We start from the raw sequence: 95,188 nt of genomic DNA, 5'->3' as shown, positions 1-95,188 counted from the left end.
CGTAGCGCATGCTCGAAGGCGACGGGTGGGTCCCTATTGGGCGCCGATCCTGGGTCCCTTTTGCACGCCGATTGACACCTCCCGGCCTACAGCCCGGACTTCAAGCCGATTGAGCAAGCCTTCGCAAAGCTGAAAGCGCTCCTGGGAACGGCCGCCGCGCGTACCGTGCCCGACCTCTGGGCCGCCATCCGAGAAGCCCTTAAGGCCTTCCGCCCGCAGGAATGCCGAAACTACGTCGCCGCTGCTAGATATGATGCCTTGACCCAGCATGTCCGGCAGCGGCTTTAGACCCCATGATTTGGAATGAATTTCGATCTCTTGACGCACGCGCAGTAAGAATACGCAATACCAGTTCACAGAGTGGACTCCGGGTCACAAGATTGGTACACAAAGTAATGCCGGCAGCCTGATAGGATCCTGAAAAATCAATGACTTAGTGGAGGGATTTGCGAGTCCTTTCCTGGGCACCACTTGATTTCCAAGCTTTGAAATCGAGACGTTTTCCGCAGTTTTCCCTGTCCTGTTTCGACCGGCACAGGATCGTTCAAGCCCGCCGCACCCGCGCGATTTGATCAGCGGTTCGCGTCCCGGTCGCACTCTCCCGATCACTCGACGTTCATCCAGACAGCTCCGCGCCGTGCTGCCGTCGCACCGGCCGCGTGATGCGGCCCGGCGCCGCTGAAGCCGTCCGCGGCCGCGGACGCCGGATGCTCGGAGCGGGTTCGTCGCACCCAATTCCTGACCACGCGCGCTGAAGGTGCCGCCGCAGTTTGGGACGGTGGGGCCCTCGACTCGTCCGCGGTGCGGGGCGCAGTCGCCTGTCCCCAGGCGGTTCGGTCGAGGCGGGTTTCTGAGGTTCAACGAGCCGCGCCCCTGCGGCGTTCACACGACCTGCTGCCGCCTGCTGCGTCGCTTCATGACCGCCGAGGGCACATCCGACCGTCGCCGGCGCTGCCAAGGATTCCGTTCGCGGCCCAGAACCAAGCCGACCCTGAAGCGGTCTCGACGCAGTCGATCCGGCCGACCGAGGTACCGTTATTCGTTGCCGCGTAGTCGCGTCGCGCGTCGGCTCGGCCGGGCCATGTACGAGCCCATCTGATGGTCATCGCTACAGCATGACTTCATCTGCCATGCCGATCCGAGAGCACCAGCGGGATCAGTCCGTCTAATCCATCATCGGACCGATCCGCGGTGGGCTCTGATGCCACTTTCTGAGCCCGAGTTTAGACCAAAAACTTAAGTTTCAACTCGGGGCCAGCAAAAGTGGTGCTTGTTAAAGGACTTGAACCCTCGACCTGCCGTTTACGAGGCGGTTGTCAGTGGCTGTGAAATAATTGAAGATCTGACTGGTAACGTGCCTGCGTTAAGTGAGCGATGATATAATCTGGCGTTTATCCATGAGCGTATCAAAACTAATATCTCTCGCGTTTGCTGAGGCTATATCTCAGAATAGAGAAAATCAGACGCGTTGGGTGGCCGCTTCACTCAGAATTGGTGGCGGACTACCGCAATCTCTGCTGTCCGTGCAAATTCAAAAGGTCGGAAAATTCGACACCCTACTTCGCTCGATGGAGGATGAATTTGCGGATAGGCAAGGCGGTGGCAATGAAGATGTCGAATTGTTTGGATTTGATGCGCAGTCAATGATGTCTGAAACTTGGGTAAGTAGCGCTTATGAGTTTTGTAGAACCCTGAGGCAGCGCGAAATTGCGCCAAGAAGCGCTGGATTTGAAAATATATTCAGGGGTCTGGAAAGTTTGAGGATGACAATTGAGAAGTTGGAAATTGCCAAAGATAGGGTCATTAAAGAGCCTCTGCTGTTTATGCCTAGTGATCCTACACTCGACGACCGGCCTTATGCCTACTCTAAATCAGATCGACTAAAATCCCACATTATGCCCTCAGGTGTATCAGCCCGAGGTTCGATGATGTGGTGCCCATTTGATGACCATGCAAACAACCATGTGTGGATGGAACGGAGGAGCCTTTCGGACGGCTTGTTGGCCGCAATGGAGGAGTAATGGTGCGGGAGCTTCAGGAATAAGTCCTTTTCGATCAAAGGCACCGTTTATCCCGCACCTAAACCGATCGCCGTTCAAATAGTTGAATTATTCGACAGCTTTCCTGGCCACCACTTGATTTCCGACTTCTGAAATTGAGATGTGTTCTGCAGTTTCCCCTGTCCTGTGTCGATTGGTACAGGATCGTTCGGAACCTGACGCACCCGCGAGATTTGATCAGCGGTTCGCGTCCCGGTCGCGATCTCCCGATCAATTGGCGTTCATCCAGGCAGCTCCGCGCCGTGCTGCCGTCGCACCGGCTGCGTGAAGCGGTTGGACGCTCAGGCTCGGGTGGCCCTGCCGGATCCGTCGGCATCCATATCCTCGAAGCAGTGCGAAAGGGCGGCACTTTCGCGAGCGGAGGATCACCGCCAAATGTGTCCAATCATTCCGCGCGAATACAAGGTCGATCGCGTGACCAACTTCAGTGCTCTGGCGGGCGGGCCTCGGCGAGTTTGACCGTAGGAAGGGGGGAGGTCAGAGCATCCGCGCCTGCGCGACCCCGGCGCTGCCCGCTTCGACTCCTGCTCCAGCCCCCCAACTCGAAGCCTCCAGGCGCCGGAGGATCGCCTCAGGACCGCGTCGGGACCCGGTCCTGCCCGCGTCGGAGCGGATCGTTGATGTCGCCGGCACCCTGGTCGATGCCATGCGCCAGCTCCGGGATGTCCAGAAGTTCCGTGTGGATCTGCCGGCGGATGATCCGACCTTCCATGATGACCATGGCGGCCCCGACGATGACGAGGATGAGCCCGAGCGTCGCCGTGCCCATGCTGACGAGCTTCAAGGCTTCGCTGTCCTGGAACACGAGCGAAAATCCACCGAAGATCATCGTCGAGATCAGCAGCATGGCCGAGATGAGCCCGCAGCCGATCGCCCGGTTCATCAACTCGCAGCGGCGCTTGTAGTTGAGGATCTCATCCCGCATGTTCGCCTTTCTGCTGTCGGAAAGGTCTGGGGATCTGAACTTTTCGATCAAGTCGCGATAGCGATCGATGGCAGCATCGTAGCGGGTCTGTAGGAACGCTACAAAGATCCAGGCCGCGAAAATAATCGAGGCGGCTGGTCCAACCGTCGTCAGCACCTTGGCAAGGTCAAGGTTCATCGAGATCCAACTTTCTTGGGGTAATTTTCTTGGGGTAATGTTCTTGGGGTCTGTCATTTGTCTCTGACACACCCTCCATCAAACCTGTCGCGCACGACCGTGTTCCCCGTCCGGGCCCGCTGACCGGCTGAGACGGAACGTCCGCTGCGGCGCGGACGACCGAGGTCGGAGCGCGGGCCTTCCCGAACGGTACCGGATGCGCCCCTGAGGCGCGCGGGCTCGCGATGGGGCGGGCCATCCTGTGATCGCGAACCGAAGAGGGCGGGCGTCAGATCGGCCGGGGGCATGGGCGTGGCGAAGCCCGGCGGTCCGGCGGTCGGGGCCGTCATCTGCCGGGCAAGGTCGCAGGCTCGGAGGCCTCAGGCGGATCCGACGTCGCGATCCGCGGTCAGCGCCGCCGGGCGGGCCCCCGGCGCCGTCCGCCCACCGCGCCCCCGCGATGGATCGGTTCCTGCATCGCGGACGTTCCCCGTTCTGCGTCACCGCATGAGGATGCCGCGATGTCGTTGTTGCTCGAAGTCGCCGACGATCCGGATGCGGACGATTGGGATGCGATGGCGAAGGCGGCGCGGGAGGCCATCGATCTGCGCCTGCGCCTCCGCAACGGCGAGGATGTCGCGCGTTTCTGGTCCGCCGTGGCGAAGCTCTACGCCCGGGGCCTGCCGGAGATCGCGGCCGTGGCTCCGGTGGCGGGCGTCGCCCTCACTCCGAGTCCAGACCGTACTCTGCCCGAAGTGCTGCCCGCCGGCCGCGCAGCGCCAGCGCCTTGATGGCATGGTTGCGGCTCGTCGTCAGGATGGCGGTCGCCGTCGCGGGCTGGGCGTCGCGCATCGTGTCGGCCAGCGCAGCCAGCTCCGACGCGGCCGCTTCCTCGGTGGCGATGCCCGCCTGGAGGGTGTCGAGCACGGCCTGCACCATGGGAATGACCTGCGGGTAGCGAACCTCATCTCTCATCCAGGGTCCCTTTCTGCCTGCATCCCGTCGCGCGCTCGAGGGGGGTCGGGCGCGGCCGGCGCGCCTGCGATCGCGCGTGTCCTGCCACAGGGTAGCGTCCTGGGCTCCCGGGGCAAGCGGGTGCGGTGGGTAAGGGTGCCGCGGCCCGGCGGGCTCGGTGCCGGCTCGGGCAGGAGGGGGCGCCGCGCCCGGCCTCAGCGCAGCCGGACCGCCTGGATGATCTCCGGCTTCGACGCATGCACCGCCACGAAATTCGGCGGCCCCTGGAAGGTCTCGTCGCGCGGGTTGTAGCTCTTGAAGGCGACGCCCCGGGGCATGACCGGCCCGAGTACGAAGCCGTGGCCGGTCAGGACGCGCCAGAAGTCGAGGAGCAGGAACTTCGCGTAGATGTTGATCATGCCGTACTCGAACTGGATCACCGAGATCCGCCCCTCGGCCAGCATGCGGGAGAAACCCTCCAGGACGAGGTGCTCGGCGCCCTCGACGTCGAGCTTGAGGAAGTCGATCCGGGCGATGGATCGGTCCGCGCAGTAATCGTCGCCGCGGATGACCCTGACGCTCTGCTGGGTCCAGCTGCCCTTGTTGATGGCGGTGCCTTCGATCAGCGAGCTCAGGCCGTCCTTGCGCGGGTTGACGTGGATCTCCACGGTGCCGGGCTGGTCGGACAGGCCGAAATCGTTCGCCACTACCCGGTCGGAGCGCACGTTGGCGACGAACCGGGCGTAGGTCTCGGGGACGAGTTCGAAGGCGTGAAGCTCCGCGTCCTTGAATCGGGACAGTCAGGCCTTGGCGTATTCGCCCTTGTTCGCGCCGACATCGAAGATGGTCTTCGTCTCGAGCCGGGCGAGCTTGTCCAGGAGCCTGTACTCGCCGTTGCTCTTCATGTCGTAGTTCAGATTGTTGTAGCTCTTTGTATAGGCATTCGCCATGTGGTACAGAGCCGTCGAGAGCGGGCCGAAATTCTGTGAGATCAGGCGATTCACGCCTCGGACGGCACGATCCAAGAGGCTCATTCGTGGGATCTCCGAACAGATCGCAGAAGGGCGGGCGCAGCGCGCCCGGCGACCTTATGGGCCCGGTCCGGCAACGTCACGGCCCTTTTCGCGGCGCAGCGCGCGTCCGCGGGCGTCGCGCGCGCCGGGCGGCGGCCGTGATCAATGCCCCTCAGTCTCGACCGCAGCCGCTCGCGACGTGCAGTTGAGCGGGTCGATTAAATCGCTCCGGGACTGCATTCGCAGGCGCAAGCCTAGTCCTGCCGCAGTTCTGCCGCAATTGTTGCTGTGCGAGGTGTGTCCTCGCAATTTTGAATAAACTTTGAAACGGTTCCGGCGCGACGGCGTTACGGACACATCCACCACTCACATCGGACATGCTCATGGCGGAACAAGCCCTGGCCACGGCGGTCGACATCACGACCGCAGAGGGCAAGCCCAAGCGCGACTACCTGACCCCCATCGTCCTGGGGTCGCTCGCCGTGATGGAGTTGGGATGGGTCGGGCTGTTGGGCTGGGGCGCGCTCTGGCTGGTCGGCGCTTAGCCGCGGGCGCTCACCGGCGCCTCGTCGGGCCAGAGCGGTGCGCGTGCGGCCAGTTCCAGGACCAGCGCAAAGCACGCAAGATGGATCGTGACGTAGGCGAACATGGCGTCTTGCGCTTCCTCTCCGCGCACGGCCGGCGCGGCTGTGCAGTATGCTGCAATGAGCGGGAGAAATGCGCAACGTGTATTGCGCGATCAAACCTCTGAACCTGCAGGCTGTGCTTTTATGACAACCCTAACAAACTTTTGATGGTGGATTGTCGGCACGGCGCAGCGTCAATCCAACACATCGGCGTGATCAAGACTCTGTCAGGACTCGGATCGGACACCGTCCATCCGCGGAGGTCGGGGGCGGCGAGAGCCTGGTCCTGACAAGACTTGTCGCTCCAGGTGCTGGCCCCCGCCCGAATGGGCCATCCGCCGGGCTCAGTGCCGCGTGGCGTCCGTCGGGTCGGGGACGGGTTCGATCCCGAGGGCCTCGCTCAGGGGGAACTCCAGCACGATCTCGCCGGTCTCGTCCTCCACGAACAGCACCGCGCGCAGGAGCTGCGGATCGCTGTCCGCGCCCTGGAGAAGCTGCTGGGCCAGGATCTGGGCCGCCGTCCAGGCGGCGTCCGGGCTCGCCAGGTCCCGGCCGTCCGGGTCCACCACCACATCGTCCCCGATATGCGTATGGAAGAAGTAGCGTGGCATCGAAACCGGCTCCCGTCGGGGGCAGCGAGCCGCGCGCGTGACCCGCGCGGAACACCCGGACTCAACATGGGGACGCGCGTCGGCGCAGGGCAGGGGGGCGCGGACCGATCGCGAGCGCTTCACGTCCGGGCTCGCGCGTCACGTCCGGGCTAGCGCTTCACGTCCGGGCTAGCGCTTCTTGCCCAGTTCAGCCGCGATGTCCTTCGTCATCCGGCCGACCTTACGGTGGGCGGCGGCGAGTTGGTCCTGGGTGACGCCCCAGCGCTTCATCCAGAACTCCACCGCCTTGCGCTCCGAGAGGTCGAGGCGATCCTTGTCGATGAAGCCGCGTTTGTCCTTGAGACCAGCCATGAGCATTCCCGTCCGCGCGGCCGCCGGGCCGCGCGGAACCGATATGGGGTGGGGGACCGGCCCGGGCGAGTCTGCGGCGCACGATGGCGCGCGCCGCGTCGCGCCTCAGCGGGTGGGCGCGCTCGTGCCCTTGCCGGCGGCGCCCGGCGAGGCGCCCGATCCGGCATCGTTGGCGCCGGTGCTGTTGGAGGTGCCGGACCGGCTCTTGTCGCCCGTCGAGGGGCCGCTGCCGGCCGCGCCCGGGGAGGAGCCGGCGCCGGCATCGTTCGGGCCGGTGGTGTTCATGGTCCCGGACTTGGTGGTGCCCGAGCCACCCTCGGCCGCCAGGGCGACCGATCCGAGGGCGAGGGTACCGGCGAGGGCGAGGGCGAGGATCTTCATGGCATTTCTCCCGATTGTTTGGCGTGACTCACGCTTTCGTCAACGCCACGCTGCCGTCCAAAGTTCGGGATGAGGCGGGGACGAGAGCCGGCCGACGGGAGCGCCGAGGTCCCATCGCTGTGGACAGGCCGGCATCCGTCTGGCGTGCTGCACAAAAATTGCACAGGCAGGGGCACACGTTTCCGGAAAGTCGATTCGCCGATGCCGCTCACCAAACGCCGCTTCCTCGTCGCCCTCGGGCTCGGAGCCGCCCTGCTGTCCGCCGCGGGCGCGCAAGCGCAGGACGCGCTGGCCGAGATCACCCGGACCAAGGTGGTGAAGATCGGCATTCCCACCGATTACCCGCCGTATGGCTTCGTCGGCCTCGACCTGCAGCCCATGGGCCTCGACGTCGACATGGCCAACCTGATCGGGACGAAGCTCGGCGCCAAGGTCGAGCTGGTGCCGGTGGTGAGCGCCAACCGGATCCCCTACCTGCAGACGAAGAAGATCGACCTCATCGTCTCGACCCTCGGCAAGAACGAGGAGCGCATGAAGATCATCGACTTCAGCGCCGCCTACGCGCCGTTCTACCAGGGCGTGTTCGCCCTGAAATCGACCAGCATCAAGAGCTTCGACGACCTCGCCGGCAAGTCCGTGGCGGTGACCCGCGGCGCCATGGAGGACGAGATGCTGGGCAAGGTCGCGCCGGCCTCGGCCCAGATCCAGCGCTTCGAGGATCAGGCCGCGACCACCGCGGCCTTCGCGGCGGGCCAGACCCAGGTGATCGCCACCAGCGTCTCGAACATCGGCGTGCTCAGCCGCAAGAACCCGAATCTGGGCGTCGAGTACAAGCTCCTCCTGCGCGACAGCCCCTGCTTCGTGGGAATCGCCAAGGGCGAGGACGCTCTCCTGGCGAAAATCAACGCGATCGTGCTGGCCGCCAAGGCGGACGGGACCCTCGAGGCCCTGTCGCAGAAATGGCTGAAGCGCGGGACCGGCGACCTGCCGCTCTGATCCGCCGCGCCGAGCGGTCCGCCCTGGCGCGGGCCGCTCGGCGAACGCTGCCTGCCGGGTCGCTCCGCCACCAAGGCTCCCTCTGCCGCCAAGACTCCCTCCGCCACCAAGGCGCCCCCCACCACCATGCCGCTGCAGCTCGATTTCACGAGTATCCTGGTCCAGTGGCCGCTGCTCCTGCGGGGCGCGGCCTGGACCGTGGGCCTCACCGCCGTGGCGACGCTCCTGGGCGCCGCCCTGGCGATCGCCTGAGCCTGGGCGCGCTCCGGTGGGCCGGCGCCCCTGCGCTGGCTCGTGGGGACCTATGTCGAGCTGATCCGCAACACGCCCTTCATCGTGCAGCTGTTCTTCATCTTCTTCGGCCTGCCGGAGATCGGCATCCGCCTGTCGCCGGCGACGGCCTCGATCCTGGCCATGACGATCAATCTCGGGGCCTACGCCACCGAGATCCTGCGGGCGGGCATCGAGGCGACGCCGCGCGGGCAGATCGAGGCGGCCGAGAGCCTCGCGCTCACCCGGGCCCAGATCTTCACCCGGGTGGTGCTGCCGCCGGCCCTGCGCAGGGTCTGGCCGGCCCTCGTCAGCCAGATCGTCATCGTCATGCTCGGCTCGGCCGTCTGCGGCCAGATCTCCACCGAGGAGCTGAGCTACGCCACCAACCTGATCCAGAGCCGCAACTTCCGCGCCTTCGAGACCTACATCGTCGGCACGCTCGCCTATCTCGGCCTCGCGATCCTGGTCCGGACCCTGCTCAACTGGGCCGGCCCGCGCTTCCTGTTCGGCCGCTAGGACATCGCCATGCCGGACTTCACCCTCTGGGACATCCTGCGCAACCTCGCCCTCGCGGCGCGCTGGACCGTGGCCCTCTCCCTCGCGGCGTTCCTCGGCGGCGCGGTGGCCGGGCTTGGCCTGCTGCTCGCCCGGCTCGCCGGCGGGCTCTGGCTCGGACGCGCCGTCGGCGCCTACGTCCAGCTGTTCCAGGGGACGCCGCTGCTGATGCAGCTGTTCCTGCTCTATTTCGGCCTCGCCGCGGTCGGGTTCGACACCTCCGCCTAGCTCGCCGCCTGCGTTGCCCTCACGCTCTACGCTTCGGCCTACCTCACGGAGATCTGGCGCGGCTGCGTGGCGGCGATCCCGCGCGGGCAGTGGGAGGCCTCGGCGAGCCTCGCCCTCAGCTTCGGCCAGCAGTTCCGCCACATCATCCTGCCCCAGGCCCTGCGGATCGCGGTGGCGCCCACGGTCGGCTTCCTGGTGCAGGTGGTGAAGGGCACGGCGCTCGCCTCCGTGATCGGCTTCGTCGAGCTGACCAAGGCGGGCGGGATGATCGCCAACGTCACCTACGAGCCGATGCTGACCTATGGCTGCGTCGCGCTGCTGTACTTCGTGCTGTGCTTTCCCATCAGCCTCTCCGCCCGCCTCCTCGAAAGGAAACTCGCGATGAGGACCCCCGCATGAGCGCCGCCCCGAACGCGACGCCGGCCGGTGCGGGCCAGCCCCACACCCAGGTCGGCGCGCCGATCCTGCGCATCACGGCCCTGCGCAAGTCCTACGGCACGCACGAGGTGCTGCGCGGCATCGACCTCGACGTGGCGCGGGGCGAGGTGGTGGCGATCATCGGCAAGAGCGGCTCGGGCAAGAGCACGCTCCTGCGCTGCATCAACGGCCTGGAGGTGTTCCAGCACGGCTCGCTGATCGTCGACGGCCGCCATCTCCTGCACGACAACCCGAAGGCCATGCGGGAGCTGCGCCAGGGCGTCGGCATGATCTTCCAGAACTTCAACCTGTTCCCGCACCTCTCGGTCGGGCGCAACGTGATGCTGGCCCCGCACCTCGTGAAGCGGCGGCCGGGGCCGGAGAATGCGGCCCGCGCCCGCCAGCTCCTCGCCCGGGTCGGCCTCGCCGAGAAGTTCGACGCGATGCCGGACAAGCTCTCCGGCGGTCAGCAGCAGCGGGTGGCGATCGCCCGGGCGCTGGCCATGGACCCGGCGATCCTGCTCTGCGACGAGATCACCAGCGCCCTCGACCCGGAGCTGGTCGGCGAGGTCCTGCGCGTCGTGGAATCCCTCGCCGAGGAGGGCATGACCCTGCTGATGGTCACCCACGAGATGAGCTTTGCCCGCAAGGTCGCCGACCGGGTGATCTTCATGCACCAGGGGCTCGTCCACGAGATCGGGCCGCCGGCCGAGATCTTCGGCGCACCGCGCAGCCCGGAGCTGCGCCAGTTCCTGTCCTCGCTGCAGGACTGAGGGCGCGGGGCCCGGCTCAGGCCGCCTGGGCCGGCTCGATATCCTCGCGCGAGGGCTCGTAGGCGCACCAGTGGCAGTAGCCCTTGTCGGCGACCTTCGGCGCGTTGCGCTGCGAGCAGCGGGGGCAGACCAGCACGGACAGCGTCTTGCCGCGCAGGCGGGCGAAGCCGCGGCCCCGGAAGGTGACGGCCACCGACTCTCCGGCATGGGAATCAGGGCTGGGGGACATCGAGGCTCCTCGGATCGCGCTGGACGAGGACCAACGGCCAACCTCGGCATCGGTTCAGGACCGTCCCCAGGCGGATGCCGACCCGACCCTCCAAAAAGAGGGGCCGGAGGCGACGCCGGGGAGCGCCGCCTCCGGCCCCCGGCCGTCGCGTGGTGCGGTGGAGCCCGCCTTATTCGGCAGCGATCTGCCGGGGCCGGACCGCCTCGACCCGGGCGGCGCAGAACTTGAACTCCGGGATCTTGCCCATGGGATCGAGGGCCGGGTTCGTCAGGAGGTTGGCGGCGGCCTCGGCGTAGCAGAACGGCATGAAGATCATGCCCACCGGCACGTCGCGGTCGGACCGGACCTTGAGCTCCACCGCGCCGCGGCGGGTCTCCAGGCGCATGGTGTCGCCGGGCTCCAGGCCGAGGCGGTAGAGCTCCCGCGGCGCCATGAAGGCCACCGCCTCCGGCTCCAGGGCGTCGAGGACGCCCGAGCGCCGGGTCATCGAACCGGTGTGCCAATGCTCCAGCACGCGGCCGGTGGAGAGCACCATCGGGAACTCGGTGTCGGGCACCTCGTCCGGCGGCACGATGTGGGCCGGAACGATCTTGGCCCGCCCGCTCGCCGTCGGGAAGCCGGCGTAGAAGATGATCTCGTTGCCGGGCTGGTCGGGACCGTCGACCGGGTAGGTCACGGCACCCTCGCGCTCCAGCCGCTCCCAGGTGATGTTCTTCAGGGAGGGCATCACCTGCGCCATCTCGGCGAAGATGTCGGCCGGGCCCGTATAGGTCCAGTCGAGGTCGAGGCGGCGGGCGAGCTCCTGCAGGATCCACCAATCCTGGCGGGCGTCGCCCGGCGGCGGCACGACGGGCTTGGCGATCTGCACGCGCCGGTCGGTGTTGGTGAAGCTGCCCGCCTTCTCGGCGAAGGCGGAGGCCGGCAGCACCACGTCGGCGTGGAAGGCGGTCTCGGTCAGGAACAGGTCCTGCACCACGAGGTGGTCGAGCATCGCCAGGGCGTGACGGGCGTGGTTGAGGTCGGGGTCCGACATCGCGGGGTTCTCGCCCTCGACGAACATGCCCTTGATCTCGCCCGCGTGGATGGCGCGCATGATCTCGACCACGGTCAGGCCGTTCTTCGGATCGAGGGACTGGCCCCAGAACGTCTCGAACAGGTCGCGGACGGTCTCGTTCTCCACCGACTGGTAGTCCGGATAGACCATCGGGATCAGGCCGGCATCGGAGGCACCCTGGACGTTGTTCTGGCCGCGCAGCGGGTGCAGGCCGGTTCCGGGGCGGCCGATCTGGCCCGTGGTGAGGGCGAGCGCGATCAGGCAGCGCGAGTTGTCGGTGCCGTGGACGTGCTGGCTGACGCCCATGCCCCAGAAGATGATCGAGGCCCGGGAGCGGGCGTAGAGGCGCGCGACTTCGCGCAGGGTCTCCGCGTCGATGCCGCAGACCGGGGCCATCTTCTCCGGCGTGAACTCGACGATGCGCTCCTTCAGGGCCTCGAAGTTCTCGGTGTACCCGGCGATGTACTGCTCGTCGTAGAGCTTCTCCGTCACGATGACGTTGAGCATCGCGTTGAGCATCGCCACGTCGGAGCCCGGCTTGAAGGCGAGGTGCTTGTAGGCGTGCCGGGACAGGACCTGCCGGCGCGGATCCATGATGATCAGCTTGGCGCCGCGCTCCTTGACCGCGTTCTTGATGAAGGTCGCGGCCACGGGGTGGTTCACCGTCGGGTTGGCGCCGATGATGACGATGACCTCGGCATCGAGGGCCGCCGAGAACGGAGCCGAGACGGCGCCGGAATTCAGGCCCTCCATCAGGGCCGCCACCGAGGAGGCGTGGCAGAGCCGGGTGCAGTGGTCGACGTTGTTCGAGCCGAAGCCGAGGCGCACCAGCTTCTGGAAGAGGTAGGCCTCCTCGTTCGAGCCCTTGGCCGAGCCGAAGCCCGCCAGCGCCTTGCGGCCGACCGTGTCGCGGATGTGCTTGAGGCCGCCGGCGGCGCGCTCCAGCGCCTCGTCCCAGGTCGCCTCGCGGAAGTGGGTCCAGGGGTTGGCCGGATCGACCTGGTCGTTGGCGTCCTTGGCCACGTTGTCGAGGCGGATCAGGGGCTTGGTCAGCCGGTGGGGGTGGTGGACGTAGTCGAAGCCGAAGCGGCCCTTCACGCAGAGGCGGTTCTGGTTGGCCGGTCCGTCACGCCCCTCGGCGTAGACGATCTTGTTGTCCTTGACCTTGTAGGAGACCTGGCAGCCGACGCCGCAATAGGGGCAGAGCGAATCCACCTCGCGGTCGGGATAGACGGTGCGGGTCTGGCTGTCGTCGAGGTAGGCCGCGGGCATCAGCGCGCCGGTCGGGCAGGCCTGGACGCACTCGCCGCAGGCGACGCAGGTCGACTGGCCCATCGGGTCGTCGAAGTCGAACACCGGCTTGGCGCTGGCCGAGCGGTAGGCCATGCCGATGACGTCGTTGACCTGGACCTCGCGGCAGGCGCGGACGCAGAGGTTGCACTGGATGCAGGCGTCGAGGTTCACCCGCATGGCCGGGTGGCTCCAGTCGCCCTCCCAGCGCTGGGCGGCCGGGAAGCGGCTCTCGGTGACCTCGACATGGTCGGCCTGCGCCCAGAAATGCGAGGTCGGATCGTGCGAGATCTCCCGGGCCGGCTGGTCGGCGACGAGGAGCTCCATGACCATGGCGCGGGCCTTGGTCGCCCGCTCGGAGGCGGACTTCACCTTCATGCCGACGCCCGGCACCCGCTTGCACGAGGCGGCGAGCACGCGCTCGCCCTCGATCTCGACCATGCAGGCGCGGCAATTGCCGTCCGGCCGGTAGCCCGGGGCGGGCTTGTGGCAGAGGTGGGGGATGTGCGTGCCGAGGCGCTGGGCGACGGCCCAGATCGTCTCGCCCGGGGCCGCCTCGACCTGCTGCCCGTCGAACTCGAAGATCACGCCCGGAATACCGGCCGGCATCTCCTTGAGGCCGAAGGTGCCGCTCGGGGCCGGACCCGCCTGGCCGCCCGACTGGGTGCCCTCGGAATAGGTGCTCCCGGCGCCCGGGTTGGCGCCGTCCGCCTTGCCGCCCGCATCCTGGGGGCCGGTCGGGGTGGTGGCGTGGGCTCCGCTGAGACCACTGTTCTGTGTGCCGCTGCTCATGGTTCCGCTCCAGTCATGGCGCAGGAAAATCGGGGTCGGGCCGCTGCCGCGAGGGGGGCAGCCGCGCCGTCGGGTCGGGGACGGATCGCTATTCGGCCGCGATCCGCTGCGGCGACGGGAACAGGTCCGGGAAGTACTTGATCACGGTGGTGAGCGGGTTCGACGCCGCCTGGCCCAGGCCGCAGATCGAGGCGTCGCGCATGCACTGCGAGAGTTCGCCGAGGAGATCGGTGTCCCACACGTCGTTCTCCATCATCACGCGCGCCTTCTGCGTGCCGGAGCGGCAGGGGGTGCACTGTCCGCAGGACTCGTCCTCGAAGAACCGCATCAGGTTCAGGGCCGCGCCGCGCACGTCGTCCTGGTCCGACAGCACGATGACGGCGGCCGAGCCGATGAAGCAGCCGTACTTCTCGAGGGTGCCGAAATCGAGGGGGATGTCGTCCATGCTGGCCGGCAGGATGCCGCCCGAGGCGCCGCCGGGCAGGTAGGCCGCGAAGCTGTGCCCGTCACTGATCCCGCCGCAATATTCCTCGATCAGCTCGCGGATGGTGAGGCCGGCGGGGGCGAGCTTGACGCCCGGCTCCTTCACGCGGCCCGAGACCGAGTAGGAGCGCAGGCCGACCCGGCCGTTGCGGCCGTGGCCCTTCCACCACTCCGCGCCCTTCTCGACCAAGTCCCTGACCCAGTAGAGGGTCTCGACGTTGTTGATGAGCGTCGGGCGGTTGAACAGGCCGACCTGGAACGGGAAGGGCGGCTTGTGCCGCGGCAGCCCGCGCTTGCCCTCCAGGGACTCGATCAGCGAGGATTCCTCGCCGCAGATATAGGCGCCCGCGCCCCGGCGCAGATGGATGCGCGGGCCGCCGGCCGGAAGCCGGGCGATCTCGCGGGCCAGGATCTCGCGGGAGATCGGGTACTCGTCGCGCAGGTAGATGTAGACGTCGGCCGCCTCCACCACGTGGGCGCCGATCAGCATGCCCTCGAGGAAGCGGTGCGGATCTTTGTTGAGGTAGAGCTGGTCCTTGAAGGTGCCCGGCTCGCCCTCGTCACCGTTCACCGCCATGAGGCGGGGACCGGGCTCGCCGCGCACCGAGCGCCACTTGCGCCCGGTGGGGAAGCCGGCGCCGCCGAGGCCGCGCAGGCCGCCGTCGTCGAGGACCTGCAGGATGGCGTCGATGCTGAGCTCGCCCGCGCGCAGCCGGTCGAGGACGGCGTAGCCGCCGTTCGCCCGGTAGGCGTCGTAGTCCGGATAGGCCGGCAGGTGGGCGTGGGTGTCGCCGGCCTGGACCGCCGCCGTAACGCTGGCGACGTCGGCCTTGTGCAGGAAGTTGTGGCCGACCTCGACCGCCGGGGCATGGTCACAGAGGCCGACGCAGGGCGCGCGCACCACGCGCACCCCGCTGCCGAGGGTCTCGCGCAGGGCTTCCAGCAGCGGCTCGGCGCCGAACATCGCGCAGGTGAGGCTGTCGCAGACCCGCACGGTGAGGGCCGGCAGGTCGGCATCGCCATCCTTCAGCACGTCGAAATGCGCGTAGAACGTCGCCGTCTCGAACACCTCGGCGAAGGCCAGGCCCATCTCGTCGGCCAGAGCCGCCAGGTGAGCGGCGCTGATCTGCCCGTAGGTGTCCTGGACGAGGTGCAGGTGCTCGATCAGCAGGTCGCGCTGCCGCGGCCGATCGCCCAGCAGGCGCTCGATCTCGACCTTGGCCACGGGCTCGACCTGCCGTCCCTTGGGAACGGGCCGGGCCCGGTTGCGTCCCTTGCCAGGGTGCTCGAAGCGGCGAACCTCGCCAATGTCATGCGCGCTCATGCGTTCATCCTACCCCTTTGGTATTCAAAATACCAGATTCTGCGCAGTGTTCTTATAGGCCTCCCCATAGCAGCAGATGAGAAAAATTCGGAAGTGAAATTGGTCGCGCGTCACTGGCCGCCGAACGCACGCAGCGGCCGTCCGGCTTCCGAGCGTTGAACGAAGGACGGCGGAGCGCCGGCCGGCAGTGCAGCAAGGCGGGGGCCGACCACGGCGTTGATCTCGAGCTCGAACGCGTCCAGGGCCTCGTTCACCCGCGCCACGGCGGCCGCATCGAGGGATTCCGCCTGCGGACGGTCGAGGCCGGCCCCGCGCAACGCGTTCCGCACCGTGTCCAGCAGCTCGGGCGTCAGCGGCGGGGCCGCCTCGTCGGCGTAGCCCCGGGCGACGATCTCGGCCCAATCGGCTGTGGAAGAGGTGTGGGATTCTGTCATCGCTGCGGCTCCAAGTCGCGAGTGTCGGAGCATCAACGCGCGGCGCGGCCATTCAGCCGCGCCGCGTCGTCATCGCGGCAACGACAGGCCGTCAGGCCCGGTCGGTGATGCGGATCGACAGGTCCGGCAGGCCGGCGATCTGTCCGAGGAGCACGTCGCCCGGCACCACCGGCCCGACATTCTCCGGCGTGCCCGAGTAGATCAGGTCGCCGGCCTTCAGCTCGAAGGCCTCGGACAGGTTGGCGATCTGCTCGGCCACCGACCAGATCATCTGCGACAGGTCGGCGTCCTGGCGGACCTTGCCGTTGACGCTGAGCCGGATCGCGCCGCGCTCCGGATGACCGATGGCCGAGACCGGATGCAGGGGGCCGATCGGCGCGGCGTGGTCGAAGCTCTTGCCGATCTCCCAGGGCTTCTTCTGGTCGCCCATGCCGCGTTGCAAGTCGCGCCGGGTCATGTCGAGGCCGATCGCGTAGGCGTGGACATGGTCGAGGGCGACCTCCTTCGGAATGTTGCGGCCTCCCGACCTGAGGGCGGCGACCAGTTCGAGCTCGTGGTGGTAGTTCCGGGTCAGGGACGGGTAGGGATGGTCGGCGACCCGACCGACGGGCACGACCTGGATCGCGTCCGTGGGCTTCTGGAAGAAGAACGGCGGCTCGCGCGTCGGGTCCGACCCCATCTCGCGGGCATGTGCGGCGTAGTTGCGCCCGATGCAGTAGATCCGCCGCACCGGGAACACCTCGGCGCTGCCGACGATGGGGATCGTCACCTGGGGCAGGGCGAACAGCGGCCGGGGCGTGGCGCCGCCCGAGGCCGGCTCGGCTTCCTCGGCCGGCGCCCGGCCGGACAGGAGAGCGCTTCCGGCAGCGGCCGCTGCCGCGACCCTCAGGGCGTTGCGTCTGTTCGTGGTCATGAGCCGATGCCTCGTGGTGAACCGTGATCGCGCTGTCGCGCGTCCCTTTCAACGCGCCGCGGCCCCGCGCGTCCCTCGACGGGGATCGATCCGCGCGGACGGCACCCGGCGCAATCCTGCAGGGTGGTTGACACACTAAGGGGATGCATGCTTCATAATTCATATAGATGAATAGAGGACTGCATGTCACTTCTGGCTGACGCCGATCCGCGGTTGGCGCGCTACCAACAGCTGCGCGACGTCATCGTGGCCCGCATCGTCGACGGGTCCTGGCGGGCCGGCGACGCGATCCCGACGGAGGCGGAACTGTCGCGGGAGGCCGGCATCGCCGTCGGGACCGTGCGCAAGGCCATCGACCTCCTCGTGGCCGAGGGCATCCTCGACCGAGTCCAGGGCCGCGGCACCTTCGTGCGCCGCCCCTCCCTCGACCGCTCCCTGTTCCGCTTCTTCCGCCTCACGGATGGCGATGGGGGCCAGGCGGTACCCCAGGCCCGCATCCTCTCGCGCAGCCGGGCGCCGTGCCCGACCGAGGCGGCGGAAGCCCTCGGCCTGCCCCCCGGCGCGCCGGCCCTCCGCCTGGAGCGCCTGCGCCTCGACGGGGCGACGCCGCTGCTGGCCGAGGAGATCTGGCTGGCGCCGGACCGGTTCGCGCCCCTGGAAGACCTCGCCCCGGACGCTTTCGGCGACCTGCTCTACCCGCTCTACGAGCGCCTGTGCGGCGAGGTCGTGGCCATGGCCGACGAGACCCTGACCGCCTCCGGCGCCTCGCCCGCACTCGCCGCCCGCCTCGGCCTCCCGGCCGGCGCCCCCGTCATGGTGATCGAGCGCATCGCCCGGGGCTACGACCGGCACCCGATCGAGTGGCGCCGCTCCCACGGCGCCGCCGAGCGCTTCCGCTACCGCGTCGAGATCCGCTGACGCCCGACCATCGTCCCGGCAACCCGCCTCGAAGAGCGGAGCGCATGAGGAAACGCCGCCATGTTGGACTGGTACCGCTCCGGCACGCCGACGGAGCGCAAGACGTTCTGGGCCTGCTTCGGCGGCTGGGCCCTCGATGCCCTCGACGTCCAGCTCTTCTCGCTGGTCGTGCCGACGCTCCTCGGCCTGTGGCAGATCAGCAAGGCCGAGGCCGGGTTGATCACCAGCGTCACCCTGGTGGCCTCGGCGCTGGGCGGCTGGATCGGCGGGGCGATCTCGGACCGCATCGGCCGGGTCCGCGCCCTCCAGGCGATGATCCTGTGGTTCGCCCTCGCCACCGGCCTCTCGGCCCTCGCGCAGGACTACACCCAGCTGCTCGTGCTCAAGGCGCTGCAGGGCCTCGGCTTCGGCGGCGAATGGGCCGCTGGCGTCGCCCTGATGAGCGAGGCGATCCGGCCGCAGCATCGCGGCAAGGCGCTCGCCAGCGTGCAGAGCGCCTGGGCCGTGGGCTGGGGCGCCTCGGTCGGCGTGTTCACCCTGGCCGCGGCGCTGCTCCCGCCGGACATCGCCTGGCGCGCGGTCTTCGCCGTCGGCCTCGCCCCGGCGCTCCTGGTGGTCTGGGTGCGCCGGAACGTGCCCGAGCCCGGGGTCGTGCCGGCGGCGCCGTCGCACGGCGCCGGTCCGCGCCCCTCCGTCCTGACGACCGCCCTGTCGATCTTCGCGCCGGAGCACCTGCGCGTCACCCTGGTCGGGCTCCTCCTCGGCACCGGGGCCCATGGCGGCTACTACGCGGTGACGAGCTGGCTGCCGACCTACCTGCGCACCGAGCGCGGCCTGTCCGTGCTCGGCACCGGCGGCTACCTCGCGGTCATCATCGTGGCGTTCTTCTGCGGCTGCCTCGCGGCCGCCGCGTTGCTCGACCGGATCGGCCGGAGCCTGACGGTGGGGCTCTTCGCCGCCGCCTGCGTGGTGGTGGTGCTCGCCTACGTGTTCCTGCCCTTCGGCGACACCGCGACCCTGCTCCTCGGCTTTCCCCTCGGCTTCTGCGCCGCCGGAATTCCGGCCTCGCTCGGGGCGCTGTTCTCCGAGCTCTATCCCGGCGGCCTGCGGGGGACCGGTGTGGGCTTCTGCTACAATGCCGGCCGGATCGTCTCGGCGGGCTTCCCCGTCCTCGTGGGCCATCTCAGCGAGCGCATGAGCCTCGGCGCCGCCATCGGGATCGATGCGGCCGTCGGCTACGGCCTCGTGGTCCTGGCGGTGCTGATGCTGCCCGAGACCCGCGCCAAGGACCTCGGCGAGACCGCCGCCCCGCGCGCCGTCGCGCTCCCCGGGGCCGCCGGCCGGCGCCTGCCGCAGAAGGCCACGCCATGACCCTGACGCGACGCCTCTTTCAGACGGGAGCCTTGTCCATGGTGGGCGGATCGGTGCTGGCGCGGCGGGGTGCGGCGCAGGATGGGCCCGAGACCCTGCAGGCGGTCGACACCCACGCCCATGTCTTCCGGCGCGACTGGCCCCTGGCCGATACCCGCCGCTACGCGCCCGGCTACGACGCCACCCCCGAGGACTACCTCGCGGTGCTCGACGCGCACGGCATCGCCCAGGCGGTCCTGGTCCAGCCGAGCTTCTACGGCGACGACAATCGCGGCCTGCTCGACGCCGTGGCCCGCGCGCCGCAGCGCCTGCGCGGCATCGCGGTGGTCCGGCCCGACGGACCGCCCGAGACCCTGAAGGCCTTCGCCGCCCAGGGCATCGTCGGCATCCGCCTCAACCTGATCGGTGTCGCCGACCCGGATTTCGCGGCGCCGTCCTGGCAGCGGCTCCTGCGCAGCGTGGCCGATCTCGGCTGGCAGGTCGAGGTCCAGGCCGAGGCCCGGCGCTGGCCGAGCCTGCTGCCGCCCCTCCTCGACAGCGGCGTGCGGGTGGTGGCCGACCATTTCGGCAAGCCCGATCCCGCCCTCGGCATCGACGATCCGGGCTTCCGGCACCTCCTCTCGGCGGGGCGGACGGGCCGGGTCTGGGCCAAGCTGTCGGGGAGCTACCGCAACGGGCCGGGCGAGACCGGCGAGCGGATCGCCCGGGCGGCGCTGCCCCTGCTGAAGGACGGTCTCGGCCTGGAGCGCCTGGTCTGGGGCAGCGACTGGCCGCACACCCAGTTCGAAGGGGTCGCCTCCTACGACCGGGTCCGGGCCCAGCTCGACGGCTGGCTGCCCGACCCGGCCGAGCGCCGCATCGTCCTGCAGGAGACGCCGCGCGCCCTGTTCGGACTGCCGGCCGGGCGGGTCCCGACGTGAGGGACGCGCGCCGGTCAGGGCGCCGGCGGGGCGACGACCGCGTCGGCCTGCCCGCTCGCCGCCAGGGCCCTGGCCACGAAGCCCGAGGCCTTCTGGGCCTCGATGAAATCGCGCAGGGCCGCGGCGACGCCGGGACGCGCCTTCGGGCTCGCCACGGCCTGCTCGATCACCATGAAGCGGCCGGGCAGGATGCGCAGGCCGGCATGGTCGCGCACGTAGGTCTCCAGCGGCTGGCGCACCGAGGCCAGGACCTCGGGCCTGTCGCGCAGGAACAGGGTCAGCGCCGCGGCCGAGGTCGGCGCATAGACGCGCTCGGCCGCCGTGAGGTGGCGCCCGAGATAGAGGTCGTAGGCCGTGTTGCGGCCGACCGCGATGCGGATGCCCGGCCGGTCGACCTCGGCATTGTCGGTGAGAGGCGACTCGTCCCGGACGAGGTAGGCGCCCTCGATGATGACGTAGGGCGGGCTGAACGCGATGCTCTGCCCCCGCTCCGGGTCGATTGCCAGGAAGGCGACGTCCCAGCTTCGCGCGCCGCCGAGGGCCGCCACGACGGCGCCCGCCGTGTCGAAGGTCTCGAACGCCACCGGCAGGCCGAGCCGGCGACCGAGTTCACGGGCGAGCTCCGCCGAGACGCCAGCCGGCTGGCCGTCGCTGCCCCGCTGCGCCAGCACCGGGTTCCCGTAGTTGATCGCCGCCCGCAGCGTCCCGGTGGGGGCGATCGCGGCAGGCAGGGCGGAGGTCGGGTCGAGGGCCATGGCGGTGTCCTTCAGGGGCGACAGGAAGAACGCGAGGGCGGCGAGGCCCGAGGCGGCGAAGCTCAGGGCGGCGTGGCCCAGGGCGGCGAGGATCGTCCGCCGCCGCCCGCGCCGGTCCCGCAAAGCCGTCTTCACGCATCCGTCCATCCGGCCCTCGCAGCGGGGCGCCGGGCCGGCGCATCCGCCCCGGCCACCCGATCCCCGATTGTCCCGGAGCCACCACGATGAACGCCATCCCCGCACGGCCCGACGCCCCGCCCGACGAAGCGGTGGTCATGCGCAAGGTCGGGCTCCGGCTCGTGCCGTTCCTGATCCTCTGCTACTTCATCGCCTATATCGACCGGGTCAATGCCGGCTTCGCCGCCTTGACCATGAACAAGGATGTCGGCCTGAGCCAAGCCATGTTCGGCATCGGCGGCGGGCTGTTCTTCCTCGCCTACGTGCTGTTCGAGGTGCCGAGCAACATCGCCATGGAGCGCTTCGGCGCCCGGGTCTGGATCGCCCGCATCATGGTGACCTGGGGTCTCGTCGGGGCGGCGATGGCCTTCGTGACCGGTCCCTGGACGTTCTATCTCGGTCGCTTCCTCCTCGGCGCGGCGGAGGCCGGGTTCTTCCCGGGCGTCATCCTCTACCTGACCTACTGGTTCCCCAAGGCCTACCGCGCCCGGATCGTCGCCACCTTCATGGTGGCGATCCCGCTCTCGAGCTTCCTCGGTTCGCCGCTCTCCGCCGCCCTGCTGCAGATGGACGGCATCGCCGGCCTGCGGGGCTGGCAGTGGCTGTTCCTCATGGAGGCGATCCCGGCCGTGCTCCTCGGCCTCGCCGCCCTGGCGCTGCTGCCGAGCCGTCCGGCCGACGCCGCCTGGCTGACGCCCCGGGAGCGGGCCTGGCTCACCGACCGCCTCGCCGCCGACCGCGGCGGCGCGAGCCCGGTGGCCGACCACCTGCCCCTGTGGAAGGTGCTGTCGAACAAGTACGTCTGGGCCCTGGCGCTGATCTATTCCGGCAGCTCGGCCACCAGCAACGCCCTGTCCCTGTGGATGCCGCAGATCCTCAAGTCGTTCGGCCTGTCGAACCTCGAGACGGGCTTCCTCAACATGATCCCGTTCGGCATCGCCTCGGTGTTCATGATCCTGTGGGGCCTGCGCGCCGACCGGTCGGGGGAGCGGGTCTGGAGCACGGCGCTGCCGCTCGCCGTCACCGCCGCCTGCCTGCTCGCCACCTCGCTGACGAATTCGCTGACGGTGACGCTGGTGCTGCTCAGCCTCGTCCTGATGGGCAACTACGCCATCAAGGGCCCGTTCTGGGCACTGGCCACCGAGTGGCTCTCGGCGGGCACCGCCGGGGCCGGGATCGCGGCGATCAACACCCTGTCCCACCTCGGCACCGGCAGCGCGACCTGGCTCCTTGGCGTCATCAAGGACGCGACCGGGAGCTTCCCCCTGGCGCTGCTGCCCCTGGTGTTCCTCACGGCCTCCGGCAGCGTCATGGTGGTGGCCCTCGGGCGCGCCGCCCGCAGGCGGGTCGGCCTGCGGGAAGCGGCAGGGGTGTCCTAGTCCGGGGGGTGTCCTCGAGCTTCTCGGGGGTCGGTGGGAAGCGGTGATCCCGAAGAGACAAACCCCAAGACCGAAATTGAGGGTCTGTCCGGCTCAGGATGAGCCTGACAGACCCTAGGGCCGGGCCGACGGGACTACTTCTTGCCCTGGCTGTGGCCGTGGGCATGGCCGTCCGTGTCGGAATGCAGCGGCTTGCCGTCGGGACCCTTCTCCTGCGCCTCCCGCACCCGGGGATCGTCGCTGTGGTTCGGTCCGCCGGAGACGGAGCCGAGGTTCGGCTTCACCTGCTCGGGGTTCGACGCGTTGCCGTGTCCGTCGACGGCGAGGGCCGGGGCCGCCGCGAGCAGGCCGGCGGTGAGGAGGGCGAACATCGTGGTCTTCATCGGTCTGTCTCCAAGGTCGAAGCGGCGTGGGCCGCTTCGAAGCAGGAGATAGCCACGCCGTTTGTCTCGCCCGTGCCGCCCCTGTGACGAAGCATGTCAGTGTCCCGCCCCGCGGCGCGGCCCTGTCGCGGGGCTGCGGGCTCCCGGTTTCCGGGCGAGTCCGCGGCTGATGCGCGTGACCGGGTTGCGCAGCCTGTCAGTAGCCGCGCGTCCGGTCGATCCCCGCCGGCGCACGGCCCGTGCGGCGGAACTCCGCCACCGCCTCGGCGACGAGCGCGGCGGCCGAGGCCATGTGCGTCGGAGCCGCGACGTGGGGCAGGATCGTGATCGCCGGATGGGTCCAGAGGCGGTGATCCGGCGGCAGGGGCTCCTCCGGGAACACGTCGAGGATCGCGTGGCCGAGGGCGCCCGTCGCCAGGGCCGCGAGCAGATCGTCCTCGACGACGTGCGCGCCGCGCCCGAAATTGACCAGGGCTGCGCCCGGTGGCAGCTGGCGGAACGCGTCGGTCTTCAGGATGCCGCGGGTGTCGGGGGTCAGGGGCAGGAGGTTGACCAGGATGTCGGCCGTCGCGAGGCTCTGCGCGAAACCGTCCGGGCCGCTCGCGACCGGAATCGTCCCGTGCGCGGTGCCGGACCGGCTCCAGCCCCGGACGGGAAAGCCGAGGGCGCGCAGGAGGTCGGCCGCGGCTCGTCCCATCTCGCCGAGGCCGAGGATCGTCACGCGGCGCTCACCGGCCGGGCGGACCGGGTGCTGGCGCCACGTCCCCGCGCGCTGCTGCGCGGCATAGAGCGGGAAGTCGCGGTGCAGGTGCAGGACCGCCGCCGCCACCGCCTCCGCCATGGCGCGCGCCAGGGTCGGGTCGATGAGGCGCCGCACGGGCACCTCGGGCAGCGTGTCGTCGAGGACGAGGCGGTCGACGCCGGCCCAGAGGCTCTGGATCCAGCGCAGGTTCGGCAGGCCCGCGAGGGACCCCAGCGGCGGGTTCGCCACGATGGCGACCTCCGCCGCGCCCACCGGGGTACCGTCGGAGACGGACGCGATTCGCTCTCCCGGCATGGCTGCGCCCAGGGCCTCGCGCCAGGCTGCCTCTTCCGCGGCCGGAAGGCTGGTGACGAGAAGAAGGGGGGAGGGCATGAATTCGGATCTCCTCGGGGCCGGCGCGCATCGTCCGGCGACGGGATCACCCGCGATCGGCCCGGCGTCAACGCAGCGGCTTGACCATCGCGGTCCGAAGCCTGCCTGATCCCGGGCCGTCTCGATCAGCACCGGAATGCCATGCCCCCGATCGCCTTCGCCAGATCCGCCTGCCTCGTCGCTCTCGCCGGCGCCGTCCTTGTCCAGGCCGACCCCGTCGCGGCACAGGCCCCGGCTCCGGCCTCCTTCCGGGTCGAGGACGCGACGATCGCCGGGGTCCGCGAGGCCCTCGCCTCCGAGCGGATCACCTGCCGCGGCCTGGTCCAGGGCTATCTCGACCGCATCGCCGCCTACGATCAGGCCGGCCCGAAGCTCGCGGCGATCCGGGCGCTGAACCCGCAGGCCCTGGCGCAGGCCGAGGCCTACGACGCGGACCGGGCAGCGGGCGCGGCCAAGCCCCTCGGCTGCGTGCCCCTGCTGCTGAAGGACAATTACGACACCGCCGAATTGCCGACCACCGGCGGCTCGGCCGCCCTCGCGGGAGCGCAGCCGGCGCAGGATGCTACCGCGGTGGCGCGCCTGCGCGCCGCCGGCGCCATCGTGCTGGCCAAGGCGAACATGCAGGAGCTCGCCCTCGGCGGGGTCTCGGTGAGTTCGCTGGGCGGCCAGGTCCGCAACCCCTACGACCTGACCCGTACCCCCGGCGGCTCCAGCGGCGGCGTCGGCGCGGGCATGGCCGCCGGCTTCGCCCTCGGGGGGCTCGGCAGCGACACCGTGAATTCGATCCGCTCGCCCGCCTCGGCCAATAACCTCGTGGGCCTGCGCGTCACCCAGGGGCTGATCAGTCTCGCGGGCATCATGCCGGTCTCGAAGACGCAGGACGCCATCGGGCCGATCACCCGCACGGTGGCGGATGCGGCGGCCCTGCTGCAGGCCATGGCCGGTACCGACCCGGCCGATCCCCTCACCGCCGCAGCCGCCGGCAAGGTCGCGCAGAGCTACGCCGCTGCGCTGAAGCCCGACGCCCTCAAGGGCGCGCGCCTCGGCGTCGTCCCGGTCCTTTTCGGGACCAAGCCGGAGCATGCAGAGGTCAACCGCGTCATGCAGACCGCCCTCGACGCCCTGGAGGCGGCGGGCGCCACCCTGGTGCGGATCGACGACCCGGCTTTCGAGGCCGACGCCCTCAACCGCGAGGACGACGTCCAGACCTACGAGTACAAGGCGCTGATGAACGGCTATCTGGCCTCGATCCCCAATGCGCCGCACAAGGACCTCGCCGGCATCCTGGCCTCGGGCCAGTTCCACCGCGCCGCCCTGGAGTCGTTCCTCAAGGCCGCCGAGGCGCGCCAGGACGGCATGGCCGAGCCCGAGTACAAGGCCCGTCTCGGGCGGATCGCCGCCTTCAAGGCCCATGTCGCCGAGGTCTTCGCGGCCCAGAAGCTCGACGCCCTGGTCTACCCGCTGCAGAAGCGGCTGGTGGTGCCCATCGGCGAACTCAACCAGGCGGATCGCAACGGGATCGTCGCGGGGCTGACGGGCTACCCGGCGATCGACGTCCCAGCGGGGTTCTCCGAGGCCAGCGCGACCGCGCCCGCGGGCGTGCCGGTCGGCATGGACCTGCTCGGTCAGCCCTGGAGCGAGGCGAAGCTCCTCGGTCTCGCCTACGCCTTCGAGCAGGCGACCAACCTGCGTCGTCTGCCGGCGAGCACGCCGCCGCTCGAGGCGCGCTGATCAGGCCACGAGGGGCGGGGCCGGCACGAGGTCCCGTACCCGCCACATCGCGCGGGCGAGGTGGGAGCGATAGGGTGCGAAGGGCTGGGTGAACGCCTGCGTGTCGGTGCAGCCCGTCAGGCGTTGGAGGCTGCCGACAGCGGCGACGTCGCCCGCCGGCCAGATGTCCGGGTCGTGATAGTGGAAGATGCCGATCATGTCGGCCGTCCACTGTCCCACGCCCTTGATGCTGCGCAGGATCGCCGCGCGTTCCGGGTGGGGCAGGGTGGCAAGGGTGGGACCGAACAGGCCCGCCTCGTCCGCGGCGCGGATGGCCTGCACGGCCCGCACCTTGGCGCCGGAGAGCCCACAGCCGCGCAGGGTCTCGGCACGCGCTTCGACGAAGAGGTCGCGGGGTACCCCGTTCCGCAGGCGTGCCGCTTCTTCGACGCGGGCCCAGATCGCCGCTGCGGCACGGGTCGAGAGTTGCTGGTTCACGACTTCCAGGGCGAGGCGGTCCGCGACATGGGCGTGGGTCGGCGGATCGATCGGCACCGGCCCGAGATGCACGAGGGCGTCGTGGAGCGACGCCGACAACCCCCGGGCGGTGGCCAGGAGGTGCAGGTGCGGTTCAGGGTCGGACATCGTGCGGTTCGGCGGGGACGGGGCGAACGGACAGGGAAAGGACTCGGCCCCGCGAAGGGGCCGAGGCGGTTGGCTTAGCGGTCGCGGCGCTCGCGCGTGATCGTGGTGCGCTCCTCGCGACGCTCGATGCGGTCGTCGCGACGATCCGGATCGACACCCAGGACCCCGCCGACCGTACCGGTGGCCGCGCCGACGGCGCCGCCCACCACGCCGCCGATCGGTCCGGCTGCACGGTTGCCGTCCTCGACGCCACGCTCGGCGCCCCGGATGGTGCCCTGGGCCTGCGCCGTGCCCGCGAGGGCGACGGGGGTGAGCAGCAGGGCGGTGGCGATGACGAATGACTTCATGAAAGGAACCTCGCGTCGATGGTTTCGGATGGCCGGTCACGCCGTCGCGACCGGTTCGGCATGTCCCATCAACGGCCGAGACGCCGAAAGGTCGCAGAATTCGTTGGACGAGGCGCGGGAGCGCGAGGTTTCAGCGGGCGCGCCGATGTCGGTTCGCAAGTCTTCCTGGCTGCCTCGCCCCATCGGCATCAGGGTGTCTGGCGTGGCCGGGAACGAGGCTGCCGGGCAGGAACGCGCCGTTCTTCCCTGAGCCTCTCACGGACGCTCTCGTGGTCATGCGGAAAGGCGTAGCGCTTCGTCCCGGCGGGTCTCGGGCCTGCCCGAGAACTGTCGAGCCTGAGGGGACAAGGTGGAGGTGCGGGTGGCTGAGCCGTCCGCGACGGACGGAGGCTTGCAGAACCATCCCCACGCCTGAGCTCGCCCCGCGCGGGGAGAGGGCCGTGCCCTGCCGTCGAACCGGCCGCTCGGCCGATCCAGAGATCGGGATGGGCGTGCCCCGCGTGACATCTGCGGCCGTCGGGCGGCGCACCACCGAACTCAGTACGTAGCGAACATCGCGGCGATCTCGACCGGATCGCGGCTGCGGGTCAGCGCCAGCGCGAGCAGGATCCGCGCCTTCTGCGGCGTCAGGTTGTCGGCGCTGAGGATGCCCCGCTCGCGCAGGCGCGTCGTGACCGGCACCACGCCGCTGCCGGCGCGGGTGGACTGGACCACCACCACCCCGGCGGCCACCGCCTCGGCCAGGGCGTCGGCCTCGCCTGGGGGCGTCATGCCGGGGGCGAGGCCCGCCGAGACGATGCCCAGCGCGCCGGCCGCCACGAAGGCGCGCACGGCGGTGCCGTCCGCGTCGGCATAGGCGTAGGCGACGTCGACCCGGGGCAGGGCGGCCAGCCCGTCCAAGGTGAACGGCGTGTCCGGGGCATGCCGGCGCTCGGGGCGGCGGTAGTAGCGCACATGCGGTCCGTCGACGTGGCCGAGGACGCCGAAATCCGGCGTGCGGAAGGTCTGCAGCCGGCCGACCGAGGTCTTCGTCACCTCGCGGGCCGCCTGGATCTCGTCGTTGAGCACCACCAGCACCCCGCGCCCGCGCGAGGCCGGGTCGGCGGCGACCCGCAGGGCCGCGACGAGGTTGAGCCCGGCGTCGCTCGACAGGGCGCTGATCGGGCGCTGGGCCCCGACGAGGACGACCGGGCAGGCCACCGTCAAGATCAGGCCGAGGGCGTAGGCGGTCTCCTCCAGGGTCGCGGTGCCGTGCCCGATGACGATGCCGGCGAGGTCGGGATGGGCCTCGGCGAGCTCCGCGCAGAGGGCGGCGAGGGCGCGCCACTCGGCGAAGCCGATGGCGGGGCTCGGCACCGCGCGGAACGGCACCGCGATCACCTCGGCGACGCTGCCCGCCTCGGGCACCCGCTCGAGGATCGCGTCGGCCGCGAGGCGTTGCCCGGTGGCGGTGTAGTCGAGGACGTCGAGGGAATCCCAGCCGAGGGACGAGATCGTCCCGCCCGTGCCGATGAAGGCCACCTTGGATCGTGTCGCCATCGTGTCGTCGTCTCCGTCCACCTGCGCGCATCGGCGGGCGCCCGTGAGGCGCCCCGGCGGGCCCCCATGCAGGAGACTTGCCGGAGCGGGCCTCGCCCGTCAGCGGCGGGAGGTCGGACGGGGCTTCAGGTCGTCAAGGGCATCGGCATTGGCCCGACCCCAGGCGTAGAGAAGCTCCACCGGCTCGACGAAGCGGCCGCCGAGGGGGGTGAGGCGATACTCCACCGCGGGCGGCACCGTGCCGGCCACGTGCCGGGTCAGGAGCCCGCTCGCCTCCATGTCCCGCAGGGTCTGGGTGAGCATCTTCTTCGAGATGCCCGGCAGGCTGCGCTGGAGGATACCGGTGCGGGCACGGCCGGCATGGCGGGCGTGCAGGGTGTGCAGCACCATGCTGGTCCACTTGGTCGCGAACAGTTCGAGCACCCGGCGCGGCGCGCAGTCCTCGCGCCAGGCCTCGTCCGCGCTCAGCCTCTCCATGGTCGTCGCCCCCTGGGTGGGTACCGTTGGGTGCCTAGGACCCCAATCGGTGCCGTCTGGTCAGGGGCGGACTGTCTCCATAGGTCGGTCGTCAGATCAAGCCAGAGACTTCCATGACCAGGACGGAGACTTCCATGACCAGGACGGCCCTCATCGCCGGCGTCAGCGGCATCGTCGGTAACAACCTCGCTCGCCACCTCGTCGCGGAGGGCTGGTCCGTGGCCGGTCTCGCCCGGCGCCCGCCGGCCGACATCGCCGGCGTGACCCCGGTGGCCGCCGACCTCCTCGACCCCGAGAGCCTGCGCGGCGCGCTGGCGGACGTCCGCCCCACCGACGTCTTCATCACGACCTGGCTGCGCCAGGAGACGGAGGCCGAGAACATCCGCGTCAACGGCGCGATGGTGCGCAACCTCCTCGACGCCCTGCGGCCGAACGGGGGCGTGGACCATGTCGGCCTGGTCACCGGCCTCAAGCACTATCTCGGACCGTTCGAGGCCTACGGGAAGGGCACGCTGCCGGCCACGCCGTTCCGCGAGGACCAGGGCCGCCTCGACGTCGAGAACTTCTACTATGCGCAGGAGGACGAGGTCTTCGCCGCCGCGGCGCGGGACGGCTTCGGCTGGAGCGTGCACCGGCCTCACACCATCATCGGCTACGCGCTCGGCAACGCCATGAACATGGGCGTGACCCTGGCAGTCTACGCCACGCTCTGCCGCGAGACCGGTCGCCCGTTCCGCTTCCCGGGCTCGACCGCCCAGTGGAACGGGCTCACCGACATGACGGATGCGCGCATCCTCGCGCGCCAGCTCGCCTGGGCCGCGACCACGCCGGCGGCCCGCAACGAGGCCTTCAACATCGTCAACGGCGACGTCTTCCGCTGGAGCTGGATGTGGGGCCGGATCGCCGACTGGTTCGGCGTGGAGCCGGCGCCCTTCGACGGCGCGATCCTGCCCCTGGAGCAGCAGATGGACGGGGCCGCCCCGCTCTGGGCCGAGCTCGCGGCCCGGCACGGCCTCAAGGAGACCGATCTCGGACGCCTCGCCTCGGCCTGGCACACGGATGCGGATCTCGGCCGGCCGATCGAGGTCGTCACCGACATGAGCAAGAGCCGGCGCCTCGGCTTCCTCGACTACCAGGCCACCGACGACGCGTTCTTCGACCTGTTCGCACGCCTGCGGGCCGAGCGGGTCATTCCGTGACATCCGCCCCCGGCGAAGGAGCCCGCATGACAGACCGGACCGCCCCGGACCTCGCCCGCTCGGACATGCTGCAGCGGCCGCCCCACGGAGCAGCCACCCGCGCGACGACGAAGCCCCTGATCGTCACCCCGACCTTCGTCTCGCGCAGCGACGACTCCCCCCTGGAGCGGCGCCCGCGCGACCCGGGATCGAATGTCGGCCGGGACGGGCGGTCGGTGATGCGCCCCGACCGCCATCCCGAGGCCGTGGCGCTGGAGCCAGATCCCAACCTCGCCTTCGAGCACTGGGATGCGTACTGGCGGAAGGTGCACGGGCCGAAATTCGCCTACGCGGAGCCCGGAACCCAGAACGACCGCGTGCTGCGCTACGACCAGGTCCACCGGGTCGCATCCGGGCCATCCTCCGACTTCCGGCCGCCCTACCGGGCGATGGTGGAGGCCGAGGGCAGGCTGGTGTCCGATCCGGCCGCGCGGGTGCCGGCCTACCGGCGCCCGAGCTTCGACGGCTTCGCCTACATCGCCTACGCGGAGACCGACGACATCGCGGCGGTGCTCGGTCAGGAGCAGTACGCGGCCCGCATCGTCGCGGACGAGCGGACCGCCTTTCGCATGGTCACCCGCGCGGTGGCGCGGGAATACATCCTCGACCCGAGCGCGCGCCACCGCGACCCGGTCAGCCTCGTGAAGATCCACCGACGCCGGCCGCACCTCTGCCGCACCGCGTTCCAGGAGGCCTGGCTCGGGGCCCAGGCCGACCTGGTCTGCGCCCAGGAAGCGACCGCGCAGTACGTTCGCCGCTATGCCCAGCTGCATCCGTTCGGGTCGACCCAAGCCGATCCCGAGGGCTCCAAGATCGACGGAATTTCGGTCCTGTCCTTCGACTCCCTCAACGACGTCGAAGATTACCTGGTGACGCCCGACCATGCGGTGATCGAGGCGGCGGAGAATGCGCTCGCCGATCCGGCGACATCCGAGTTCTGGACGGCGATCAACTACAGCGTCATCAACCGCCTGATGCCGGAACTGGCGACGGATCGCTGAGGAAGAGCCGCCGCGGCGGCTCATTCATCTTGCCGGATCTTCGATTTCTCGCGTCGACAATTCTTCGACTTGGCGGACCCGGCGTTTGTCTCCATCATCGCCGGATCCCCCGATGCGTGAGGCCGCGATCCGATGAAGCCGTTCGACTGGACCACCGGCTATCCCACCGTGCGGATGCCGATCTTCGGCCGCAACATGGTCTCGACCTCGCACGCCCTCGCGGCCCAGGCCGGCATCCGCATGCTCTGGCAGGGCGGCAACGCGGTGGACGCCGCCATCGCCACGGCGGCGGCCAAGACCATCACCGAGCCCTGCAGCAACGGCCTGGGCTCGGACGCCTTTTGCATCCTGTGGGACGGTCGGCAACTGCACGGCCTCAACGCCTCCGGCGGGGCACCGGCGGCCTGGACCCCCGACTACTTCACCCGGAAATACGGTGCGGCCGAGCGGCCGCCCATGCGAGGCTGGGATTCCGTCACGGTGCCGGGCGCCGTCGCGGCCTGGATGGCCCTGAGCGAGCGCTTCGGGAAGCTGCCCTTCGCCGACCTTCTGCAGCCCGCCATCGACATCGCCGAGCGCGGCTACCTCGCGCCGGTGGTGGTGCAGCAGAAATGGGCCGCGGCTGCGCGGGTCGCGGACCTCGTGCGGCAGCCGGGCTTCGCCGAGACCTTCCTGCCCCACGGTCGCGCCCCGCACGTGGGCGAGCGCGTCACCCTGCCGGGCATCGCCCGGGCCCTGCGGGCGATCGCGGAGACGAAGGGGCGCGCCTTCTACGAGGGCGAGATCGCCGAGGCCATGGCCCGGCACGCCGCCGCCCATGGGGGCGCCATGACGATGGCCGATCTCGCGGCCTTCCGGCCCGAATGGGTGACGCCGACGGCCAAGGATTACCGGGGCTATACGCTCCACGAAATCCCGCCGAACGGGCAGGGCATCGCCGCCCAGATCGCCCTGGGGATCCTCGAATCCTTCGATCTGGCGGGTCTGGCCCCGGATGGCCCGGAGGCGCAGCACCTCCAGATCGAGGCGATGAAGCTCGCCTTCGCCGACACCTACCGCTACGTCTCCGACGCGCGCAGCATGGAGGTGACCCCGGAGGCGATGCTCGATCCGGCCTACCTGACGGCGCGGGCGAGGCTGATCGACCGGCACCGTGCCCAGGAATTCGGCGCCGGCAACCCGGTCCGCGGCGGCACCATCTACCTCACCGCCGCCGACGAATCCGGCATGATGGTGAGCTTCATCCAGTCGAACTTCATGGGCTTCGGCTCCGGCGTGGTCGTGCCCGAATGGGGCCTGTCCCTGCAGAACCGCGGCTACGGCTTCGTTCTGGACGAGGCCAGCCCCAACGTGGTGGCGCCCGGCAAGCGGCCCTTCCACACCATCATCCCGGGTTTCCTCACCCAGGGCGGAGCGCCGGTGATGAGCTTCGGCGTCATGGGCGGCAACATGCAGCCTCAGGGCCACCTGCAGACCCTGGTGCGGATGATCGACCACGGCCAGAACCCGCAGGCCGCCTGCGACGCGCCGCGCTGGCGCTTCAATGCCGGGCTCGAGATCAACGCCGAGGCGGCGATGCCGGCCGCGACCCTGCAGGGCCTGGTGGAGCGCGGCCACCGGGTCGACGTGATCGAGGACAGCTACCAGGATTTCGGGGCCGGCCAATTCATCTGGCGGATGGGCGACCCCGGCACCGAGGGGTATGTCGGCGCCAGCGATCCCCGGCGTGACGGACAGGTGGCGGTCTGGTGAGGTCGGGTCGTTGCCAAGCGGTTCGCTGGCACAGATAATGTATACACTTTCGAACGTCTTCCCGGTTCGCGCCGATCCGCCCTCCCGTGCGGCGGATCTGCGATCCGGACCGATCCCAGTTCTGAAGGAAGCTTGATGCTGCGTCTGTTCGCTGCCGGCCTCGTCGCGGGCATTGCCGCGCTCTCTCCTGTCCAGGCGCAGACCCTGCGCTTCGGCCTGATGGAGGACCCGGACGCCCTCGACCCGACGCTGGCGCGCACCTTCACCAGCCGCATGGTCTTCGCCGCGATGTGCGACAAGCTCGTGGATATCGGGCCCGACCTGAAGCCGGTGCCGCAACTCGCCACCGGCTGGAGCCTGTCGGAGGACCAGAAGACGCTCACCATGACCCTGCGGCCGGGCGTGCGTTTCCATGACGGCGAGAAGCTCGACGCGGCGGCGGCGAAGTACAGCATCGAGCGCCACCTGAAGCTGCCCGGCTCACAGAGGCGCGGCGAGATCGCGCCGATCGACCGGGTCGAGGTCGTCGACGACCTGACCTTCAAGATTGTCCTCAAGACGCCGTTCGCGCCCCTGATGGCGCAGTTCACGGATCGGGCCGGGATGATGGTCTCGCCCAAGGCCGCCGAGCGCCTGGGCGACAAGTTCTCCACCGCCCCCGTCTGCGCCGGGCCGTTCAAGTTCGTCGAGCGGGTGCCGCAGGACCGGATCGTGGTCGAGCGCTTCGACGATTACTGGAACAAGGACCAGATCCACCTCAAGCGCATCGAGTTCCGGCCGATTCCCGACGGCACCGTGCGGTTGACCAACCTGCGGGCCGGCCAGCTCGAGCTCCTGGAGCGCCTGACCCCCACCGACCTGCCGCAGGTGACCCGCGACCCGAAGCTCAAGATCGGCTCGACCATCGAGCTCGGCTTCCAGTCGATCGTCTTCAACCCGAACAGGGCCGGCTCGGCCGTGGCCGACCCGCGCGTGCGCGCCGCCTTCGACCTCGCCATCGACCGCAACGCCCTGAACCAGGTGGTGTTCAGCGGCGAGTTCCTGCCCGGCAACCAATGGGTCTCGCCCAAGCACCCGGCCTACGTGAAGGACTATCCCCTGCCGAAGCGCGACGTCGCCAAGGCCAAGGCCCTGCTGGCGGAGGCCGGCATCCCGAAGCCGTCCGTCACCCTGACGGTCTACGCCAACAACGAGGCGCCGCAGGTGGGGCAGGTCATCCAGGCGATGACCCGCGAGGCCGGCTTCGACGTGAAGCTCCAGGCCACCGACTTCACCACCGCGCTGGACGCCGCCGACAAGGGCAACTTCGACGCCTACCTCTACTCCTGGAGCGGCCGGCCCGACCCGGACGGCAACACCTTCAGCTTCCTGGCCTGCAAGACGCCCCTGAACTACGCCCGCTACTGCAACCCGGAAGCGGATGCGGCGCTCGCCGCCGAGCGCGCCACGGTCGATCCGGCCCAACGGGCCGAGGCCTGGAAGCATCTGGCCGACCGGGTCATGGCCGACCGGCCGCTGATCTACCTGTTCCACCGCAAGCTGTTCTGGGCCTACAGCAACAAGCTCACCGGCTTCACGCCCTATCCCGACGGCCTCGTGCGCTTCACCGGCCTGACGCTGAACTGAGGCGGGAGCCCGGCCGATGCTGCGCTTCCTCGTCCAGCGCCTGGCGCTCGCGATTCCCACCCTGGTGATCGCCTCGATGATCATCTTCACCCTGCAGCAACTGCTGCCGGGCGACACGGCCACCGCCCTGTCGGGCGAGGAGCGCGACCCCGAGGTCATCGCCTTCATCCGGCAGAAGTACCACCTCGATCAGCCGCTTCCCGTGCGCTACGCCCTCTGGGCCGGCGGCGTGCTCCAGGGCGATCTCGGCGAGTCGATCCGCCTGCAGAAGCCGGTCATCGACCTCGTGATCGAGAAGCTGCCGGTCACCCTGGAGCTCGCCTGCCTCGCCATGCTGGTGGCCCTGGTGATCGGCGTGCCGATGGGCATCCTCTCGGCGGTCAAGCGCGGTACCGCCGCCGATACCCTGGCCAACGGCATCGCCCTGTGGGGCCTGTCGGTGCCGAACTTCTGGCTCGGCATCCTCATGATCCTGCTGTTCTCGGTCCAGCTCGGCTGGCTCCCGGCCTCCGGCTACGTCTCGCCGTTCGAGAGCCTGTCCGAGAACCTGCGCTCCATGGCGATGCCGGCCTTCGTCCTCGGCAACGCCATCGCGGCGGTGATGATGCGCCACACCCGGGCGGCGATGCTGGGCGTGCTCGGCTCGGACTACGTCCGCACCGCCCGGGCCAAGGGCGTCTCGCCCTTGCGCCTGATCCTGCGCCACGCCCTGCCCAATGCCGCGATCCCGATCATCACCCTGGGCGCCCTCGAATTCGGGCAGCTCCTGTCCGGCGCCGTGCTCACCGAGCAGGTCTTCTCGGTGCCGGGCTTCGGCAAGCTGATGGTCGATGCCGTGTTCAACCGCGACTACGCCACCGTGCAGGGCGTCGTGATCTGCACCGCCACTACCTACGTCCTCCTCAACCTCGCGGCCGACCTCCTCGCGGCCTTCGTCAACCCGAAGCTGAGGCGCGCGTGAGCATGGCGGCACTTCCCCTGCACCGGCATTCCTCCGATTCTTGCGCCTCCGATTTACGCGCCTCCGATCCAAGCGCGGGTGTCCCCCGTTCCGGGCAGGGTGATCGCGCGCACGCGGCATTTTCCGAAAACAGGCCTTGCGGCACCGCGTCATCCCGGAGCCCCGCAGCGGAGCCCGGAATCGGGACACGCAGGTGGTGCGAGGTTTCAGGCCGTCGGCGTCCCTGGAGGCCGGGCTCGCCTGCGGCGCCCCGGAACGACGCGGTGCCGGGATCTCGGATCGCCTTCGCTTCCGGCAGCGCGAGCCCGACGTACCGACCCCGCCGGGACGACATGCGTCGGAGGCGTCGATGACCAAGGCCGTCACCGCTCCGACCGTCATCGCTCCGACCGGCGTCGCCCTGCCGTCTGCCGCGCCCCCGCTCCGCAGCGAGCCCGGTCCGATCCGCGCATTCTGGGCGCGCCTGACCGCACGGCGGACCGCCATGGTCGGCCTCGTGATCGTGGTGGCGCTGATCCTGATGGCGGTCTTCGCGGACTGGATCGCGCCCTACGATCCCATCGCCACCGACTGGGGCGCCATCCGCGCCGCGCCCAGCTGGGCGCACCCGTTCGGCACCGATGAGGTCGGGCACGACGTGCTCTCGCGCATCGTCTTCGGGGCGCGGGCCTCCCTGGGGGCGGGCCTGACCTCGGTAGCCCTCGCGGTGGCCCTCGGCCTGCCGTTCGGGCTGCTGGCCGGTTATGCCGGGGGCGTGATCGACATGGTGATCATGCGCCTGACCGACGCGCTGCTGGCGATCCCGTTCCTGATCCTCGCCATCGCGCTCGCCGCCTTCCTCGGCCCAAGCCTGACCAACGCCATGGTGGCGATCGGCCTGTCGGCGACCTCGACCTTCGTGCGCCTGACGCGGGCGCAGGTGCAGGCGGTGGCGGCGGAGGAGTTCGTCGAGGCCGCCCGTGCCGTGGGCAATCCGCCCTGGCGCATCGCCATCCGCCACATCGTGCCGAACATCGTGCCGGCGATCCTGGTCCAGGCGACCCTGACCATCGCGGCCGCGATCATCGCCGAGGCCAGCCTGTCCTTCCTCGGCCTCGGACAGCAGCCGCCCGAGCCGTCCTGGGGCTCCATGCTCAACGTCGCCAAGAACTTCCTCGAGCAGGCGCCCTGGATGGCGATCTGGCCCGGCGCCTCGATCTTCCTCGCGGTGCTGGCCTTCAATCTGCTCGGCGACGGCCTGCGCGACGCCCTCGATCCCCGGCAGAGGACCTGACGATGGTGCGAGACGCTCCGGCGCAGGAAGATTCGGCGCAGGCGAAGCCGACCCTGCTCGACGTCCGTGACCTCGCCGTCGCCTTCGACAGCGAGGGCGGCGCGGTCCACGCGGTCAACGGCGTGTCCTATACCCTCGCCGAGGGCGAGACCCTCGGCATCGTCGGCGAATCCGGGTCCGGCAAGAGCGTGCACGTGCTGGCGATGCTGGGCCTGATCCCGCGTCCGCCCGGCCGCATCACCGGCGGACAGGTGCTGTTCGAGGGCCGCGACCTCCTCGCCCTGCCGGAGCGCGCGCTGCGGACGGTGCGCGGCGGGCAGATCGGCTTCGTGTTCCAGGACCCGATGAGCTCGCTCAACCCCGGCATGACGGTGGCCGCGCAGATCATCGAGCCCCTGCGCATCCATCTCGGGCTCGACGCCCGCGCCGCCCGCGCCCGGGCCCGGGACCTCCTCGACCTCGTGCGCATTCCCCAGGCCGGGGCGCGCCTCGACCAATATCCGCACGAGTTCTCCGGCGGCCAGCGCCAGCGGGTGATGATCGCCATCGGCCTGTCCTGCCGCCCGAAGCTGCTCATCGCCGACGAGGCGACGACGGCCCTCGACGTCACCGTGCAAGCGGAGATCATCGCCCTGGTGCAGGAGCTGAAGCGGGAGATCGGCATGGCGATCGTCTGGATCACCCACGATCTCGGCGTGGTGGCCGGCATCGCCGACACCGTGCAGGTGATGTATGCCGGCCGCATCCTCGAGCGCGGTCCGGTGGACGACATTTTCCGCGATCCCCGGAGTGCGTATACGCTCGGGCTCCTGCGCTCGCTGCCGGATCTGAGCCGCGGCCGGGCCGGGCGCCGGCGCCTGCACCAGATCGAGGGGGCGCCCCCCGACATGCGCTACCCGCCGCCGGGCGACCCCTTCGCCGCGCGCAACGTCTACGCGACCGCGCGCTGCCTCGCCGAGGCGCCGCCCCTGGTCCAGGCCCCCGGCGCCGCGCCGGGCCACCTCGTGGCCGCCTGGTACGATCTGCCGGCGCGCCTCGCCGCCGAGGAGGCCGCCCGATGAGGCCCGAGCCCGCCGACCGCTACCCGCTGCTCTCGGTGCGAAATCTCAGCAAGCACTACCCCTTGCGCAGCTGGTGGGGCGGAAAGGGCTCGGTGTTCCGGGCGGTGGAGGATATCAGCTTCGACATCCGGCCCGGCGAGACCCTCGGCCTCGTGGGCGAGTCCGGCTCGGGCAAGTCCACCATCGGCCGCGCCGTCACCATGCTGAACCCGCCCAGCGCCGGCACCGTCGCCTTCGAGGGCACCGACCTCGCCAAGCTCTCCGCCGGAGAGATGCGCCGGATGCGCGCCCGCATCCAGATGGTGTTCCAGGACCCCTACGCCGCCCTCAACCCGCGCATGAGCATCGGTGACTACGTGGCCGAGCCGTTCCGGCTGCACCGGCCCGGCATGGCGCGGGCCGAGCGCCGCGACGAGGTCGAGGGCCTGCTGGCCCGGGTCGGGCTCGATCCGCGCTTCGCCCAGCGCTACCCGCACCAGTTCTCCGGCGGTCAGCGCCAGCGCATCTGCATCGCCCGCGCCATCGCGCTGAAACCGAGCTTCATCGTCGCCGACGAGCCGATCGCCGCCCTCGACGTCTCGATCCAGGCCCAGGTCGTGAACCTGCTGCAGGAACTGCAGGACGAGCTCGGCATCTCGTACCTGTTCATCTCCCACGACCTGCGCATGGTGCGCTACCTGTGCCAGCGCGTCGCCGTGCTCTGGCACGGCCGGGTGGTGGAGCTCGCCGAGGCGGACGCCCTCTACGAGGACCCGCGCCATCCCTACACCCGGCGCCTCCTCAGCGCGGTGCCGGTGCCGAACCCCGTGGAGGAGCGCGCCCGCCTGCGCGCCGCCTCCCTCCTGCCCACGGCCGACCCGGATGCCACGGGCCGCCTGGTCGAGGTCGCCCCCGGCCACTGGGTCGCCGACACCCGCTACGCCTGATCCTCCAGGATTCGATTCAAGGACCCGACGCCGTGAGAGATTTCTCGAAACCGGGCCGCTCGCCCGTCTATGCCGCCCAGGCCGCGGTCGCGACCTCCCACCCGCTCGCCTCGCTGGCGGCCATCGAGATCCTGAAGGCGGGGGGCAACGCCGTCGACGCCGCCATCGCGGCGGTGGCGGTGCAGGGCGTGGTCGAGCCGGCCATGACCGGGATCGGCGGCGACTGCTTCGCCCTCTACGCCCCGAAGGGCGCTGCCGTGCCGATCACGCTGGACGGCTCCGGCCGCAGCCCCGCGGCCGCGCACGATGCCTGGTACGTGGAGAACGACGTGGCCATCGCGGCAACCTCGCCGCATGCGGTCACGGTACCGGGCGCCATCGCGGCCTGGGCGCGGCTGCTCGCCGACCACGGCACCCGCAGCCTCGGTGAACTGCTGCAGCCCGCGATCCGCTACGCCGAGGACGGCTACGCGGTCCAGCCGCGGGTCGCCTACGACTGGGCGCGCAACCGCGACAAGCTGCGGGCCGATCCGGGCTCGGACGCCGCCTACCTGATCGACGGGGAGGCGCCGAAGGTCGGCACGATCATGCGCCACCCGAAGCTCGCCGCCACCTTGCGGCGCATCGCCGAGCACGGTGCCGCCGGCTTCTACGAAGGCCCCGTGGCCGAGGACATGGTCGCGCGCCTGCGCGACCTCGGCGGCCTGCACACCCTCGAGGACTTCGCCAGCGCCGCGCCCGAATACGTGACGCCGATCTCGACCCGCTACCGCGGCTACGACGTCTACGAGTGTCCGCCGAGCGGCCAGGGCCTCGCCGCCCTGATGATGCTCAACGTGCTGTCGCAGTACGACGTCGGCGCGCTCAGCGAGCTCGACCGGGTCCACCTCTTCGCCGAGGCCTGCAAGCAGGCCTACCACCACCGCGACGCGCTCTTCGCCGATCCGGTGGTCAACGCCGTGCCGGTCGAGCACCTGCTCTCCCAGGCCTGGCAGGCGCGGGCGCACGGCGCCATCGACATGGCCCGTGCCCAGGCGCCGGTGCTGTGGCCGGAGATCCGTCACACCGATACGGTCTACCTCTGCGTGGTCGACCGCGACGGCAACGCGATCTCGCTGATCAACTCGATCTTCCAGGGCTTCGGCAGCGGCATCACCGCGCCGGAGAGCGGCGTGCTGCTGCACAATCGCGGCTTCTCGTTCCGGGTCGAGCCGGGTCATCCCAACACCATCGCGCCGCGCAAGCGGCCGATGCACACCATCATCCCCGGCATGCTGATGCGCGACGGCGCGGTGGTGGCGCCCTTCGGCGTGATGGGAGGGCACTATCAGGCCATGGGCCACGTCGAACTGCTCACCGGCATCATCGACCGGGGCCTCGACGTGCAGGAGGCGCTGGATGCCCCGCGCAGCTTTGCCTATGGCGGCGGCGTCGAGTTCGAGGCCGGCTTCGCCTTGGGGCTCGCCGAGGGGCTGGCCGCCCGCGGTCACATCACGGTGCCGGCCCCGGTCCCGATCGGCGGCGGCCAGATCATCTGGATCGACCCGGCGACGGGCATGCGTGCCGCCGGATCCGATCCGCGCAAGGACGGCTGCGCCCTCGGCTACTGAGGCGCGGGAAACCGGCTCACGGGTAGCGCACCGGCGCCGGCTGCTCCGGCAGGGGGATGAACTCGGATTCCCCCGGCACGGTGTCGAAGCGGGCTTGGCGCCAATCCTCCTTGGCCTGCTCGATCCGCTCGGGCCGCGAGGAGACGAAGTTCCACCAGAGATGGCGCGGGCCGTCCATCGGCTCGCCGCCCAGGACCATGAAGCGGGCGGTCTCGGTCGCCCGCACGCTGATCCGGTCGCCCGGCCGGAAGACGAGGAGCTGGCCCGGGCCGAACCCGTCCCCCGCGATCGCGATGGCGCCCGAGATCGTGTAAATCGCGCGCTCGTCGTAGGTCGGGTCGAGGGGCAGCACCGCGCCGGCCTCGAGTCGCACGTCGGCATAGACCATCGGGCTCGACGTCCGCACCGGCGATTTCGCCCCGAAGGCCTCGCCGGCGATCAGCCGGACGGTCTTGCCCTCGCCGGTGAGGATCGGCAGCGCATCCGCCTCGTAATGCTCGAAGGCCGGTGCGGTCTCCTCGTCCTTGCCGCTCAGCGCGACCCAACTCTGGAGACCGAACAGGGTCGAGCCGGTCCGACGCAGGTCCGATCCGGTGCGCTCGGAATGGGTGATGCCGCGCCCGGCCGTCATCCAGTTCAGCTCGCCCGGCCGGATCGGCAGCGCGGTGCCGAGGCTGTCCCGGTGCATGATCTCGCCCTCGAACAGGTAGGTCACCGTCGACAGGCCGATATGCGGGTGGGGGCGCACGTCCATGCCCTGGCCGAGCAGGAACTCGGACGGGCCCATCTGGTCGAAGAAGATGAACGGGCCGACCATGCGGCACTCGGTCGACGGCAGGGCACGCCGCACCGCGAAGGAGCCGAGGTCCCGCGAGCGCGGCACGATCAGGGTCTTGATCGCGTCGCAGGTGAAGCGGTCGCCCGGGATCGGGTCGTCCGCACTGTGCCAGCTCATTCGATGTCCTCCTGCGTCAGGGCCGCCAAGCCGGACCGGTGCCGCGCCGACCGTCGCGCCGGGCGTGCGGAGCCTAGCACGCGAGGCGGCTCCGGGTGCGGGCCGGTCACCTGTGGGGACGGGGGGACGGGATGGCTTGTCGAATCCGGCCTTGCTTTGGACCTTCGCGCCGTGCCTCAGCGCTGGCGGGTCGCCGCCACGCCGATCTGGTCGGCCATGCGCACGAGGTCGGCCAGGGACCGGGCCTGCATCTTTTCCATCACCCGCCGCTTGTGGACCTTGGCGGTGATCTCGGTGATCCCGAGTTCGGCGGCGATCTGCTTGTTCATCAGGCCGCCGATGGCGCAGCGCAGGACGTCCAGTTCGCGCGGGGTCAAGGCCTGCAGGCGCTCGGCCACGGCCTCCCGGGCGCGATGGGCCTCCAGGGCCGCCGCATCGGCTGCGAGGGCCCGGTGCACGGCGTCGAGCAGGACCTCGGCCACCACCGGCTTCGTGAGGAACTCGCTCGCGCCGCCGCGCATCGCCCGCACCGTCATCGGGATGGTGCCGAAGCCGGTCAGGAAGATGATCGGCACGGTGCTGCCGGCCGAACGCAGGGCTTCCTGGACCGAGAGGCCGTTCTCCCCGGCAAGTCGAACGTCGAGGAGGATGCATTCCGGTGCGGTCCGGACCCGTGTCGCGGCGAGTGCAGCGGCATCTCCGTGACCGACCGCAAGCAATCCGCTCGACCGGCACAGGCGCATCAGCGCGCAGCGCAGGGCCGGATCATCGTCGACGATATGGACGGTCGCTTCGGACATCTTCCAGAGGAGTGCGAATACGCAGGGCTGGCTTACAAGATACGGACCAACCCGGTGCATCATCTGCGGCTTGGCTACTGCTGATCTTGGCCTGCCTATCACGGGTCGCGCGTGATGCCGAGGACGCTGCCCAGGCAGTGTTCGAACTGCTCGGCGTCGAAGGGCTTGGCGAGGTAGGCGAAGGCGCCCGAGGCCAGCGCCCGCGCGCGGCTGGCCTCGCTGGGATAGGCCGTCATCACGATGACGGGCAGCGTCGGCCGGCGCAGGCGCAGGAGGCGCAGGAGGTCGAGACCGCTCAGGCCCGGCATCTGCACGTCCGTGACGACGACGGCGATCCCCGCATCGTCCGCCGCCTTCAGGAGCGGCTCGGCCCCCGCGAAGGGAGCCGGGGCGTAGCCGAGGGAGCGGGCGAGCCGCGACAGGGCCGAGCGGATCGCCGGGTCGTCGTCCACGATGGCGACGACGGGCGCTCGCGGCGCCGCGTTCCGGGTGGAATCGCCCGCGGCGGATTCAGCCATGGGCGGGTCCGGCGACCGGGAGGGTGAAGTGGAAGGCGGCCCCGCCTCCGGGCGCGGCATCGGCCCAGATGTCGCCGCCATGCGCATCGATGAGGTTACGGCAGATCGCGAGCCCCATGCCCATCCCGCCCGCCTTGGTCGAGTGGAACGGCTCGAAGATCCGGGCGCGCCGCTCGGGCGCGATGCCGGGGCCGGTATCGCTGACGTCGACCGCCACCGCGTCGCCCGTGGCCCGGATCGTCACGGTGACGTCGCGCGGTCCGTCCCCCTCCGCCATCGCCTGGGCGGCGTTCAGGAGCAGGTTCACGAAGACCTGCTGCAGGCCGATCGCATCGGCGTCGATCCAGGGGATGTCCCCCTCCGCCGCGATGTGGACGGCGGCCCGGTGCAGGCGCAGCTCGCCCTCGACGAGCAGGTTCGCGTCGCGCGCCGCCTGGAGGAGATCGACGGCGGCGGAGGCGCGCGGGGCGTTGCCGAGATAGGACCGGGTCCGGGCGATCACGTCGCGGGCGCGGGTCGCCTCGGTCACGACGTCGTCGAGGGCCGCCGAGGCTTCGTCGATCTCCGGCACCGGGCGCCGCAGCCAGCGGGCGGCGGCCTGTGCGTTGGCCAGGATGGCCGCCAGGGGCGAATTGACCTCATGGGCGATGGAGGCACTCAGCGCTCCCACGGTGGTGATGCGGGAGGCGCGCGCGAGCGCGGTGTCGGCCAGGGCGAAGCGCTGCTGCGCCTGCTTGAAGGCCGTGACGTCGAGGGCCGTCACGACGATCTCGGAGAAGCCGGCCAGGTCCCGGGGCAGCATGGCGGTGAACAGCATGTCGACCTCGCTGCCGTCGGCGCGCACCACGTGGGCTTCCGAGCGGAAGAAGCGGTCGCCCCGGCCGAAGGCCACCAGCCACTGCACGAAGGTCTGGTCGGTGTCCGGCAGGAGACGGTCCAGGGGACCCAGAAAGGCCTCCTTGCCGGAGGCGCCCGTCTCCTCGACCGTGAAGCCGTTCACGTCGGTGACGATGACCTGCCGGCGCAGGGCACGCAGCGCCTCCGGCCGGCTGGCGAAGTGGGATTCGATGTCCACGGTGCCGGCCCGGCGCAGGACCATCACCGCCTCGCCCGCCGCCGTCCAGTCCTCGCGCCACATCGAGATGCCGGAGCGCTCGAAGATGGCCGCCAGGCGCGTCTCGCTGATGCGGTGCCGCTGTGCCTGTCGGGCCGCCAGGGCGAGGGCCGCGCCCCCTGCCACGAGGGCGAGCCCGATCAACACCGCGGCCGATGCGCCGCCCAAGGCCGCGGCGGCCCAGCCCGCGAGGCCGGCGAGGCCCAGGGGCGGCAGGATCAGCAGGGCCGCCGTGCCGACGGCCGCCGCCCAGGCCCGGCGCGGCCCCGTCGGTGCGGCCAGCATCCAGGCCGGCAGGTCGTCGCTGCCGATGGGCCCGTCATCGGCCGACGCGGAGGCCCGGCTCGGCCAGCGGGAGAAGACCTGCCGCGACAGCGTCTGTCGCGACAGCATGGGGCCTGAGAACCGTTGCCGCGAGAAACCGTGCCGCATGCACCTCATCCACCGGGGTCCGCCAGGATAGCGGACCCGCGCCCGGGGGTCTCCGATACACCTGTATAATGGCGCGCCCGGCGCATGGATTGCACGTTGCGGGCATGGATCTGCATCGGCACAGCGCGCACAAGTTTCCCCATGCCGGCCTGCTTGCGACCTCCCGGGGCCGGCAGTGGCAGGGCGTCGCGGCGGAGTTGCGCTCGCACCCGGCCGGCGACCTGCCGGCGATCGTGCCGACCCAGATGGAGATCACCCTGGCGACCCGCCGCATCCCGGGCGCGCATGTCAGTCGCAAGGGCGCCGGCCTCCGCCAGCGCACGGCGGTCGAGGCGGGGACGATCTGGCTCTGCCCCGTCGGCGTCGGGGAGGACGACATCAACATCTCGGCCCCGTTGAGCGAGATCCTGCACATCTACCTGCCGGCCGAGCGCTTCGCGGCCCTGGCGAATCTCTACGGCGATGCCCGCATCCGCGCCGACACCGTGCGTTACCTCGCCGATGTGCCGGACCCGCTCATCCGCCAGATCGGGCTGTCGATCCTGAGCGAGCTCATCCAGGAATCCTCGGCCGGCCGGATGATGGTGGAGGCGGCGGCCCTCGCCCTCACGGCCCGGGTGGCACAGGCCTACGGGCATGACCGTCCGGACGGTGCCGATGCGGCCGGTGGCGATCACGACTGTCCCGAGCGCATCCAGCGGGCGATCGCCTTCATCCGCGACAACCTCGATCGCGACCTCAGCGTGACCGAACTCGCCGCCGCCGCCTGCCTCAGCCCGTTCCACTTCGCGCGCCTGTTCAAGCGCGTCACCGGCAAGACGCCCTACGGCTTCGTCAGCGCCGAGCGCCTGGCCCGCGCCCGCCGGCTCCTGGCCGAGCGCAAGCTGCCGCTGGTGGACGTCGCCCTCTCGTCCGGCTTCTCGAGCCAGGCCGCCTTCAGCACCGCGTTCAAGCGGGTCACGGGCTGCACGCCGGGGGAATACCGCCAGCTCTCGCCCTGAGGCGACCCGGCAAACAGCAGGATCGCGGAACGGCCGAGCAAGTCTGCGAAAGACCCTTGCCGCACCCCGCCGGCATGGTGTCCTCACCCGAAGGTCTGGTGTGGAGACGAGGATGCATCGGCCAGCCGACACCCCTGCGGTCCGGATCGCGATCCCGCCGCTGCTACGCAGCCGGCGGCCCGCCCCGGAGCCGGGCCTGCGCCCGCGCACGGTCGAACCCAAGCGTGAGCCCCGCTCCGACCCGGTCCGAACGACCCGTTCGCCGGATCCGCAAACGGACGGCATCGTGGTCTCGGACCTCCGCGCGGGTGGACGCCCGGCGGCACCGCAGCCGCAGCGCTACGGCGCCGGCTTGCTGATCCGGGTGCAGCTGGCGGATGACGGAGGCTGGCCGGCGGGCGGTTGCTTCCGCCCCGCCCCCGAGCGCGTCTGCACCAGTTCCGTGACGCTCCTCGATCACCGCAACAGGCCCCCGGCCGCCGAGCGGGGCGGCGCGGTCCAGATCTGGCTGTCGCGCCGGCTCCTCGCCGAGGTGACCGAGAGCATGGGCCTCGGGGACATCGATCCGCTCGCGGCCCTGAAGCCGGTCGACGGCAAGGTCTTGGTCGACCCCACGATCCACGACCTCGCTGCCAGCGCCGCCGCCACCCTCGATCGGCCGGACCGCGGCGCGGCCGTCTTTCGCCTGCAGATCGGCCGGGCCATCGGGGCGCATCTGATCGGCCTCCATGCCGATCCGGGCCTCCATGCTCATCCGGGCTTCCATGCCGCCCCGGGCCTCGCCGCCGAGCCTGCCCGGGGCGGGCTCGCCCCCTGGCAGCTGCGCCGCGCCCAGGACCGCCTGCGCGCCGAGCTGGGCGACACGCCGAGCCTGCAGACCATCGCGGCGGAGTGCGGCCTCTCCGTCAGCCACTTCGCCCGAGCATTCCGCCAATCCCTCGGCGTGTCGCCCCATGCCTGGCTCGTCCGACAGCGCATTGCCCGGGCCAAGATCCTCATGCGCGGGCGCGGCCCGTCGCTGGCCGAGATCGCGCTCGCCTGCGGGTTCGCCGACCAGAGCCACTTCACCCGCGTCTTCGTCCGCGAGGAGGGCATGAGCCCCGGCCGCTGGCGTCGGATGGTCGAGCCGCAGCAGCCGGGCGCGGATCGCCAAGATGTCTCGGCATGACCGTGTTTCGACGCGACCCTGCATCGGCGTCACGGCGCCTCGTCGTGACGGCGACTTGTCCTGGAAAGCGCCCTGGCGCGAGCGGGGCCGCGGCCCCATGATCGCGGAACCACCGGCCGGTCCCGGCACGCCGTGCCCGGCCCGGACGGCGACAGCAGGCAACGAGGCGCGGACATGAACAGTCCCCTGCACCAGGACGAGACGCGCCGGTTCGCGCGGGCGCAGCTGCGCGGAGAGATGCTCGATTGGCTCCTTGCCGGAACCCGGGGGGAGCGCTTCCTCGACGATATCTTCGTGGCGTTCTGCCGGCGCCTGCGCGAGGCCGGGATCCCGGTGGCGCGGGGCACGATCCACCTGCGGACGCATCATCCCCTCTGGCTCGGAACCCGCATCCTCTGGCGCACCGGCGCGGCAGCCGCCGAGTTGCAGAATTTCGAGTACGGCATCGTCGACACCGACCAGTTCAAGCTCAGCCCGGCCGCCGAGATCTTCAACGGTGCGGAGCGGGTCCGGAAGCGCCTGGAAGAGCCGGCGCAGCCGGCGACCGATTACGGGATCTACCGCGACCTGCGCGCGGAGGGCCTGACCGACTACGTCGCCTGGCCCCTGCACTACACCCTTGGCAAGAGCCACATCATCTCGTTCTCGGCCGATCGGCCCGGCGGGTTCGAGCCCGACGACCTCGACTTGCTGGCCTCGCTCCTGCCGGCTCTGTCGGTGGTGACGGAGGTCCGGCACAAGAACCGCCTGACCCGCCTGCTCCTCGACACCTATGTCGGTCCGCATGCCAGCGAGATGATCCTCAACGGGGCGACCCGGCGCGGCAGCGGCGTCACCGTGGAGGCCGCCATCATGGTCATCGACCTGCGCGGCTTCACCGAGATCTCCGAGCTCTGGCCGCGCGACGATGTGATCTCCCTGCTGAACGACTACTTCGACGCGATCTCCCTGCCGATCGAGCGGCACGGGGGCGAAATCCTGAAGTTCATGGGCGACGGCCTGCTGGCGATCTTCCACCTCGATACGCCGGCCGCCTGCACCGCTGCGCAATCCGCCGCCCTGGAGGCGCGGGCCGCCATGCGGGCGCTGAACATCGCGCGGGCCGAGCGCGGACAGCCGCGCCTCGGCTACGGCATCGGCGTCAATGTCGGCGCGGTGATGTACGGCAATATCGGCTCGCGCTCGCGCCTCGACTTCACGATCATCGGGCCGGCCGTGAACGTGGCGGCCCGGCTGGAGAGCCTGACCAAGGTCCTCGACGTCAGCGTGCTGTTCTCGGGCGCCTTCGCGGCCCGCTCCAGCGACGGACACCAGCTCGTGCCCCTCGGGACCTTTCCCCTGCGCGGCGTCGGTGATCCCCTGGAGGTGCTGGCCTTTCCGGACGACGCCGAGGCCGATGCGTGACGCCGCGGCCCGTTCGCGGAAGCCGAGCGCTCTCCGGGAAGACACGGGCTCGGGAACGAGAAAGGCCAGCCTCGCGGCTGGCCTTCGGAATCATCGAAGCGGGATCGAGGCCGCTGCTTATTCCGCGGCGGTCATCTCGGGCGAGAAGTGGCCGCACCAGTCGGCCGAGCCGACCACCGGCCACAGGCCGTGATCCGACGGGCCCGGCTGGTTCACGGGCGGGTTGAAGCGGCACAGGCCCTCGTCAGCGGCCGCAGCGGCGCCGTTGACCTTGTGCTCGTCGAAGAACTTGCAGCTCTCGCACTTCGCGTTCGCCATGTCGGTGATCTCCATCCTGGGCGGCTCAGCGCCGTTCCTACTTACGAATTAGAACAGATCCAATGTAGGCGTCAATCGTTTTGTCGCGCGACGGTTCCCTGCGGGCCCCGGAGGATCGGGGATCGGAGCCTGAGGACACCGTGGCCGCGGGCGCCGTGGGCAGCACCGCCGCGTATTTCGGCCGGACGCGCTTTCGCCTATCAGGCCTTCATGTCCACCATGCCCGTCGCGCCCGACGACATCGCCCACGTCATCCAGGTCGCCCTCGCGCCCGCGTTCCTGCTGACGGCGCTCGCGACACTCCTCAACGTCTTCTCGACGCGCCTCGGCCGCGTCGCCGACAAGGTCGATGCCGCGGCAGCTGGTCTGCGGACCGCCGACGCCCACGAAGCCGTGCGCCTCTCCCGGCAATTGTCGTACCTGCGGCGGCGCTCCTTCGTGTTGGACGCGGCCGTGGTCCTGGCCTCCGCCGGCGCGGTGATGACCGGGATCGCGGTGCTGACCCTGTTCGTCGGGGCCTTGCGCGATGCCGCGACCGCCTCGATCCTGTTCGTCTGCTTCGGCGTGGCGCTGGTCTGCACGGTGGTCGCGGTCTGTGCCTTCCTCGTCGAGATCCTGATGGCCGGGCGCGGCATCCGGGACGAGGTCGACCGCCAGCAGGAGCATGCGGAGGAGCGCGGCGCCTCCTGAGCCGCGGGCGGACCGGCCTCGCTGCGGACGAGGGGCAGGCGTGCGCGCCAGCGGTCTCGATCATTGGGCCGCACCCTGATACGCGCCAGTCCGCCGGCAGGGATGGGACGAGGTCCGATGAGCGTCGAGACAGTAAAGGCGGAGGTGGTCGTCGTCGGGGGCGGCATGGTCGGGCTCGCCTCCGCGATCGCCCTGCGGGACCGGGGCCTCGACGTCCTGCTCTGCGACCCCGGGGAGGCGCGGGCCCGGACCTCCTACGGCAATGCCGGCGTGATCAGCCGGGGCTCGATCTTCCCGATGTCGAGCCCGGCCCTCTGGGCCAAGCTGCCGTCCTACCTGCGCAACGCTGACCGGGGCCTGCGCCTGCGCCACACCCACGTCGCCCGTGTGCTGCCCTGGACGGCGCATTTCCTGGCCTCCGCCCGGACCTCCGCCTGGGAGCGCGCCGCCGGTTCCCTGCTGCCGCTGACCAGCGCGGCGCTGCCCGCGCATCTCGCCCTGGCCGAGCGGGCGGGCGCCGGCCACCTGCTGCGCCGCTGCGGCTGGATCAAGCTCTACCGCACCCACGCCGCCTTCGCCGGCGCGGCCCTGGAGCGCGCGATCCTGGGCCGGCACGGCGTGTCCTTCGAAATCCTCGACCCGGACGACATCCGCGCCGCAGAGCCGGCCCTGATCCGGTCCTACGCCCAGGGCATGCTCCTGCCGGAAACCGGCGCGGTGAGCGATCCGGGCGGGCTGCTGGAGGCCTATCAACAGCTCTATCTCGGGCTCGGCGGGCGAACGCTCCGGATGGTTACGACGGGCCTCGAGCCTGAGGCGGAGGGCTGGTGCGTCCGCCACGACGGCGGCACGGTGCGGGCGCGCCAGGTCGTCCTGGCGGCCGGCGCCGCCTCTGGCGAGATCGCCCGCGGCCTCGGCTACCGCTTCGCCTTCGCGGCGGAGCGCGGCTATCACGCCCACTACGCCCTGCACCCCGAGAGCCCGCCCCTGACCCGCCCGGTCCTCGACACCGGCGCCGGCTCGATCATCGCGCCGATGGGGGAGGGGCGCGTGCGCGTGCTCTCCGGGGTCGAGCTCAATGCCCGCGAGGCGCCCCCCGACTACGTTCAGATCGAGGCCGCCGCACAGGAGGCGGGCGGAACGCTGCGCCTGGGCGCGAGCCTCGACAACCGTCCCTGGATGGGGGCGCGCCCCTCGACCCCGGACGGCCTGCCGGTAATCGGCCCGGCGCCCCGGCATCGCGGCCTGATCTTCGCGTTCGGCCACGGCCATATCGGCCTGTCGACGGGTCCGATCACGGGGCGCCTGGTGGCCGATCTCGCCACCGGGGCCCCGCCCGCCGTTCCGGTGGCGCCCTTCGCGTCGCAGCGTCTCCTGGGATGGCCGCGGTGGAACCCGGTGCAGGGGCGCCAGCGCGCGGATTGACGCCTCCCGCCGGAGGCGCCATGCCGGGGGGTAGCAATACTCCCTCGTCCGAGGACATCCGTCTCCATGCGCCTGAGCGTTCGCCTCGACGGGGGCCTGTGCCGCCGTTGGCACCTCCGGCTGATCGAACGTCTCCTGCACCGCCCCGGGCTGTCGGTGTCCCTCGACCTGTCGCCCGGACCCGGCGCCCTTCCGCCCAACGCCGCGCTGTTGTTCGAACTCGAGGCGATGCTGCGCCGGCTGCCGCGCACCGGGCCGGCCCTGCGGGTGGAGCGCGCGGATCTCCTGGCCCGTGCCTCAGCGGCTGTCGGGGCGCCCGACCTCATCCTCGACCTCTGCGGTGACGCGGTTGCCCCGCCCGGCGTCCCGGTCTGGCGGCTGGCCTTCGACGGGGCCAGCGGCGAGGCCGCCCTGCTCGCCTCGCTGCTGGCCGGGCGCCCACCCGTGGTCAGCCTGACCGAGGGCGGGCGCGTCGTCGCCTCCGGGCGCGTCGGAACCGAGGCGCGGGGCATCATGCTCACCGCCTTCGAGGATGCCCTGGTTCGGACCACGAGCCTGATCCTGGCCGCCCTGGGCGGAGCGGGGCCGCGGCTCGCCTCCGACGGAACCCCCGTCCCGGGGCCGGCGCCGACGGGCTTCGCGGCGGCCGCCCTCGCGGCGCGTGCCGTCCGCACCTGCACCCGGATGACGGGCCGCCTGCTCTACGCCCTCTGCACCTGGGCGCCCCATTGGCGGGTCGGCTGGCGCCGGCTCGAGGGGCCCGACCTCATCGACCTCCAGGCCCATCCGGAGACCGGCTGGAACACCCTGCGCGATGACGGACGCCGCTTCTACGCCGATCCGTTCCCGATCACCGATGCCGCCGGCACGGTGCTGTTCGTGGAGGATTACAGCCACGTCCTGCAGAAGGGCGTGATCTCGGCCGTGCGCTTCGGCGCCGACGGCCCTCTCGGGGCGCCGGTGCCGGTGCTGGAGGCCGCCCACCACCTCTCCTATCCCTTCGTGTTCGCGGAGGGCGGCGCCTACTGGATGGTGCCCGAGAGCGGCGCCACCGGAACCCTCGACCTCTATCGCGCCACCGCCTTTCCCGGCGGCTGGGTGAAGGAGGCGACCCTGATCTCCGGCCTGAATGCCAGCGACCCGACCCTCGTCCGGCACGACGGACGCTGGTGGCTGTTCGCGACGGTGCGGGACGACGGCGAGCAGGACGGCCCCTTCGCGGCCTGGGGGTCGTATTCCGACAGCCTGCACCTCTGGTCCGCGCCGGATTTCCGCGGGCCGTGGACCCCGCATCCCGCAAATCCGGTACTGATCGACATCGCCGCCGCCCGGTCCGGCGGCCGCATCGTCGCCCGGGACGGCGCCCTGTTCCGTCCGGTGCAGGATTGCCGCGACGGCTATGGCGGGGCGCTGGGCCTCGCCCGGATCCGACGCCTGGACGAGGCGGGTTATGCACAGAGCGTGGAGATGATCCTGCGCTCGGGCCCGCGCTTCCCGGGCACCGGCCTGCACACCCTCAACCGGACGACGCATTTTGAATTCATCGACGGTGCCGGACGCGTTCGCCGACGCTTCCGCAGCGGGACGGCCGTCGCTTCCGAAACCTGACGTTTCGCAGTCACTTACGTCATCACGGACATTTTAATCCCCGCCCAGGAACAATCACTGCCGCCCACGCTTGTGCCACCGCTGGTGGGGCGGGGTGTCCGGTCCCCCGCGCGCCCGATCTCACATCGTCCTGCTTCGAACGTCCGGAAGGGCCCCCTCATGGCCGAGCCGCTCTCCCCTCACACGGCTGCGATGCGAAATCCCTCGGCCCGCGCCCTGCGCGGCCTCGATGCCCTCAATTTCTTCCTCGCCGACGTCCGCGACGGCCTCGGTCCCTACCTGGCGATCTACCTGATCGCCGTGCGCGGCCCGGACCAGGGCTGGAACGAAGCGACCACCGGTCTGGTCATGACCATCGCGGGCATCGCCGGCCTGATCGCCCAGACGCCGGCCGGGGCGCTGATCGACCGGACCAACCACAAGCGCGCCATCGTCATCGCCGCAGCCGTGGCGGTGACCGTGAGCTGCCTCGTCCTGCCCTTCATCGCGAACTTCTACGTCGTGGCTGCGACCCAGTCGGTGGCAGGTATCGCCGGGGCGATCTTCCCGCCGGCCCTCGCCGCCATCACCCTCGGCGTCGTTGGCCCGAAGATGTTCGCCAAGCGCATCGGCCGCAACGAGGGCTACAACCATGCCGGCAACGCCGTCTCGGCGGCTATTGCGGGCGGCACGGCCTACTTCTTCGGACCGATCGTGGTGTTCTGGCTGATGGCCCTGCTGGCGGTGTGCAGCATCGGCGCCATGCTGATGGTGCCGGCCGATTCCATCGACGACGACCTGGCCCGCGGCCTCGACCAGACCGAGACGCAGGCCCGCACCGAGGGGCAGGAGGAGCCCTCCGGCCTCACCGCGCTCCTGAAGAACAAGTACCTGCTGGTGTTCGCGGTGCTGGCCGCGCTGTTCCATCTCTCGAACGCCGCGATGCTCACCTCGGTGGGCCAGCTGCTGACGAAGCTGTCCGGCAAGGACAACGCCACCTCGCTGATCGCGATCTGCATCGTGGCGGCACAGCTGGTGATGGTGCCGGTGGCGGTGTTCGTGGGCGCCAAGGCCGATGCGATTGGGCGCAAGCCGATCTTCCTCGCCGCCTTCGGCGTCCTGGCGATCCGCGGCGTGCTCTATACCCTGTCCGACAACCCGTTCTACCTCGTGGGCGTCCAGCTCCTCGACGGCGTCGGTGCGGGAATCTACGGCGCCCTCTTCCCGGTGATCGTGGCCGACCTGACCCGGGGTACCGGTCGCTTCAACGTCTCGCAGGGGGCGGTCGCCACGGCGCAGAGCCTGGGCGCGGCGCTCAGTGCGACACTCGCCGGCGTCATCATCGTCTCGGCGGGCTACTCTACCGCCTTCCTGTCCCTGGCAGCCATCGCGGGTCTGGGCTTCGCCCTCTACCTCTTCGCGATGCCGGAGACGCGGGGCTACGAGCCCGGCCGGTCCGGCGCCGATGGCGGCGGCCTGACGCCCGTCCCCGCGACGGCGGCCTGACCCACATGAGCGCCACCGACGACATCCTCGCCTTCGCGCATATTGGCGACCTGCACCTGACCGACGCGGACGCCGACAACGCCCGCGACGTCCATGCGATCGTGGACCAGATCAACGCCGTGGACGGGCTCGATTTCGTCTACGTGCCCGGCGACAACGCCGATAACGGAACGCCCGAGCAGTACGCCCTGGTGCGGGCCGAACTCGACCGCCTGCGCCGGCCGGTCCACGTCATCACCGGCGACCACGATATGGAGGGCGGGAGCCTCGACGCGTTCTATCAGGGGCTCGGCGCGCCGCGCCTGCCCTATGCGGTGACGGTGTCGGGCAGCCGCTGCCTGTTCCTCGACATGTGCGGGCCGGGCTCCGGCGGGCCGGATTTCCGCCTCGGCGCCGAGCAGGTCGCCTGGCTCCGCCAGGAGGTCGATGCGGCCGAGGCGGCGGGACAGGACTGCGCCCTGTTCATGCACAGCTACCCCGCCGACCTGACGGGGGAGGGCGAGGCCGCAACGGTCGCCGCGCTCGTGCACGGCTCGCGCATCCGCCTCGTCGAGATGGGGCACACCCACTACAACGAGCTCGCCAATGACGGCCGGACCATCTACGCGGCGACCCGCTCGACGGGGCAGATCGAGGAGGGGCCGGTCGGCTACGCCATCGCGGCGATCGACCGGGGCGTGGTGAGCTGGCGCTTCAAGGAGCTGGCGCAGCGCTGGCCCTTCGTGGTGATCACCGCGCCGGCCGACCGCCGCCTCGCCCATGCCGAGGATCACATCGTCTCGGGGACCACCGAGATCCGTGCCCTGGTGCTCGGCGCAGGGCGGACCGCGGTCTGCGAGTTCAGCATCGATGGAGGTCCCTGGCGCCCGATGCGGCGCGCCGAGGGCGACTGCCGCTTCCGGGCCACCGTCGATTGGCGCGCGGGCGCCGGGCGCCTCACCGTCCGGGCACAGGATGCCGAGGGCGGCGTCGGCGAGGACCAGATCGAGCCGGCCGGCGATGCGAGCGCCCTGGTCACCTCCAAGGGCCTCGGCAGCGACGCCGATTCCGTCGGCGCCTGGCCGGACCGGGGCATCCTCGGCACCCAGCTCGGCCCGAACCGCAACGGGCGCCACTGGTAAGGCGCAACCGCCCCGCCTGACCCTACTCTCTTTCAAGGACGCCGAGCCCGATGGGTGCGCTGACGCTGACCCCGAACCTTGTCACATGGGCGATCGCCGCCGTGGCCACCCTGGGGGTGATCACCCGTCCGTTCTCATGGCCGGAGGCGATCTGGGCCGTGCTGGGCGCCGCGGCCCTCGTGGTGTTCGGCCTGATGCCGGCCGGGACCGCCTGGGAGGGCGTCCTGAAGGGCACGGACGTCTACCTCTTCCTCATCGGCATGATGCTGATGTCCGAGGTGGCGCGGAAGGAAGGGTTATTCGACTGGCTCGCCAGCATCGCCGTGCGGGCGGCCAAGGGCTCGGCCACCCGCCTGTTCACCCTGATCTACGGGGTGGGCACGGTGGTGACGGTCTTCCTCTCCAACGATGCCTGCGCGGTGGTGTTAACCCCGGCCGTCTACGCCGCAACCAAGGCCGCCAAGGTCGAGAACCCGCTGCCCTACCTCCTGATCTGCGCCTTCATCGCCAATGCGGCGAGCTTCGTGCTGCCGATCTCGAACCCGGCCAATCTCGTGGTCTTCGCCGAGCACATGCCGCCGCTGACCCAGTGGCTGGCGATGTTCGCGCTGCCCTCGGTGCTCGCCATCGTCGCCACCTACGCGACCCTGCGCCTGACGCAGAATTCCGTCCTGCGCGATCAGCAGGTCGCCACCGACGTCCCGGCGTCACGCCTGTCGCGGACCGGTCTCGTCGCCGGCCTCGGCATCGTCGCCACCGGCGGCGTGCTCATCGGTGCCTCGGCCCTGGGGCTCGACCTCGGCCTGCCCACCTTCGTGGCCGGCGGCCTGACCACGGCGGCCGTCCTGCTGATGAAGCGCGGCGGCCTCGTCGAGGTCGCCAAGGACGTCTCCTGGAGCGTGCTGCCCCTCGTGGCCGGCCTGTTCGTGCTGGTCGAGGCCCTGGAGAAGACCGGTGTTCTGCGGATGATCGCCGATGCGCTGAAGCAGTCGGCCGCCGCGTCGCCCGTCGAGACCGCCTGGGGCGCCGGCACCCTGATCGCGGTGCTCTGCAATCTCGTCAACAACCTGCCGGCCGGTCTCATCGCGGGCGCCGCGGTGCAGACCGCTCACGTGCCCGACAAGGTCGCGGGCGCCGTCCTGATCGGCGTCGATATCGGCCCGAACCTGTCGGTGACGGGGTCGCTCGCCACCATCCTCTGGCTGACCGCGATCCGCCGCGAGGGCCAGGACGTCGGCTTCTGGCGCTTCCTCAAGCTCGGGCTGCTCGTCATGCCGCCCGCGCTGCTGCTGGCGCTGGCCGGCCTCCTCCTCGTCTGATCCGTCGCGTCTTCAGCCCGAAGTCCTTGGCCCGAAGTCCCGCGTCCGAACTTCCTCGCCCGAACTCCCTAGCCCGAAGTTTCCAGCCCCAGGTCCCCCGTGAACGCCGCACTGCTCTATCCCTTCATCCTCGTCGCGGGCGTCCTGCAGGCGCTGGGCAATTCGATGAACGCGCAGCTGCGCGGCCGGCTCGTGAACCCCTGGTTGGCTGCCTCGGTCTCGTTCCTGCCCATCGTGTTCGTGTTCGCGACCCTGTTCCTCGTCATGCCGACGCCGCTCCCGACCCTCGAGACGCTCGGCAAGATGCCCTGGTATGCACCGCTCGGCGGGGTGGCGGGTGCGGTGGCGGTGTTCGGCGGGCTCGCCTTCATCGACAAGGTCGGAGCGGGGCCCTTCAACGGGCTGACGCTGACCGCCAACATCCTGGCCTCGCTGGCGATGGATTCCTTCGGCCTGTTCGGGCTCCAGGGCGGCGGCTTCAAGCTGATGCCCTGGCTCGGGGGCCTGCTGATGGCCGTCGGCGTGTTCTTCATCGCCCGGACCACCGCCGACACGGGCGGGGACAAGGATGGCGGGCACGGCCTCAACCCGAAGCTGCTCTATCCCTTCATCGTGGTGGCGGGCATCCTGCAGGCCGTCGGCGTCGTCTGGAATTCCCAGCTGCGCGGCGCCCTGGTGAACCCCTGGCTCGCCGCCACCGTCTCCTTCCTGCCCGTCGTGTTCGTGTTCGTGCTGGTCTTCCTCGTGCGCCCGACGCCCCTGCCGACCCGCCAGGACGTGTCCGGGGTACGCTGGTGGATGCCGCTCGCCGGCATCACCGGGGCGGTGGCGGTGTTCGGCGGCCTGCTCTTCGTCGACAAGGTGGGGGCGGGCGCCTTCAACGGGCTTCTCATCACCGCCAACCTTCTGACCTCGGTGGCCCTCGACCATTTCGGCTGGGTCGGCATGAAGCAGGTCAAGGCCGGGCCCGCCCGGCTCGGCGGCGCCGCCCTGATGGTCGCCGGCATCGTGCTGATCTCGGTGTTTTGAGCCGCACCTACGTATTCGAAAACGCGAAGCTTGAGGACAAGCGGTTGCAGCCGCCGGGAAACGTTGGCCTTTTCGGCGCCCGGCGTGCTAAACCTCCGACGATCCCGCCCGGAGCCGATCCGCGTCAAGGGTGTGTGGACAGCCTCTCGTGCCGCCCGATTGCCGTCTCCCGGCCTAGTCCGGCGCGCGTCACGACCTGATCGGTCACCGAACTCCGGCGCCCGGACCGCCCACGCGGCCGCGCCGACGGGCATCTGCGACGCCGCGCCGAGCGCGTGCGGGAGGGTTCAAGGACAGGAATGCAATGAGCGACGAGACCGACGCCCGGACCCGATCCGAGGAGCGCGCCGAGCGGGCCGAGCGGATGGCCAAGGAAGGCGCCCAGGCCATGGCCGAGCATCTCGCCTCGGTGAAGGCCGTGGACGAGCGGACGGTGAAGCTGCGGGCCCTGCGCCTCGCCAAGGAGGCTGCCGACGCCGAGGCGAAGGCCGCTGCCCCGCCGCCCGCGCCCAAGCGCAAGCGGTCCTGAGTCGGTCCGGCGGAGGAGAAGCCATGGCATTCGATCGCTCCCGTCGACCGAGCGACCCGCGACAGGCCGCCGAGGCGGCCTTCAAGGCCGCCACCACCAAGCCCGTCGAGACCGCCAAGCCCGTCGGAACGGCCAAGCCAGTTTCCGCCACGTCGGCCGCCCCGGCCTCGGCCGTGCCCGGTGCCCGCGAGATGGTCAGCCTGCGCCTCGACCGCGCCGTGCTCGAGCATTTCCAGAAGGACGGTCCCGGCTGGCAGGACCGCATCAACGCGGCACTCAAGGCTGCCGCCGGGCTCTAGAGTTTGTCGGGGATCAGCGGGAGCCGGTTACCCCGAAAAGCCAAACGTCCAGACGGGAATCAAGGGTCTGCCTGGCTCGAGACGAGCCCGACAGACCCTCGGCCGAGCCGCTTCGCGCAGCGCGGCGGCGTGTCCCGTTCGCCGGGCATCGTCTCTGCCGCACCGGTCGCCGGTTCGGCCCATGGGCCCTAGCCGAATCCGCCCCGCTTCAGCCGCATCACGGTTCGGTCCAGAGCGCCGAGGAACGCGGAGCGGTCCCGGGCCGAGAACGGCTTCGGCCCGCCGGTGACCGCTCCGGCCTCGCGCAGGTCCTGCATCAGGTTGCGCGTGGCCAGCGCCAGGCCGATGCCGCTCTCGCTGAACGGCTTGCCGGTGGGCGCGAGCACCTCGGCGCCCGCCTTCACGCAGCGGCTGGCCAGGGGCACGTCGGCCGTGACCACGATGGCGCCGGGCCGGGCCCGCTCGGCGATCCAGTCGTCGGCGGCGTCGAACCCGTCGCTCACCACCACCCGCTCGATCCACGTCTCCCGGGGCAGCGCCAGGAAGCTGTTGGCCACCACGTAGACGTGCAGGCCATAGCGGCCGGCGACCCGGTAGGTCTCGTCCTTCACCGGGCAGGCATCCGCGTCGATGTAGACGACGATGGACCGGGACGGTGCGATCTCGGTCATTGCGCGGCGACCGCATGCGGCGGCACGCGCGTTTCCCCCGTCTCCGCCCCGACCCGCTCCAGGGTCGAGACGCTCAGGGGCTGGCCGCGCCCGCGGAGGGCGTGCGCGCCGAGGGCCCGGGCGCGAATGCCCGCGGGCAGGCGCGCGATCCGGGTGAGCAGGTCGTCGGAGACGAGGATCTCGGTGCCGAGGGGCCGGCACAGGGATTCGATGCGCGCGGTGACGTTCACCGCATCGCCGAAATACGCGATCTTGTGCCGGTCGACGCCGACTTCCGCCGTGACGATCGAGCCGCCGTGCAGGGCGGCGCGCAGACGCGGCACGGTGCCGAACCGTGCCATCCAGGCCTCGGATTCCGCATCCAGTCGATCCATCACGTCGAACACGCAGGCGACGCAGCGCGCATCCTTGAGGCCGCGGGCCAACGGCCACGTGATCATCGCCATGTCGCCGATGTAATCGTCGATGGATCCGGCGTTGCGCCGGACCGGTTCGGCGAGCGCCGCGAAGACCGCGCCGAGATAAGCCTGGGCCTTCAGGTCGCCGTGGGTCTCGGCGAAGGCGGTGGAGCCGACGACGTCGAGGAACAGGAAGATCCGCTCCTCGCGCACCGGCTGGTGGTAGCGCCCGACGAGGAAGTTCACGAAGACCTCGCCGCCGATGAGATCGCGCATGCGGATGACGAAGACGAGCATTGCCGAGACCGCGAGGCAGTACGCCAGCACCCGCGGGGTGATCCGCACGGCGTGGCTGAGGTCGTCGTCGGTGAGACCGAGGGCCCAGACCAGCAATCCGCCCAGCGCGATGCCGGCCGCGATCATCAGCACGTAGGCGAGCTCGGCCGCGGGCACGTAGAACTTCGCCGGCATCCGGCGCATCCGCGCCTGCAGGCCCCCCAGGATCATGCCCCGGTCGAAGGCGAGCGTCGTGCCGCCCACGGCCAGACCGTAGGTCAGGCCCGCGAGGGGCGTCGCGCCCCCGGCGAACAGCACGTTGTAGAGGAGGCCCGCGCCGCCGCAGGCGATGAGGATGAGGAGCCAGAACCAGCGGTGCTGCGGCAGCATCAGCGGCGTCCCCCGTGCGGTGTCCCGGCGGGGGCCGGCGGCGGCGATCCGGCAGGGGTGGGGGAGGATGCAGCGCTGCGCAACGGATTGGCCCCTTCGGGGATGGGTCCGCAGGCGGCGCAGCCCCTTGGCGCGCCGAGCTTCGAACCCCGTCCTGATCACCGTCCCATGATGGCGCGAGTAAGGCCAAGGTGACGCAGACCGGCGGATCGGGGACCGGTGTGGCCGCCATGCGTTGGCAAGGACGGTCATCATGATGGGAGCACGCGGCAGATGCGGAGCAGGACTTTCGGTGCGGCGGGGCCGGCGGTGCCCGTCATCGGACAGGGCACCTGGCACCTCGACCAGGCGGATCACGCCACCGCCGTCGCCACATTGCGGGCGGGCCTCGACGCCGGCCTGACGCATATCGACACCGCCGAGATGTACGGCGAGGCCGAGCCCCTGGTGGGCGAGGCCATCGCGGGCCGGCGCGCGGAGGTGTTCCTGGTCTCGAAGGTCGTGCCGGACAATGCCAGCCGGGCGGGGGTGGTCGCCGCCTGCGAGCGCTCGCTGAAGCGCCTCGGCACCGACCACCTCGACGCCTACCTGCTGCACTGGCCGGGCCGCATCCCGCTGGAGGACACCATCGCGGGCTTCGCCGCCCTCAAGCAGGCGGGCAAGATCCTGTCCTGGGGCGTGAGCAACTTCGACGTCGCCGATCTCGACGCGGCCCTGTCGATCGCGGGACCGGGCCAGATCGCCTGCAACCAGGTGCTCTACCACCTGCAGGAGCGCGCCATCGAGCACGCGGTGCTGCCCTGGTGCCGTCGCAACGGGGTCGCCCTGGTCGGCTACTCGCCCTTCGGCAGCGGCGACTTTCCCGAGGCCGGAAGCAGCGGAGGCCGGGTGCTCGCCCGTCTGGCGGAGGCGCACGGCACCACGGCGCGGGCCATCGCCGTCGCGTTCCTGACACGGGAGGAGGGCACTTTCACGATCCCGAAGACGGCGCGGCCCGAGCGGGCCCGGGAGAATGCGGCGGCGGGCGCGATCACCCTGACGCCGGAGGATTGCGCCGCCCTCGACGCAGCCTTCCTGCGTGGTCCGCGCCCGCGCAGCCTGCCGATGCTGTAGCGGCCCGGGCGAAGTTGTGGCCAATGGCCGGGGATGATCCGGCACCGACGGTCGGCGCCGGGTACAGGTGAGGAGTGCGAGCGATGGCGCGATGGCTGGGTCCGGCATTCCTCGGGCTGTTCTGCCTCGCCGGGACCCCGGCGCTGTCCGAGGACGCCGAGCGCGACGCGCGCAATCCCGACCAGCCCAACGGCGAGACCCTGACGATCGACGAGAAGGGCATCACCCTGCGCTTCCCCGATGTCGCCAAGCTGCGCATCGGCGGCAAGCTGCAGCTCGATTACGGGGCCGCGTCCATCCGGCAGGCGGGTTTTCCCGAGCCCTTCCCGGAGAATTTCGCGGTGCGCCGGGCCTGGATCGAGAGCTATCTCACCCTCGGCAAGAGCCTGGAACTCGCCTTCCAGTATGATTTCGCCGACCCGATGCGGCCGATCAACGATGCCGCCGCGGCCTATACCGGCCTGGAGAACACCCTCCTGACGGTGGGCAACATGAAGGAGCCCTTCAGCCTCGACCAGCTGACCAGCGACAACAACACCCTGTTCACCGAGCGCTCGCTCGCCGACGCCTTCGCGCCCGCCCGCAATTTCGGCTTCGCGCTCGGCCGCCACGGGGAGGACTGGACGGTGGTCGCCAGCGTCTTCGGCGGCAACGCCAACACGGGGATCGGCAGCGAGGGCGTCGCCGCCACGGGGCGCGCCACCTACGCGCCGATCCACGGGGACGATCGGGTGCTGCATCTCGGCCTCGCCGGGAGCTTTCGCGATCTGCCCCGCGACGGGCAGGGGCTGTCGCTGTCGAGCCGGTCCGAGGCGTTCCTGTACCAGCGCGACTTCGTCGACACCGGCGACATCCGCGACGCGTCGGGCGTCCGCCGCATCGGCCTCGAGGCGGCCTATCGGGACGGCCCCTTCCTGGTCCAGGCCGAGTACATCCGCACGGAGGTCGAGCGCTACGGGGGCGCCCGCACGGTCGGCTTCCAGGGCGGCTACATCCAGGCCAGCGTCGTCCTCAACGGCAAGGGCCGCGCCTACAAGCTCGCCCCCGATTACGGCGCCACCTACGCGGTCTTCTCCGGCGTGCAGGTGGCGGAGGCCGACCGTGTCTCGCGGGGCGGGATCGGCGTGTTCGAACTCGGCACCCGCTTCAGCGCCATCGACCTCGACGATGCCGGTATCCGCGGCGGCATCGAGCGCGACGTCACGGTCGGGCTGAACTGGTACCCAGACCGCAACATTCGCGTGGTCGCGGACTATGTCCGCTCGCACACCAGCCCCTCGGCGGTGCAGGGCGGCCGCACCATCGACGCGGACAGCTTCATCGGGCGGTTTCAGCTCTACTGGTAGGCGGCCCGGGGCGGCCTAAGCCCGTTGGGCAGGCTTGCGGCCTGCCCCCGGGGCGGTGCTACGATGGGCTCGCAGGCCGGGCCGCGCCCGGCGGTCCGGGTCGGCGCGACGATCGATGGAACGCACGGAAGTCCTGATCGTCGGCGCCGGTCCCACGGGCTTGGTCCTCGCCCTCTGGCTGACACGGCTCGGCATCCGCGTCCGGATCGTCGACCGGGCGGAGGCGCCCGGCACCACCTCCCGGGCGCTCGGAATTCAGGCGCGCACCCTCGAACTCTACCGCCTCCTCGACCTCGCCGATGCGGTCGTCGGCGCCGGGCACCGGGTGCCCGCCGTCAATCTCTGGACCGCCGGCACCCGGCGCGCCCGCCTGGCCTTCTCCGCCGACCCACGGGACCCGACGCCCTATCCCTTCCTGCTGATCTACCCGCAGGACGCGCACGAGCGTCTCCTGATCGAGCACCTCGCCGCGGCCGGGATCCGGGTCGAGCGAGGCACCGAACTCGTCGGGTTCACGCAGGACAGGGCGCGCGTCGTCGCCACCCTGCGCACGACCGAGGGGGCGCAGGTGCAGGTGGCGGCCGCCTACCTGGCCGGGTGCGACGGCGCCCGCTCGACGGTGCGCGACACCCTGGGCATCGGGTTCCCGGGCGGCACCTACGAGCGCTTCTTCTACGTCGCTGACATCGCGGCGGACGGCCCGGCCGTCGACGGCGAGATCCATCTCAACCTCGACAGGGCCGCCGACTTCCTGGCCGTGTTCCCCCTCGCGGAGCGCGGGCGGGTGCGCCTCGTCGGGACGGTGCTCGATGATCATGCCGGCCGCCGCGAGAGCCTGACCTTCGACGATATCGCCGCCACGGCGCTGGAGCGGCTGCGGATCGCGCCGCGGACCGTGAATTGGTTCTCGACCTACCGGGTGCATCACCGGGTCGCCGCCCGCTTCCGGGACGGGCGCGCCTTCCTACTCGGCGATGCCGGGCATATCCACAGTCCGGCCGGCGGGCAGGGCATGAACACCGGCATCGGCGACGCGATGAACCTCGGGTGGAAACTCGCCGCCTGCCTGCGGGGGCGGGCGGACGATGCCCTGCTCGACACCTACGAGACCGAGCGGATCGGCTTCGCCCGCCGCCTCGTCGCGACGACGGACCGGGTGTTCACCCTGGCGACGTCGGAGAACCCCCTGGCGCAGCTCTGGCGGACCAGGCTCGCGCCCTTGTTGGCGCCGCTCGTCGCCGGATCCCCGGCCCTCCGGCGCTCCCTGTTCCGAACGATCTCGCAGATCGCTCTGGCCTATCGGCACAGTGCGCTCAGCGCGGGCCGGGCGGGCCGGATCCATGGCGGGGATCGGCTGCCCTGGGTGGCGGGCGCGGACGTGGTGGGGTCGGAATGGCGGGTGCACGTCCATGGGGCGGCGGCACCGGACCTGGCGCGCTGGTGCGCGCAGCAGGGTCTGGGCCTGCACGTCTTTGCCTGGAGCCCCGAAGCCGAGCACGTGGGCCTCGCCCGGGACGCCCTCTACCTCGTGAGGCCCGATGGCTACGTGGCCCTCGCCGATGCGGAAGCCTCCGTCCCGACGCTGGCCGCCTTCCAGGCGCAGCACGGGCTGAACTGGGGAGCGGACGGCTGACACGGGTCCGGCTGGACGGCAGCCGGACCCGCATCAGCAGGTCCGCGCTCAGCCTGTACGAAGCCCGGACCCGTCACCCCGCGAGGATCATCCGGACCCGGGCCAGGGGCTGGCGCTACTCGCCGACCCCGAACAGCTTCTCGAGGAAGTTGCGGTCGTCCTGGCTCGGGCCGCGGCTCGCATCCGCGTGGCGGGCGGCCGGGCGCGGCGGGGCGGCCGCCTGCGGCTCGCCCAGGAGGGCACCGATCAGGCCGCCCGGGGTGCTGTTGGTGACCGCCGGTTCGGCGGGACCGCGGTTGCGCCAGCGGTTGGCGCCGGGGAGCATCACCGGGCTCTGGCCCTTCAGCGCCACCGTCATGTAGGCCTTCCAGATCTCGCCCGGCAGGTTGCCGCCCGAGACCTTCTTCGTCGGCTCGCCGTCGTCGTTGCCGAGCCAGACGCCGGTCACCAGGGTGGCCGAATAGCCGATGAACCAGGCGTCGCGGAACTCCTGGCTGGTGCCGGTCTTGCCGGCGAGGTCCCAGCCCGGAACCTCCGCCTTCTTGGCGGTTCCGGTGACGAAGGTCTCGTGCATCATCGCGTTCATCATCGAGACCGCGTTGGCGTCGATGACGCGGCCGAGCCCGCCGTCCTTGCGCTTGTAGAGCACCTTGCCGTCCGCGCTCTTCACGCTGGCGATGATGTAGGGGATCACCCCCGTGCCGCCGTTGGCGAAAGCGGCGTAGGCGCCCACCATCTCCAGGGGGGTCACCTCGGAGGTGCCCAGCGCGATCGAGCCGTTGGCCTGCAGCGGGGAGGAGATGCCGAGGCGCTGGGCCGTCTGCACCACGGTCTTGGGCCCGACTTCCTGGCCGAGGCGGACCGCCACGGTGTTCAGGGAGAGCGCGAGGGCGTCCCGCAGGGTCACGGGTCCCCGGTAATCGCGGGAATAGTTCTCCGGGCTCCAGCCCTTGATGCTGATCGGTGCGTCGTCCCGCACCGTGTCGGGGGTCAGGCCGTGCTCGACCGCCGCGAGGTAGACGAAGGGCTTGAACGACGAGCCGGGCTGGCGCTTGGCCGTGGTGGCGCGGTTGAACTGGCTCTGCGCATAGTCGCGCCCGCCCACCAGGGCGCGGATCGCTCCGTCCGGCTTCATCGAGACGAGGGCGCCCTGAGCGACGTTGTAGCGGCCGCCCTTCTGGTTCAGCTCGCCCACCAGCGCCTTCTCGCCGGCGCCCTGGAGGCCGGTATCGACGGTGGTGGCGATGACGATGTCGCTCTCGAACTTCTGCACGAAGTCGTCGAGGACGTCCATCACGAGGTCGGCGACGTAGTTGGCCGAGCCGCCGCCGCGCACGCCGGCGGGCCGGGCCGGGCTCGCCAGGGCCAGCTTGGCCTCGGCGGGCTTGGCGAAGCCCAGCTCCTCCATCGCGGCGACGACCTGGGCGGCGCGGGCCTGAGCCGCCGGCAGGTTGCGGTTCGGCGCCAGGCGCGAGGGCGCCTGGACGAGGCCGCCGAGCATCGCGGCCTCCGCCAGGGTCACGGATTTCGCCGGCTTGCCGAAGTAGCGCTGGGCCGCGGCCTCCACCCCGTAGGCGCCGGCGCCGAAATAGACGCGGTTCAGGTAGAGCTCGAGGATCTCGTCCTTGCTGTACTTGTGCTCCAGCCAGAGGGCGAGGATCGCCTCCTGGATCTTGCGCGAGGCCGAGCGCTCCGGCGTCAGGAACAGGTTCTTGGCGAGCTGCTGCGTCAGGGTCGATCCGCCCTGGGAGACGCCGCGGCGGGTGACGTTCTGGGCGACCGCGCGGGCGATGCCGACGGGATCGACGCCGAAATGGCTGTAGAAGCGCCGGTCCTCGATCGCCACGAAGGCGCGCGGCAGGTAGGGCGGCAATTCCTTGATGCTGACGACCCGGCCGCCGGTCTCGCCGCGATTGGCCAGGAGCGAGCCGTCGCTCGCCAGGATCGCGATGTTGGGCGGACGCTTGGGCACCGCCAGCTGGTCGATCGGCGGCAGCTGCGAGGCGTGATAGGCCACGAGCCCCGCGATGCCGATCACGCCCCAGAGGCCGAGGACGAGGACGCCGTAGACGAGCCGGCCGAGGATCGAGCGGCGGGCCCGGCGCGGCGCCTTGCGCAGCGCCCGCGATGGGGCGGGGGCACGGCTCTTCGCGCCGCGGCCGCCCTGTGAACCTGACCCGCCTCGTGCCACGCCGCCTCCCGCGCGATCGGCGCGCGAGAGCCGCAGGTCGAGATCGGCCGGGTCTCCGACGCGGCCCTCGGGCACGTCGAAGTTCGGCTCCCCTCGGCCTGTGCCGCCACGTCCCTTCGCCATGCGTCCCGTCTGCCCCAAGGTTCGTTCGCGATTCGAGCGACCCTGCTTGCGCACGGTAATTGCGGCGGGTTTAAGGGGTGTTAACCGGCTGATTTTTCAAAGCTTTGAAAAACCAGGGGAAATTCGACGAGCCTCGCGATTCGTGCACCGGGTGTTCAGGGGGTGGCCGCGGTGGCGGGACCCGTGGAAGCAACCCCGCCGGCCGCCGCCCGGTCCCGGCGATCCGGTGGGACCGCCCGGCTCCGCTCACCCCTTCTTGCGGAGGGGCCGGACCGACACGGCGCCTCGATCGGTAAATCCGGTGGCGGCACCGAAGGCCTGCAGGTCCGTCCGATGGAGTCCGGTCACCAACTCGATCTCGCCGCACCCGGCCGAGCGCGCCGCCTGCGAGGCCGCCTTCAGGAGGAGTCGACCGAGGCCGCGCCGTCGCGCGTCGGGGTCGACCAGCAGCGTGGTGATCTGCGCCGTCGGCAGATTGGCTGCGAGGGACGCATACCAGTGCAGGACGACGAGGCCGCTCGGCGGCCCCCACTCGACCGCGACGAGGGCCGCGCTCGCGCCGTGCCGCACGGCCTCGATCCGTTCGGCCAGGGTCTCGGCGGCGACGGGGTGGCCGGACCCGCGCAGGAGTTCGGCGAGGCCCGCCGCGTCGCCGACAGTCGCCGCCCGGATCTCCAGCCCGTAACGGCTCGCCACGCCTCACTCCGGTCGGCTCCCCCGGCCGGAGCCGGCGGAGCGAGGATCCTGCGGGTCCTTTTAGTCCCGGCGCATCAGGCCGAACAGGGCGAAGCCTGCCAGGGCGGCGAGACCGAGGGCGAGACCACGATTGTCCTGGAAGCGGCTCGCCGCCGCCTGTCCGGCGGCCCGCAGGTCGTTGCCCAGGGGCGAACCGCTGAGGATGCGCTCGGCCCGGGCATGGTTCTCCGGCCGGGTCGCGATCGACACCGCGAAGGCGTCGTCGTCCAGGCGGTCGATCTCGATGCTGTTTCGGGCAAAGCCGGCGCGCGACAGGCGATCCCGCGCCACGCGAGCGGCTCTGAGAGACGGAACGGTCACGGTCGCCAACACGCTGTCAGACATCAAGTATTCTCCCTGTTCGGCAGACCAAACCCCGCCCGCGGGAATACGGTTCCGTGATCGTGGGTTCCGGGCGTGACGGGCGGCCCGGCCTTAAGCTTCCGGCAACCACCGTGGACCTAAGCCCGGGCCTCGCTCGGCGGGCTCAAGCCCGCGCGAGCCGTGACGAGGAGCCTGCCGGACTTGCGCGATCCGTTCGTTCCTGCCGCCCTTGCCGATCGCCTGCGGGAGAAGCGCCGCCGGCCGCGGTCCCGGGAAGCCCTGGCCTACGAGCCGGCCAAGCCGGTCTTCGCCGAACTCCTCGACGCGCGCGGGCACGGCACCGGCCAGTTCGTGCGGCTGTCGCAAGGCATGGTGGAGGCGATCACGCGGGGCGCGCGCGCGGAATCTTGAACGAAATCCCGATCGACCTGGGGTCAGCGATCGCAGCCGATGCAGATGTCGCGCACCACGCGCTCGCGTCCATGCCCCGTGCGCTGGTTCGGCAATGATCTGTTGAAGGCGTGCTCCGCCGGGCGGGCCGGCGGCGGAACCGGCTTCGGCGGCTCGGGCGCGGCCGGTCTCGGCGCGGGGGCGGTCAGGGCCATGTACTGGGCCGCGGCGGGCGCCGAAGCGAGGCTAGGCACCAGCCCGGCGAGGGCGAGAACCAGGGACGCACAGCGCGGGCGAGCACGAACGCGCGGGGCGGTCTCGGGACGTCGCATGGCCATCGAAGCCTCCGATCGTGTGCGCTCGGTGCGAATCGACGCGGAGCGCCATGCGGCGATCCGGCGTCCGGCCTGACGGGAACGAGGGCGGGAAGGGATCGTTCCCCGTCCCTTTGGCCGGCCCCCGGGCCGGGTGGGACCGGATCCATGCTGCACCTCCTCGTGGCCGATGGGAACGACCGGTCCGGACGGGCCGATCACGTTTCGGGCACCGGCGTGACCTCGGCCGAGGCCTATGCGGAGGTCCTGCGCCAGATCTCACCGGGCGTCGGCTGCACCCTGATCAACCCGGCCGACGCCGACGCGGCCCTATCCCCCGGGACCACGCTCGCCGGCTTCGACGCCCTCTTCCTCACCGGATCGACCCTCCACGTCTGCGACGAGGCCGACGCCGTGCGGCGCCAGATCGCCCTCGTGCGCGACGCCCTCGCCGCCGGGCTCCCGATCTTCGGTTCGTGCTGGGGCGTCCAGGTCGCCGCGGTCGTGGCGGGCGGCCATGCGGCCCGCAATCCCAAGGGGCCGGAATACGGGTTCTCGCGCGATCTCGTGCGCACCGAGGCCGGACGGGCGCACCCACTCCTGGCCGGGCGGGGCGAGCGCTTCGATGCTCCCGCCCTGCATCTCGACGCCGTCATCACGCCGCCGGCCCACGCCACCGTGCTGGCGGGCAACGAGGTCCTGTCGGTCCAGGCGATCGAGATCCGACACGGGGCCGGCGTGTTCTGGGGTACGCAGTACCACCCCGAACTCGACCTCGACGCCCTGGCCGCGATGCTGCGCCTCAGCGCGGACGCTGTGGTGGCGGCCGGCGCGCTGCCCGACCGCGCGGCGGTGGAGGCCTATGCGGCCGACCTCTGCCGCATCCATGCGAATCCCGAAGGACAACGGGACCTGATCGCCCGTCACCGGCTCGGCCCGGAGCTGCTGGAGCCGGCGCGTCGGCGGGCGGAGATCGGGAACTTCCTCGATCGCCTCGTGCGCCCGCGGGTCGAAGCCGCGGCCTGAGCGTTCAGACCGCGCGCAGGGCGGGAGCGTCCGGCCGCGGGCGGGCGCCGACGATGTGAAAGGCGCGCGGTCGCACGAACAGGAATGCCAGGCGCGTGTGACGGATCATCCGCTCGAAGGCCAGCGGAACCAGGATCGCCACCACCGTGACGACGAGGCTGGCCCAGCCGATATCGCTGATCGCCCCCGACTTCACGATCAGCGTGCGGGTGAGGGCCATCGGCAGGAAGAACGCGAGGTAGATCACGATCGAGCGCTGGCCGCAGGCCCTGAGCGCCGCCGTCACCGGCCCGCCGGCCCGGGACATCAGGGCCCCGGCGGCGACGATCGCGAGGGCGCCGGCACCGCTGAGGATGAGGGCGAGCCCCGGGAGGTTCGCCAGCGCCGGCACGGCCCGGAAGCCCGTGGGCACGAAGACCAGGGCGGCGTTGACTACGGCCCAGAGCGCCAGTCCGAGCATCGCGGCGCGGGCGTGGCGCTGCACGAGATCCGCGAAGGTGAAGATGCGCGCGGCAAAGAGGTAGCCCACCAGGAACCAGACATAGCGGTCGCAGAACTCGTCGATCAGCTCGAACCCGGTGTGGAGCGGCAGGACCTGAAGCAGCGCCGCACCGCCGAGGAGCCAGGCCGTCGGCACCGACCGCAGGGCCTTGGTCAGCACCGAGAACACCGCCAGCAGGTAGATGAACCACAGGGTCGAGTAGGGTTCGACGACCGCCAGGGCGAGATGGGCGACGAACGCGCCCGGCCCGGCTCCGTCGGTGATCGCGCCGTACTTGAAGGCCGACTGGATCAGCACCCAGAGGACGTAGAAATAAACGAAGTGCACGAGGCGCCGGTCGAGAAACAGGCGCCAGTCGCGGTCGATGACCCGGCCGAGGAACAGGCCCGACAGCAGGAAGAAGTCCGGGATGCGGAACGGGCGCGCGAAGGCCACGACGGTGTGGAGAAAGCCCTCGCCCTCCATCGCGATCCCGGTGCCGAGGGTCGAGTGCATCATGACCACGAGGATGATGCAGAGGCCTTTGGCGACATCCACCCAGGCGAGCCGGGCGGAATCCTCCGGGGATCCCGCCATCCGCGACCCCGTTCCCTGCGCCGTTCCTTGCCCCACCCCGACCGCCGCCATGATCCGTCCCCGCCCACAGGACCGCGATCCTTGGGCGCCAGGTCTTAAGGATGGCGATACGCTGGGAGCCGCCGGCCGATCATGCCGAACGGAAGGTAAAGGCCGGGCCGCGGCTTCTCGCACTCCGGGCGGTGCCGCGTTTCCCTGCGCGGGCGCCTGCCGCAGGGCCGGCTGCGCCCCGCAGGCCTCAGTGCGGATCGCGCTTGGCGCCCCGGCGGTCGCGGGTCATGCGGGTGGCGGCGTGAAAATCGTCCGGCTTGGTGCGGACCCAGGCCAGGAACTCCGCCATCTCGGGCGCCGCCCGCAAGGCCTCCACGTCGGCGAGGCGGCGGGCGATCTCGGCTTCGCTGAAGCGGGCGTGGATCGCCGAGTGGCAGATCTGGTGCAGGCGCACCGTGCCTGCGCGCGCCCCGCCCTTCAGCTTCGGGGTCAGGTGGTGCAGGCTGGATTTGGCATGGGGCGGGATCGGCCGCTCGCAGAGCGGGCAGATCACCGGAGGCTTGGCCTGCGGACCATGCGTCGCCGGGTCGTCGTCGCGCCAGAGCCGGGCTCGTCGTCCCAAGGGTGTCTCCCGTCGGATGCGTGCGTCAGTGGTCTGCTGCCGGAACAAGCGTCCGGCAGGCGGGGTCGTTCGGTTGGAACAGGGCCGCGGCCTCGCGGTCCCGGGTCCCGAGAATGGAGACGTGGTCGCCGGGGATGACCATCAGGCGCGCCCGTGGACCGGCCTGCGCCGCCAGCCGCTCGGCATGGGCGAGAGGCACCACCGGGTCGTCCCGGCCGTGGACGATGACGAGGGGACCGCCCTCGGCGGCGATGCGCGCGTCGGACCGGAAGGTATCCCGAAGGAGCAGGCCGGTCGGCAGGAAGGGGAAGCGCCCGGCGACGATGGCGGAGAGGGAGTCGAAGGGCGCCTCGAGATAGAGGCCGAGATGCGGCCGGGTCTCGGCCAGGGCCACCGCCACCGCAGCCCCCAGCGAGTGGCCGTGCAGCAGCACCGGAGTTCCGGGGACCCGCGCCTGGATCCACGCATAGGCCGCCTGTCCGTCGGCGATCAGCCCCGCCTCGCTCGGACTCCCGGTCGAGCCGGGATAGCCGCGATAGGCGATGGCGAGGACGCCCCAGCCCGCCATGCGCCAGGGCCCGCCGGCAAAGCGCGCCGCAGCGGGCTCCGGCCGCGAGCCGTTGCCGTGGAAGCTGAGCACCACGGGACAGCCCGGCTCCGGCGCCCGCCAGAACCCGAGCAGGCGCTCGCCGTCGGCCGTGGGCAGGCTGATGGCTTCCGTGCCCGTCGGCGCCGGCCGGGCGGGGGCGGGCGCCTGGCTGCGGAAGGCGCCGGGATAGATCAGGTGCCGCTGGAAGACGGTCAGCAGCGTCATGGCCAGGACGGCGAGGCCGAGGAAGGCGGTGGCCACGAGGGAAGCGAGAAGACGCATGCGCTCGATGAAGGGTGAGGCCGCGACCGAGCGACGACCCCGAACCGTCGCGGCGGGGCGCCGAACCGCGCCGGACCCTGGGGATGGAGGGGACACTGGGGCGTCCCCGAGAGGTAGGGCTGGACTTTGGCGTGTCACCAGCGATGTTGCGTCGCGTGAATGCTCCTGCGCCCGTTCTTCCCCGAAGCTTCCTCTTGCCCACGAGACGCTTCTTGCCCACGAGCTTCCTCTTGCCCAAGAGCTTCCTCTTGCCCACGAGCCGCCCCCTGAGGACCCGTCACCGGTCCGCCGCGCCCGCACCGGTCCGGCGCGCCGCGGCATGAGGGACGCGTCCGGTCGCGCGGAGGTCATGGGCGCTCCTCGCCTCAGCGCGAACGCGCTCCTCGTCGGGCTGATCTTCTGCGGGGTCGGCTTCGGCATCGGTGCCGGCGCGCTCGCGGGCTCGGGTGCGGCCTTCGTCTTCCTGATGTCCGGCTGGGTGCTGGGCCTCTGCCTGCACGAGTATGGCCATGCCCGGGCCGCGCTGCTCTGGGGCCTGCCCCGGACCGGCGCGCTCACCCTCGATCCCCTGCGGGCCCCCAACCCCGTGGCGACCATGCTGCTGCCGGCGCTGTTCACCATCATGGGTGGCGTCGGATTTCCGGGCGGCGTGGGAATGCCAGGCAGCCTCGGTCGTCCGCCGGAATCCGGGCTGAGCCGGGGACGGCAATCGGCGGTGGCCGCCGCCGGCCCGGCGATGAGCGTCCTCTTCCTCGTCGTGCTCGCGCTGCTCTACGCCCTGGCCAGCCCGGGCGCGGAGACGCTGCGTGCGGTGCTCGCCGTGTCGGTGCTGTTCCAGGGCACCGCCCTGGTGCTCGGGCTGATGCCGATCCCGGGGCTCGACGGCTACGACATCGTCCGACCCTGGCTCTCCGGCCCGCCGGCCTCGCCGCCAACCGCGCCCTGGACCTTCGCGGACCAGATGGCCCGGCATTCGGGGCTGGTGCTGCTGGGCCTCTTCCTGATCTCGGCGGCCTTCACCCGGCCGCTGTTCCGCGCGAGCCTGCTGGTGACGACGGTGTGCGGCATCGATCTCGCAGACGTGATCGCGGGGTTTCGGTTGGTGCGCCTGTGGTGATCCCACCGGTCAGAGGGGCACGACGCACGGGAGATTTAACGGCGTGGCGGCGGACGTGTCGCGGCGGTGTGTCCGTCAACGCGCTGAGCCGGACGGTTGCGGCGCATGCGGAGGTGCCGCGTGGTTCGTCTCGCGTGCGAGGCGGCGCCCCGGCTCGTCACGATCGTCGAGGCGGGCGCGGGTCATGCGGGACGATGCGTCGGGGCAGGGGGCGCCATCGGCCTCCCGCGTGCGGCTGCTGGACCAGGCCGGCCGCGTCCTTCGCACCGAGTCCCTTGCGGGCTGTCGTGAGGCGGAGGCCCCGGAGCGGGCGCGGGCCTTCCTGGATGGCCGCTCGGTCGAACTCTGGGACGGGGCGCGCCTGATCCAGCGGCGCGAGGCCCCTCGCAACCGGTCGGCCTGAGCGGAGGCGGCCGGTCCCGGCCCGACCGCGGCGTTCGCGCCGCGTAGGAAGTGGGCTTTCGTGCTAGGTGCGCTCGGCCTCCGGATCCGACGCGATCCGGCGCGGCCCGGTGGAGAGACCCTGCGATGGCCCTCAAGACGACGTTCCTGGTGCAGACCTTCGTGCTCAAGCGCAAGCGGCTCTCGCCGGGCGACCGCGAGGTGGCGGTGACGGAGAGCGGGGCCTTGAAGAAGGCCGAGGCGATGGCCGCCCGTTTCCCCGGCACGGCGGCGATCAAGGTCGTAGCCGACGACGAGACGGGCGAACTGGAGAGCGCGTCCATCCTCGGCAGCTTCGGAGAGGTGCCGGACGATTTCGCCGAGAGCCTGCAGGGCTCCTGAGGCCGGACTGCCCACGGCGTCCACGAACCTGGGACCGGAAATGCGAAAGGGCCCCGCCTCGCGGCGGAGCCCTTCGATCCTGCTGCGACGCGTCAACCGTTACGGGCAGGCGTGACGCTGACCGTCATTGCCGAGATAGGTCCCGGTGCGGCGGTCATAGGACCGGAAGCGCTGGACACAGTAGGCGACGTCCTCGCCGCTGGTCGCGACCTCCGGGACGGCCTCGTAGCCCGTCGCGGCATAGCCGCCACCGTAGGGCGCGGAGCCGCCGTAATAGGCCGGCGCATAGCCGCCGGCATAGTAATCGTCGCCGTAGTAGCCGCCATAGGCGCTGCCGAGGCCGTAGCCGATCCCGGCGCCGGCGAGACCCAGGCCGAGGCCGAGCCCGACGCCACCGTAGCCGCGGCGGTAGCCGTAGCCGCGCCCGGCATAGGCGCCGCCCCGGTTGTATCCACCGCGGTTGAAGCCGCCGCGATCACCCCGGAAGCCGTTGCCGGCCGCGAGGCCCGCTCCGGCGCCGACGGCACCCGCGCCGACGCCGATGGTCCCGCCGCGGTTGAACCCGCCGCGGTTGAAGCCACCCTGCGCGAGGCCGCCGCGGAAGCCGCCGCCGCCGAAGTTGCCCCCGACATTGCCGCCGCGGAACCCGCCGCCCTGCGCGAGACCACCGCGGAAGCCGCCACCACCGAAGTTGCCGCCGCGGAATCCGCCGCCGCCGCCAAGTCCACCGCCGTGGAATCCGCCGCCACCGCCACGGAAGCCACCGCCGCCACCGCCCGGACGTGCGTCCGCGGATGCGGGAATCATCGAGAGGGCCCCGACCAGGGCGGCCGATGCCAGGAGTATGCGCTTCATGGGAGAGCCTGTCGTTCGCATGTCGATCCCGAGGACCGAACTTCTGGTAACCGAACGCGGGGCCTGACGATAAAGTTCGGTTCGCACCCTATTCCGCCGCACTTCATCGGGCCGGCGATTGACAAAACCGCCGCAGACCTCGAATCTAGAAGCATTCCGAGGGGGGCTCCGAGTGCGGGGGCTGAGATTGGGCGCGTCGCCCTGACCCTTGAACCTGATCCGGTTCGTACCGGCGGAGGGACGGGAATTCGTAGCAGCGGCGCGCAAGATCCAGGCGTCGTCCCATCCAACACCGCTCGACGCGAGTCCGGATCGTCTCCCACGCCAGGAGCGAAACCGATGAATGCACCCGTTCTCCCGAAGGATCTTCCGCAGGGTCAGCCCCAGGCGGTGACCACCGGCCCGATCATGGGCTCGCGCAAGGTCTACGCTCCCGTGGCCGGGCACGACGACATCCGGGTGCCGTTCCGCGAGATCACGCTCAGCGATCCGAAGGAGGCCCCGGTGCGGGTCTACGATCCGTCGGGCCCCTACACCGAGACGGATGCCAAGATCGACCTGCATGCCGGCCTGCCGCTGGTGCGCGAGCCCTGGATCGCCCGGCGCGGCTACGCCACCGTGACCCCGCGCGTGGTCAAGCCCGAGGACAACGGGTTCGTGCCCGAGGACAAGCTCGTGGCCCCCTGTCCGGCCACCCGCGAGATCCGCAAGGCCGGCCCAGGCCAGATGGTGACGCAGTACGAGTTCGCCCGCGCCGGGATCATCACCGAGGAGATGATCTACGTCGCCAACCGCGAGAACCTCGCCCGCCAGACGATGCTGGAGGGCGCGCAGGCGGCGCTGGCCGACGGCAACAGCTTCGGCGCCGCCCTGCCGGCCTTCATCACGCCGGAATTCGTCCGGGACGAGGTGGCCCGCGGCCGCGCCATCATCCCGGCCAACATCAACCACCCCGAGGTGGAGCCGATGGCGATCGGCCGCAACTTCCTGGTGAAGATCAACGCCAACATCGGCAATTCCGCCGTGACGTCGTCGGCCGCCGAGGAGGTCGAGAAACTGGTCTGGGCGACCCGCTGGGGCGCCGACACAGTGATGGACCTCTCGACGGGCCGCAACATCCACAACATCCGCTCGTGGATCGTGCGCAACTCGCCCGTTCCGATCGGCACGGTGCCGATCTACCAGGCGCTGGAGAAGGTCGGCGGCGACCCGCTGAAGCTCGACTGGGAGGTCTTTAAGGACACCCTGATCGAGCAGGCGGAGCAGGGGATCGACTACTTCACCATCCATGCGGGCGTGCGCCTCGCCCACGTGCCGCTCACCGCGCGCCGGGTCACCGGCATCGTCTCCCGCGGCGGCTCGATCATGGCGCGCTGGTGCCTCGCCGGTCACCGTGAGTCGTTCCTCTACGAGCGCTTCGACGAGATCTGCGACATCATGCGGGCCTACGACGTGTCGTTCTCCCTGGGCGACGGCCTGCGCCCCGGCTCCATCGCGGATGCCAACGACGCTGCGCAGTTCGCCGAGTTGGAGACCCTGGGCGAGCTCACCAAGATCGCCTGGGACAAGGGCTGCCAGACCATGATCGAGGGCCCCGGCCACGTGCCGATGCACAAGATCAAGGTGAACATGGAAAAGCAGCTCGTGGAGTGCGGCGAGGCGCCGTTCTACACCCTCGGCCCGCTGACCACCGACATCGCCCCCGGCTACGACCACATCACCTCCGGCATCGGCGCCGCGATGATCGGCTGGTTCGGCTGCGCCATGCTCTGCTACGTCACCCCGAAGGAGCATCTCGGCCTGCCCAACCGCGACGACGTCAAGGAAGGCGTGATCACCTACAAGATCGCGGCCCATGCCGCCGATCTCGCCAAGGGCCACCCGGCGGCGCAGCTGCGTGACGATGCCCTGTCGCGGGCCCGGTTCGACTTCCGCTGGGAGGATCAGTTCAACCTCTCCCTCGACCCGGATACGGCCCGCGCCTACCACGACGAGACCCTGCCGAAGGACGCCCACAAGGTCGCGCATTTCTGCTCGATGTGCGGCCCGAAGTTCTGCTCGATGAAGATCACGCAGGACCTGCGCGCCGAGGTGCTAGCGATGGAGGCGGCCGGCCAGGTGCTGGGCGAGGCCGCGCCCTTGAGCGCGGCCGAGCGCGAGGCCGGCATGGCGGCGAAATCCGCCGAGTTCCAGGCCGAGGGTGGCAAGCTCTACGTCGACGCGGCCGAGTAGGGGACCGTGTCCCGGGCCGGTCTCAGCCGACCGGCCCGGGACAGGCGGCGCGTCGAAGAACTGCCCGCGGCGCGCGGATTTCCAGAGCCGTGTCCGCGTGAAGTTTCCGAGGCCTCTCCCGGGCGCCTCTCCCGCTCACATCACGCGAACAGCCCGTGCACGAACCAGCGCGCGGGCGTCTCCATCGTGGGGAAGCCCTCGCGATAGACCCAGAGGCGGCGCCCGGCCTCGTCCTCGACCACGTAGTAGTCCCTGAGCGGACCCGGCGCGCGCCACCACTCGTCGGCGATGCGCTCGGGCCCGTCCGCATGGGCGACGCGGTGCAGGCGCCGGCGCCAGCGGAAGCGGTGCGGAGGCCCGTCGGGGGCGAGGGCGATGACGTCCTCGGCGGCCTCGCCCCGGCTGAACAGCACCAGCGGCCGGGGCTGCAGGCGCGGCCGGGACGCCGGATCGGACCGGCCGGCCGGCGTGGGGCGATCCGCCCGCCAGGGCTCCACGAGGTCGGCCCGCTCGGGCAGGTGGCTCGCGCGGAAGCCGAGCCGCATCATCCGCCGGCCGAGGCGCTGGCGCAGGGCATCGCCCAGATGCTCGGCGCCTCCGCCCTCGGCGGGCGTCTCCACCAGCGTGCCCTGACGCGCCGCGATCGTGCCCGTGGCGGTGACGGCGAGGCCCACGGTCTCGAAGCCGAAGCCGGCATCGAGGGCCGGGCCGAGGCGATCGAGGCGCAGGGTCAGCAGGCGTGCGAGCTGGACCGGGCAACGGCTCGGCAGGCTCATCCCGAGGTCGAGGGTGCGCACCACCCCGTCGACGCGGGTCAGGGACAGCCGCAGCGCCCGGGCGCCGAGGCCGGCCGCCTCCAGCCGGGGCGCCAGCCGCTCCATCAGGCCCGTGGCCGTGGCGACGATGGTTTCCGGCTGCCCGATCGGTTCGAGGAAGCCGCGCTGGGCCTCGAAGTCGCGCGGGTCCTCCGCCGAGACGAGGGGCTCGGGCCGGCGGCCGAGGGCCTGGTCGAGGCGCAGCAGCAGGGTCTCGCCGAAGCGCCGGGCCAGGGGCGCCCGGGGTGCGGCGGCGAGGTCGCCGATCCGGCGCAGGCCGAGGCGGGCCAGGGCCTGCGCCTTGCCCGGATCGAGGCGCAGGGCGGAAACCGGGAGGGCCTGCAGGGCCTCCCCGTTGCATCCGGGCGCCACGAGGCCACCCCCGCCGTGGCGCGCCAGGGCGAAGGCGCAGGCGGGCGTGTCCGCGAGGGCGATCCGGGCCGGAATCGCGCCCGCGCACAGGCGTCGTGCGAGGTCCGCCAGCAACTGCGCCTCGCCTCCGAAGAGGTGGCTCGCCCCCGCGATGTCGAGGAAGAAGCCGTCGGCGCCCTCTGCCGGACCGTAGGGCGCCACGACCGGGGTGTAGCGCTTGGCCCAGAGGCAGAGCCGATGCAGGGCGGCCTCATCGGCCTCCGGGTCGGCGGGATGGACGGCCACGGGCGTGCCGATCCGGGCCCGGGCCCGGGCGAGGGTCTCGCCGGGCTCGAGGCCGAGGGCGCGGGCGGCGGCGTCCACCGCGACCAAGCGCAGGCCGTTGGCCTCCATCGCGGCCACCACCAGGGGGCCGTCCCCGTGAGCGCCGTCGTCCTGGGCGCGGTCTTGCTGGGCGCGGTCTTGCTGGGTGCCGTCTTCCCGGCCGCCGTCAGCCCGAGCGCTGGACGCGCCGGTCGGACAGGGCCGCGCCCGGGCCCGCCTCAACCGTGTGACCGGCCAATGCTCCAGCCAGACCGAAACGATGCGCGGCATGATCCCACTCCAGAAGCCAATGTCCGGTCCGCCCGTTGCGGCTTCGGTCGAGGGTCACCTGCCAGCACGGCCGCTCGATGCAGCCGAATCGGTCGCGCAGGGCCTTGCCGGCGGCGATCCGCCAGCGGGTCGCGGCCACGTTGGGGCTCTCCGCCTCGGGAGGCCGCAGGACGAGGAGAAGCAGGTCGGTTCGCCCGGCCGCGAGGTGGAGCCGCCGGCTCTGGGCCAGGGGCAGGGCGGCGTCGACGAGGCCCGCCACGGCGGCCAGCCCCTGCGCGCGTAGGGATTCCTCCAGGGCCCGGTAGGCGTCTCCGTCGCTGGCGACCTCGAACAGCAGGAGCCGCCCCGGGTCGAGGCCGAGGCCGGCGAGCCCGTGGCCGTAGGGGAGGGGGTGGCCCTGGCCCACCACCAGCAGGGCCTCGCCCCGCACGCGGGCGAGGTGGCGCGCCACCAGCGCCAGGGCAAAGCCGAGGGCCGCCGGCTCGTCGCCCGCCTGGTCGGGGGCGATCTCGTGCAGCTGCCCGAGGGCGAGCCCACCCTGCGCGAGGCGCGAATCGACGTCGTGGATGCCGAAGGGCAGGGCACCCCGGAGGACCGAGCCCCCTCCGTGCCCGGCCACGAGGTCGCGCAATGCGGCCAGATCCACGGGCTCCGCGTCCCGGGACGGAGATCCCACGTCCGGGTGGTCCGTCGACGCCATCGCGGTCTCCACATCGGGAAGGTCTTCAGGGCTCTGTCTCATCGGCTCCGCTCCATCCCGCTACGCTAAGAACAAAACAGGAACAGACTCAATCGGTTTCCGGGGGGATTCGGAATTTCGTCGCCGCTCAAGGACTTGGCCTGTGGAAGGCTGTGGATGCCTGTGGATGGCGTCCCGCGGGCCGGCATTTGCGCCACGCTTGACCCTGTGGCGAGGGCAGGGCAGCACTCCTCACCTGCCGCGCACAAGACGCGGATCAGCCGGGAGAACTCCATGCGTCTCGCTCGTGCCCTCGTGGTCCTGTCGGGCCTGATCACCGTCGCGGGAGGGCTCCCCGCCGCGGCGCAGACGGCGGCCCAACCCAGGGGCGAAGAGCCCCGGGCCGCGTCCAAGGTGCGCCGGCCCCAGGTCGCGTCGCAGCCGATCCAGGTCTACGATGCCCGCTTCGAGAACGGCGACCTCCGCATCTCCGGCAGCGTGCGCAAGCCCGGCACGGTGGTGGTGCTCGACGAGGACATCTCGATCATCGCCGACAGCCGGGGCCGCTTCGTCTTCCGGCTGCCCTACGTGCCCACCAACTGCATCGCCACCCTGAAGGCGGGCGAGGACGAGCGCGAGGCGGTCATCGCCAATTGCGGACCTGCCGGCCAGCCCGGCCCGAAGGGCGAGACGGGGCAGAAGGGAGACGCGGGAGACAGGGGCGAGACCGGCCCCGCCGGCCCGCAGGGCGTCGCCGGCCTGCCCGGTCCCCAGGGACCGAAGGGCGAGCCGGGTCCCCGGGGCGAGACCGGACCCAAGGGGGAAGCCGGACCCAAGGGCGAGGCAGGTCCCAAGGGCGAGGCAGGTCCCAAGGGCGAGACGGGTCTCAAGGGCGAGCCGGGTCCGAAGGGGGATGCCGGACCGAAGGGCGAGACGGGCGCGAAGGGGGCGGCCGGCGAGCGCGGCCCGGCGGGTCAGAAGGGCGAGGCCGGTCAGGCCGCCCTGGCCGCCGCCGCACCCGCATCGCCGTTCCGGGTGGTGCGCCAGGACACCTGCCCGGCCTCCGGCTGCAGCATCACCTGCGAGAGCACCGAGATCCTGGCCTCGGCCCTCTGCCTGAAGGGGGGCAGCGCCATCGTGACGGCGGGAGCCGACGGAAGCTTGAGTGCGACCTGCCCCACCGAGAGCCAGGGGCTCGTCGGCTTCTGCGCCCGGCGCTGAGGCGCCGGACAACCCGGGCGATCGCCCCTCGCCGAAACGGAGGCGTCCGGTGTAAGGACGCGCTTCGTTTCGCGCCGAAGTCGATCCCACGTGTCGCTACCGTCCATGCTTCCTGACCCTTCCAGCCCCGTTCCCTGCACCCGCGGGGTTGCCCGATGAGCGTGGGCATCTGGGGCAAGCTCGGCGGGGCCGGCCTCGGCCTCGCCATCGGCGGCCCCCTCGGCGGCCTCATCGGCGGAGTGGCGGGGCACTTCCTGGTCGACCGCGAGGGCGCCCTGTTCGGCACCACGCCGCGCGACGTGGTCTTCACCACCGGTCTCGTGGCCCTGGCCGCCAAGATGGCCAAATCCGACGGCGTGGTGACGCCGGCCGAGGTCGAGGCCTTCGCCAAGGTGGTGCAGGTGGACGAGCGCGCCCGGCCCGGCGTGCAGCGCCTGTTCGACCTTGCCAAGGGTACGGCGAACGGCTTCGAGGCCTATGCCCGGCAATTGGCCACCACCTTCCACGACGAGCCGGCCCTGCTGGAGGACGTGCTCGACGGCCTGTTCCACATCGCCAAGGCGGACGGCGCCATCCACGAGGCGGAGGAGCGCTACCTGCGCGCTGTGGCGGAGACCTTCGGCTACGACGAGGCCGCGTTCCGCCGCATCGCCGCCCGCCACGTCCGGCTCTCCGACGATCCCTATCTCGTGCTCGGCCTCGACCACGCTGTCGACGATGCCGGGCTGAAGGCCGCCCACCGCGCCCTGGTGCGGGAGAACCATCCCGACCGGGCCATCGCGCGCGGCCTGCCGCCGGAGGCCGTGGCCATCGCCACCCGCCGGCTCGCGGCCATCAACGCCGCCTATGACCGGATCAGCACCGAGCGGGGCCTCACGTGAAACCGACGCCCGAAAGTCCCGTCGCCACCAGCGTCCACCCGTCGCCGAACCACGGCGAGCGCCGGTCCGGTCCGGTCGACCTCCTCATCCTGCACTACACCGGGATGGAGAGCGCGGCCGCCGCCCTGCAACGCCTCGCCAACCCCGTGGCGGAGGTCTCGGCCCATTACGTGGTGCTGGAGGATGGCCGCGTGGTGCAGATGGTGCCCGAGGGGCGCCGGGCCTGGCATGCGGGCCAGGGCACCTGGGCCGGGATCAGCGACGTGAACTCGCGCTCCCTCGGCATCGAGATCGTCAATGGCGGCCATGCCGGCGGCCTGCCGGCCTATCCGCCGGCACAGATCGAGGCCGTGATCGCCCTGTGCGGCGATCTCGCGAAGCGCTGGAGCCTCGCCCCGCACAGGATCCTCGCCCATTCGGACATCGCCCCCGAGCGCAAGGAGGATCCGGGCGAGCACTTCCCCTGGGAGACCCTCGCCCGCGCCGGCATCGGCCACTGGGTGCCGCCGGCCCCGATCCGCGACGGCCGCTTCTTCGCGCAGGGCGATGCCGGACCGCCGATCGAGGCCCTGCAGGCGATGTTCGCCCTCTACGGCTACGACCTGCCGGTGGGCGCCAGCTTCGATGCCCGCATGGGCGCGGTGGTGACGGCGTTCCAGCGCCACTTCCGCCCGGCCCGCGTCGACGGCGTCGCCGACGCCTCGACGATCACCACCCTGCGGGACCTGATCGCGGCCCTGCCGGGGCGGTAGCGCGCACTGGAGTGGCTCCCTCCCTCATAGAAGGGGAGGGAGGCGCCCGTGCAACCCTCCGAACACCGGCCGCCGGTTACACCCGGTGCTGCACCGCCTGGGCGCCATGCCCATGCGCGTCATGCCCGTGCGCGTCATGCCCGTGCGCGTCATGCCCGTGCGCGTCTGCCGTGACCGTGCCGCGGGTGCGCCACAGGCTGTAGGCGATGCCCGCGACCAGGAACACGACGGTGACCGCGAGGGAGACCCACGGCGGCACGTGGACGAGGCCGAAGGTATCGGCGACCACGATCTTTCCGCCGATGAAGATCAGGATGAAGGCCAGCGCCGTCTTGAGATAGGCGAAGCGGTCCACCATCGCCGCCAGGGCGAAGTAGAGCGCCCGCAAGCCGAGAATCGCGAAGATGTTGGAGGTGTAGACCACGAAGGTATCGGTGGTGATGGCGAAGATCGCCGGCACGCTGTCGACGGCGAAGATCACGTCGGCACCGTTCACCAGGATGAGCGCCAGGGCCAGGGGCGTCAGCCAGAGGGCGGTCTTCCCGGTCTTCGGGTCGGCTTTTCGCACCATGAAGCGCTGCCCGTGCAACTCGGGCGTGATGCGCAGGATCCGCTGCAGGAACCGGACGGCCCGGTTCTCGCGGATATCGCCCGGCTCCTCCTCCTTCGAGACCAGCATCTTGAGGCCGGCGAAGATCAGGAAGGCGGCGAAGATCGACAGAACCCAGGCGGCCTGGTGCACGAGGGCCGCGCCGAGGCCGATCATCAGGCCCCGCAGCAGGACGGCTGCGAGGATGCCCCAGACCAGGACCCGGTGCTGGGCGGCGCGGGGAATGCCGAGGGCCGTGAGAATGACGGCGATCACGAAGACGTTGTCCATCGACAGCGACTTCTCGACCACGAGGCCGGCGACGTATTCCTGGCCCGCCTGGGGCCCGAGATACCACCAGACCCATCCGCCGAAGATCATGCCCAGGGTGAAGTAGAACAGCGTGAGAAGGAGGCTCTCCTTCACGCCGATCTCGTGATTCTTGTCGCGGTGCAGAAGTCCGAGATCGAAGGCCAGCAACCCGGCCACGAGGGCGTGGAACCCAAGCCACATCCACACGGGCTTGCCGAGCCACTCGTAATACAGAAAATCAACCATGACGCAGGACCGTCGATGCTTCTTGAGGAGAGAAAGCATCGGCTCCGACATCACGGAACGCATCATGCAGCATCCCGCCAGAGGGGCCCGCAGCCGATGAGGCGCAGTTGGGGCTCTGAACCGGGCGAATCAAGGGCATCGCCCTGTCACGCTTGACAGGGCCGACCCCCGCCGGCTTCCCAGGACGCATGACTGACAGTGTACGCAACGGCCCGGACATGGACGGCCCCGCCGTGATCGGTGGTGGCCCGGCCGGCCTCGCGGCGGCGGAGGTGCTGGCGCAGGCCGGCCACGCCGTGACCCTCTACGACCGGATGCCGAGCGTGGGGCGAAAGCTCCTCATCGCCGGACGCGGTGGGCTCAACCTCACGCATTCCGAACCGCTGCCGGCCTTCCTGGCGCGCTACCAGCCGGAGGAAGACGCCCTCGCCGGGGCCATCGCGGCGTTCTCGCCCGGCGACCTGCGCGCCTGGTGCCACGCCCTCGGCCAGCCGACCTTCGTCGGGTCGAGCGGCCGCGTCTTCCCGGAGGCCTTCAAGGCCTCGCCGCTCCTGCGAGCCTGGCTCCAGCGCCTCGAGGGATTGGGCGTCCGCATCCGCCCCCGCCACCGCTTCACCGGCTGGTCGGACGCGGGCGGCCCGGTCTTCGAGACCCCGGAGGGGCGGGTCGAGACCGCGCACCGCCCGGTGCTCCTGGCCCTGGGGGGCGCGAGCTGGCCGCGCCTCGGCTCCGACGGCGCCTGGGTGCCCGTGCTCGCGCGCGCGGGTGTCGCGGTGGCGCCGCTCAAGCCTGCCAATGTCGGGTTCACCGTCGCCTGGTCGCCGATCTTCGCCGAGCGCTTCGCCGGCACCCCGCTGAAGCGGATCGCCCTCAGCCTGGACGGCCTCCGCGTGCGCGGCGAGGCGGTGGTCAGCGCCGACGGCATCGAGGGCGGAGCGATCTACGCCCTGGCGCACCGGATCCGGGCCGCCACCGAGCGGGGTGAGGCCCGGCTGACCCTCGACCTGCGGCCCGATGTCGACGAGGCGGCCCTGGCGCGGGCGCTCAGCGATCCGAAGCCCGGCCTGTCCCTGGCCAACCGCCTGCGCAAGGCCGCGGCGCTGACGCCCGTGGGGATCGGTCTTCTGCGCGAGGCGGTGCATCCGCTGCCGGTCGCTGCCGCGGCCCTGGCGGCCCTGATCAAGGCGGTGCCGCTGCGCCTCCTCGCCCCGCGCGGCCTCGACCGGGCGATCTCGACCGCGGGCGGCGTCCGCTTCGGCGAACTCGACGCCGGCTTCATGCTGACCCGGCGGCCCGGCACCTTCGTGGCGGGGGAGATGCTCGATTGGGAGGCCCCGACGGGGGGCTACCTGCTCCAGGGGGCCTTCGCCTCGGGCCGCGCGGCGGCGGCGGGCATGCTCGCCTGGATGGAGCGGGACCCGGTCCGGGGCGCGTGAGCCTTCGTCCCACGAAAAAGGCTCCCTCTCCGGAGAGAGGGAGCCCGATGGTCCGGCGCGGCCGTTCCGGGCCGCGCGGTGCCGGGTCTCAGCGGCAGTACACGTCGCCGTAGGCGTCGCGGTAGGTGCCGTAGGGGCAGCGCGGGGCGGTGGAGGCGCCCACGATGGCACCGCCGGCGCCGCCGATGGCCGCACCCGCGAGCGCGCCGCCGGCGCGGCCCGTGGCGGCGCCGCCGATGGCGGCACCCGCGAGCGCGCCGAGGCCGGCGCCGCCGAGGGCGCGGTCCTGCGGGGTGTTGCAGGCGCCGACCGAGAGGGCGAGGACACCCGCGAAGGTGGCGGCAATGAGCTTCTTCATGGTTCCGAGACTCCCTTGTGCGTCGTGACCCGGCCTTCGGCCGTGATGTTCGTGCCGCCCGAGCTTAAGCATTCCGCGCGAGAAATGCACGCCGAACGGCTAAGGTTCCGTCCCGCCTTTCCGTTTCGCCGAAAAACCCTCTAGTGATGCGCCGATCAGGGTCCATCCGGGCGGCGCCGGCCGCCCATTCCGCCGCGAGGAATCCATGCAGCGCGCCACCGCCATCGTCCGCAAGGTCGCCGTCCGCGCCGATGCGATCGTCGACACGATCGTTCTCGACCACGCCGCCCGTCAGGCCCCGCCGGAGAGCCTGACCGGGGAGGGCGGGCTGACCCTGTCCCTCGCACTCGCGAAGGCCGCGTCCCTGGAGGACGGCGATGCCCTGCGCCTGGAGGACGGGCGCCTCGTGGCGATCCGCGCCGCTGGGGAGCCGCTGCTCGAGGTCCGGGCCGAGAACCCGGCCCGGCTGCTGCGCCTGGCCTGGCAGCTCGGCGGCAGCCACGTGCCGGCCGAGATCGCCGCCGACGTGCTCTACGTGCCCCGCAGCGCCGCCGAACTCGTCCGCGGCCAGGGCTGCGCCGCCACCCCGGTGACCCGGGCCTTCAAGCCGGAGCGCGCGGCCCACGACCACAGCCAGTGCGGTCACGACCACCATGATCACGGGCATCACGCGCACGACCACCACGATCACGGGCATCACGCGCACGACCACGCGGGCCACGATCATACGGGCCACGATCACGGCCATTCCCATGCGGGGCATGACCATGGGCCTTCCCACGGGCACGACCAGGCTCACGACCACGGCGCGCACGGCCACGTGCACGGGCCGGACTGCAAGCACGAGCACTGAGCCGACCCGCCCCGCGTTGAAGCCGGCGGCGCGGACGGTTATGTCCGCCGGATGATCGCCCGCGACCTCCGCTTCTCCGTCGCCCCGATGATGGACTGGACCGACCGTTACTGTCGGGCCTTCCACCGGACCCTGTCGCGGCACGCCCGGCTCTACACCGAGATGGTCACCACCGGGGCCGTCATCCACGGGCCGCGCGACCGTCTGCTCGGCTTCGACGCGCTCGAGCATCCGGTGGCGGTGCAGCTCGGCGGCTCGAACCCGGCCCACCTTGCCGAGGCCGCGCGCATCGCCGAGGGATACGGCTACGACGAGGTCAACCTCAATGTCGGCTGCCCCTCCGACCGCGTGCAGGACGGACGCTTCGGCGCCTGCCTGATGCGCGAGCCCGCCGTGGTGGCCGCCTGCGTCGCCGCCATGAAGGCGGCGGTGTCGGTGCCGGTCACGGTGAAGTGCCGCATCGGCGTGGACGACCAGGACACCGAGCAGGCCCTCGACGCTCTCGCGGACGCCGTGATCGCGGCCGGCGTCGACGGCCTCGTGGTGCATGCGCGCAAGGCCTGGCTCCAGGGGCTCTCGCCCAAGGAGAACCGCGACGTGCCCCCCCTCGACTATTCGCGGGTGGCACGGCTGAAGCGGGCCCATCCCGACCTGCCCATCGCCATCAACGGCGGCATCGCCACCATCGCGGATGCGGCCGCCCATCTGGCGGAGGTCGACGGGGTGATGATGGGCCGGGCGGCCTACAGCGATCCGGCGATTCTGCTCGACGTCGATCCGGTCCTGTTCGGCGAGCCCGCCCCGGCCGCCGATCCGTTCGCCGCGATCACGGCCTTCGAACCCGTCCTCGCCGGATTCCTGCAGGACGGCACCCGCCTGCACGCGGTGACGCGGCACATGCTCGGCCTGTTCAACGGCCGCCCGGGTGCCCGCGCCTACCGCCGGCACCTCTCGACCTTCGGCCTCCAGCCCGAAGCCGGCCTCGCGACCCTGCGGGAGGCGGTGGAGCTCGTCCGCCGCGCCCATCAGGCCGCCGATCCGGCCATTCCGGGCAGGGACAGGGCACAGGATGCCGCCTGAGCCTCGCTCGCCGGAGCCGCGATCAAGATGGGAGCCTCCCTCAATATAAACGGCCGCCCGATCGTTCGGCGGCGGTCTATGTCAGGGAGATATCAGGGGCTTTGCTGAGCGGTCCCGCAGGATGAGACGGTCGCCGCGAACCTCGAAGGAGGCGAGGCGATCGAGGAAGCTCATGCCGAGCAGGTTTTCGCGGAGGGCTCCGGGCCGGCTCACCAGGGCCGGCACCCGCCGCTCGACGATGCCGCCGACCCGGAGGCTGTCGAGGAAGGCCGGGGCCGCCACGGTGACGCCGTTGGCGGTCGAGACCCGGACGCTGAATTCGGAGTCCGCCGGGCGGATGCCGAGAGCCGCCGCGCTCTCGGCGGTGAGCACCACGGAGCTGGCGCCCGTGTCGAACTGGAAGCCCTGGGGCTGGCCGTTCACCTCGGCCCGGACGTGAAAGTTGCCGTCGCTGCGCCGGGTGATCGTCACCGTGCCGTCCGATCCCGTGACGGCGCTGCCCGGACGCACCGCCCCGAGCATCCGGTCGCCGATGACCCGGGCGTCGTCGCGGTAGGCGTAGCCGGCGACCAGGGCGGCCCCGAGGGCGCCCCAGAGCAGCAGGGCCGTCAGGTTCGCGCGCATCCGGCTGCGGAACTGGTGCCAGAATCCCGCCGCCACCACGGTGAGCAGTCCGGCGCTCATGGCGAACTGGGCGAACTGATCCGGCTCCATCCCGGCGATGCGCTGGGTGTCGTCGGACAGGAGCAGCACCGCCAGGGCGCCGCCGAGGATGACGAGGCCGACCAGGATCATGACGCCGCCGCGGTCGGGGCCCGCGTCGGGAAGGCGGCCCGCAGGCGTGCGTCGAGCGTGGCCATCACCGCCCGGCGCTGGGGCTCCGACATCGAGCCCCACAGGGCGATCTCGTCCCGGGTCCGGCCGCAGCCCTCGCACAGGCCGGTGGCGGCATCGAGGAGGCAGAGCTTCGTGCAGGGGCTGGAGGGTTTGGGGCGGGGCTGGGTCATCGTCCCCGTCCATGCCAGCGCCATGGCGTCGGGATCAAGTCCGGCCGCGGATCAGGTGGGGACCGCCGCCAGAAGGCCGACGAGGGCGGCGATCTCGGCCGCCTGCTGCGCGGCGCCGACCACGTCGCCGCTCTGCCCGCCGATCATCCGGCGCGCCAGGGCGGTGACCGCGAGGGATGCGCCGAGGCCGAGGCCGAGCATCAGGACGAGGCCCCGCAGCGGAAGGCCGAGGGCCAGCCCCCCCAGGGCGACGAGGAGCGTGAGGGACCCGGCGGTGGCCAGGGTCTGCCGGCTCGGACGTCCCACGGCGGCGCCGGCCCCGTCGGGACGGGCGGGCGGCAGCAGGGCGAGGGGCGCCAGGGCGGCGCTGCGCGAGAGCGCGGCGGCGAGGAGGAGGGCCGGAGCCGCCAGGAGTTCGATCCGGTCGAGGAGCGTCGCCAGGGCGCCGATCCGCAGGGCCAGGGACAGCATCAGGGCGACGCCGCCATAGGCGCCGATGCGGCTGTCGCGCATGATCTCCAGGCGCCGGGCCGGCGTGGTTCCGCCGCCGAAGCCGTCGGCGACGTCGGCGAGGCCGTCCTCGTGCAGGGCCCCCGTCACCAGGACGCCCGCCGTCACCGCCAGGCCGGCGGCGAGGAAGGGCCCGAGACCGAGGCCCCAGGCGGCGAGCAGCACCCCGGCGCCGGGCAGGCCGAGGAGGACGCCCGCCAGGGGCAGCATCCGGGGGAGGGTGCGGAAGTCCGGGACCGCGTGCGGATCGCCCTCGCCGGGCAGCGGCGGCACGGGCAGGCGGGAATAGAAGCGCAGGCAGCCCGCGAGGTCGTAGGCCAGGCGGGCGCCCGGAAAGGCGGGTTCGGCCTCCTCGTTCATCGCGACCCTGCCTCGCCTTCACCACCCGTGCCCGGACCGTTATAGCTCCCGCGACGGGCGGCCCGCCATCCTGGCGCCGGGCCGACCAGCGGAATTACTCCATGACCTCCGAGACCACTCCTCCCGAGACGACTGCTCCCGAGACGCCTTTCAGCGACATCCGCCGCCTCGTCGCGTCCCTGCCGGGGCCGGACCGGGACGCGGTCGCCATGGTGGCCGAGCGCGACGCCACCCTGACGAAGCCCGCCGGCTCCCTGGGGCGCCTGGAACATCTCGTCGCCTGGCTCGCCGCCTGGCAGGGCAAGGGCCAGCCGACCCTCGACCGCCCCCTCGTCTGCGTCTTCGCCGGCAGCCACGGCGTCACCGCCCGCGGCGTCTCGGCCTTTCCGGCGGAGGTGAACCGCCAGATGCTCGACAACTTCGCGGCCGGCGGCGGGGCGATCAACCAGATCTGCGCCGCCTACGGCCTCGGCTTCAAGGTGTTCGACCTCGCTATCGACATGCCGACGGGCGACATCACGGTCGGGCCGGCCTTCGACGAGAAGGCCTGCGTCGCCACCATGGCGTTCGGCATGGAGGCGGTGGCCGCCGGGACCGACTGCCTGGCGCTGGGCGAGATGGGCATCGGCAACACCACCGTGGCGGCGGCGATCTACGCGGCGCTCTACGGCGGAGAGGCCGCCCACTGGGTCGGGCGCGGCACCGGCGTCGATGCTGCGGGGCTCGCCCGCAAGGTCGCCGCCGTGGAGGCGGCCCTGGCCCATCATGCGGGCCATCTCGACGATCCCCTGGAGATCCTGGCGCGCCTCGGCGGCCGCGAGATCGCCGCCATGGCGGGGGCGATCCTGGCGGCGCGCCTGCAGCGGGTACCGGTGGTGCTCGACGGCTACGTGGCGACGGCGGCCGCGGCTGTCCTGCACCGACTCGACCCGACGCTGCTCGACCATTGCCTCGCCGGCCACGTCTCGGCGGAGGGCGCCCATGCGGACGTGCTGGAGCGCCTGGGCCTCGTGCCGCTGCTGGCCCTCGGCATGCGCCTCGGCGAGGGCTCCGGCGCGGCCCTGGCCCTGGGCCTGCTCAAGGGCGCGCTCGCCTGCCACCGGGACATGGCGACCTTCACCCAGGCCGGGGTCTCGGAGCGCAGCGCGGGCTGACCCCTCAGGCGGCGCGGGCGCGCTTCTCAGCGGGGGCGGCCTGGGATTCGCCGGGCACTTCCAGCGCCGGCAGAGTCTCCATGACGCGGCTCGCGGGAAAGATCACCACGACCTCGGTGCCCTCGCGCGGCCTCGACTTGAGCTGGAAGTTGCCGCCGTGGAGGTCGACCAGGCCCTTCACGATGGGCAGGCCGAGGCCCGAGCCCTGCTCGGCGGTCTTGATCGCCAGCGAGCCGCGCCCGAAAGAGGACATCACGGTGCCGATCTCGTCCTCGGGGATGCCGGGCCCGCTGTCCTTGACGCTGACGTACTGGCCGCCCGACGAGGTCCAGCCGACCTTGATGGTGATCTCGCCGCCCGGCGGCGTGAACTTCACGGCGTTCGACAGCAGGTTCAGCACGATCTGGCGCAGGGCGCGCTCGTCGGCCCAGAGCCGGGGCAGGCTGCCGTCGATGAACTCGTGGATGACCTGGTTCTTGCCGCGGGCGCGCAGGGCCATCATGTGGCGGCATTCCTCCACGGTGTGTCCGAGCTGAACCGCTTCCTCGTTGAGCTCGTAGCGCCCGGCCTCGATGCGCGAGAGGTCGAGGATCTCGTTGATCAGGTTGAGGAGGTGCATCCCGCTGTCGTGGATGTCGGAGGCGTATTCCTTGTACGAGGGGGCGACGTGGACGCCGAACACCTCGTTCTTCATCACCTCGGAAAAGCCCAGGATGGCGTTGAGCGGCGTACGCAGCTCGTGGCTCATGGTGGCGAGGAAGCGGGACTTGGCGAGGTTGGCCTCCTCGGCGCGGCGGCGGGCCTCGTCGGAATTGGCCTTGGCCTGCTCGAGTTCGCCGAAGATCGAATCCTTCTCCGCCTGGGATTGCAGCGCCTCGACCGTGGAGGCGTAGACGCGGCGTCCGAGGCCGAGGAAGAACAGCTGCGCGCCGACCACCATGGTGACCAGCATCATCGTGTTCATGTCCTGGGACACCGCCAGGAGCGACAGGGCGGCGATGCACAGGGGCACCAGGGCCGCCCCGGCGGCGGCCGGCAGGGTCGCGGCCAGCATCGTCGCCATGGCGGCCACGATGACGAGGCCGAACAGCACGAAGGTCCGCGCCCCGGAGGCGCCCACCAGCACCATCATCGCCCAGGCGGTGCTCTGGAGGAACTCCGCGGCCATGAAGGTGCGGCGCCAGCTCCGCACCGAGACCGTGTCCGGATCCTGCGCCAGGAAGCGGTGCGTCAGCAGCTTGGAGACCGCCACCGTCGCCAGGAGGCAGAGGCCCCAGCCCGCCGCGATGGCCGGCGGCGTCCAGATCGCCGCGATGCCCGCCACCGCGAGGCCGAGCAGCGCCAGGGGGATGACCGCGCCCGCCCGGTACTGCGCGTAGACCCGGATCAGCTCGTAATCGAAGGCACGTTCCAGCCCGCTCGTCGACGTGAGCTTCTCCCGCGCCGACCGCATGTCGCGCGCGACTTCGCGGCGGCGGGCCGCCTCCTGGGCGGAGGGGCCGCGGCCACGCTGAATCATCTCGGCAGTCAGGTCGGTCATCACCGTCTTGAAGCGTCGGAGGGGACATCGCGGTCGAGATCGGGACCGCCGAGAGGCCGGGATACAACCGCTCAGAACCTGCGCCGGATGTGTTAAGAACCGCCTGCCGGAACCGGGCGGATTGTCGGAATCCACATCCCAGTGCCGCCGGGCGAACACGAATCCGCGAAGGATCGCGGGGGCAGCGTGCAGGGCAGGGGGGTGGGCCCCCGGAATGGCATTCGGTCTACCAGGGTGTGCTGCCGCACATGGTTACGATCGGGCAACGATTAGCGTCGTTCCAAACTGCGATCGGGAGGCCGAGATGCTGAAACTCACCGTCAACGGGGTCTCCCACGAGGTCGATGCCGACCCGGAGATGCCGCTCCTCTGGGCGCTGCGCGACCACCTCAACCAGACCGGGACCAAGTACGGCTGCGGCATTGCTCAGTGCGGCGCCTGCACGGTCCATCTCGACGGCCAGCCCGTCCGCGCTTGCCAGACCCGCATCGGCGATGTCGGCGCGGCCAAGATCACCACCATCGAGGGTGTCTCCGGCAAGGTCGCCGAGGCGGTGCGCACCGCTTGGCGCGGCCTCGACGTGGTCCAGTGCGGCTACTGCCAGTCCGGCCAGATCATGTCGGCGATCGGCCTGCTGTCCCAGAACCCGAAGCCGACCGATGCCGACATCGACGGGGCCATGGACGGCAACGTCTGCCGCTGCGGCACCTACCAGCGCATCCGCGCGGCGATCCACGAGGCGGCGCGAACCCTCGCCTGAGCCTCGGCCCGCTACGCCACCGCAGTCCCCGATCTCCCGACCCTCGCGTCTGAACTGGAGCCCCCCATGCTGAAGGTCCGTCAGGCCGCCCCGCCCGTGCCGTCCCGCCGCGCCTTCCTGGGCGGCGCCACCGTGGCCGCCGGGGCCCTCGTCATCGGCTTCACCCTCGACCCGGCGAAATTCGCCCAGGCCGCCGCCGGCCCCGACCTCTCGGGCCTGCCGCCGATGCCGAACGCCTTCGTGCGGATCGCCGCCGACGACACCGTGACGGTGGTGATCAAGCACCTGGACATGGGCCAGGGCAACACCACCGGCCTCGCCACCATCCTGGCCGACGAGCTCGATGCGGACTGGGCCACCATCCGCACCACCTTCGCGCCGGCCGACGCCACGCTCTACAACAACTTCGCCTTCGGCCCCGTCCAGGGCACCGGCGGCTCCACCGCCATCGCCAATTCCTGGGTCCAGCTGCGCAAGGCGGGGGCTGCGGCCCGCGCCATGCTGGTCGCGGCGGCGGCGGAGCAGTGGAAGGTCCCGGCCTCGGAGATCACGGTCGAATCCGGCACGGTGCGCCACGCAGCCTCGAACCGGCAGGCCCGGTTCGGCGCGCTGGCGGAAGCCGCCGCGGCCCAGCCGGTGCCGAAGGAGCCACGCCTCAAGGAGGCGAGCCAGTTCACCCTCATCGGCAAGAAGGTCCCGCGGACCGATTCGGTCGCCAAGACCGACGGCACGGCGATCTACTCCCTCGACATCCGCCGTCCCGGGCAGCTGACCGCGGTGGTCGCCCATTCGCCGCGCTTCGGCGGCACCGTGAAGAGCGTCGACGACAAGGCCGCCCGCGCGGTGGCGGGCGTGGTCGACGTGGTCACGATCCCCACCGGCGTCGCCGTGCTGGCCAAGGATACCTGGTCGGCCATGAAGGGCCGCGAGGCGCTCAAGGTCACCTGGGACGACAGTGCGGCCGAGACGCGCTCGTCGGACGCGATCCTGGCCGATCACCGGAAGCGCCTCGAGACGCCGGGCCTCGTCGCCTCGAAGAAAGGCGATGCCGCCGGCGCGATCGCCGGGTCGGCCAAGGTCCTGGAGGCCGAGTTCACCTTCCCGTATCTCGCCCACGCGGCGATGGAGCCCCTGAACGCCACCATCGAGAAGGCCTCGGACGGCACCTACGACGTCTTCGCCGGCTGCCAGCTCCAGACGATCGAGCAGGCCGTGGTGGCGGCCAATCTCGGGGTGACCACCGACAAGGTCCGGCTGCACACGCAGTGGGCCGGCGGCTCCTTCGGCCGGCGCGCGACCCCGAGCGCCGACTACTTCGCCGAGACCGCCTCCATCGTGCGCGCCACCGGCGGCAAGGCGCCCATCCATCTCGTCTGGACCCGCGAGGACGACATGGCGGGTGGCTTCTACCGGCCGATGGTGGTCCATCGCCTCCGTGCCGGCCTCGACGCCAAGGGCGGGATCACGGGCTGGGAGCACCGGACCATCGGCAAGTCGATCATGATCGGCACCGCCTTCGAGACCATGATCGTGAAGGACGGCGTCGACGCCACAACGGTGGAGGGCGCTTCGGACACGCCCTACGCGCTGCCCGCCTATCGCTTCGAGGTCCACAACGCCCGCGAAGGCGTGCCGGTGCTGTGGTGGCGCTCGGTGGGCCACACCCACACCGCCCAGGCAATGGAGGTGTTCATCGACGAGCTCGCCCACGCGGCCGGCGCCGATCCCGTCGCCTACCGCCTCGGTCTGCTGGGGGGCGCCCCGCGCCTCTCCGCCACCCTGAAGCTCGCCGCCGAGAAGGCCGGCTGGGATCCGAAGAAAGTCGCTGACAAGAATCGCGGTCTCGGCGTCGCGGCGCACGAATCCTTCGGCTCCTACGTCGCCATGGTGGCGGACGTGACGGCCGAGGACGCCAAGGTGAAGGTGAACCGCATCGTGGCGGCGGTGGATGTCGGCGTCGCGGTCAATCCGGACGTGATCCGCGCCCAGGTCGAGGGGGCCGTGGGCTTCGCCCTGTCCTCGGTCCTGCGCAACAAGATCACGCTCAAGGACGGCGTGGTGCAGGAGAAGAACTTCGACGCCTACGAGCCGACCCGGATGAGCGAGATGCCGGTGGTCGAGGTCCACATCGTGCCCTCCACCGCCGCGCCCACCGGGATCGGCGAACCCGGCGTGCCCGTGATCGCCCCGGCGATCTCGAACGCGATCTTCGCCGCCACCGGCCAGCGCCTGCGCTCGCTGCCCCTCGACCTCAGCGGCCTGAAGGGCGCCTGAGGCGGAGCGACGACACGGCCCCTCGTCCGTCGCGTCCGGTTTGCCTATCTCGGAGGGCATCATGCGCTCCGAGATCAAGCCGGCCGAGACGGCCTTCGACGCCACCGTGTCGCGCCTGCGCGCCTGTCGGATCTGCCGGGACGCGCCCCTCTACGGCGCGCCCCTGCCACAGGAGCCGCGCCCCATCGTCCAGGGCCTGGCCTCGGCCCGGCTCTGCGTCGCCAGCCAGGCGCCCGGCAACCGGGCCGACAAGAGCGGCATCCCCTTCATGGATCCCTCGGGCACCCGCCTGCGCGATTGGCTCGGCCTCGACGCGGCGGCATTCTACGACGCGCGCCGCCTCGCCATCGTGCCCATGGGCGCCTGCTTTCCGGGCTACGACGCCAAGGGGGGCGACAAGCCCCCGCGTCGGGAATGCGCCGAGCGCTGGCGCGACGAGCTGTTCGCCGGCCTGCCGAACCTCGAACTCATCCTGGTGATCGGGCAATACGCGCAGGCCTGGCATCTCGGCCGCTCCAAGGCCGGGCTCACCGACACGGTGCGGCGCTGGCGCGAGATCCTGGCGAGCCCCGGCACGCCGCGGGTTCTGCCGCTGCCCCATCCCTCCTGGCGCAACAGCGGGTGGCTCAAGGCCAATCCCTGGTACGAGGCCGAGCTCCTGCCGGTTCTCAAGGCCGAGGTGGCGCGGGCGATGGCGCCCCGTTGAGGGCGGTCCCGCCGAGCGGCCTCACCCGTTGACAGGAGCGGCCCCGCGCGGGATCGCTCGCCGCGAAACTGGAGAGCCCCATGACCGCATTGCTGGACCCGCGCGACCGCCTGATCGTCGCCCTCGACGTGGGCACCGTGGACGAGGCCGAGCGCTTGGTGGACCGGATCGGCGATGCGGCGACCTTCTACAAGATCGGCTACCGGCTCGCCTATGCGGGGGGCCTCGCCCTGGTGCCGCGCCTCGCCGCCGCCGGCCACAAGGTCTTCCTCGACCTGAAGCTCCATGACATCGGCAATACCGTGGAGGAGGGGGTGCGGGCCCTGACCGACCTCGGCGCCACCTTCCTCACCGTCCACGCCTATCCGCAGACCATGAAGGCGGCGATCCGGGGCCGCGGTGCCAACGGCCCCCGGATCCTCGCCGTCACGGTCCTGACCTCCTACGACGACGGGGATGCGGCCGAGGCCGGCTATGGCCTGCCGGTGGCCGACCTCGTGGCCCGCCGTGCCGGGCAGGCGGCGGAGGCCGGGATCGACGGGATCGTCTGCAGTGCCGCCGAGGCGCAGGCGGTGCGGGCCCGGATCGGGGCGGACCGCGTCATCGTCACCCCGGGCATCCGGCCGGCCGGCGCCGAGGCCGGCGACCAGAAGCGCGTGATGACGCCCGGCGAGGCCCGCCGGATCGGGATCGATCACGTCGTGGTCGGGCGTCCCATCACCCAGGCGGCGGACCCCCGCGCGGTGGCGCAGGGCATCGTCGCGGAGATGCGATAGGGCTCGGGCCCGTCAGTTCGCGCGGCGCAGGCTTCCGAGCAGGAAGGCGATCATCGCGTCGAGGGGCGGGGCGCCCGCATCCGGGTAGTGGCTGACCAGGGCGGGATGGCAGTAACGGATGATGGCGGTGTGGATGCAGGCCGCCGCGATCGACGGGTCGGCGACATCGAATTCGCC

The 95,188-nt window shown here is 71.2% G+C and carries 94 protein-coding genes, 3 pseudogenes and 1 riboswitch (1 of these 98 cut by a window edge); of the genes and pseudogenes, 54 read left to right on the top strand and 43 right to left on the bottom strand.

The annotated features are described in order from the left end of the window. Nucleotides 1-75: 75 nt before the first annotated feature. Nucleotides 76-288: pseudogene (locus AC0IY1_RS19220) on the top strand (hypothetical protein); the annotation flags it as partial. Between the two features lie 1,079 nt (nucleotides 289-1,367). Continuing rightward, nucleotides 1,368-2,021 carry a hypothetical protein gene (locus AC0IY1_RS19215; RefSeq protein ID WP_471771617.1) on the top strand — a complete coding sequence of 218 codons (654 nt, stop codon included), beginning with the start codon at nucleotides 1,368-1,370 and terminating at the stop codon, nucleotides 2,019-2,021. A 610-nt stretch (nucleotides 2,022-2,631) separates the two neighbouring features. Here the strand turns inward: AC0IY1_RS19215 and AC0IY1_RS19210 are convergent. Beyond that, a complete protein-coding gene (locus AC0IY1_RS19210) occupies nucleotides 2,632-3,219 on the bottom strand; it encodes a DUF2721 domain-containing protein (protein ID WP_471771615.1) in 588 nt (195 codons plus the stop codon). A 443-nt stretch (nucleotides 3,220-3,662) separates the two neighbouring features. Between AC0IY1_RS19210 and AC0IY1_RS19205 the strand changes: the two genes are divergently transcribed. Then, nucleotides 3,663-3,932 carry a hypothetical protein gene (locus AC0IY1_RS19205; RefSeq protein WP_471771613.1) on the top strand — a complete coding sequence of 90 codons (270 nt, stop codon included), beginning with the start codon at nucleotides 3,663-3,665 and terminating at the stop codon, nucleotides 3,930-3,932. Here the strand turns inward: AC0IY1_RS19205 and AC0IY1_RS19200 are convergent. From AC0IY1_RS19200 to AC0IY1_RS19190, 3 genes are all read right to left on the bottom strand, one after another. Further along, on the bottom strand, nucleotides 3,865-4,116 hold the full coding sequence (locus AC0IY1_RS19200) for a hypothetical protein (protein ID WP_471771611.1): 252 nt from the start codon (nucleotides 4,114-4,116) through the stop codon (nucleotides 3,865-3,867). The genes AC0IY1_RS19205 and AC0IY1_RS19200 overlap by 68 nt on opposite strands. 194 nt (nucleotides 4,117-4,310) lie before the next feature. After that, nucleotides 4,311-4,895, bottom strand: a complete 585-nt coding sequence (locus AC0IY1_RS19195) for an FkbM family methyltransferase (RefSeq protein ID WP_471771621.1) — start codon at nucleotides 4,893-4,895, stop codon at nucleotides 4,311-4,313. After that, nucleotides 4,896-5,129: a hypothetical protein gene (locus AC0IY1_RS19190; protein ID WP_471771609.1), complete on the bottom strand. Its 234-nt coding sequence runs from the start codon at nucleotides 5,127-5,129 to the stop codon at nucleotides 4,896-4,898. A gap of 362 nt (nucleotides 5,130-5,491) precedes the next feature. Here AC0IY1_RS19190 and AC0IY1_RS19185 point away from each other — a divergent pair, with 362 nt between their 5' ends. Further along, nucleotides 5,492-5,653, top strand: a complete 162-nt coding sequence (locus AC0IY1_RS19185) for a hypothetical protein (protein WP_156375823.1) — start codon at nucleotides 5,492-5,494, stop codon at nucleotides 5,651-5,653. Between the two features lie 425 nt (nucleotides 5,654-6,078). On the opposite strand, the gene AC0IY1_RS19180 is transcribed toward AC0IY1_RS19185, so the two are convergent. The 3 genes from AC0IY1_RS19180 to AC0IY1_RS19170 form a co-directional block, all read right to left on the bottom strand. After that, on the bottom strand, nucleotides 6,079-6,345 hold the full coding sequence (locus AC0IY1_RS19180) for a DUF6894 family protein (RefSeq protein WP_471771607.1): 267 nt from the start codon (nucleotides 6,343-6,345) through the stop codon (nucleotides 6,079-6,081). A 168-nt stretch (nucleotides 6,346-6,513) separates the two neighbouring features. Further along, on the bottom strand, nucleotides 6,514-6,696 hold the full coding sequence (locus AC0IY1_RS19175; RefSeq protein WP_055957170.1) for a DUF3606 domain-containing protein: 183 nt from the start codon (nucleotides 6,694-6,696) through the stop codon (nucleotides 6,514-6,516). Nucleotides 6,697-6,801: 105 nt separating this feature from the next. Then, nucleotides 6,802-7,077, bottom strand: a complete 276-nt coding sequence (locus AC0IY1_RS19170) for a hypothetical protein (protein ID WP_055957053.1) — start codon at nucleotides 7,075-7,077, stop codon at nucleotides 6,802-6,804. Nucleotides 7,078-7,278: 201 nt separating this feature from the next. On the opposite strand from AC0IY1_RS19170, the gene AC0IY1_RS19165 reads away from it, so the two are divergent. The 4 genes and pseudogenes from AC0IY1_RS19165 (at nucleotide 7,279) to AC0IY1_RS19150 (ending at nucleotide 10,319) form a co-directional block, all read left to right on the top strand. Continuing rightward, nucleotides 7,279-8,073: a transporter substrate-binding domain-containing protein gene (locus AC0IY1_RS19165; RefSeq protein ID WP_471771605.1), complete on the top strand. Its 795-nt coding sequence runs from the start codon at nucleotides 7,279-7,281 to the stop codon at nucleotides 8,071-8,073. 126 nt (nucleotides 8,074-8,199) lie between these two features. Beyond that, nucleotides 8,200-8,862 (top strand): annotated as a pseudogene (locus AC0IY1_RS19160) (amino acid ABC transporter permease). 9 nt (nucleotides 8,863-8,871) lie between these two features. Next, nucleotides 8,872-9,528: pseudogene (locus AC0IY1_RS19155) on the top strand (amino acid ABC transporter permease). Next, nucleotides 9,525-10,319, top strand: a complete 795-nt coding sequence (locus tag AC0IY1_RS19150; RefSeq protein WP_103711531.1) for an amino acid ABC transporter ATP-binding protein — start codon at nucleotides 9,525-9,527, stop codon at nucleotides 10,317-10,319. Before AC0IY1_RS19155 ends, AC0IY1_RS19150 begins: the two are co-directional and overlap by 4 nt. A gap of 16 nt (nucleotides 10,320-10,335) precedes the next feature. Here the strand turns inward: AC0IY1_RS19150 and AC0IY1_RS19145 are convergent, their stop codons facing one another. The 5 genes from AC0IY1_RS19145 to AC0IY1_RS19125 all read right to left on the bottom strand — a co-directional run bounded on the left by AC0IY1_RS19145 (nucleotide 10,336) and on the right by AC0IY1_RS19125 (nucleotide 16,838). Next, nucleotides 10,336-10,548 carry a hypothetical protein gene (locus AC0IY1_RS19145; RefSeq protein ID WP_103711530.1) on the bottom strand — a complete coding sequence of 71 codons (213 nt, stop codon included), beginning with the start codon at nucleotides 10,546-10,548 and terminating at the stop codon, nucleotides 10,336-10,338. A gap of 169 nt (nucleotides 10,549-10,717) precedes the next feature. Next, the gene (gene fdhF / locus AC0IY1_RS19140; protein WP_471771603.1) at nucleotides 10,718-13,684 is read right to left on the bottom strand and encodes a formate dehydrogenase subunit alpha; all 2,967 of its coding nucleotides are present in this window, start codon (nucleotides 13,682-13,684) and stop codon (nucleotides 10,718-10,720) included. Nucleotides 13,685-13,772: 88 nt separating this feature from the next. Beyond that, nucleotides 13,773-15,491 (bottom strand): NAD(P)H-dependent oxidoreductase subunit E, encoded by a 1,719-nt coding sequence (locus AC0IY1_RS19135; RefSeq protein ID WP_471771601.1) that lies wholly within the window; start codon nucleotides 15,489-15,491, stop codon nucleotides 13,773-13,775. 110 nt (nucleotides 15,492-15,601) lie between these two features. Continuing rightward, entirely contained in the window at nucleotides 15,602-15,925 is a 324-nt protein-coding gene (locus tag AC0IY1_RS19130) for a hypothetical protein (protein ID WP_103711528.1), read from the bottom strand. Nucleotides 15,926-16,016: 91 nt separating this feature from the next. Then, nucleotides 16,017-16,838, bottom strand: coding sequence for a fumarylacetoacetate hydrolase family protein (locus AC0IY1_RS19125; protein ID WP_471771599.1), 822 nt, complete (start codon nucleotides 16,836-16,838; stop codon nucleotides 16,017-16,019). 183 nt (nucleotides 16,839-17,021) lie between these two features. Here AC0IY1_RS19125 and AC0IY1_RS19120 point away from each other — a divergent pair, with 183 nt between their 5' ends. Genes AC0IY1_RS19120 through AC0IY1_RS19110 form a run of 3 tightly spaced genes read left to right on the top strand, consistent with a single transcriptional unit; the run spans nucleotide 17,022 to nucleotide 20,047 of the window. Further along, on the top strand, nucleotides 17,022-17,756 hold the full coding sequence (locus AC0IY1_RS19120) for a GntR family transcriptional regulator (RefSeq protein WP_471771597.1): 735 nt from the start codon (nucleotides 17,022-17,024) through the stop codon (nucleotides 17,754-17,756). Between the two features lie 60 nt (nucleotides 17,757-17,816). Then, nucleotides 17,817-19,127, top strand: coding sequence for an MFS transporter (locus tag AC0IY1_RS19115; protein ID WP_471771595.1), 1,311 nt, complete (start codon nucleotides 17,817-17,819; stop codon nucleotides 19,125-19,127). A 38-nt stretch (nucleotides 19,128-19,165) separates the two neighbouring features. Beyond that, complete coding sequence (locus AC0IY1_RS19110; protein ID WP_471771593.1) at nucleotides 19,166-20,047, top strand: amidohydrolase family protein; 882 nt, start codon at nucleotides 19,166-19,168, stop codon at nucleotides 20,045-20,047. 14 nt (nucleotides 20,048-20,061) lie between these two features. Here the strand turns inward: AC0IY1_RS19110 and AC0IY1_RS19105 are convergent, their stop codons facing one another. Continuing rightward, nucleotides 20,062-20,937, bottom strand: coding sequence for a transporter substrate-binding domain-containing protein (locus AC0IY1_RS19105; protein WP_471771591.1), 876 nt, complete (start codon nucleotides 20,935-20,937; stop codon nucleotides 20,062-20,064). 89 nt (nucleotides 20,938-21,026) lie between these two features. Between AC0IY1_RS19105 and AC0IY1_RS19100 the strand changes: the two genes are divergently transcribed. Next, on the top strand, nucleotides 21,027-22,358 hold the full coding sequence (locus tag AC0IY1_RS19100; protein ID WP_471771589.1) for an MFS transporter: 1,332 nt from the start codon (nucleotides 21,027-21,029) through the stop codon (nucleotides 22,356-22,358). A gap of 134 nt (nucleotides 22,359-22,492) precedes the next feature. On the opposite strand, the gene AC0IY1_RS19095 is transcribed toward AC0IY1_RS19100, so the two are convergent. Beyond that, a complete protein-coding gene (locus tag AC0IY1_RS19095; protein ID WP_103711524.1) occupies nucleotides 22,493-22,741 on the bottom strand; it encodes a hypothetical protein in 249 nt (82 codons plus the stop codon). A gap of 196 nt (nucleotides 22,742-22,937) precedes the next feature. Then, nucleotides 22,938-23,876: a 2-hydroxyacid dehydrogenase gene (locus AC0IY1_RS19090; protein ID WP_471771587.1), complete on the bottom strand. Its 939-nt coding sequence runs from the start codon at nucleotides 23,874-23,876 to the stop codon at nucleotides 22,938-22,940. 141 nt (nucleotides 23,877-24,017) lie between these two features. On the opposite strand from AC0IY1_RS19090, the gene AC0IY1_RS19085 reads away from it, so the two are divergent. Next, nucleotides 24,018-25,607 carry an amidase family protein gene (locus AC0IY1_RS19085; RefSeq protein ID WP_471771585.1) on the top strand — a complete coding sequence of 530 codons (1,590 nt, stop codon included), beginning with the start codon at nucleotides 24,018-24,020 and terminating at the stop codon, nucleotides 25,605-25,607. Here AC0IY1_RS19085 and AC0IY1_RS19080 read toward each other — a convergent pair whose 3' ends face one another. The 4 genes from AC0IY1_RS19080 to AC0IY1_RS19065 all read right to left on the bottom strand — a co-directional run bounded on the left by AC0IY1_RS19080 (nucleotide 25,608) and on the right by AC0IY1_RS19065 (nucleotide 28,594). Continuing rightward, nucleotides 25,608-26,231 (bottom strand): DNA-3-methyladenine glycosylase family protein, encoded by a 624-nt coding sequence (locus AC0IY1_RS19080; protein ID WP_471771583.1) that lies wholly within the window; start codon nucleotides 26,229-26,231, stop codon nucleotides 25,608-25,610. 74 nt (nucleotides 26,232-26,305) lie between these two features. Next, nucleotides 26,306-26,578, bottom strand: a complete 273-nt coding sequence (locus AC0IY1_RS19075) for a hypothetical protein (protein ID WP_055957026.1) — start codon at nucleotides 26,576-26,578, stop codon at nucleotides 26,306-26,308. Nucleotides 26,579-27,115: 537 nt separating this feature from the next. Next, the gene (locus tag AC0IY1_RS19070) at nucleotides 27,116-28,117 is read right to left on the bottom strand and encodes an asparaginase (protein ID WP_471771581.1); all 1,002 of its coding nucleotides are present in this window, start codon (nucleotides 28,115-28,117) and stop codon (nucleotides 27,116-27,118) included. Nucleotides 28,118-28,216: 99 nt separating this feature from the next. After that, on the bottom strand, nucleotides 28,217-28,594 hold the full coding sequence (locus AC0IY1_RS19065) for a winged helix-turn-helix transcriptional regulator (RefSeq protein ID WP_055957024.1): 378 nt from the start codon (nucleotides 28,592-28,594) through the stop codon (nucleotides 28,217-28,219). Nucleotides 28,595-28,728: 134 nt separating this feature from the next. On the opposite strand from AC0IY1_RS19065, the gene AC0IY1_RS19060 reads away from it, so the two are divergent. From AC0IY1_RS19060 to AC0IY1_RS19020, 9 genes are all read left to right on the top strand, one after another. Beyond that, complete coding sequence (locus tag AC0IY1_RS19060) at nucleotides 28,729-29,793, top strand: SDR family oxidoreductase (protein ID WP_471771579.1); 1,065 nt, start codon at nucleotides 28,729-28,731, stop codon at nucleotides 29,791-29,793. Between the two features lie 26 nt (nucleotides 29,794-29,819). Continuing rightward, nucleotides 29,820-30,833 (top strand): hypothetical protein, encoded by a 1,014-nt coding sequence (locus tag AC0IY1_RS19055; RefSeq protein WP_471771577.1) that lies wholly within the window; start codon nucleotides 29,820-29,822, stop codon nucleotides 30,831-30,833. A gap of 132 nt (nucleotides 30,834-30,965) precedes the next feature. Continuing rightward, on the top strand, nucleotides 30,966-32,585 hold the full coding sequence (locus tag AC0IY1_RS19050) for a gamma-glutamyltransferase family protein (protein WP_471771575.1): 1,620 nt from the start codon (nucleotides 30,966-30,968) through the stop codon (nucleotides 32,583-32,585). Nucleotides 32,586-32,720: 135 nt separating this feature from the next. Next, nucleotides 32,721-34,211 (top strand): ABC transporter substrate-binding protein, encoded by a 1,491-nt coding sequence (locus tag AC0IY1_RS19045; RefSeq protein ID WP_471771573.1) that lies wholly within the window; start codon nucleotides 32,721-32,723, stop codon nucleotides 34,209-34,211. A 16-nt stretch (nucleotides 34,212-34,227) separates the two neighbouring features. Further along, nucleotides 34,228-35,172, top strand: coding sequence for an ABC transporter permease (locus AC0IY1_RS19040; RefSeq protein ID WP_055957014.1), 945 nt, complete (start codon nucleotides 34,228-34,230; stop codon nucleotides 35,170-35,172). 349 nt (nucleotides 35,173-35,521) lie between these two features. Further along, nucleotides 35,522-36,445: an ABC transporter permease gene (locus tag AC0IY1_RS19035; RefSeq protein ID WP_082513210.1), complete on the top strand. Its 924-nt coding sequence runs from the start codon at nucleotides 35,522-35,524 to the stop codon at nucleotides 36,443-36,445. 2 nt (nucleotides 36,446-36,447) lie between these two features. Next, entirely contained in the window at nucleotides 36,448-37,506 is a 1,059-nt protein-coding gene (locus AC0IY1_RS19030) for an ABC transporter ATP-binding protein (RefSeq protein WP_471771571.1), read from the top strand. Further along, a complete protein-coding gene (locus AC0IY1_RS19025) occupies nucleotides 37,503-38,432 on the top strand; it encodes an ABC transporter ATP-binding protein (protein WP_471771569.1) in 930 nt (309 codons plus the stop codon). Before AC0IY1_RS19030 ends, AC0IY1_RS19025 begins: the two co-directional genes overlap by 4 nt. Nucleotides 38,433-38,464: 32 nt before the next feature. Beyond that, nucleotides 38,465-40,042, top strand: coding sequence for a gamma-glutamyltransferase family protein (locus AC0IY1_RS19020; RefSeq protein ID WP_471771567.1), 1,578 nt, complete (start codon nucleotides 38,465-38,467; stop codon nucleotides 40,040-40,042). A gap of 16 nt (nucleotides 40,043-40,058) precedes the next feature. On the opposite strand, the gene AC0IY1_RS19015 is transcribed toward AC0IY1_RS19020, so the two are convergent. The 4 genes from AC0IY1_RS19015 to AC0IY1_RS19000 all read right to left on the bottom strand — a co-directional run bounded on the left by AC0IY1_RS19015 (nucleotide 40,059) and on the right by AC0IY1_RS19000 (nucleotide 43,822). Beyond that, nucleotides 40,059-40,997 (bottom strand): pirin family protein, encoded by a 939-nt coding sequence (locus AC0IY1_RS19015; RefSeq protein ID WP_471771565.1) that lies wholly within the window; start codon nucleotides 40,995-40,997, stop codon nucleotides 40,059-40,061. Nucleotides 40,998-41,173: 176 nt separating this feature from the next. Continuing rightward, nucleotides 41,174-41,797 carry a response regulator transcription factor gene (locus AC0IY1_RS19010; protein ID WP_471771563.1) on the bottom strand — a complete coding sequence of 208 codons (624 nt, stop codon included), beginning with the start codon at nucleotides 41,795-41,797 and terminating at the stop codon, nucleotides 41,174-41,176. A gap of 98 nt (nucleotides 41,798-41,895) precedes the next feature. Further along, nucleotides 41,896-42,315 (bottom strand): response regulator transcription factor, encoded by a 420-nt coding sequence (locus tag AC0IY1_RS19005; protein ID WP_471771561.1) that lies wholly within the window; start codon nucleotides 42,313-42,315, stop codon nucleotides 41,896-41,898. Next, entirely contained in the window at nucleotides 42,308-43,822 is a 1,515-nt protein-coding gene (locus AC0IY1_RS19000; RefSeq protein WP_471771559.1) for a sensor histidine kinase, read from the bottom strand. Before AC0IY1_RS19000 ends, AC0IY1_RS19005 begins: the two co-directional genes overlap by 8 nt. A 143-nt stretch (nucleotides 43,823-43,965) precedes the next feature. Here AC0IY1_RS19000 and AC0IY1_RS18995 point away from each other — a divergent pair, with 143 nt between their 5' ends. The 3 genes from AC0IY1_RS18995 (at nucleotide 43,966) to AC0IY1_RS18985 (ending at nucleotide 47,434) form a co-directional block, all read left to right on the top strand. Further along, nucleotides 43,966-44,862 carry an AraC family transcriptional regulator gene (locus AC0IY1_RS18995; protein ID WP_055956997.1) on the top strand — a complete coding sequence of 299 codons (897 nt, stop codon included), beginning with the start codon at nucleotides 43,966-43,968 and terminating at the stop codon, nucleotides 44,860-44,862. Nucleotides 44,863-44,974: 112 nt separating this feature from the next. Next, the gene (locus AC0IY1_RS18990; protein ID WP_471771557.1) at nucleotides 44,975-46,030 is read left to right on the top strand and encodes a helix-turn-helix domain-containing protein; all 1,056 of its coding nucleotides are present in this window, start codon (nucleotides 44,975-44,977) and stop codon (nucleotides 46,028-46,030) included. A 174-nt stretch (nucleotides 46,031-46,204) separates the two neighbouring features. Next, nucleotides 46,205-47,434 (top strand): adenylate/guanylate cyclase domain-containing protein, encoded by a 1,230-nt coding sequence (locus AC0IY1_RS18985; protein WP_471771555.1) that lies wholly within the window; start codon nucleotides 46,205-46,207, stop codon nucleotides 47,432-47,434. 117 nt (nucleotides 47,435-47,551) lie between these two features. On the opposite strand, the gene AC0IY1_RS18980 is transcribed toward AC0IY1_RS18985, so the two are convergent. Beyond that, nucleotides 47,552-47,752, bottom strand: coding sequence for a hypothetical protein (locus AC0IY1_RS18980; RefSeq protein ID WP_055957159.1), 201 nt, complete (start codon nucleotides 47,750-47,752; stop codon nucleotides 47,552-47,554). Between the two features lie 210 nt (nucleotides 47,753-47,962). On the opposite strand from AC0IY1_RS18980, the gene AC0IY1_RS18975 reads away from it, so the two are divergent. The 9 genes from AC0IY1_RS18975 to AC0IY1_RS18935 all read left to right on the top strand — a co-directional run bounded on the left by AC0IY1_RS18975 (nucleotide 47,963) and on the right by AC0IY1_RS18935 (nucleotide 57,257). Next, nucleotides 47,963-48,442 carry a DUF2721 domain-containing protein gene (locus tag AC0IY1_RS18975; protein WP_471771553.1) on the top strand — a complete coding sequence of 160 codons (480 nt, stop codon included), beginning with the start codon at nucleotides 47,963-47,965 and terminating at the stop codon, nucleotides 48,440-48,442. Nucleotides 48,443-48,559: 117 nt separating this feature from the next. After that, complete coding sequence (locus AC0IY1_RS18970; protein ID WP_471771551.1) at nucleotides 48,560-49,867, top strand: NAD(P)/FAD-dependent oxidoreductase; 1,308 nt, start codon at nucleotides 48,560-48,562, stop codon at nucleotides 49,865-49,867. Between the two features lie 66 nt (nucleotides 49,868-49,933). Next, entirely contained in the window at nucleotides 49,934-51,475 is a 1,542-nt protein-coding gene (locus tag AC0IY1_RS18965; RefSeq protein WP_471771549.1) for a glucosamine inositolphosphorylceramide transferase family protein, read from the top strand. Between the two features lie 159 nt (nucleotides 51,476-51,634). Next, entirely contained in the window at nucleotides 51,635-52,960 is a 1,326-nt protein-coding gene (locus AC0IY1_RS18960) for an MFS transporter (RefSeq protein ID WP_471771547.1), read from the top strand. A 5-nt stretch (nucleotides 52,961-52,965) separates the two neighbouring features. Then, nucleotides 52,966-54,081 (top strand): metallophosphoesterase family protein, encoded by a 1,116-nt coding sequence (locus AC0IY1_RS18955; RefSeq protein ID WP_471771545.1) that lies wholly within the window; start codon nucleotides 52,966-52,968, stop codon nucleotides 54,079-54,081. Nucleotides 54,082-54,131: 50 nt separating this feature from the next. Continuing rightward, complete coding sequence (locus AC0IY1_RS18950) at nucleotides 54,132-55,400, top strand: arsenic transporter (protein WP_055956981.1); 1,269 nt, start codon at nucleotides 54,132-54,134, stop codon at nucleotides 55,398-55,400. Nucleotides 55,401-55,499: 99 nt separating this feature from the next. Beyond that, complete coding sequence (locus tag AC0IY1_RS18945) at nucleotides 55,500-56,429, top strand: DMT family transporter (RefSeq protein WP_056278025.1); 930 nt, start codon at nucleotides 55,500-55,502, stop codon at nucleotides 56,427-56,429. 304 nt (nucleotides 56,430-56,733) lie between these two features. Next, on the top strand, nucleotides 56,734-56,958 hold the full coding sequence (locus AC0IY1_RS18940) for a hypothetical protein (protein WP_055956977.1): 225 nt from the start codon (nucleotides 56,734-56,736) through the stop codon (nucleotides 56,956-56,958). 23 nt (nucleotides 56,959-56,981) lie between these two features. Beyond that, nucleotides 56,982-57,257 carry a BrnA antitoxin family protein gene (locus tag AC0IY1_RS18935; protein ID WP_055956975.1) on the top strand — a complete coding sequence of 92 codons (276 nt, stop codon included), beginning with the start codon at nucleotides 56,982-56,984 and terminating at the stop codon, nucleotides 57,255-57,257. 188 nt (nucleotides 57,258-57,445) lie between these two features. Here the strand turns inward: AC0IY1_RS18935 and AC0IY1_RS18930 are convergent, their stop codons facing one another. Both AC0IY1_RS18930 and AC0IY1_RS18925 read right to left on the bottom strand, forming a co-directional pair. Beyond that, nucleotides 57,446-57,928 carry a YaiI/YqxD family protein gene (locus AC0IY1_RS18930; RefSeq protein WP_471771543.1) on the bottom strand — a complete coding sequence of 161 codons (483 nt, stop codon included), beginning with the start codon at nucleotides 57,926-57,928 and terminating at the stop codon, nucleotides 57,446-57,448. Continuing rightward, nucleotides 57,925-58,992 (bottom strand): adenylate/guanylate cyclase domain-containing protein, encoded by a 1,068-nt coding sequence (locus AC0IY1_RS18925; RefSeq protein WP_471771541.1) that lies wholly within the window; start codon nucleotides 58,990-58,992, stop codon nucleotides 57,925-57,927. The genes AC0IY1_RS18930 and AC0IY1_RS18925 overlap by 4 nt, the downstream gene beginning before the upstream one ends. Before the next feature lie 273 nt (nucleotides 58,993-59,265). On the opposite strand from AC0IY1_RS18925, the gene AC0IY1_RS18920 reads away from it, so the two are divergent. The 3 genes from AC0IY1_RS18920 (at nucleotide 59,266) to AC0IY1_RS18910 (ending at nucleotide 63,084) form a co-directional block, all read left to right on the top strand. Further along, nucleotides 59,266-60,105, top strand: coding sequence for an aldo/keto reductase (locus AC0IY1_RS18920; protein ID WP_471771539.1), 840 nt, complete (start codon nucleotides 59,266-59,268; stop codon nucleotides 60,103-60,105). A gap of 83 nt (nucleotides 60,106-60,188) precedes the next feature. After that, nucleotides 60,189-61,451, top strand: coding sequence for an OprO/OprP family phosphate-selective porin (locus AC0IY1_RS18915; RefSeq protein WP_471771537.1), 1,263 nt, complete (start codon nucleotides 60,189-60,191; stop codon nucleotides 61,449-61,451). Between the two features lie 115 nt (nucleotides 61,452-61,566). Next, complete coding sequence (locus AC0IY1_RS18910; RefSeq protein WP_471771535.1) at nucleotides 61,567-63,084, top strand: FAD-dependent oxidoreductase; 1,518 nt, start codon at nucleotides 61,567-61,569, stop codon at nucleotides 63,082-63,084. Nucleotides 63,085-63,199: 115 nt separating this feature from the next. Here the strand turns inward: AC0IY1_RS18910 and AC0IY1_RS18905 are convergent, their stop codons facing one another. The 3 genes from AC0IY1_RS18905 to AC0IY1_RS18895 form a co-directional block, all read right to left on the bottom strand. Then, nucleotides 63,200-65,398 (bottom strand): transglycosylase domain-containing protein, encoded by a 2,199-nt coding sequence (locus AC0IY1_RS18905; RefSeq protein ID WP_471771533.1) that lies wholly within the window; start codon nucleotides 65,396-65,398, stop codon nucleotides 63,200-63,202. Between the two features lie 246 nt (nucleotides 65,399-65,644). Further along, the gene (locus AC0IY1_RS18900; RefSeq protein WP_471771531.1) at nucleotides 65,645-66,094 is read right to left on the bottom strand and encodes a GNAT family N-acetyltransferase; all 450 of its coding nucleotides are present in this window, start codon (nucleotides 66,092-66,094) and stop codon (nucleotides 65,645-65,647) included. Nucleotides 66,095-66,154: 60 nt separating this feature from the next. Next, nucleotides 66,155-66,478, bottom strand: coding sequence for a hypothetical protein (locus tag AC0IY1_RS18895; protein WP_055956962.1), 324 nt, complete (start codon nucleotides 66,476-66,478; stop codon nucleotides 66,155-66,157). 180 nt (nucleotides 66,479-66,658) lie between these two features. On the opposite strand from AC0IY1_RS18895, the gene AC0IY1_RS18890 reads away from it, so the two are divergent. Beyond that, the gene (locus tag AC0IY1_RS18890; RefSeq protein WP_055956960.1) at nucleotides 66,659-66,868 is read left to right on the top strand and encodes a hypothetical protein; all 210 of its coding nucleotides are present in this window, start codon (nucleotides 66,659-66,661) and stop codon (nucleotides 66,866-66,868) included. A gap of 23 nt (nucleotides 66,869-66,891) precedes the next feature. Here AC0IY1_RS18890 and AC0IY1_RS18885 read toward each other — a convergent pair whose 3' ends face one another. Beyond that, entirely contained in the window at nucleotides 66,892-67,185 is a 294-nt protein-coding gene (locus tag AC0IY1_RS18885; protein ID WP_471771529.1) for a hypothetical protein, read from the bottom strand. 144 nt (nucleotides 67,186-67,329) lie between these two features. Between AC0IY1_RS18885 and AC0IY1_RS18880 the strand changes: the two genes are divergently transcribed. Continuing rightward, nucleotides 67,330-68,187, top strand: a complete 858-nt coding sequence (locus AC0IY1_RS18880; RefSeq protein ID WP_471771527.1) for a glutamine amidotransferase-related protein — start codon at nucleotides 67,330-67,332, stop codon at nucleotides 68,185-68,187. A 4-nt stretch (nucleotides 68,188-68,191) separates the two neighbouring features. Here AC0IY1_RS18880 and AC0IY1_RS18875 read toward each other — a convergent pair whose 3' ends face one another. The 3 genes from AC0IY1_RS18875 to AC0IY1_RS18865 all read right to left on the bottom strand — a co-directional run bounded on the left by AC0IY1_RS18875 (nucleotide 68,192) and on the right by AC0IY1_RS18865 (nucleotide 70,749). After that, nucleotides 68,192-69,265, bottom strand: coding sequence for an acyltransferase family protein (locus AC0IY1_RS18875; protein ID WP_471771525.1), 1,074 nt, complete (start codon nucleotides 69,263-69,265; stop codon nucleotides 68,192-68,194). 238 nt (nucleotides 69,266-69,503) lie between these two features. Further along, the gene (locus AC0IY1_RS18870; protein WP_471771524.1) at nucleotides 69,504-69,878 is read right to left on the bottom strand and encodes a restriction endonuclease; all 375 of its coding nucleotides are present in this window, start codon (nucleotides 69,876-69,878) and stop codon (nucleotides 69,504-69,506) included. Between the two features lie 25 nt (nucleotides 69,879-69,903). Beyond that, on the bottom strand, nucleotides 69,904-70,749 hold the full coding sequence (locus AC0IY1_RS18865; protein ID WP_471771522.1) for an alpha/beta hydrolase: 846 nt from the start codon (nucleotides 70,747-70,749) through the stop codon (nucleotides 69,904-69,906). A 349-nt stretch (nucleotides 70,750-71,098) separates the two neighbouring features. On the opposite strand from AC0IY1_RS18865, the gene AC0IY1_RS18860 reads away from it, so the two are divergent. The 3 genes from AC0IY1_RS18860 to AC0IY1_RS18850 all read left to right on the top strand — a co-directional run bounded on the left by AC0IY1_RS18860 (nucleotide 71,099) and on the right by AC0IY1_RS18850 (nucleotide 72,649). Then, nucleotides 71,099-71,866 (top strand): zinc metalloprotease, encoded by a 768-nt coding sequence (locus tag AC0IY1_RS18860; protein ID WP_471771520.1) that lies wholly within the window; start codon nucleotides 71,099-71,101, stop codon nucleotides 71,864-71,866. 184 nt (nucleotides 71,867-72,050) lie between these two features. Next, on the top strand, nucleotides 72,051-72,269 hold the full coding sequence (locus tag AC0IY1_RS18855; RefSeq protein ID WP_471771518.1) for a hypothetical protein: 219 nt from the start codon (nucleotides 72,051-72,053) through the stop codon (nucleotides 72,267-72,269). A 125-nt stretch (nucleotides 72,270-72,394) separates the two neighbouring features. Beyond that, a complete protein-coding gene (locus AC0IY1_RS18850; RefSeq protein ID WP_055956943.1) occupies nucleotides 72,395-72,649 on the top strand; it encodes a hypothetical protein in 255 nt (84 codons plus the stop codon). A 99-nt stretch (nucleotides 72,650-72,748) separates the two neighbouring features. Here the strand turns inward: AC0IY1_RS18850 and AC0IY1_RS18845 are convergent, their stop codons facing one another. Continuing rightward, a complete protein-coding gene (locus tag AC0IY1_RS18845) occupies nucleotides 72,749-73,504 on the bottom strand; it encodes a BA14K family protein (protein WP_471771516.1) in 756 nt (251 codons plus the stop codon). A 149-nt stretch (nucleotides 73,505-73,653) separates the two neighbouring features. Continuing rightward, a riboswitch (TPP riboswitch) is annotated at nucleotides 73,654-73,762 on the top strand. 81 nt (nucleotides 73,763-73,843) lie between these two features. On the opposite strand from AC0IY1_RS18845, the gene thiC reads away from it, so the two are divergent. Then, nucleotides 73,844-75,736 (top strand): phosphomethylpyrimidine synthase ThiC, encoded by a 1,893-nt coding sequence (thiC, locus tag AC0IY1_RS18840; RefSeq protein WP_471771514.1) that lies wholly within the window; start codon nucleotides 73,844-73,846, stop codon nucleotides 75,734-75,736. Nucleotides 75,737-75,876: 140 nt separating this feature from the next. Here the strand turns inward: thiC and AC0IY1_RS18835 are convergent, their stop codons facing one another. Continuing rightward, a complete protein-coding gene (locus AC0IY1_RS18835; RefSeq protein WP_471771512.1) occupies nucleotides 75,877-77,517 on the bottom strand; it encodes a Y-family DNA polymerase in 1,641 nt (546 codons plus the stop codon). Beyond that, the gene (locus AC0IY1_RS18830; RefSeq protein WP_471771510.1) at nucleotides 77,414-78,217 is read right to left on the bottom strand and encodes an ImuA family protein; all 804 of its coding nucleotides are present in this window, start codon (nucleotides 78,215-78,217) and stop codon (nucleotides 77,414-77,416) included. Before AC0IY1_RS18830 ends, AC0IY1_RS18835 begins: the two co-directional genes overlap by 104 nt. A gap of 273 nt (nucleotides 78,218-78,490) precedes the next feature. Between AC0IY1_RS18830 and AC0IY1_RS18825 the strand changes: the two genes are divergently transcribed. The 3 genes from AC0IY1_RS18825 to AC0IY1_RS18815 all read left to right on the top strand — a co-directional run bounded on the left by AC0IY1_RS18825 (nucleotide 78,491) and on the right by AC0IY1_RS18815 (nucleotide 81,050). Further along, entirely contained in the window at nucleotides 78,491-79,417 is a 927-nt protein-coding gene (locus AC0IY1_RS18825; RefSeq protein ID WP_471771508.1) for a collagen-like protein, read from the top strand. 155 nt (nucleotides 79,418-79,572) lie between these two features. Then, the gene (locus AC0IY1_RS18820) at nucleotides 79,573-80,298 is read left to right on the top strand and encodes a TerB family tellurite resistance protein (RefSeq protein ID WP_055956932.1); all 726 of its coding nucleotides are present in this window, start codon (nucleotides 79,573-79,575) and stop codon (nucleotides 80,296-80,298) included. Next, complete coding sequence (locus AC0IY1_RS18815; RefSeq protein WP_471771506.1) at nucleotides 80,295-81,050, top strand: N-acetylmuramoyl-L-alanine amidase; 756 nt, start codon at nucleotides 80,295-80,297, stop codon at nucleotides 81,048-81,050. The genes AC0IY1_RS18820 and AC0IY1_RS18815 overlap by 4 nt, the downstream gene beginning before the upstream one ends. A gap of 76 nt (nucleotides 81,051-81,126) precedes the next feature. On the opposite strand, the gene AC0IY1_RS18810 is transcribed toward AC0IY1_RS18815, so the two are convergent. Then, nucleotides 81,127-82,197, bottom strand: a complete 1,071-nt coding sequence (locus AC0IY1_RS18810) for a TerC family protein (protein WP_471771504.1) — start codon at nucleotides 82,195-82,197, stop codon at nucleotides 81,127-81,129. Nucleotides 82,198-82,385: 188 nt separating this feature from the next. On the opposite strand from AC0IY1_RS18810, the gene AC0IY1_RS18805 reads away from it, so the two are divergent. After that, nucleotides 82,386-83,633, top strand: coding sequence for a TIGR03862 family flavoprotein (locus AC0IY1_RS18805; RefSeq protein WP_471771502.1), 1,248 nt, complete (start codon nucleotides 82,386-82,388; stop codon nucleotides 83,631-83,633). A gap of 88 nt (nucleotides 83,634-83,721) precedes the next feature. On the opposite strand, the gene AC0IY1_RS18800 is transcribed toward AC0IY1_RS18805, so the two are convergent. Continuing rightward, a complete protein-coding gene (locus AC0IY1_RS18800) occupies nucleotides 83,722-83,991 on the bottom strand; it encodes a hypothetical protein (protein WP_055956926.1) in 270 nt (89 codons plus the stop codon). A gap of 205 nt (nucleotides 83,992-84,196) precedes the next feature. Here AC0IY1_RS18800 and AC0IY1_RS18795 point away from each other — a divergent pair, with 205 nt between their 5' ends. Continuing rightward, nucleotides 84,197-84,844 carry an urease accessory protein UreE gene (locus tag AC0IY1_RS18795; RefSeq protein ID WP_471771500.1) on the top strand — a complete coding sequence of 216 codons (648 nt, stop codon included), beginning with the start codon at nucleotides 84,197-84,199 and terminating at the stop codon, nucleotides 84,842-84,844. A gap of 51 nt (nucleotides 84,845-84,895) precedes the next feature. Further along, entirely contained in the window at nucleotides 84,896-85,924 is a 1,029-nt protein-coding gene (gene dusA / locus AC0IY1_RS18790; RefSeq protein WP_471771498.1) for a tRNA dihydrouridine(20/20a) synthase DusA, read from the top strand. A gap of 81 nt (nucleotides 85,925-86,005) precedes the next feature. On the opposite strand, the gene AC0IY1_RS18785 is transcribed toward dusA, so the two are convergent. The 3 genes from AC0IY1_RS18785 to cobS are packed head-to-tail and all read right to left on the bottom strand — an operon-like array spanning nucleotide 86,006 to nucleotide 87,801. Then, nucleotides 86,006-86,719, bottom strand: coding sequence for a retropepsin-like aspartic protease family protein (locus AC0IY1_RS18785; RefSeq protein WP_471771496.1), 714 nt, complete (start codon nucleotides 86,717-86,719; stop codon nucleotides 86,006-86,008). Next, nucleotides 86,716-86,931, bottom strand: a complete 216-nt coding sequence (locus AC0IY1_RS18780; protein WP_471771494.1) for a DUF1289 domain-containing protein — start codon at nucleotides 86,929-86,931, stop codon at nucleotides 86,716-86,718. Before AC0IY1_RS18780 ends, AC0IY1_RS18785 begins: the two co-directional genes overlap by 4 nt. A 51-nt stretch (nucleotides 86,932-86,982) precedes the next feature. Then, a complete protein-coding gene (cobS, locus tag AC0IY1_RS18775) occupies nucleotides 86,983-87,801 on the bottom strand; it encodes an adenosylcobinamide-GDP ribazoletransferase (protein WP_471771492.1) in 819 nt (272 codons plus the stop codon). A gap of 101 nt (nucleotides 87,802-87,902) precedes the next feature. On the opposite strand from cobS, the gene cobT reads away from it, so the two are divergent. Beyond that, the gene (gene cobT / locus AC0IY1_RS18770) at nucleotides 87,903-88,955 is read left to right on the top strand and encodes a nicotinate-nucleotide--dimethylbenzimidazole phosphoribosyltransferase (protein WP_471771490.1); all 1,053 of its coding nucleotides are present in this window, start codon (nucleotides 87,903-87,905) and stop codon (nucleotides 88,953-88,955) included. A gap of 4 nt (nucleotides 88,956-88,959) precedes the next feature. Here cobT and AC0IY1_RS18765 read toward each other — a convergent pair whose 3' ends face one another. Next, complete coding sequence (locus tag AC0IY1_RS18765) at nucleotides 88,960-90,495, bottom strand: sensor histidine kinase (RefSeq protein WP_055956913.1); 1,536 nt, start codon at nucleotides 90,493-90,495, stop codon at nucleotides 88,960-88,962. Between the two features lie 304 nt (nucleotides 90,496-90,799). Between AC0IY1_RS18765 and AC0IY1_RS18760 the strand changes: the two genes are divergently transcribed. The 4 genes from AC0IY1_RS18760 to pyrF all read left to right on the top strand — a co-directional run bounded on the left by AC0IY1_RS18760 (nucleotide 90,800) and on the right by pyrF (nucleotide 95,011). Beyond that, a complete protein-coding gene (locus AC0IY1_RS18760) occupies nucleotides 90,800-91,255 on the top strand; it encodes a (2Fe-2S)-binding protein (RefSeq protein ID WP_471771488.1) in 456 nt (151 codons plus the stop codon). Nucleotides 91,256-91,321: 66 nt separating this feature from the next. Then, entirely contained in the window at nucleotides 91,322-93,529 is a 2,208-nt protein-coding gene (locus AC0IY1_RS18755) for a xanthine dehydrogenase family protein molybdopterin-binding subunit (RefSeq protein WP_471771487.1), read from the top strand. Nucleotides 93,530-93,590: 61 nt separating this feature from the next. Next, a complete protein-coding gene (locus tag AC0IY1_RS18750; protein ID WP_471771485.1) occupies nucleotides 93,591-94,235 on the top strand; it encodes a uracil-DNA glycosylase family protein in 645 nt (214 codons plus the stop codon). A gap of 80 nt (nucleotides 94,236-94,315) precedes the next feature. Continuing rightward, nucleotides 94,316-95,011: an orotidine-5'-phosphate decarboxylase gene (gene pyrF / locus AC0IY1_RS18745; protein ID WP_055956899.1), complete on the top strand. Its 696-nt coding sequence runs from the start codon at nucleotides 94,316-94,318 to the stop codon at nucleotides 95,009-95,011. Nucleotides 95,012-95,023: 12 nt separating this feature from the next. On the opposite strand, the gene AC0IY1_RS18740 is transcribed toward pyrF, so the two are convergent. Continuing rightward, nucleotides 95,024-95,188, bottom strand: partial view of a TetR/AcrR family transcriptional regulator gene (locus tag AC0IY1_RS18740; RefSeq protein WP_471771483.1) — the 3' portion only. 459 nt of this gene lie beyond the right edge of the window; the window shows 165 of its 624 coding nt (coding positions 460-624); the start codon falls outside the window, past its right edge — the gene reads right to left on this strand; it ends in the stop codon at nucleotides 95,024-95,026.

Source organism: Methylobacterium sp. AC690, from assembly GCF_979256535.1.
Note: the sequence above shows the minus strand (reverse complement) of the source record. Positions and strands in the feature narration are given on the sequence as shown.

Coding starts and splice junctions, on each gene's coding strand:
- AC0IY1_RS19130 (WP_103711528.1), bottom strand. CDS start 15,925: ATGACAGAATCCCACACCTCTTCCACAGCCGATTGGGCCGAGATCGTC.
- AC0IY1_RS19005 (WP_471771561.1), bottom strand. CDS start 42,315: ATGGCTGAATCCGCCGCGGGCGATTCCACCCGGAACGCGGCGCCGCGA.
- AC0IY1_RS18780 (WP_471771494.1), bottom strand. CDS start 86,931: ATGACCCAGCCCCGCCCCAAACCCTCCAGCCCCTGCACGAAGCTCTGC.
- AC0IY1_RS19060 (WP_471771579.1), top strand. CDS start 28,729: ATGACCAGGACGGCCCTCATCGCCGGCGTCAGCGGCATCGTCGGTAAC.
- AC0IY1_RS18845 (WP_471771516.1), bottom strand. CDS start 73,504: ATGAAGCGCATACTCCTGGCATCGGCCGCCCTGGTCGGGGCCCTCTCG.
- AC0IY1_RS18955 (WP_471771545.1), top strand. CDS start 52,966: ATGAGCGCCACCGACGACATCCTCGCCTTCGCGCATATTGGCGACCTG.
- AC0IY1_RS19035 (WP_082513210.1), top strand. CDS start 35,522: ATGACCAAGGCCGTCACCGCTCCGACCGTCATCGCTCCGACCGGCGTC.
- AC0IY1_RS19040 (WP_055957014.1), top strand. CDS start 34,228: ATGCTGCGCTTCCTCGTCCAGCGCCTGGCGCTCGCGATTCCCACCCTG.
- AC0IY1_RS18860 (WP_471771520.1), top strand. CDS start 71,099: ATGGGCGCTCCTCGCCTCAGCGCGAACGCGCTCCTCGTCGGGCTGATC.
- AC0IY1_RS18940 (WP_055956977.1), top strand. CDS start 56,734: ATGAGCGACGAGACCGACGCCCGGACCCGATCCGAGGAGCGCGCCGAG.
- AC0IY1_RS18925 (WP_471771541.1), bottom strand. CDS start 58,992: ATGCTGCCGCAGCACCGCTGGTTCTGGCTCCTCATCCTCATCGCCTGC.
- AC0IY1_RS18855 (WP_471771518.1), top strand. CDS start 72,051: ATGCGGGACGATGCGTCGGGGCAGGGGGCGCCATCGGCCTCCCGCGTG.
- AC0IY1_RS18810 (WP_471771504.1), bottom strand. CDS start 82,197: ATGGTTGATTTTCTGTATTACGAGTGGCTCGGCAAGCCCGTGTGGATG.
- AC0IY1_RS19045 (WP_471771573.1), top strand. CDS start 32,721: ATGCTGCGTCTGTTCGCTGCCGGCCTCGTCGCGGGCATTGCCGCGCTC.
- AC0IY1_RS19095 (WP_103711524.1), bottom strand. CDS start 22,741: ATGAAGACCACGATGTTCGCCCTCCTCACCGCCGGCCTGCTCGCGGCG.
- AC0IY1_RS18970 (WP_471771551.1), top strand. CDS start 48,560: ATGAGCGTCGAGACAGTAAAGGCGGAGGTGGTCGTCGTCGGGGGCGGC.
- AC0IY1_RS18765 (WP_055956913.1), bottom strand. CDS start 90,495: ATGACCGACCTGACTGCCGAGATGATTCAGCGTGGCCGCGGCCCCTCC.
- AC0IY1_RS19150 (WP_103711531.1), top strand. CDS start 9,525: ATGAGCGCCGCCCCGAACGCGACGCCGGCCGGTGCGGGCCAGCCCCAC.
- AC0IY1_RS19175 (WP_055957170.1), bottom strand. CDS start 6,696: ATGGCTGGTCTCAAGGACAAACGCGGCTTCATCGACAAGGATCGCCTC.
- AC0IY1_RS18910 (WP_471771535.1), top strand. CDS start 61,567: ATGGAACGCACGGAAGTCCTGATCGTCGGCGCCGGTCCCACGGGCTTG.
- AC0IY1_RS19125 (WP_471771599.1), bottom strand. CDS start 16,838: ATGACCACGAACAGACGCAACGCCCTGAGGGTCGCGGCAGCGGCCGCT.
- AC0IY1_RS18905 (WP_471771533.1), bottom strand. CDS start 65,398: ATGGCGAAGGGACGTGGCGGCACAGGCCGAGGGGAGCCGAACTTCGAC.
- AC0IY1_RS18865 (WP_471771522.1), bottom strand. CDS start 70,749: ATGCGTCTTCTCGCTTCCCTCGTGGCCACCGCCTTCCTCGGCCTCGCC.
- AC0IY1_RS19120 (WP_471771597.1), top strand. CDS start 17,022: ATGTCACTTCTGGCTGACGCCGATCCGCGGTTGGCGCGCTACCAACAG.
- AC0IY1_RS19205 (WP_471771613.1), top strand. CDS start 3,663: ATGTCGTTGTTGCTCGAAGTCGCCGACGATCCGGATGCGGACGATTGG.
- AC0IY1_RS18820 (WP_055956932.1), top strand. CDS start 79,573: ATGAGCGTGGGCATCTGGGGCAAGCTCGGCGGGGCCGGCCTCGGCCTC.
- AC0IY1_RS19030 (WP_471771571.1), top strand. CDS start 36,448: ATGGTGCGAGACGCTCCGGCGCAGGAAGATTCGGCGCAGGCGAAGCCG.
- AC0IY1_RS19075 (WP_055957026.1), bottom strand. CDS start 26,578: ATGAAGTCATTCGTCATCGCCACCGCCCTGCTGCTCACCCCCGTCGCC.
- thiC (WP_471771514.1), top strand. CDS start 73,844: ATGAATGCACCCGTTCTCCCGAAGGATCTTCCGCAGGGTCAGCCCCAG.
- fdhF (WP_471771603.1), bottom strand. CDS start 13,684: ATGAGCAGCGGCACACAGAACAGTGGTCTCAGCGGAGCCCACGCCACC.
- AC0IY1_RS18850 (WP_055956943.1), top strand. CDS start 72,395: ATGGCCCTCAAGACGACGTTCCTGGTGCAGACCTTCGTGCTCAAGCGC.
- AC0IY1_RS18800 (WP_055956926.1), bottom strand. CDS start 83,991: ATGAAGAAGCTCATTGCCGCCACCTTCGCGGGTGTCCTCGCCCTCTCG.
- cobT (WP_471771490.1), top strand. CDS start 87,903: ATGACCTCCGAGACCACTCCTCCCGAGACGACTGCTCCCGAGACGCCT.
- AC0IY1_RS19065 (WP_055957024.1), bottom strand. CDS start 28,594: ATGGAGAGGCTGAGCGCGGACGAGGCCTGGCGCGAGGACTGCGCGCCG.
- AC0IY1_RS19210 (WP_471771615.1), bottom strand. CDS start 3,219: ATGACAGACCCCAAGAACATTACCCCAAGAAAATTACCCCAAGAAAGT.
- AC0IY1_RS18915 (WP_471771537.1), top strand. CDS start 60,189: ATGGCGCGATGGCTGGGTCCGGCATTCCTCGGGCTGTTCTGCCTCGCC.
- AC0IY1_RS18750 (WP_471771485.1), top strand. CDS start 93,591: ATGCGCTCCGAGATCAAGCCGGCCGAGACGGCCTTCGACGCCACCGTG.
- AC0IY1_RS18830 (WP_471771510.1), bottom strand. CDS start 78,217: ATGGCGTCGACGGACCACCCGGACGTGGGATCTCCGTCCCGGGACGCG.
- AC0IY1_RS18805 (WP_471771502.1), top strand. CDS start 82,386: ATGACTGACAGTGTACGCAACGGCCCGGACATGGACGGCCCCGCCGTG.
- AC0IY1_RS18880 (WP_471771527.1), top strand. CDS start 67,330: ATGCTGCACCTCCTCGTGGCCGATGGGAACGACCGGTCCGGACGGGCC.
- cobS (WP_471771492.1), bottom strand. CDS start 87,801: ATGAACGAGGAGGCCGAACCCGCCTTTCCGGGCGCCCGCCTGGCCTAC.
- AC0IY1_RS19015 (WP_471771565.1), bottom strand. CDS start 40,997: ATGAGCTGGCACAGTGCGGACGACCCGATCCCGGGCGACCGCTTCACC.
- AC0IY1_RS18965 (WP_471771549.1), top strand. CDS start 49,934: ATGCGCCTGAGCGTTCGCCTCGACGGGGGCCTGTGCCGCCGTTGGCAC.
- AC0IY1_RS19085 (WP_471771585.1), top strand. CDS start 24,018: ATGCCCCCGATCGCCTTCGCCAGATCCGCCTGCCTCGTCGCTCTCGCC.
- AC0IY1_RS19010 (WP_471771563.1), bottom strand. CDS start 41,797: ATGTCCGAAGCGACCGTCCATATCGTCGACGATGATCCGGCCCTGCGC.
- AC0IY1_RS19145 (WP_103711530.1), bottom strand. CDS start 10,548: ATGTCCCCCAGCCCTGATTCCCATGCCGGAGAGTCGGTGGCCGTCACC.
- AC0IY1_RS18960 (WP_471771547.1), top strand. CDS start 51,635: ATGGCCGAGCCGCTCTCCCCTCACACGGCTGCGATGCGAAATCCCTCG.
- AC0IY1_RS19090 (WP_471771587.1), bottom strand. CDS start 23,876: ATGCCCTCCCCCCTTCTTCTCGTCACCAGCCTTCCGGCCGCGGAAGAG.
- AC0IY1_RS18920 (WP_471771539.1), top strand. CDS start 59,266: ATGCGGAGCAGGACTTTCGGTGCGGCGGGGCCGGCGGTGCCCGTCATC.
- AC0IY1_RS18985 (WP_471771555.1), top strand. CDS start 46,205: ATGAACAGTCCCCTGCACCAGGACGAGACGCGCCGGTTCGCGCGGGCG.
- AC0IY1_RS18875 (WP_471771525.1), bottom strand. CDS start 69,265: ATGGCGGGATCCCCGGAGGATTCCGCCCGGCTCGCCTGGGTGGATGTC.
- pyrF (WP_055956899.1), top strand. CDS start 94,316: ATGACCGCATTGCTGGACCCGCGCGACCGCCTGATCGTCGCCCTCGAC.
- dusA (WP_471771498.1), top strand. CDS start 84,896: ATGATCGCCCGCGACCTCCGCTTCTCCGTCGCCCCGATGATGGACTGG.
- AC0IY1_RS18935 (WP_055956975.1), top strand. CDS start 56,982: ATGGCATTCGATCGCTCCCGTCGACCGAGCGACCCGCGACAGGCCGCC.
- AC0IY1_RS19100 (WP_471771589.1), top strand. CDS start 21,027: ATGAACGCCATCCCCGCACGGCCCGACGCCCCGCCCGACGAAGCGGTG.
- AC0IY1_RS19110 (WP_471771593.1), top strand. CDS start 19,166: ATGGTGGGCGGATCGGTGCTGGCGCGGCGGGGTGCGGCGCAGGATGGG.
- AC0IY1_RS19055 (WP_471771577.1), top strand. CDS start 29,820: ATGACAGACCGGACCGCCCCGGACCTCGCCCGCTCGGACATGCTGCAG.
- AC0IY1_RS18995 (WP_055956997.1), top strand. CDS start 43,966: ATGGATCTGCATCGGCACAGCGCGCACAAGTTTCCCCATGCCGGCCTG.
- AC0IY1_RS18950 (WP_055956981.1), top strand. CDS start 54,132: ATGGGTGCGCTGACGCTGACCCCGAACCTTGTCACATGGGCGATCGCC.
- AC0IY1_RS18825 (WP_471771508.1), top strand. CDS start 78,491: ATGCGTCTCGCTCGTGCCCTCGTGGTCCTGTCGGGCCTGATCACCGTC.
- AC0IY1_RS18885 (WP_471771529.1), bottom strand. CDS start 67,185: ATGGCCATGCGACGTCCCGAGACCGCCCCGCGCGTTCGTGCTCGCCCG.
- AC0IY1_RS18990 (WP_471771557.1), top strand. CDS start 44,975: ATGCATCGGCCAGCCGACACCCCTGCGGTCCGGATCGCGATCCCGCCG.
- AC0IY1_RS19000 (WP_471771559.1), bottom strand. CDS start 43,822: ATGCTGTCGCGACAGACGCTGTCGCGGCAGGTCTTCTCCCGCTGGCCG.
- AC0IY1_RS18930 (WP_471771543.1), bottom strand. CDS start 57,928: ATGACCGAGATCGCACCGTCCCGGTCCATCGTCGTCTACATCGACGCG.
- AC0IY1_RS18895 (WP_055956962.1), bottom strand. CDS start 66,478: ATGTCTGACAGCGTGTTGGCGACCGTGACCGTTCCGTCTCTCAGAGCC.
- AC0IY1_RS18785 (WP_471771496.1), bottom strand. CDS start 86,719: ATGATCCTGGTCGGCCTCGTCATCCTCGGCGGCGCCCTGGCGGTGCTG.
- AC0IY1_RS19180 (WP_471771607.1), bottom strand. CDS start 6,345: ATGCCACGCTACTTCTTCCATACGCATATCGGGGACGATGTGGTGGTG.
- AC0IY1_RS18975 (WP_471771553.1), top strand. CDS start 47,963: ATGTCCACCATGCCCGTCGCGCCCGACGACATCGCCCACGTCATCCAG.
- AC0IY1_RS19170 (WP_055957053.1), bottom strand. CDS start 7,077: ATGAAGATCCTCGCCCTCGCCCTCGCCGGTACCCTCGCCCTCGGATCG.
- AC0IY1_RS19185 (WP_156375823.1), top strand. CDS start 5,492: ATGGCGGAACAAGCCCTGGCCACGGCGGTCGACATCACGACCGCAGAG.
- AC0IY1_RS19200 (WP_471771611.1), bottom strand. CDS start 4,116: ATGAGAGATGAGGTTCGCTACCCGCAGGTCATTCCCATGGTGCAGGCC.
- AC0IY1_RS19050 (WP_471771575.1), top strand. CDS start 30,966: ATGAAGCCGTTCGACTGGACCACCGGCTATCCCACCGTGCGGATGCCG.
- AC0IY1_RS18980 (WP_055957159.1), bottom strand. CDS start 47,752: ATGGCGAACGCGAAGTGCGAGAGCTGCAAGTTCTTCGACGAGCACAAG.
- AC0IY1_RS19115 (WP_471771595.1), top strand. CDS start 17,817: ATGTTGGACTGGTACCGCTCCGGCACGCCGACGGAGCGCAAGACGTTC.
- AC0IY1_RS18760 (WP_471771488.1), top strand. CDS start 90,800: ATGCTGAAACTCACCGTCAACGGGGTCTCCCACGAGGTCGATGCCGAC.
- AC0IY1_RS18835 (WP_471771512.1), bottom strand. CDS start 77,517: ATGCCGCGCATCGTTTCGGTCTGGCTGGAGCATTGGCCGGTCACACGG.
- AC0IY1_RS19190 (WP_471771609.1), bottom strand. CDS start 5,129: ATGAGCCTCTTGGATCGTGCCGTCCGAGGCGTGAATCGCCTGATCTCA.
- AC0IY1_RS19165 (WP_471771605.1), top strand. CDS start 7,279: ATGCCGCTCACCAAACGCCGCTTCCTCGTCGCCCTCGGGCTCGGAGCC.
- AC0IY1_RS18755 (WP_471771487.1), top strand. CDS start 91,322: ATGCTGAAGGTCCGTCAGGCCGCCCCGCCCGTGCCGTCCCGCCGCGCC.
- AC0IY1_RS19025 (WP_471771569.1), top strand. CDS start 37,503: ATGAGGCCCGAGCCCGCCGACCGCTACCCGCTGCTCTCGGTGCGAAAT.
- AC0IY1_RS19070 (WP_471771581.1), bottom strand. CDS start 28,117: ATGGCGACACGATCCAAGGTGGCCTTCATCGGCACGGGCGGGACGATC.
- AC0IY1_RS19135 (WP_471771601.1), bottom strand. CDS start 15,491: ATGAGCGCGCATGACATTGGCGAGGTTCGCCGCTTCGAGCACCCTGGC.
- AC0IY1_RS19080 (WP_471771583.1), bottom strand. CDS start 26,231: ATGTCCGACCCTGAACCGCACCTGCACCTCCTGGCCACCGCCCGGGGG.
- AC0IY1_RS18795 (WP_471771500.1), top strand. CDS start 84,197: ATGCAGCGCGCCACCGCCATCGTCCGCAAGGTCGCCGTCCGCGCCGAT.